The 115,343-nt window shown below is 66.5% G+C and carries 97 protein-coding genes and 2 pseudogenes (1 of these 99 running past the window's edge); 43 read left to right on the plus strand and 56 right to left on the minus strand.

The features are described from left to right. Positions 1 to 126, plus strand: a pseudogene (locus DL991_RS32230) (IS481 family transposase); the annotation flags it as partial. A 604-nt stretch (positions 127 to 730) separates the two neighbouring features. After that, a complete protein-coding gene (locus DL991_RS32235; RefSeq protein ID WP_158634481.1) occupies positions 731 to 1,633 on the plus strand; it encodes a restriction endonuclease in 903 nt (300 codons plus the stop codon). Positions 1,634 to 2,400: 767 nt separating this feature from the next. Here DL991_RS32235 and DL991_RS32240 read toward each other — a convergent pair. Further along, positions 2,401 to 5,187, minus strand: a complete 2,787-nt coding sequence (locus DL991_RS32240) for a restriction endonuclease (protein ID WP_125788131.1) — start codon at positions 5,185 to 5,187, stop codon at positions 2,401 to 2,403. Between the two features lie 99 nt (positions 5,188 to 5,286). Here DL991_RS32240 and DL991_RS32245 point away from each other — a divergent pair, with 99 nt between their 5' ends. Continuing rightward, positions 5,287 to 6,576, plus strand: a complete 1,290-nt coding sequence (locus tag DL991_RS32245; RefSeq protein ID WP_125788132.1) for a WD40 repeat domain-containing protein — start codon at positions 5,287 to 5,289, stop codon at positions 6,574 to 6,576. 298 nt (positions 6,577 to 6,874) lie between these two features. On the opposite strand, the gene DL991_RS32250 is transcribed toward DL991_RS32245, so the two are convergent. The 5 genes from DL991_RS32250 to DL991_RS32270 form a co-directional block, all read right to left on the minus strand. Continuing rightward, positions 6,875 to 7,168: a hypothetical protein gene (locus DL991_RS32250; RefSeq protein ID WP_125788133.1), complete on the minus strand. Its 294-nt coding sequence runs from the start codon at positions 7,166 to 7,168 to the stop codon at positions 6,875 to 6,877. A 79-nt stretch (positions 7,169 to 7,247) separates the two neighbouring features. Beyond that, positions 7,248 to 7,445 (minus strand): hypothetical protein, encoded by a 198-nt coding sequence (locus tag DL991_RS32255; protein ID WP_125788134.1) that lies wholly within the window; start codon positions 7,443 to 7,445, stop codon positions 7,248 to 7,250. 108 nt (positions 7,446 to 7,553) lie between these two features. Beyond that, complete coding sequence (locus tag DL991_RS32260) at positions 7,554 to 8,990, minus strand: DnaJ C-terminal domain-containing protein (protein ID WP_125788135.1); 1,437 nt, start codon at positions 8,988 to 8,990, stop codon at positions 7,554 to 7,556. A gap of 4 nt (positions 8,991 to 8,994) precedes the next feature. Then, positions 8,995 to 9,363 (minus strand): hypothetical protein, encoded by a 369-nt coding sequence (locus DL991_RS32265; RefSeq protein WP_125788136.1) that lies wholly within the window; start codon positions 9,361 to 9,363, stop codon positions 8,995 to 8,997. A gap of 354 nt (positions 9,364 to 9,717) precedes the next feature. Continuing rightward, on the minus strand, positions 9,718 to 10,062 hold the full coding sequence (locus tag DL991_RS32270; RefSeq protein ID WP_125788137.1) for a hypothetical protein: 345 nt from the start codon (positions 10,060 to 10,062) through the stop codon (positions 9,718 to 9,720). Between the two features lie 277 nt (positions 10,063 to 10,339). Here DL991_RS32270 and DL991_RS32275 point away from each other — a divergent pair, with 277 nt between their 5' ends. From DL991_RS32275 to DL991_RS32285, 3 genes are all read left to right on the plus strand, one after another. After that, complete coding sequence (locus tag DL991_RS32275) at positions 10,340 to 11,137, plus strand: leucine-rich repeat domain-containing protein (protein ID WP_233599123.1); 798 nt, start codon at positions 10,340 to 10,342, stop codon at positions 11,135 to 11,137. A gap of 1,099 nt (positions 11,138 to 12,236) precedes the next feature. Further along, complete coding sequence (locus tag DL991_RS32280; protein WP_233599125.1) at positions 12,237 to 13,022, plus strand: hypothetical protein; 786 nt, start codon at positions 12,237 to 12,239, stop codon at positions 13,020 to 13,022. Beyond that, positions 13,019 to 17,377 carry a tetratricopeptide repeat protein gene (locus tag DL991_RS32285; protein ID WP_125788139.1) on the plus strand — a complete coding sequence of 1,453 codons (4,359 nt, stop codon included), beginning with the start codon at positions 13,019 to 13,021 and terminating at the stop codon, positions 17,375 to 17,377. The genes DL991_RS32280 and DL991_RS32285 overlap by 4 nt, the downstream gene beginning before the upstream one ends. Positions 17,378 to 19,636: 2,259 nt before the next feature. Here DL991_RS32285 and DL991_RS32295 read toward each other — a convergent pair. The 3 genes from DL991_RS32295 to DL991_RS32310 form a co-directional block, all read right to left on the minus strand. Continuing rightward, positions 19,637 to 20,092, minus strand: coding sequence for an SUKH-3 domain-containing protein (locus DL991_RS32295; RefSeq protein WP_255431396.1), 456 nt, complete (start codon positions 20,090 to 20,092; stop codon positions 19,637 to 19,639). Then, positions 20,089 to 21,186, minus strand: coding sequence for a hypothetical protein (locus tag DL991_RS43085; protein WP_199754165.1), 1,098 nt, complete (start codon positions 21,184 to 21,186; stop codon positions 20,089 to 20,091). The genes DL991_RS32295 and DL991_RS43085 overlap by 4 nt, the downstream gene beginning before the upstream one ends. A gap of 402 nt (positions 21,187 to 21,588) precedes the next feature. Then, positions 21,589 to 24,834 (minus strand): BTAD domain-containing putative transcriptional regulator, encoded by a 3,246-nt coding sequence (locus tag DL991_RS32310; protein ID WP_125788141.1) that lies wholly within the window; start codon positions 24,832 to 24,834, stop codon positions 21,589 to 21,591. A 121-nt stretch (positions 24,835 to 24,955) separates the two neighbouring features. On the opposite strand from DL991_RS32310, the gene DL991_RS32315 reads away from it, so the two are divergent. Next, entirely contained in the window at positions 24,956 to 25,849 is an 894-nt protein-coding gene (locus DL991_RS32315) for an NAD(P)-dependent oxidoreductase (protein ID WP_125788142.1), read from the plus strand. A gap of 3 nt (positions 25,850 to 25,852) precedes the next feature. Continuing rightward, a complete protein-coding gene (locus tag DL991_RS32320) occupies positions 25,853 to 26,617 on the plus strand; it encodes an SDR family oxidoreductase (RefSeq protein WP_125788143.1) in 765 nt (254 codons plus the stop codon). Positions 26,618 to 27,080: 463 nt separating this feature from the next. Here the strand turns inward: DL991_RS32320 and DL991_RS32325 are convergent, their stop codons facing one another. From DL991_RS32325 to DL991_RS32350, 8 genes are all read right to left on the minus strand, one after another. Beyond that, positions 27,081 to 28,313: a TniQ family protein gene (locus tag DL991_RS32325; RefSeq protein WP_125788144.1), complete on the minus strand. Its 1,233-nt coding sequence runs from the start codon at positions 28,311 to 28,313 to the stop codon at positions 27,081 to 27,083. Further along, positions 28,310 to 28,600, minus strand: coding sequence for a hypothetical protein (locus DL991_RS43090; RefSeq protein ID WP_199754167.1), 291 nt, complete (start codon positions 28,598 to 28,600; stop codon positions 28,310 to 28,312). Before DL991_RS43090 ends, DL991_RS32325 begins: the two co-directional genes overlap by 4 nt. Then, positions 28,563 to 29,435, minus strand: a complete 873-nt coding sequence (locus DL991_RS32330; RefSeq protein ID WP_199754169.1) for an ATP-binding protein — start codon at positions 29,433 to 29,435, stop codon at positions 28,563 to 28,565. The genes DL991_RS43090 and DL991_RS32330 overlap by 38 nt, the downstream gene beginning before the upstream one ends. After that, positions 29,432 to 31,567 (minus strand): Mu transposase C-terminal domain-containing protein, encoded by a 2,136-nt coding sequence (locus DL991_RS32335; RefSeq protein WP_125788145.1) that lies wholly within the window; start codon positions 31,565 to 31,567, stop codon positions 29,432 to 29,434. Before DL991_RS32335 ends, DL991_RS32330 begins: the two co-directional genes overlap by 4 nt. After that, positions 31,564 to 32,292 (minus strand): TnsA-like heteromeric transposase endonuclease subunit, encoded by a 729-nt coding sequence (locus tag DL991_RS32340; RefSeq protein ID WP_199754170.1) that lies wholly within the window; start codon positions 32,290 to 32,292, stop codon positions 31,564 to 31,566. Before DL991_RS32340 ends, DL991_RS32335 begins: the two co-directional genes overlap by 4 nt. A gap of 231 nt (positions 32,293 to 32,523) precedes the next feature. Then, entirely contained in the window at positions 32,524 to 32,679 is a 156-nt protein-coding gene (locus DL991_RS43095) for a hypothetical protein (protein WP_233599127.1), read from the minus strand. A gap of 328 nt (positions 32,680 to 33,007) precedes the next feature. Further along, positions 33,008 to 33,706, minus strand: coding sequence for a response regulator transcription factor (locus tag DL991_RS32345; RefSeq protein WP_125788146.1), 699 nt, complete (start codon positions 33,704 to 33,706; stop codon positions 33,008 to 33,010). A 223-nt stretch (positions 33,707 to 33,929) separates the two neighbouring features. Further along, positions 33,930 to 34,283 carry a hypothetical protein gene (locus DL991_RS32350; protein WP_125788147.1) on the minus strand — a complete coding sequence of 118 codons (354 nt, stop codon included), beginning with the start codon at positions 34,281 to 34,283 and terminating at the stop codon, positions 33,930 to 33,932. Between the two features lie 264 nt (positions 34,284 to 34,547). Here DL991_RS32350 and DL991_RS43820 point away from each other — a divergent pair, with 264 nt between their 5' ends. Beyond that, positions 34,548 to 34,670, plus strand: coding sequence for a hypothetical protein (locus tag DL991_RS43820; protein ID WP_255433398.1), 123 nt, complete (start codon positions 34,548 to 34,550; stop codon positions 34,668 to 34,670). A 295-nt stretch (positions 34,671 to 34,965) separates the two neighbouring features. Here DL991_RS43820 and DL991_RS32355 read toward each other — a convergent pair whose 3' ends face one another. Continuing rightward, a complete protein-coding gene (locus DL991_RS32355; protein WP_125788148.1) occupies positions 34,966 to 35,388 on the minus strand; it encodes a hypothetical protein in 423 nt (140 codons plus the stop codon). 191 nt (positions 35,389 to 35,579) lie between these two features. Beyond that, the gene (locus tag DL991_RS32360) at positions 35,580 to 36,413 is read right to left on the minus strand and encodes an OB-fold nucleic acid binding domain-containing protein (protein WP_125788149.1); all 834 of its coding nucleotides are present in this window, start codon (positions 36,411 to 36,413) and stop codon (positions 35,580 to 35,582) included. 100 nt (positions 36,414 to 36,513) lie between these two features. On the opposite strand from DL991_RS32360, the gene DL991_RS32365 reads away from it, so the two are divergent. The 8 genes from DL991_RS32365 to DL991_RS32400 all read left to right on the plus strand — a co-directional run bounded on the left by DL991_RS32365 (position 36,514) and on the right by DL991_RS32400 (position 44,358). Next, entirely contained in the window at positions 36,514 to 37,416 is a 903-nt protein-coding gene (locus DL991_RS32365; RefSeq protein WP_199754171.1) for a tyrosine-type recombinase/integrase, read from the plus strand. A gap of 90 nt (positions 37,417 to 37,506) precedes the next feature. Continuing rightward, positions 37,507 to 38,973: a site-specific integrase gene (locus DL991_RS32370; RefSeq protein WP_125788150.1), complete on the plus strand. Its 1,467-nt coding sequence runs from the start codon at positions 37,507 to 37,509 to the stop codon at positions 38,971 to 38,973. Further along, positions 38,973 to 40,697 (plus strand): hypothetical protein, encoded by a 1,725-nt coding sequence (locus DL991_RS32375; RefSeq protein ID WP_125788151.1) that lies wholly within the window; start codon positions 38,973 to 38,975, stop codon positions 40,695 to 40,697. Before DL991_RS32370 ends, DL991_RS32375 begins: the two co-directional genes overlap by 1 nt. Continuing rightward, entirely contained in the window at positions 40,694 to 42,874 is a 2,181-nt protein-coding gene (locus DL991_RS32380) for a site-specific integrase (RefSeq protein WP_125788152.1), read from the plus strand. Before DL991_RS32375 ends, DL991_RS32380 begins: the two co-directional genes overlap by 4 nt. A 1-nt stretch (position 42,875) precedes the next feature. Further along, positions 42,876 to 43,334 (plus strand): hypothetical protein, encoded by a 459-nt coding sequence (locus DL991_RS32385; RefSeq protein ID WP_125788153.1) that lies wholly within the window; start codon positions 42,876 to 42,878, stop codon positions 43,332 to 43,334. Between the two features lie 27 nt (positions 43,335 to 43,361). Next, positions 43,362 to 43,838 (plus strand): NUDIX domain-containing protein, encoded by a 477-nt coding sequence (locus DL991_RS32390; protein WP_125788154.1) that lies wholly within the window; start codon positions 43,362 to 43,364, stop codon positions 43,836 to 43,838. Then, positions 43,835 to 44,146 (plus strand): tyrosine-type recombinase/integrase, encoded by a 312-nt coding sequence (locus DL991_RS43825; RefSeq protein ID WP_125788155.1) that lies wholly within the window; start codon positions 43,835 to 43,837, stop codon positions 44,144 to 44,146. Before DL991_RS32390 ends, DL991_RS43825 begins: the two co-directional genes overlap by 4 nt. Beyond that, positions 44,143 to 44,358: a helix-turn-helix transcriptional regulator gene (locus DL991_RS32400; RefSeq protein WP_199754172.1), complete on the plus strand. Its 216-nt coding sequence runs from the start codon at positions 44,143 to 44,145 to the stop codon at positions 44,356 to 44,358. The genes DL991_RS43825 and DL991_RS32400 overlap by 4 nt, the downstream gene beginning before the upstream one ends. Positions 44,359 to 45,299: 941 nt before the next feature. Here DL991_RS32400 and DL991_RS42735 read toward each other — a convergent pair. The 3 genes from DL991_RS42735 to DL991_RS32410 form a co-directional block, all read right to left on the minus strand. Continuing rightward, positions 45,300 to 45,452: a hypothetical protein gene (locus DL991_RS42735; RefSeq protein WP_158634482.1), complete on the minus strand. Its 153-nt coding sequence runs from the start codon at positions 45,450 to 45,452 to the stop codon at positions 45,300 to 45,302. Between the two features lie 1,071 nt (positions 45,453 to 46,523). Further along, the gene (locus DL991_RS32405) at positions 46,524 to 47,348 is read right to left on the minus strand and encodes an SDR family oxidoreductase (RefSeq protein ID WP_125788156.1); all 825 of its coding nucleotides are present in this window, start codon (positions 47,346 to 47,348) and stop codon (positions 46,524 to 46,526) included. 89 nt (positions 47,349 to 47,437) lie between these two features. Beyond that, positions 47,438 to 48,328 carry a LysR family transcriptional regulator gene (locus DL991_RS32410; protein WP_233599130.1) on the minus strand — a complete coding sequence of 297 codons (891 nt, stop codon included), beginning with the start codon at positions 48,326 to 48,328 and terminating at the stop codon, positions 47,438 to 47,440. A gap of 89 nt (positions 48,329 to 48,417) precedes the next feature. On the opposite strand from DL991_RS32410, the gene DL991_RS32415 reads away from it, so the two are divergent. Continuing rightward, positions 48,418 to 49,170: an alpha/beta fold hydrolase gene (locus DL991_RS32415; protein ID WP_125788158.1), complete on the plus strand. Its 753-nt coding sequence runs from the start codon at positions 48,418 to 48,420 to the stop codon at positions 49,168 to 49,170. A gap of 30 nt (positions 49,171 to 49,200) precedes the next feature. Here DL991_RS32415 and DL991_RS32420 read toward each other — a convergent pair whose 3' ends face one another. The 3 genes from DL991_RS32420 to DL991_RS32430 are packed head-to-tail and all read right to left on the minus strand — an operon-like array spanning position 49,201 to position 51,842. Beyond that, a complete protein-coding gene (locus DL991_RS32420) occupies positions 49,201 to 49,884 on the minus strand; it encodes a response regulator transcription factor (protein ID WP_125788159.1) in 684 nt (227 codons plus the stop codon). Beyond that, complete coding sequence (locus DL991_RS32425) at positions 49,881 to 51,074, minus strand: sensor histidine kinase (RefSeq protein ID WP_125788160.1); 1,194 nt, start codon at positions 51,072 to 51,074, stop codon at positions 49,881 to 49,883. Before DL991_RS32425 ends, DL991_RS32420 begins: the two co-directional genes overlap by 4 nt. Before the next feature lie 9 nt (positions 51,075 to 51,083). Further along, the gene (locus DL991_RS32430) at positions 51,084 to 51,842 is read right to left on the minus strand and encodes a CPBP family intramembrane glutamic endopeptidase (protein ID WP_233599132.1); all 759 of its coding nucleotides are present in this window, start codon (positions 51,840 to 51,842) and stop codon (positions 51,084 to 51,086) included. A 1,072-nt stretch (positions 51,843 to 52,914) separates the two neighbouring features. Between DL991_RS32430 and DL991_RS32435 the strand changes: the two genes are divergently transcribed. From DL991_RS32435 to DL991_RS32445, 5 genes are read left to right on the plus strand one after another with little or no spacing between them, the layout of a single operon-like run. Next, positions 52,915 to 53,241 carry a hypothetical protein gene (locus DL991_RS32435; protein WP_125788162.1) on the plus strand — a complete coding sequence of 109 codons (327 nt, stop codon included), beginning with the start codon at positions 52,915 to 52,917 and terminating at the stop codon, positions 53,239 to 53,241. Further along, on the plus strand, positions 53,241 to 53,384 hold the full coding sequence (locus DL991_RS42740; RefSeq protein ID WP_158632709.1) for a hypothetical protein: 144 nt from the start codon (positions 53,241 to 53,243) through the stop codon (positions 53,382 to 53,384). Before DL991_RS32435 ends, DL991_RS42740 begins: the two co-directional genes overlap by 1 nt. Beyond that, a complete protein-coding gene (locus DL991_RS32440; RefSeq protein WP_125788163.1) occupies positions 53,381 to 53,914 on the plus strand; it encodes a hypothetical protein in 534 nt (177 codons plus the stop codon). Before DL991_RS42740 ends, DL991_RS32440 begins: the two co-directional genes overlap by 4 nt. Continuing rightward, a complete protein-coding gene (locus DL991_RS43830) occupies positions 53,911 to 54,036 on the plus strand; it encodes a hypothetical protein (RefSeq protein ID WP_255433400.1) in 126 nt (41 codons plus the stop codon). The genes DL991_RS32440 and DL991_RS43830 overlap by 4 nt, the downstream gene beginning before the upstream one ends. A gap of 56 nt (positions 54,037 to 54,092) precedes the next feature. Next, on the plus strand, positions 54,093 to 54,557 hold the full coding sequence (locus tag DL991_RS32445) for a hypothetical protein (protein ID WP_125788164.1): 465 nt from the start codon (positions 54,093 to 54,095) through the stop codon (positions 54,555 to 54,557). Positions 54,558 to 54,846: 289 nt separating this feature from the next. Here the strand turns inward: DL991_RS32445 and DL991_RS32450 are convergent, their stop codons facing one another. Next, positions 54,847 to 55,626, minus strand: a complete 780-nt coding sequence (locus DL991_RS32450; RefSeq protein WP_125788165.1) for a class I SAM-dependent methyltransferase — start codon at positions 55,624 to 55,626, stop codon at positions 54,847 to 54,849. A gap of 338 nt (positions 55,627 to 55,964) precedes the next feature. Here DL991_RS32450 and DL991_RS32455 point away from each other — a divergent pair, with 338 nt between their 5' ends. After that, positions 55,965 to 56,474, plus strand: coding sequence for a hypothetical protein (locus tag DL991_RS32455; RefSeq protein ID WP_199754176.1), 510 nt, complete (start codon positions 55,965 to 55,967; stop codon positions 56,472 to 56,474). Positions 56,475 to 57,029: 555 nt separating this feature from the next. Here the strand turns inward: DL991_RS32455 and DL991_RS32460 are convergent. Next, a complete protein-coding gene (locus DL991_RS32460) occupies positions 57,030 to 59,315 on the minus strand; it encodes a hypothetical protein (RefSeq protein ID WP_199746344.1) in 2,286 nt (761 codons plus the stop codon). 594 nt (positions 59,316 to 59,909) lie between these two features. Between DL991_RS32460 and DL991_RS32465 the strand changes: the two genes are divergently transcribed. Then, positions 59,910 to 60,161: a hypothetical protein gene (locus tag DL991_RS32465; RefSeq protein ID WP_125788166.1), complete on the plus strand. Its 252-nt coding sequence runs from the start codon at positions 59,910 to 59,912 to the stop codon at positions 60,159 to 60,161. A gap of 121 nt (positions 60,162 to 60,282) precedes the next feature. On the opposite strand, the gene DL991_RS32470 is transcribed toward DL991_RS32465, so the two are convergent. Then, on the minus strand, positions 60,283 to 61,164 hold the full coding sequence (locus DL991_RS32470) for a CU044_5270 family protein (protein WP_125788167.1): 882 nt from the start codon (positions 61,162 to 61,164) through the stop codon (positions 60,283 to 60,285). Beyond that, positions 61,157 to 61,729, minus strand: a complete 573-nt coding sequence (locus tag DL991_RS32475; protein ID WP_125788168.1) for an RNA polymerase sigma factor — start codon at positions 61,727 to 61,729, stop codon at positions 61,157 to 61,159. Before DL991_RS32475 ends, DL991_RS32470 begins: the two co-directional genes overlap by 8 nt. A gap of 271 nt (positions 61,730 to 62,000) precedes the next feature. Here DL991_RS32475 and DL991_RS32480 point away from each other — a divergent pair, with 271 nt between their 5' ends. Next, positions 62,001 to 62,375, plus strand: coding sequence for a VOC family protein (locus DL991_RS32480; protein ID WP_158634483.1), 375 nt, complete (start codon positions 62,001 to 62,003; stop codon positions 62,373 to 62,375). A gap of 112 nt (positions 62,376 to 62,487) precedes the next feature. Here the strand turns inward: DL991_RS32480 and DL991_RS32485 are convergent, their stop codons facing one another. After that, positions 62,488 to 62,859 carry a hypothetical protein gene (locus DL991_RS32485; RefSeq protein WP_125788170.1) on the minus strand — a complete coding sequence of 124 codons (372 nt, stop codon included), beginning with the start codon at positions 62,857 to 62,859 and terminating at the stop codon, positions 62,488 to 62,490. Positions 62,860 to 63,474: 615 nt separating this feature from the next. Between DL991_RS32485 and DL991_RS32490 the strand changes: the two genes are divergently transcribed. Continuing rightward, positions 63,475 to 64,092: a GNAT family N-acetyltransferase gene (locus DL991_RS32490; RefSeq protein ID WP_125788171.1), complete on the plus strand. Its 618-nt coding sequence runs from the start codon at positions 63,475 to 63,477 to the stop codon at positions 64,090 to 64,092. Between the two features lie 38 nt (positions 64,093 to 64,130). On the opposite strand, the gene DL991_RS44100 is transcribed toward DL991_RS32490, so the two are convergent. Together DL991_RS44100 and DL991_RS32500 are read right to left on the minus strand one after the other, a co-directional pair. After that, the gene (locus tag DL991_RS44100) at positions 64,131 to 64,964 is read right to left on the minus strand and encodes a recombinase family protein (RefSeq protein ID WP_125788172.1); all 834 of its coding nucleotides are present in this window, start codon (positions 64,962 to 64,964) and stop codon (positions 64,131 to 64,133) included. After that, entirely contained in the window at positions 64,961 to 65,374 is a 414-nt protein-coding gene (locus tag DL991_RS32500; protein ID WP_125788173.1) for a recombinase family protein, read from the minus strand. Before DL991_RS32500 ends, DL991_RS44100 begins: the two co-directional genes overlap by 4 nt. Positions 65,375 to 66,349: 975 nt before the next feature. Here DL991_RS32500 and DL991_RS32510 point away from each other — a divergent pair. The 7 genes from DL991_RS32510 to DL991_RS32540 all read left to right on the plus strand — a co-directional run bounded on the left by DL991_RS32510 (position 66,350) and on the right by DL991_RS32540 (position 76,057). Next, on the plus strand, positions 66,350 to 67,171 hold the full coding sequence (locus tag DL991_RS32510; protein ID WP_125788175.1) for an AfsR/SARP family transcriptional regulator: 822 nt from the start codon (positions 66,350 to 66,352) through the stop codon (positions 67,169 to 67,171). 420 nt (positions 67,172 to 67,591) lie between these two features. After that, the gene (locus DL991_RS32515; RefSeq protein WP_125788176.1) at positions 67,592 to 68,701 is read left to right on the plus strand and encodes a hypothetical protein; all 1,110 of its coding nucleotides are present in this window, start codon (positions 67,592 to 67,594) and stop codon (positions 68,699 to 68,701) included. Between the two features lie 32 nt (positions 68,702 to 68,733). Continuing rightward, positions 68,734 to 69,981 (plus strand): MFS transporter, encoded by a 1,248-nt coding sequence (locus DL991_RS32520; protein ID WP_158634485.1) that lies wholly within the window; start codon positions 68,734 to 68,736, stop codon positions 69,979 to 69,981. Continuing rightward, positions 69,978 to 70,721: an SRPBCC domain-containing protein gene (locus DL991_RS32525; protein ID WP_125788178.1), complete on the plus strand. Its 744-nt coding sequence runs from the start codon at positions 69,978 to 69,980 to the stop codon at positions 70,719 to 70,721. Before DL991_RS32520 ends, DL991_RS32525 begins: the two co-directional genes overlap by 4 nt. A 57-nt stretch (positions 70,722 to 70,778) precedes the next feature. Continuing rightward, on the plus strand, positions 70,779 to 72,161 hold the full coding sequence (locus DL991_RS32530) for an alpha/beta hydrolase (protein WP_158634486.1): 1,383 nt from the start codon (positions 70,779 to 70,781) through the stop codon (positions 72,159 to 72,161). Then, on the plus strand, positions 72,140 to 72,712 hold the full coding sequence (locus DL991_RS32535) for a flavin reductase family protein (protein WP_125788180.1): 573 nt from the start codon (positions 72,140 to 72,142) through the stop codon (positions 72,710 to 72,712). The genes DL991_RS32530 and DL991_RS32535 overlap by 22 nt, the downstream gene beginning before the upstream one ends. A gap of 306 nt (positions 72,713 to 73,018) precedes the next feature. Further along, on the plus strand, positions 73,019 to 76,057 hold the full coding sequence (locus DL991_RS32540) for a tetratricopeptide repeat protein (RefSeq protein ID WP_125788181.1): 3,039 nt from the start codon (positions 73,019 to 73,021) through the stop codon (positions 76,055 to 76,057). Positions 76,058 to 77,010: 953 nt separating this feature from the next. Here DL991_RS32540 and DL991_RS32545 read toward each other — a convergent pair. After that, a complete protein-coding gene (locus DL991_RS32545; protein WP_125788182.1) occupies positions 77,011 to 78,312 on the minus strand; it encodes an MFS transporter in 1,302 nt (433 codons plus the stop codon). After that, on the minus strand, positions 78,309 to 79,670 hold the full coding sequence (locus tag DL991_RS32550) for a M20/M25/M40 family metallo-hydrolase (RefSeq protein WP_233599134.1): 1,362 nt from the start codon (positions 79,668 to 79,670) through the stop codon (positions 78,309 to 78,311). Before DL991_RS32550 ends, DL991_RS32545 begins: the two co-directional genes overlap by 4 nt. A 46-nt stretch (positions 79,671 to 79,716) precedes the next feature. Between DL991_RS32550 and DL991_RS32555 the strand changes: the two genes are divergently transcribed. Beyond that, complete coding sequence (locus tag DL991_RS32555) at positions 79,717 to 80,259, plus strand: winged helix-turn-helix domain-containing protein (RefSeq protein ID WP_125788183.1); 543 nt, start codon at positions 79,717 to 79,719, stop codon at positions 80,257 to 80,259. 419 nt (positions 80,260 to 80,678) lie between these two features. On the opposite strand, the gene DL991_RS43900 is transcribed toward DL991_RS32555, so the two are convergent. After that, positions 80,679 to 81,539, minus strand: a complete 861-nt coding sequence (locus tag DL991_RS43900) for a helix-turn-helix domain-containing protein (RefSeq protein ID WP_158634488.1) — start codon at positions 81,537 to 81,539, stop codon at positions 80,679 to 80,681. 83 nt (positions 81,540 to 81,622) lie between these two features. On the opposite strand from DL991_RS43900, the gene DL991_RS32565 reads away from it, so the two are divergent. After that, positions 81,623 to 82,534: a phytanoyl-CoA dioxygenase family protein gene (locus DL991_RS32565; protein ID WP_125788185.1), complete on the plus strand. Its 912-nt coding sequence runs from the start codon at positions 81,623 to 81,625 to the stop codon at positions 82,532 to 82,534. Here DL991_RS32565 and DL991_RS32570 read toward each other — a convergent pair whose 3' ends face one another. From DL991_RS32570 to DL991_RS32590, 5 genes are read right to left on the minus strand one after another with little or no spacing between them, the layout of a single operon-like run. After that, a complete protein-coding gene (locus tag DL991_RS32570; RefSeq protein ID WP_125788186.1) occupies positions 82,535 to 84,328 on the minus strand; it encodes a bifunctional UDP-sugar hydrolase/5'-nucleotidase in 1,794 nt (597 codons plus the stop codon). A gap of 11 nt (positions 84,329 to 84,339) precedes the next feature. Then, the gene (locus DL991_RS32575; protein WP_125788187.1) at positions 84,340 to 85,680 is read right to left on the minus strand and encodes an ABC transporter substrate-binding protein; all 1,341 of its coding nucleotides are present in this window, start codon (positions 85,678 to 85,680) and stop codon (positions 84,340 to 84,342) included. Between the two features lie 17 nt (positions 85,681 to 85,697). Then, the gene (locus tag DL991_RS32580; RefSeq protein ID WP_125788188.1) at positions 85,698 to 86,534 is read right to left on the minus strand and encodes a carbohydrate ABC transporter permease; all 837 of its coding nucleotides are present in this window, start codon (positions 86,532 to 86,534) and stop codon (positions 85,698 to 85,700) included. Positions 86,535 to 86,546: 12 nt separating this feature from the next. Beyond that, complete coding sequence (locus tag DL991_RS32585) at positions 86,547 to 87,497, minus strand: carbohydrate ABC transporter permease (RefSeq protein WP_233599135.1); 951 nt, start codon at positions 87,495 to 87,497, stop codon at positions 86,547 to 86,549. 22 nt (positions 87,498 to 87,519) lie between these two features. After that, positions 87,520 to 88,827, minus strand: coding sequence for a glycoside hydrolase family 36 protein (locus DL991_RS32590; RefSeq protein ID WP_125788189.1), 1,308 nt, complete (start codon positions 88,825 to 88,827; stop codon positions 87,520 to 87,522). A 128-nt stretch (positions 88,828 to 88,955) separates the two neighbouring features. Between DL991_RS32590 and DL991_RS32595 the strand changes: the two genes are divergently transcribed. After that, entirely contained in the window at positions 88,956 to 90,638 is a 1,683-nt protein-coding gene (locus tag DL991_RS32595) for a beta-N-acetylhexosaminidase (protein WP_158634489.1), read from the plus strand. Between the two features lie 35 nt (positions 90,639 to 90,673). On the opposite strand, the gene DL991_RS32600 is transcribed toward DL991_RS32595, so the two are convergent. Beyond that, positions 90,674 to 93,988 (minus strand): DUF5107 domain-containing protein, encoded by a 3,315-nt coding sequence (locus tag DL991_RS32600; protein ID WP_125788191.1) that lies wholly within the window; start codon positions 93,986 to 93,988, stop codon positions 90,674 to 90,676. Between the two features lie 92 nt (positions 93,989 to 94,080). Between DL991_RS32600 and DL991_RS32605 the strand changes: the two genes are divergently transcribed. Together DL991_RS32605 and DL991_RS32610 are read left to right on the plus strand one after the other, a co-directional pair. Continuing rightward, positions 94,081 to 94,947: an AraC family transcriptional regulator gene (locus tag DL991_RS32605; RefSeq protein ID WP_233599136.1), complete on the plus strand. Its 867-nt coding sequence runs from the start codon at positions 94,081 to 94,083 to the stop codon at positions 94,945 to 94,947. 401 nt (positions 94,948 to 95,348) lie between these two features. Continuing rightward, positions 95,349 to 95,483 (plus strand): annotated as a pseudogene (locus DL991_RS32610) (hypothetical protein); the annotation flags it as partial. 57 nt (positions 95,484 to 95,540) lie between these two features. Here the strand turns inward: DL991_RS32610 and DL991_RS32615 are convergent. Both DL991_RS32615 and DL991_RS42745 read right to left on the minus strand, forming a co-directional pair. After that, positions 95,541 to 95,810 (minus strand): hypothetical protein, encoded by a 270-nt coding sequence (locus DL991_RS32615; RefSeq protein WP_125788193.1) that lies wholly within the window; start codon positions 95,808 to 95,810, stop codon positions 95,541 to 95,543. A gap of 272 nt (positions 95,811 to 96,082) precedes the next feature. After that, complete coding sequence (locus DL991_RS42745) at positions 96,083 to 96,238, minus strand: hypothetical protein (protein WP_158632612.1); 156 nt, start codon at positions 96,236 to 96,238, stop codon at positions 96,083 to 96,085. 12 nt (positions 96,239 to 96,250) lie between these two features. Between DL991_RS42745 and DL991_RS32620 the strand changes: the two genes are divergently transcribed. Both DL991_RS32620 and DL991_RS32625 read left to right on the plus strand, forming a co-directional pair. After that, positions 96,251 to 97,831: a sigma-54-dependent Fis family transcriptional regulator gene (locus tag DL991_RS32620; protein WP_158632611.1), complete on the plus strand. Its 1,581-nt coding sequence runs from the start codon at positions 96,251 to 96,253 to the stop codon at positions 97,829 to 97,831. A gap of 340 nt (positions 97,832 to 98,171) precedes the next feature. Further along, positions 98,172 to 98,666: an enoyl-CoA hydratase-related protein gene (locus DL991_RS32625; RefSeq protein WP_125788195.1), complete on the plus strand. Its 495-nt coding sequence runs from the start codon at positions 98,172 to 98,174 to the stop codon at positions 98,664 to 98,666. 87 nt (positions 98,667 to 98,753) lie between these two features. On the opposite strand, the gene groL is transcribed toward DL991_RS32625, so the two are convergent. From groL to DL991_RS32680, 11 genes are all read right to left on the minus strand, one after another. Further along, entirely contained in the window at positions 98,754 to 100,403 is a 1,650-nt protein-coding gene (groL, locus tag DL991_RS32630; protein WP_125788196.1) for a chaperonin GroEL, read from the minus strand. A gap of 42 nt (positions 100,404 to 100,445) precedes the next feature. Further along, positions 100,446 to 101,471 carry an NAD(P)-dependent alcohol dehydrogenase gene (locus tag DL991_RS32635; RefSeq protein ID WP_125788197.1) on the minus strand — a complete coding sequence of 342 codons (1,026 nt, stop codon included), beginning with the start codon at positions 101,469 to 101,471 and terminating at the stop codon, positions 100,446 to 100,448. Next, positions 101,468 to 102,217: a metal-sulfur cluster assembly factor gene (locus tag DL991_RS32640; protein ID WP_125788198.1), complete on the minus strand. Its 750-nt coding sequence runs from the start codon at positions 102,215 to 102,217 to the stop codon at positions 101,468 to 101,470. The genes DL991_RS32635 and DL991_RS32640 overlap by 4 nt, the downstream gene beginning before the upstream one ends. After that, a complete protein-coding gene (locus tag DL991_RS32645) occupies positions 102,214 to 103,248 on the minus strand; it encodes an amidohydrolase family protein (protein ID WP_125788199.1) in 1,035 nt (344 codons plus the stop codon). The genes DL991_RS32640 and DL991_RS32645 overlap by 4 nt, the downstream gene beginning before the upstream one ends. 86 nt (positions 103,249 to 103,334) lie before the next feature. Continuing rightward, on the minus strand, positions 103,335 to 103,685 hold the full coding sequence (gene mimD / locus DL991_RS32650; RefSeq protein WP_233599137.1) for a propane 2-monooxygenase effector subunit MimD: 351 nt from the start codon (positions 103,683 to 103,685) through the stop codon (positions 103,335 to 103,337). Further along, positions 103,682 to 104,794: an aromatic/alkene monooxygenase hydroxylase subunit beta gene (locus tag DL991_RS32655; protein WP_125788200.1), complete on the minus strand. Its 1,113-nt coding sequence runs from the start codon at positions 104,792 to 104,794 to the stop codon at positions 103,682 to 103,684. The genes mimD and DL991_RS32655 overlap by 4 nt, the downstream gene beginning before the upstream one ends. A gap of 13 nt (positions 104,795 to 104,807) precedes the next feature. Further along, entirely contained in the window at positions 104,808 to 105,857 is a 1,050-nt protein-coding gene (locus DL991_RS32660) for an FAD-binding oxidoreductase (RefSeq protein ID WP_125788201.1), read from the minus strand. Positions 105,858 to 105,950: 93 nt separating this feature from the next. Beyond that, positions 105,951 to 107,588, minus strand: coding sequence for a methane monooxygenase (locus tag DL991_RS32665; RefSeq protein WP_125788202.1), 1,638 nt, complete (start codon positions 107,586 to 107,588; stop codon positions 105,951 to 105,953). A gap of 270 nt (positions 107,589 to 107,858) precedes the next feature. Next, complete coding sequence (locus DL991_RS32670; protein ID WP_125788203.1) at positions 107,859 to 108,290, minus strand: putative quinol monooxygenase; 432 nt, start codon at positions 108,288 to 108,290, stop codon at positions 107,859 to 107,861. Further along, complete coding sequence (locus DL991_RS32675; RefSeq protein WP_125788204.1) at positions 108,290 to 108,556, minus strand: hypothetical protein; 267 nt, start codon at positions 108,554 to 108,556, stop codon at positions 108,290 to 108,292. The genes DL991_RS32670 and DL991_RS32675 overlap by 1 nt, the downstream gene beginning before the upstream one ends. 112 nt (positions 108,557 to 108,668) lie before the next feature. Further along, positions 108,669 to 109,667: a helix-turn-helix transcriptional regulator gene (locus tag DL991_RS32680; protein ID WP_125788205.1), complete on the minus strand. Its 999-nt coding sequence runs from the start codon at positions 109,665 to 109,667 to the stop codon at positions 108,669 to 108,671. 249 nt (positions 109,668 to 109,916) lie between these two features. On the opposite strand from DL991_RS32680, the gene DL991_RS32685 reads away from it, so the two are divergent. Continuing rightward, positions 109,917 to 110,264: a hypothetical protein gene (locus DL991_RS32685; protein ID WP_125788206.1), complete on the plus strand. Its 348-nt coding sequence runs from the start codon at positions 109,917 to 109,919 to the stop codon at positions 110,262 to 110,264. A 411-nt stretch (positions 110,265 to 110,675) separates the two neighbouring features. Here DL991_RS32685 and DL991_RS32690 read toward each other — a convergent pair whose 3' ends face one another. After that, positions 110,676 to 111,845 carry an MFS transporter gene (locus tag DL991_RS32690; RefSeq protein ID WP_125788207.1) on the minus strand — a complete coding sequence of 390 codons (1,170 nt, stop codon included), beginning with the start codon at positions 111,843 to 111,845 and terminating at the stop codon, positions 110,676 to 110,678. A gap of 98 nt (positions 111,846 to 111,943) precedes the next feature. Here DL991_RS32690 and DL991_RS32695 point away from each other — a divergent pair, with 98 nt between their 5' ends. Then, positions 111,944 to 112,837 carry a LysR family transcriptional regulator gene (locus tag DL991_RS32695; RefSeq protein ID WP_125788208.1) on the plus strand — a complete coding sequence of 298 codons (894 nt, stop codon included), beginning with the start codon at positions 111,944 to 111,946 and terminating at the stop codon, positions 112,835 to 112,837. A 594-nt stretch (positions 112,838 to 113,431) separates the two neighbouring features. Here DL991_RS32695 and DL991_RS32700 read toward each other — a convergent pair. Then, positions 113,432 to 115,343: the 3' portion of an RNA polymerase sigma factor gene (locus DL991_RS32700; RefSeq protein ID WP_125788209.1), read on the minus strand. The gene runs 215 nt beyond the window's last position; only the last 1,912 of its 2,127 coding nucleotides appear in the window; its start codon lies off the right edge, out of view; it ends in the stop codon at positions 113,432 to 113,434.

The raw sequence follows: 115,343 nt of genomic DNA on the forward strand, positions 1-115,343 counted from the left end.
GAACGCGAACGACGAGACGCCTACCCACACTGGCTCCACACCTACAATCACCACCGCGGCCACACCGCACTCGCCGGCAAACCACCCACCAGCCGCGTCCCCAACCTCCCAGGTCACTACACCTAGGTGCCGGCACAAGGCGTCGCCAGGTCATTTCGTGTTACACCTCTTCGGCAGGTTGTCGCTGACGCTGCGTGAAGTAGTCGACAAAATGTCGTTGCTTGTTACGCGTTGTATCGAAGTTGTTCCCGTAGGCAGGGACCCGAGCGCGTCGGTGCTTCGACGCTGGACGGCGTAGATGCGCGTCGACCTGCAGATAGTCGGCTTCAAGCGATCCTTCAAGTTGGCGCCCAACCACGTACGGAAGGCTGCTCTCGCTCCACGTCGCCAGCTGCGAACGATTACGACGACCGATTACTCTGTGCTAGCTACCTAGGGTAGTGCTTACGGCAGCGTCACACTCGTCGAACTTTGTCACGCGGTCCTTGGTCTTTGAGAGAACAGTTGGCAGCACTGCTGCGCACGCTCAACGAAGCAGTACTTGGCGATCTGCAGCTGTTCCTCAGGTGCGAACTGTCCGGCGGCGGACAGCGAGTCGGCGCCCTGCTGCTGAGATGTTCGAGGAGAGCCTCACGCGCTTGAGTGATTAGTGTCCGCTAGGTCCTTACCTAGGTTTGCTAAGCTAGGCGGCGGTATGCAGTGGCAGCCTGAACCTGCCGAACGTGAAAGAATGAGGCTTCTCGTGCTTTTCAATACCTATGAGATCAGCAACAGAGAAGACGGCCTCATGCTTCCGAAGGAAGTTGGAAAACACACTAACGGGCAGGCGTTATTTGTGCCGGGCGAAGGCCCTGTTGCCGCAACAATCTTTCATGGCGCAGCGCGCGATGGGTATCTCCGCCTGTTATATGGTCTAGCTGGTTTGCCACGTACGGTTCACGGCAGGTCATGGGGTTGGGCCATGTCGCAAATAGGATTCGCTGCCGATATTACCATTACGCCTGGGGAACTGATCAGATTTCATGAAGACGATTTCTGGTATGATGAGATGGTCTCCGAACGACTGGCGCTACTTTGCGTTGGCAACTGTATTCGAATAGTCGATCGGCAGGACTGGCGCAGTATCGTGCATGAGCCAAAGTCCTACGTGGCGGGCAGCCTACTGGAGTCGCTGAGCGTCCTCACTCCCTACAATTGGGTACTCGATGAGGCTGCCTCCGATGAGATTGACAGGGCATTTCAGGTAAACGACCTCCGCGGCGATTCGTCCAGTGATGCTCGTCGCTTCGAGGAGGATGTCGCGGCTGCAATTGACTCATTTGACGTCGGACTGGTCGAACTGACGCAGTTCAGTGCGGACGGTGGCATGGACGCCGTTCTCTACCTTCGCGATGGCAGTAAGTTACGAGTCGTGTATGTGCAATTCAAGAGTGGTCAACGCCGTGCAACTGTCAAGGAAGTGCGTGAACTCATTGGAGTTGTCGCTCGCGACGGCGCTTCGACGGGCCTCTTGGTCTCGGCGTCCGGCTTCACCAAGGATGCCAAGCGGGAGGCGTCAATTTCTCGTGTCAAAGTATCTCTAACGACTGCTCAGGAACTCGCGAAACTCTTTGAAGCCAACTTATTCGACTGACCAGGTTGACTTGGAGAAACCTGCCGAAGAGGCGGGCTACCTGAGAGATCGTTCGTTCTTCCGGGGTCGCACCCCGTCATAGTTCGCAGACAGCAACGACTGCTTGCCAATCCCGCAGGCGCTTCGGCGGCAACCTCATTCCGGGAACGTGCTGGTCGTTGCGCGGGCGACCCGCTCCAGCCGTTCTTCCGCCAACACCCTCCAGTACGAGGCTCAAGTAGCCCTTATCGACCTCAACGTCGAGGTCGGTGTCCAGTTACACCATGAGCATCACGAAGTCGCACGAAACCACCTCGCACGAACCATCGACAATTCCCGACCAGGTGGCTGGCTTGCGCCGCCGTCGTACCTGGCGAAGCCTTCTATCGACACCCAGGAGAACGAGCGGTTCCTAATGCGCGCTGAGCCTCATTCGGGCAGGTGAAGCTGTGTGGATAGTGAGCAACTCGCCCCTCAGGCACTAGATAGAAGTAAAGTGTCCTCACGCTCAAGGCCTCTTTCGTTGTCGATCGTAGCGTAGACCTCTGCTCGGGTCCGTACAGACGATGCCTTCCCGTTCGTTCGCTCAACTTCCGCCAGTGCCGCGATCGCCACCTTGAACCTCTTGAATTTGACTTCAGGATCTACCACTAGCTTGTGCTCCCAGCCGCGCTGGTCGCCGCCGTCGCTCGGCGACTGGCCAGTTGTTCCGTTCGTGTACGCTATTTGCTGCGCATGCTGGCGCATCAGCTGGTCGTCAACCTCGGCGATCCCATGTGATGCTGGACCTACTGGTTGTCGCTGCCGGCGGTATCCACGAGACGTTTTCGGATCTGTTCGACCTTGTCCACAGGGTAGTCCTGTACAGGCTCGAAGATGGGTAGTTCCTTTCTGATAAGGGGTTGCACCGGCGCAGGCACGTAGTCAGAGTCGTCGTACTCCTTGGAGGCTGTTTTCGCTCGTTCGTAGGCGATCTTAGCCTCGCCAGTTAACGAGACGGTCTCCAGGAAGTCGAGCATCGATTTTGTTTGCATCCAAGACCAGTCATCATCGCCGCGTCCGCCATCCTCGGTACTCCAATAGGTATGCAGGTCTTTTTCGGCACGCTCGAACATCGCTGTGCGCAGCGCCGCCAGGCGTTTGCTCGCCTCGACTCCAGGCAAGAATTGCAATGCGGCGTGTGCTTCGACCAACGTTGTCCATTCCTCGGTGTCGGATTGCGCGACCGGGTCGCCCGATATCGTTCCGAGCAGTTTCACGATCAGTCGACGCGAGATTTCCTTGGGAATCAATGTGCTTTCGTGGATCTGCTCGACGAGATCAGCAAGGTGGGCGAAATACGATTCCCGCATCTCAGTGGGGTTTTGCTCGATCCGGCCGACTACGAAATTCGCCAGGTCGGGAGATTGCAAGTTTTCGGCAACGCTCAGTGCGCGGGTCAAGTTTGCAGCCCAACTGTCGTCTTCTTCCGATTCGCCCGTTTCAACTTCCTCAAATGTTCTGATGACAGCTTGTGCGATCGCCGAGCTATGTCGATAGAGGTGACAGGCTTCGCCGTTCTCGTCGAGCTGTGAAGCCAAGGAAACCATATGCATTGCCTGGTCGACGGTGTTCACACTTGCCAGCAGTTCAGGAAGTCGAACCAAGTTGCCATTCATTCTGGCCTGCAAGTAGTCACCGACAGACGGGTTGTGAAAATCGATAATTCGATCATTTTGGAACAAGTCATTGCCGACCCCGATCGTGACCAGGGTTCCTTGCAAGGTTCTCAGGGCGCGATAGAACAGTCGCGGGTCTAGGTCGACACCGAGTCTGGATCGGTAGCCAAGCCATACCTCATAAAGATGCTCGGACAGTGCTCCGAATCTAAAAGTGGCCAACGCCTCGAGTAGGTGAACGGCTGCATCGTCGAGGTCTTCCTCGACGATGTGTGCCCAGATCCGTTCTGGGTTGTCCAGATTGCGCAGCAGCTCCTCGGCGACACAACCAGAACGCGCCGTCAGACGAAGCGTACTGGTGATCTGCCGTGGGTTGAAGTTCGGATGGTGGACCAGCTGCGTCCAGGTTCTCGGTTCGGCGATCTTCCGCCTATCGTCGTCGCGGAGGCCTAAGCTCTCGACGTGCCGGTAGAGGATTTTGGCTCGCGTCTCTCTCGTCAGGTTCTGTAGTTCGATGACGCAGGTCAGCGGGTCGAGTTGCTCGTCATCGAGCTTCGGATAGCGTTGTTTGGCCTGTGCAAGTATGTACTCACGGGTTGTCAAGATCAGCTTCTTGCCGCTTGTATTGCGGATCCTGCCAATTACCTTGATTAGCCGGCTGTCCTCATTCTTGTTGAACAGGTGTTCCAGTGCGGTCTGACCAAGAAAGTCGTCATAGTAGAAAACTTGCTTCGTGTCGTCGAGCCAGGCGTTATCAAGCTCCTTGACATCCTCGGACACCTCGACCAATTGATACCCCTCATCGACATACGATTTAGCGAGCATCTTGGCCATCGTCGTCTTGCCGATGCCCGGTATGCCAGAAAGAAGGCAAACGGACACGGTTTCCAGAACGCTCTTCGCTAGGTCGTAGGCCGGCGTTGGCACGAAAGTTCGCGCGCATTCGACGAACCCGTCGAGCAGGTCCGATGACCTTACCACCGTGTTCTTGTGGAGAACGCCTTGCAGCACAGCGGTGCCACTCAGCCAGAGACGGTGGTGGCGTACCACGATCGTCGGCCGCTTCTTAAGCTCCGCTTCGATCTGCTCGATACCGTAGAGATCACCGGGAGATCTAACGTGGGGAGCCAGATCACGGCACAACGAGTTTTTCGCGTCGACCGTCAGCTCGACAGTCGACGCTAGCAAGTACCTGGTGGGTCGCATGACGTCAAGTTTGGGGCGCTCCACTGTGCGCATATGTTTGAGCAGGGCGGGCCGTCCACTGCGAACCCAGTGCTTGCACTGGACCACGCTCATCGTCCCGTCGTCGGCCACGTGCCTCAGGTCGATACCGTGATCCTTGCCCGCAGCGAAGATCTCCAACGGCAAGCCGAGGATGTCCTCGAACAAGTCCCTGCAGAGTGCCTCGAATCCCTGCCCGTCGAGCCGAACGATGTCAGACGCGTCCATATGCCTAGTCTGCCGCACTGCCGTTGGTTCGGCTCGCGTCTGTCGCTGAAGAACTTGTAAGTCGTCAGCCTCGACCTGGCGAGGCTTGGGGACTGCGGCCGAGGTATACCGGCATCTGCAGCCGTGTGGATAGTGAGCAACTCGCCCCGTGGACTCGTACACGCGGAGGAGGCCTGTCACTGCAGTCCACGAGAGTCGGCCGAGTTCTCTGATAGACCTGCGATATATGCGTTCGGCTTGGCGCAGAGCGCCCTGCTCCTCATGCAGTTCGCCGATCTGCGGAAGCACCCAGTACATTCCCGCGTTGTAGGCGCGCCAGAGCAGCGCTCGTGCTCCCTCAGGATCGCCCCTGCTTGCGCGGATCATGCTCAGGTTCGCGACACAGACCAGCTCGTTAGGGGTGGGACTCTGGTGGGTGGCGCGGATGGCGACGTTGCGGGTTGTGTGGTCGTAGTAGAGCTTCATGGCGCAGGCTTCGTATAGACCGTGCTGCAGCGGGTCGGGAGCGGTCCTCGGCCGATCTCGCTATGGTGCGTGGCAGCGGATTCCGACGTTGGGAGCGCCATGCACGTCGAACTCGAACTGCGTGGTGAGGTGTACAACCTGATGCGGCTGGCCGCCGTGCCTGGTGGGCCGCTGGTGGCCTGCGCCGACAGCGAGTCTTGGGTCCAGCTGTGGGACGTCGCCCGTGGGGCGACGCACGATGAGCGGCGCCAGGTGGGCGAGACCGCGGTGTGGGACATGGCCGTGGTGATGATCGGCGGCCGACCCGCCCTGGCTGTCTGCGGGCTGCGGGCCGTGTCGGTGTGGGACCTGGCCACGTTCGGCACCGCCGACGTGCCACTGCGCGAGTATGAGGTCAGCTGGGCGATGGGGATGGCGGCGATACCGGCGACGGACTCAAGTGCCGAACTGCTGGTCACGGCCGAGAAGGACATCATTCGGATCGTTGATCCCGCGACCGGCGAGCAGCGTTCGGCCATCCAGTTCCCTGAGACGCCCGAGGGCGGCGTCGGCAATCGCGTGTACAAACCGACCGGCGTGCGGTTCGCCGACGGGACTGCGGGGTTCGCCGTGGACAACGGTGGCAGGCTCGAAGTGTGGCGTCTCGATGCCGACGGGAAGCTCAACGGTCGCGAGTTCGGGCTGTCCCAGCCCTTTCGCGGCGTGATGACACCCCTTCGTGGCACGGGCGGGCAGTCCTGGCTGGCAGTCGCGGTGGGACGGGGTATCGAGATATGGGACCTGGACGGCGGAGAGCTGGTGGGCCGCGGCGAACTCGATACCCCGGTGGACGCGCTCGTGGCAGTCCCGCTGGGCGACCGGACGCTGCTAGCCCTCGCGTCGCGGGCTAGCGAGTCCGGCGTCCGTCTGTGGGACCCGGCGAGCCAGGAGCTGGTGACCGGGCTGTTCAACCGGCACGGACCCGCCTTCGGTAACGCGGAGTTCAACGCGGCCACGATCAATTCGCTGATCGCCGTGACCGGCGGCGACGGCGCAGTCAGGATCGCCACCTGCGCCAACGACGGCATGATCCGCGTGTCGCGGCCGGTCAGAGACATGCTGACGCCGCCCGAAAAGCCGGGTCTGTTCGGGCGACTGCGGCGCAAGCCGAAGGCGGAGAAGGTGCGGCCAGAAGAGCGGCGCGACTCCGGGGGCAACTTCGCGATGGTCCGCGACAGGTCCGGCGGCATCGTCGGAATCTGGCTGGCCAGCATCGACCAGGCCAATGACGAGAGGTTCGTCGCGACGGTCCTCTACGGACAGGACCTCACGCATCTGATGGGTCGTCCCACGCGGATCGTGCCCAATACTATTGACGATAGCGGCGGCGCGTTCGTGCTGTTCGACTAGCACTCGACCATATCGGACAACGAGTGCAGGCAGCGCCTACATGTGTCAACCGGCCGCCTGTTGTTGCCCAGGTTACCTGTGTCCCCTGGGGCGAACATACCGTGCGGAGGTTGCCGCGGGTCGGCGCGTTGACTAGTTTAAGATTTTGACTAGCCACCACAAGAGTTCGCGTTTGATGCCTTTGGAACCGCTACGCATCCAGCGAGCGCCACACACCGTGATCAGACCGGCCACCCTCACAATGAATACGCGACAGTTGAATCCGCGAGTAGATCCGTGAGGTCCCCGGTTTTCCCCGTCAGGACCGTGTGATGCTTCCGGGAGCTTGTGCCTGGAGACGTCGGATCTCGGCGTAGGCGCGTTCGAGTTGGAGACGTTGCTGGTCGTTCTGCTCGGTCAGCGACGTGACGCGCCACTGGAGCCGTACTTGGAGAGATCGGTCGGTGGCCGGCGCTGACCGTGGTGCCTGTGCATGCTGGCTGATTTCTCGCACGGCCGCGATCAGGTCGGCCTGGGAGTAGAGCCATGACCGAGAGACGCCGGCCCGCTTCGCGAGCTTGGAGGCGTTGATTGCTTCGCCGGAGTTCTTCACCGCAAGCAGCGTGTCCTCGGCCCGTTTCCGGGCAGCGGCCGTTCAGCGCGCAGCGGCTTCGATGAGGTGGTGTGCGTTGTTAGCTGGCGCCATCGAGTTGTGCGACCTTTCCGCCGAGGACGACCTCGTCGTCCTCGCAGCTCTCGCAGGTCGTGATGATCTTGTCGAGGTTGTCGAGGATCTTGGTGTTCTTCTCGGCGGTCCGGGCGTGCCCGGCCGACTTGGCGGTCTCGATGATCGTGAGCGTGCGGCCGCGCTCGTCGCCACCTGAGTCCACCGACGATGCGGCGTTCGGCGAGTGCGAGCACGCGTGCGGTGTACTGGGATTGGAAGGTCACCAGGCCGAGTGGCAGCGTGAAGTTCTCGGTCTCGACGTTGTGCCCGCCTAGCCCCGGTCGACGTCCACCGTGACCATCAGATCTCCCCGGTCATCCGCCTTGCCGGACGCGCCGAGCCGCGGAACGCCGAGCCTGGCGACACGGATCGTCCGGCCGGACTTCATCCCGCCCCGTATCCGGACCTTTTTCGTGCCGTCGAAGGTGTCCAGGTCGACGATCCCGCCGTCGCGCGCGATCGCGGCCGGGATGGTGGTCGTGCAGAACAGGTCGTTGCCACGCCGTTCGAATCGGTCGTCGGGCAGTTCGTTGATCTCGACGTAAAGATCGGCGGCAGGCCCGCCGCCAGGCCCGACTTCACCCTGCTCCGCCAGCCGGATGCGCATACCGGTCGCCACCCCAGGCGGGATGCTGAATGTCGTCTGCCTCCGCACACGGACCCAGCCGTCGCCGTCACAGACCGGACAGGGATCAGTGATGAGCGTCCCGAACCCGTCGCAGGCCCCGCAGTCCTCCCCTTCCCTGCGGCCGTCCCCGCCACATCCGGAACACCGGTCGACGACGGAATCCGCGGCAGTGCCGAGCCCTTGGCATTCTCCGCACGTGACCGCGGTCTCGATCTGCACCGTTTCGACCTTGCCCACGACCGCGTCCCTCAGCGGGACGTCGAGCATGATCAACGCGTCCTGCCCGCGGCGGGCACGGCGCTGCGGCCGGGCCCGGGACTTCGCTGGTTGCTCCGTCTGCAGGGGAATCGCCCGGTTCGCCAGGTACACGCGGTGCACCAGTTCCGACGACCATTGCGGCGTCTGCTTGACGCCGGATTCCCGCAAACGCTCGTAGACGTGCTCGTACAGCTCGTCCACAGCCACCCTGCCGTCGCCGTCCCGATCCGCTTCCCCGGTGCGCAGACCGTGGACGATGGCTTCGGTGAAACGCGAAGGCTCTGGTTCCAGCTCCCGGAACCGGTTCCCTTCCCACGCGTACTCCGTCCGTCCGGTGGCCATCAGGACCGCGCGCCCGTAGCCGGACAGCTGTTCTTTCGCGTCCACTCCGGCGGACGCTTTCATGCCCGGTACGAACGCCCCGCTGAAACAGCAGTCCAGCAACAGCACGATCGACTTCGCGCGGCACCGGCCCATCTGGGCGTGCAGGAACTCCGCTGGTACCGAGGTGGACGCGAGCAGCTCCGGATCCGTGTCGGCACAAGCGAAGTACAGCAGGCCGTCGTCGTCTTTGACGCCGTGACAGGAGATATGCAGCACCAGCAGATCGTCGGTGCCGCGGTTGCGGAAGAACCTTTCGATCGCCCGCATCACCTGATGCGCGGGCGCGTCGACGACCTGCCGCGTCTCGAACCAGCCGATCGCGGGATCGGCCAGCACGTCGGCGAGCTCGCCGACGTCCGCGGCCGGCGAACGCAGCTCGGCGAGCCGTCCGCTGTTGTACGTGCCGGTGGCGATGAGGAGTGCGTCGCGGACACCCATGTCTTCAGTCCGCTTCCAGCTCCAGCGTCTTCGTGAAGGCTTCGATCGCGCGCGCCTGCTGTTCGGCGTTCCCTCCGGTCAGCTCCAACTTGTTGCCACCGACTTCGATCACCACGCGCCGGTCCTTGTCCCGGGTCACCCAGGTCCGCAGCACCTGGCAGACGCCGGTGACCAGCGCGGTCAGCACTGCGGAACCACCCAGGCTGACGATCATCGCCCCGATGTCAGTTCCGGTGCCTTTCGCGCCGTCGGGCGCGACGACCACAGGCAAGCGGACGTCCGCGACGTCCAGCTCCAGCAAGGCACTCCGGAGTTTCCGCGTCTCCGCGTCGAGGTCCTCGTCCCCCGCCACCCGCACCAGCAACGTCGTCATGCGCCCCCCTCATCCGGCTGTCTGCGCATGATAATTGATCAAATCGGCGAAGGCGTCCAGCACCATGACACTGCCTGACTGGCCAAGGTCGCCGACAGGCATTCACCGGTCGCGAATGCTCCACAACTCTCTGATCCTTTTGGCCGCGCCGCAGGGTCGTTCCGCCAGGGCCCGGTCGGCCGCCTGCGGCGCGTGCCAGATAGCCAGACTCTCGCTGTCGAGCAGAGAACATATCTCGGCTGAGCCTCGTACCCACTGTCTCCAACGGAGGCTGCGCGGCACAGCTCGATTACCGTGGCTCTTCCATAACCGCAGTTCAATGCCCGGTCACTCGCCGAGTGATGTTTGACATGATCAGGCGGACCACGGGTCCGCCTCACGAAGAACAGGCCCCAACAGGTCTCGAAGCTCAGCACCGGGGTGACCGGGATCCGGGATCATCTCGACGCCGCTCACGGTGATCAGCCCGCGTACCTCCTCCGGGCCCCGCCCGAATTCCTCTTCGAGCCAACCCACCACCGAGCTGCAGACTTCGGGGTCAGAGGTGCGATGCTCGACCAACCATCGGACGACGTCGGCCATCACGAGATGCGGCAAAACTTCGCCCTCGTTCTCGATGAGATGTTCCTCAAGGACGGGGACCAATTCGCGATGGGTGTCGATGAGTGCACCTATGGCCGCGATCGTGTAGGCGCTCATCGACCACCCTTAGTCAGGTTTCGAATCTCCGCTCATGCGGCGATACACAGCGACCAGACCCGCTGCCCTGCCGTTGGCATGAGTGAGCGAAGCTCAGTACCATCAACATACTCCATGGTAGGGACCGATTTTCCGGCGGACGCGGAGACGCACTACCGACGTCTGCAGCACGACGGCACGAGCCAAAACACCCGGTCATGCCGATGACAGGGGGTTGCGCCCTGCGGGTCGTCGCGGTGGGCAACCGTTACCCGACCCTCATCGATACGCTTCACAGGTGTCGCCGGACGAGAACTCACCGCAGGTGTTCCCCAATCGGTTCGCCGACGCCGTCGGATCCCCGCAAGGTGAGCCCGGCCGGGATCATTGCCGGTGCGTCGGTTATTCGAAGGCGACCCGGCCGGTGACCGTTTCCTTCCACAAGGACACGCAGGACCACGCGGCAGAAGGCTGGCAGCACCTACTGACACTGATCGACGAGGCGGCCGCGGATGGCCGGACGGAGTTCACTCCGTTCAGGGGGATGAGCGCGGCGGAACGACGGCAGGTCGTCACCTTGCCGTCCACGATCGCGAAGCTGACCGCGGTCAGGCGGCTGGTCCTCTACGGCACGAACCTGGTGCGCCTGCCACCCGAGATCGGAGCTATGACCAACCTTGAGGTGTTCGAGCCCTACACATCACACCGGCTGCACTGGTACCCGTACGAACTCACCAGGTGCATAAAGGTCACCGACAGCACGGTAAGCACCCGCGTCCTCTACGGCAACAGCAAGTTCCGGCCACCGTTTCCGGCACTGCGGCCAGTCACCCACGCCAACCAGGCGGACTTCGCCGAGCTCGATCCGGGCGTGTGGGGAACCACCGCCGTACGGACTTGCAGCGTCTGCGACAGGCCGGTCAACCAAGAATTGCGCCAGGTATGGATCTCCAGCCGGGTCGGCACCGACGTACTGCCACTGCTGGTGAACGCGTGCTCCGCGAACTGCCTGGCGACGCTGCCGAAGCCGGAACCAGGCTACGTCCCGACGCCACACACCGGCGGCTCGGACATCGCCCAGCCCGTCGGCCGCTAACGGAGGAACGGCACCGCCCGGCCGAGCCGTTCCGACGCGGGCACATTCCCGCGGTGGCCGATAGCCCTACAGTGCCTGGATCCCGTGTATCTGGTTGGTGCTTCTCACGCAGCTCCAGGCCGCGATACCGGGGAACCGCCGGAACAGACCGAGACCACACCGCCGACACGGCAAGAGCCGTCACGGTCCGGCAGTGGGAGCAGGACACCCGCAGAGTGCGCGGCTCGGCGCGTCGCCATCGCTGCCGCCGCTGCGCCACCGGCCGCCCGCAGTTCCCGCAGCGGCCGGCCGCAGACACCTCCACACGGTCAATCTCGGCCCCAGGGTGCCCGTCCACGGCGGCATCCCGCACCCCGTACAACTCACCCTCGTACCAGTGGCCACTGCCCGGCCAGTACATCGTGGACAGCGCACCAGGACCGCCCCCAGACGCAGGTAACGCAGTGGCTCATCGCGATCATCAAACCGGCCGGACATTCCGTCACCTTGACACACCGAACTCGCCCAGAACCACTGCTTAACCACCGATCACGACACAAACGCCTCGAAGCTCCACGCCAAGACTCGACATTGACACAAGGGCAGTACCTGGACGGCGGTACCCGTGCACCTCGCGCCCCCCGTCCAGCGCCAGTTCCACGGTGACGAGGAAGCTCTCACGAGTGAAGCCGACAGGTTCGATGTGGCGACCGTAGCGAGCCAGCGCGGAAAGTCCCTCGGGTCGGCGCTCAACGTGATTCTCCCGGAAGGCTTCCAGTCTCCGTTCTCATTTGGCCGGCCGCTAGATCGGTCGCCGTGCGCGCGGAGATCAGGGACACAGACCATCAGCCGGTGGTACCGCTCGAGGAGGACGGCGCCCAGCCCGCTAGTGCCGAAATACTCCGATCGAGGCAAGAGCTCGCAGCAAGTGCGAGAGAACAGAGGCAACTGTTCGCCCCATGGGTTGCCCATCGATTCGCCCGGTCGGGTGGTGTCGCTGCCGTCCGGAGATCTATGTGTCATTTGACCCACCGCGTCCGGTCGTTGGCCGGTACAACTGGCCGCAGCAGCGGGGCTTGCCCGACTGGCAGGGGGTCGTGTGAACGGATCGAAGTCGGCGGTGCATCACACGATCATCGTGGTGGATGTGGAGGGGTTCGGGGACAAGCGACGGACCAATCAGCACCAGCTCGGTGTCCGTGAGGGGTTATACCTGGCCGTAGAGCAAGCGTTCGCCATGGCGGGCGTGCCATGGGCGGACTGCCACCATGAGGACCGTGGCGATGGGGTGTTCATCCTGGCTCCCGCCGCGATACCCAAGGCGCCGTTCGTGGACACCGTGCCACACGCGCTGGCCAGGGCGTTGCGCGAACACAACGCCACGCACCCGGACGAGGAACGGATCCGGGTGCGGATGGCGTTGCACGCGGGAGAGGTCAACTACGACAAGCATGGCGTCACCGCGGCATCGATCAACCTGGCCTTCCGGCTGCTGGATGCCCACCCTTTGAAGTCCGCCCTCGCCGAGTCGCCGGGCCTACTCGCCTTGGTCGCCTCCGAGTGGTTCTTCGAAGAGGTGGTCCGGCACAGCCGGGATGCAGCTCCCGCGACGTATCGGCCGATGCGGGTCTTGGTGAAGGAGACTACTGCGGTGTGCTGGATCTGCCTGCCGGATCACCCGTATCCACCCGACGCCGCGCATCTGGCGGCCCCGGTGCCGGTCTCTGACCATCGGATCGAACAGGTGCCATCCCCGCCCCCCGCGGTGCAGCACGTCACTGCGGCCGGCCAAGGTTCCATCGCCTCGGGCGCGATGTTCGGCAACGTCACCCACCATCACCACGCCGGCAAACAAGTGCCGTCCGCACCGGGTGATGCGGTCGGCGGCATCGGAACGCCACAGTGACCGGGATTGATGATGGGCCCCCGCTGCCAGAATCGCTGAACCAGGAAGTGCGGGCCGAAGGTGGCTACGCCTACGGCGCTCTCGGCGCCGACATCCACGTATTCGGTGACGGAACCCCACTGTACCTGCTGTTCGAACATCGCCAGGCGACCAGCCCGGACCCGCAGTGGCTGCGGGCGCAGCCCAGCCGGTTGCTGGACGCCCGCGCCGAGGTCGTCGACTTCACCGGCCGTTATGCGGAACTGAATGAGCTGGCCACTTGGCGAGACGCTCGCCCGCGGTTCGCGGTGCGGTGGTTACACGGCGAAGGCGGCCAGGGCAAGACGCGTCTCGCCGCGCAACTCGCGGCCGACGCCCGGCGGGTCGGCTGGATGGCCGTGCGCGCCTCGCACCGGATGGACACCCACCCACCGGCGGCGGGCAGCCAGGACTTGCGGCCGGACGGGCGCGCCGGGGTGCTGCTGCTGGTCGACTACGCCGATCGATGGCCTGTGTCGGATCTGAGCTGGTTGTTTCAGAACCGGCTCCTGCACCAGTCCGTGCCGACACGGGTTCTGTTGCTGGCCCGCTCCGCCGGCGGATGGCCGGCGATCCAGGGAAAACTCCACAAGCTCCAGCAGGACATCGACACCTCCGCTCAGAAGCTGCCTCCGCTACCCGATGTCGGCGGGCACCGCGACGACATGTTCACCACAGCACGGGACTGCTTCGCCCAGCGCTATCCGGAGGTCACCCGGCCGGACGCCATCGCGCCACCCGGACCGCTTCGCCACCCGGACTTCGGGCTGACGCTGGCGGTGCAGATGGCCGCGCTGGTCGCCGTGGACGCTGAAGCCCATGGCCGCACCGCCCCTGCCAACATGGTCGGCTTGACCGCCTATTTGTTGAACCGGGAGCACGAGAATTGGCGGCAGCTGTATGAGAACGCCGAGGCCGGTCTCGACTTCCGCACTTCCGACACGGTGATGGCCCGAACCGTGTTCACCGCGATCCTTACCGGCTCCACACACCTGCAGGCAGCCCAAAGCGTCCTGAACGAACTCATGCCGGGCGAACCCACCGAGCGGGTTCTCACCGACCACGCCAGCTGCTATCCACCTACCGACCCCGCACAGGCCAACGTCCTGGAACCGTTGCTGCCCGACCGGCTCGCTGAAGACTTCCTTTCCCTGCTCACACCTGGCCACGACATCGGCTCCTACGAGCCTGATCCTTGGGCCACGACCGTGCCCGGCAGGTTGCTCCTCGACTTCACCGCGCTCTTGAACACGGCGGTCAGGGGCATCGTCGCCGCACTCACGGACAACGACACCAACTCCGTCGATCCCGACCGCTGGAGGTCGGGTGAGCCCGGCCAGTCTGCCGTCGCCAGCACCGGGCAACGCTTGAGCGTCGCGGCCCGCGCGGTGACCTTCCTCGCCTCGGCCACCGATCGGTGGCCTCACGTCGGCACGGAAGTGCTGTATCCGTTGCTCAAAGCGCAGCCGAACATTGCGGTCGCGGCCGGCAGCGGTGCGCTGACCGCCATCGCCGACATCAAGGACGTTCCTGTGGAGGTCCTCGGCGCGGTGGAGCAGGCGCTGCCTGATGGCCGGAACACCAACTTGGACGTCGGCGCCGCGGAAATCGTCAGCGCTCTCGCCGCACGCGTGTTTCCGCTTGTCGACGACCCCGTCGACCGGGCGGACCTGCATCTGGAAGTCAGCGACCGCCTCGCTTCGGCCGGCCGACCCGCCGAAGCGCTCGAGCACTCCCGGAATGCCGTCGGTATCAGCGAACGATTGGCCGCGGCGGACCGCGCCACGCACCTGCCGATACTGGCGCGCTCAGTCGGCACCTACGCGCTCACCCTGGCTGAACTCGGGCGCTCTGCCGAAGCCGTGGTCCACACCGAACGCACCGTGGCGCTGTATGAGGGGCTGGCTGAAACCAGCCCCGGCGAAAGGCTTTCCGATCTTGCCACCGCTGTGACCAACCACGCGCTGCAACTCGTCGAGGTGGGACGACGTGCTGAGGCTCTGGACGTCTCCCGGCGGGCGGTCGCACTATATGAACAATTGCACGCGACTGATCCCGCGCGTCACCGTGATTCCTTGGCCAACGCCTTGGCCAACCACGCCAGTCTTCTTGGCCAGGCCGGGTTTCGGGCCGAGGCGATCACCTTGTCCGAGCGTGCACTGGAGGTTCGTGAAGTGCTCGCCGCGGCCGACCGCGCGGCCTACTTGCCCGGGTTAGCGGTATCGATACACAATCACGCCGTCCGGTTGGCCGAGCACGGTCGGCAGACCGAGGCGCTGGCCTGCAGCGAACGCGCCGTGGCACTGCGTGAGGAGCTGGTGGCAGCCAACCGGGCGATGTATCTGCCGTACCTGGGCACCTCACTGGTCAACCTGGCGATACGGCTGGCGGAAGCCGGCCGGTCCGGCGAGGCCCTGGAATGTTCCGATCGCGCGGTCCAGGCCTTCGAGGAGCTGGCGGCGGCCGAGCGGGCGGCGCACCTGGCCGCCTTCGCCAAGGCGATCACCAATCACGCCACACGGCTGGCCGAAAACGACCGCCACGACGAGGCCCTGGCCTGCTCGGAGCGCGCCCTCCACTTGCAAAAGGAGCTGTGTGCAGGCAACCGGGTCGCACATGTGCCCGAATGGGCGGCCGCGATGCACAACCACGCGGCGCTGCTCGATCGGTACGGCCGCCACGAGGAGGCCCTGATCTGTTCTGAGCAGGCGATCCAGCTTAGCGAGGAGCCAGCCGTCGATGCGGAGGGGCCGGTCCGTCAGCTCGCACTGGCCGGCACGCTGTACAAACATGCCCTGCGGCTGGGCAGAGCCGGGCAACCCGCCGTGGCCTTGACGTTTTCCCAGCGCGCACTCACGTTACGGGAGGAACTGAACGATGCCAGTGACCCGTCGCAACAGCGGGAGTTGGCGACGTGGCTGCACAATCACGCGGTCTGGCTGGCCGACTCCGGCCGACGCGCCGAATCGTTCACGGTCTCCGAACGCGTGGTCGCGCTGCGAGCGACCTTGGCAGACCCGAAGCCCACCGCGGCCGATGCCCACCTTGCGGAATCGCTGAGCAATCACGCGATCCGTCTGGCCGAACGCGGCAGGCACGCCGAAGCAGTGGTCGAGTCGGAACGCGCCCTACGAATGTATGAGGAACTGGCCGCGGCCCACCCCCTCACCTGCTTGCCCGGGCTGGCGCGGGCGCTGACCAATCATGGCAACAGGCTGGCAACCTCCGGACAACGCGAAGAGGCGTTGACGTGTACCGAGCGTGCTTGCGAGCTGTTCGAGTCACTGGTGACCACCGATCGGCCAACGTACCTGAGCGAGTTTGCGGTCGTCGTCCACAATCAGGTGGCGCGGCTGCTGGAGGTCGGTCGATACACCGACGCTCACGTTCCTTCACAGCGGTCGGTTGAGCTGTGTCAGGAGCTGGCCGATTCGCACGCAGGTGAGCGGCCCTCCCTTGCGCGCAGCCTGCGCACATTCGCGGCCGTACGCGCGATGTCAGGCGCTGACCTGGAAGCTGCCGTACCCGCCGGCGAGCAGGCGATGCGTTTGTACCGAGAGTTTGCTGTGACAGATCCGGCCTTCCGCACCGAACTGAGCCTGGCTGCCGAAATCGTGGAAGCCGTGGCGTCTCGGCTACATTGGCAACTGCACTTGGGCTACGAGCTGGAAGAGATCTACTGCATCTACGCCGACTCGCAGGTGGATATCACTCAGGACCTCCCGGATAACGTAGTTGCGCACATGAAGACCAGGGGATCCTGGGTGGTTGGGCGGCTTCGTGAAATCAACGTCGAGTCGTCTCTGATCGAGCTCTTCGAGCGCGCACTGGACAGTCTGCCCACTAGAGAAAACCTCCCCACCAAAGAATCTCTCATAGCGTGGGCGATGCGAAGAAGGCGCATAAGGAGAACCCTCGAACACCTGCTCGAAGCGACACGTGAGGCAGTCGGCGGGAACGGTGCCCGATACTACGACTGCGGTGTCATGCTCTGCCGTATTCGTGCGTGCGCCACGATAGTGCGCGCGCACTCAACACCACCGACAGAGGTTCGAGCAGATCACGGTCTGGCGGCAGAATACCGCAAAGAGCTAGTACGCGTCAGCGAGGTGCTCGAACAATTCGTCACACACGCGAGTCACACGCGGCGGCGCGACCCCGAAAAGCAGGACTTGGACCTCCGGCTCGATAACCTGGCCGCATATCTGGCATCCTGGAGAGCCGACGGGGCGAACCTTGACGATAATTTCTTCGAACAGGTAGAAGATGTTACCTATTCCGCAGGACTCGGAGTATCGGGTCAGGTCGAGCGGGCGTCAACGCGACCCCAGCGCTGACGGCGCTCCGCGAAGCGGACCATTGCGAACCCGCACAGGCTGCGACAACAACTGCGCCGTCGGCTCACGCGGGAGGGCCTGTCCTGGGTCGGGCTGGCCAGCGGGTGGCAGGGCGGACGGTGCAGGTGAGTGAGGTCGTCCAGCGGGTGACGTAGTGCGCCCGCTGCCTGCTTGGGCATGACCCCGTTGCCCAGAGCGCGAAGTTGCGCGGTGCGGGGCAATTCGAGGTGACCGGCGGTGACCCAGCCCGGGGGCAGGCCCTTCCGTCGGGGGTCTTGTCCGTGTCGCGCACTGTCGCTGTACCGGGTGAAGTCGAGTGTGTGCGACGTGCTCTGTCGGGGTGTCGCGGACTGTCATGTTTGGACAGTGCTTACTGTTTTGAGCCACTGTCGATAGACAACCCTAGCCAAGGACGATCGACGGATAACCGAAGCACGCAGACACGATACTGCACAGAACTTGGACACGGTTTTGAGGAACCAGGCCGCAGAGATTCGAAGTACTACTGGCAAACGAACAACTCCCTTGGTCCTCACGATCAACCGAGCCATCCCCCAGCAAACCAAACGAGCCCTCTGAAACCTGAAGAGTAGCGTCCACGAGAGAGCAGCGCCTGAAGAGCACGCACTATGTGGCCTGCAGGCACTGCCCTGCGTACGACACCTTTCGCATGGACACGAGCGAAGGCCAGCAGCTCCCGCTCGACCTGCTTCCGCCGTTGGCGACCAGCGCAACGACTGCAGCCAGTATTCAGCACAAGGGCGCGGCGGCAGTCCTACTGCGGCAACTGCGGCAGGATCGAATCTCAACCCACAATGAGTCTTCTGATACGATCTCCGCATGACCTCCCAGAAATTGGGGGATCTGTCAAGGATCTGTGATCACGTCCCCTCGGACACACTTGCACGGGAAATCTCCCGCATCACAGAGCAACAACCCGGTCGCTCCAGGTCACTGGAGTGTTCCGGGTTTTTCTGGTTCGGCTAGGCTGGACCTGTCCGCTGGTTCCTCCCCTGAACGTCTGCGCAGGGGAGGTACGTCATGAGCGGTCTCATGCCGGGCCTGTCCCTGCGGAACGCCCGCCGTCCCGCCGGTCCGGCCCAGGGTTCACCAGCGCCACCGCCGGCTCCGGCCCTGGCGTCGCTGCCCGCCCCGCCGTCATCCGCAGCGCCCTATGTCGGCATGGCCCGGGTTGACGCCTCAGGCCGGGTGCAGAACCGCGACTCGGTCGACCTGCTGGGATGGTCACGTGGCGACACGCTCGTGGTCACCGTCCTCGAGACGTCGGTGGTGTTCCAACGCCGCCCCGACGGTTCCGTGGCGATGACGGCGAAACCGTATGTCGTGATCCCGGCGGCGGTCCGCGCGCGATGCTTCCTGCACGCGGGCGCGCGAGTCCTGGTCGCCGCGGACCCGGCCCGAGTTGCCGGCGGCTTCGAACCACCTCTTCTCGTGCGTGTCACCACCACTTCGTCCATCGCGATTCTGAGGGCACAACCCCTTGTTCAACTTGATGCGAGCAGGGATGCGGACTCGCCGGGCCGGCGGCTCCGATCCGGGCCCAGAACGCGACCGCGATCGGGTCCTGACCGATTGGCAGCATCGCCCAGCTGTAACGGGGCGCTCTGGCTGCTGCGGCGGCGGCCAGCACTCGGCCGACTCCACGGCGCCGGTGTTTCTCTTCAACCTCGACGTGCACGAGGATCGCGCGCCGATCGATGCCGCACAAGGAAAACCGAATCTCACCGAAGACCGTGTGCCCATCCGAAGCTGGAGAGCGCCGACCCCGCCAGGTGTGGCGGGACGGAACAGAATCAGACGCAGCCCGTACTCGTCCGCCTGATCGTCGGTGACGTGCCGGCGCGGGCGAAGGATCGATCAGCGCCCACACCCCATCCCGACCGGGGAGTGCGTACCAGGCCTCGCAGAGCCATTCCGGCGCCTGGTAGTCCTGGGACCAGCTCTGCCGGACTCCGGCGACAGCGAGGTCATGACCCCAGGGGCATCGTGCAGGTTCCCCAGTGCCGGGCCGGATCGGGATTTCCAGGGTGCGCTGTAGGGTCTCACCGCGCGTGACATGTTGATCTTCTACGACCTGCGGTTTCCGAGTCGTCTCACTCCGGTGTCACTCACGACCGGTCTCAGTTTTGCGGCACTTCTTCAGCGGCAGCGTGCGTGCTGGTGGCGTCGGCCAGGCCCCGCGGAATGTATGCGGCCGAGTGAGCGTGGTGATGATCCGCGCACTCGACCGCCGCTGCGTCAGTCCTCGACGGCGTCGATCTCGAGGGGCTCCGGCAACACACCGAACACGATCGCGGCGAGCCCCTCGACCCCTCGGCCGAACCGGGCGATCCAGTTGACGGCGGTGTAGATCACCGCGTCCTCGTCGATGGCGAGGAAGAACCTGCTGTTGTCGTACTCCCCCAGGGGAAACCAGGCCTTTCCCATCGTTTTCCCCCAGTCGAGGAACAGATCCTCCTCACCCGCACACAGCCTGGGATCCAGCTCGAACTGGAAGCAGTAGGAATCGACCCCGTTCGGACGTTTCTCGAACGAGAGCCCGCCGAACCGGGACAGGAAGTCCTCCGCCGCTGGGAACATCTCGAGCCCGTGCGGCTCGAAGATGCTCCGCCACTCCGAGGTGTCCACCCGGCGTTCCGGGCTCCATCCGACTCGCAGAAGCTCGTCCTGCAGCCCAGTCGGCCACTCTTTCACGGATTCCTCCGATCGTACGTGCGGAACCGGATGCCGTAATGGGCCACAACAGCCTTGCAACTGTCACACGGATCCATTCCCCACAGGTACTTCTCGTTGCCCAGGGACCTGCCCATGATCGCAGCAGCCTCCACACCACGTACGTCCTGTCCGTCCAGCTTGGCACCCGATGAGGCCGCACCTGCCGTGTCCGTTGCCTCTCTTGGGGGCGCCGTAGTATCCGCCGAAAATCGGGCACATCCCACCCGAACCCGTTCACCGGTGGCTCGCCGAGCAGGGCTGGCACGACGACCCCGACGACGGCCTGGTCTGTGCCGAATCCTGACCGCGCAGGACAGCACACAATCCAGTGCCCGGTGAGCGAACTGTGCCGTCGTTCCGGTGGTTCGCCCCGGATGGGCGAAGTATTCGAGCATGGCCCGGTTGAAGTCCTTCATGCCGGTGTTGCCGGTCAACCCGACCCGGCAGACCGGCCAGCGCTCGTGCCCGTCCCTGGTGAAGGCGCCTTCTTCGGCGATCTCCCGCAGGTGGAACTGCTTGGCGAACGCCAGCACCGACGTTGTCTTGCCCAGCCCGGGAAACGCGTCGATCGCGACCGCGCTCTTGGCTTTGTCTCCATCCTGGGTGTTGCTGTCGACGATGTCCCACAAGTCCTCGTGTAGCTCGGCCAGCTGCGGAGTCTTGATCGGTCCCAGGTTGGCGTGCCAGACCCGCCGCTGCTTGTTGTAGTCGGCCAAGGCATCCGCTCCCAGGCGCCGTAACTCGCTGCCCGACAGCGGTTCCGGAGCAACGCGGGCCGGGGCGCGCAGGAGGAACGGATGGGCCACGATGTGGCCTACGGAGGTGTCGAAGTCCGCGAACAGCAATCGCGCCAGCTCGAGCCGAGACTCGTAGATCACCAGATCGCGCTCAGTCGCCGACCAGAACGTACCCGAGCAGTGCTTCTGCCCCTTGTACCAGCGGAAAGTCCTCCACGGCACAGCCGACCTCAACGCCTCCAGTTCTACCGACGCCCAAACCTGAGCCTGCTCGGCAAGCGTGACCGCGCAACGACAACTGACCACCGTCGACGTAGGGATGTCCGCGGCGGCCATCCCTGCTCTCTCACCTAGGTAGCTGCAGGCGAGGGCACCCTCCCATCGGGCAGACCTACCCACACCGCGCCACCTCGGTGTGTCGACGACGACCACCCGGACAGCCCAATCTCATGCCAGCTTCATAAATGAACCAGGCATGAAACTGCCAATGAGAAAATGAGGTCGGTTTTGAGACCCTACAGCGCCTGTAGGGTCTCGCCGCCCGTGACATGCCGATCTTGCGCGACCTGGGCTTTCTCTGTTGTCTCATGGTGACGTCACCATGATCAGTCTCAAACTCTTGGCATTTCCTCAGTTGACTGTTCCCTCCGACCTCACCGGCTACCACGACGGCGCGCAGGGCCGTCAAGACGCGGACGCGCCGGCGTTCGCCCGACCAGCGAGGGCGTTTGCTGGCTGCTAGGCGTTTGGCGCTGTGGTGTTTCCAGCGATCACGTCGAGGTCGTTTCTCCGACCGTTTTCGAATTCGGTGACGAAGACGTTTTCGGGCAGGTTGTGCCGGATCCTGGCGGTGATCCGGTCGATGTCGCCGTGTTCGGCGGCCGGTAGTGGCGCTCCCGCTGCTTTTCTGAGTGCGGCGGCCGCACCGAGCAGGCGGGCGGCGTGGTGGTGATGGCCGGCGAGCGAGTGTGCCCCGGCCAATCCTTCCAGCGCGAGCGCGATCGCCCGTTGGTCGCCGGTGGCCTGTGCCGCGGTGTAACCGTCGAGATGGAGGTCGAGCGCCGTCGACGCGTCGCCGCGTTGTTCCGCGATGAAGCCGAGTTCGGCCAGGATTAAGGCGAGGCCGGGGGTTCCGTTCCAGCGTCGGCACCAGTCGAGCCAGTTTCGCAGATGTGTTTCGGCGGTATCGAGTTTGCCTTGCCTGCGCGCGCCGAGCCCGAGGCCGACTTCGGCGTGTTGGACGCCCCACTGGTGGGACTGTTCCGCGGCCAGTCGCATCGCTCGGGTGTGGAACTCCTCGGCTGTGCCGTAGTCGCCTGCCAGCAGGGCGCTGCGTCCGAGTCCGGACAGTTCATACGCCGCTTCGGTCCATAACCCGAGCTCTTCGGCGTTGCACAGGCCCTCACGGCGAAGACGTGCGGCGTCTTCGTAGTCGCCATTGATTTCGGACAGTGTGGCGAGGCGCTGCCTGGCTTTCATTTGCCCCCAGCTGTCGCCGAGTTCCTCGAAGAGGGTCAGGCTTTGACGGCCGAGCCGGCCGGCTTCGGCGATGTCGCCCTTGGCGAGAGCGAACGTGTGCGTGATCAGGACGGCCGCGACGCCCCAGTCGTCGGCGGCGGCGCGGTAGGCCGACAGAAGCCGATCGATCCGGTCACCGGTCGTTGCCGGGGTGTCGAAACCGCTCTGCGCGAAGCTGAGGAACCACTCGGCCCACGCTCGCACGGCAGGGTCGGCGACGGTGTCGTTCACCGTGTCCAGCACGCCGCTCGGCACGACCGTGTTCGGATCGGTGGCATCGCGGATCAGCAGTGTGATGCCTGCTTGCCATACGGCCGCCACGGCCCGCGTCGCGGCAGGTGCTTGCCCGTGGAGGGGCAAGACCAGGTTCAGCAATCGGCGTGCTTCGCCGAGCCTGCCGCGCAGGAACCAGTACCAGCCCAGCGCGTTGACCAGCCGGAGAGCCACTTCCGCTTCGTCGTGCTGGATCGCGTCGTCCAGCGCCCGGTGGAGATTGGCGGTCTCGGCGTCGAGGCGCCGCAACCAGTATTGTTGCTGTCTGCTTCGCAGGTGTGGCTCGGCGCGTTCGGCGAGTTCGGTGTAGTACCGGCGGTGCAGCTGCCGGATCCGTTCGGACTCGCCTGCCTCGTCGAGCCGTTCGTGGCTGTAGGCCGCGACGGATTCGAGTAGCCGGTACCGAGGGCCGTCCGCGGTCTCGGTCATGACGACCAGCGAACGGTCCACCAGCCGGGCAAGCAGATCGAGGACCTCCCTCGCCCGCACTCCCCCGCCGACACAGGTCGTTTCGGCCGCCTCGATGGTGCAGCCTCCGGCATGGACGGAAAGACGGCGCAGCACCAGGCGTTCGGCCTCGGTGAGCAGTTCCCAGCTCCAGTCGATCATCGCCCGCAACGTCCGCTGACGAGCAGGTGCTCCCCGTTTCTCGCCTGCCAGCAACCGGAACCGGTCGTCCACTCGTGCGGCCAGTTCCCGCGCGCCCAAGGCCCGGAGCCGGGTGGCGGCCAGTTCCAAGGCGAGAGGAATCCCGTCGAGCCGCCGGCAGATCGTGGCGACGGCGTCCGCGTTGTCCGCGGTCAACTCAAACCCGGGCACGGCGGCGCTCGCTCGTGCCAGGAACAGCCTGACCGCGCTGGACTTGCGCACGGCTTCGATCGAGGCCCCGGGCGCCGGTGGCTCCAGCGGCGACACGGGCCACACCTGTTCCCCGTCGACCGCGAGCGGCTGACGGCTGGTCGCCAGGATTCGCAGCCCCGGCGCTGTCGACAGCAGCTGTTCGACGAGTTCGGCGGCCGGCTCGGTCACATGCTCGCAGTTGTCCAGGACCAGCAGTAGCTGCTTCGTGCACAAGGCACCGGTGAGCCGCTCGAGCGAGGAAACGGGACCAGAGGACGGGAACGAGGCAGTTGTGGCGTCGTCGCGGAGGCCGAGGACCGCGGCGACCAGGTCGGTCAGTTCCGCTGACGTCCGCGGATCGTCCTGGCGATCCAGCATGGTCAGTTCGACCAGCCAGACGCCGTCGGGGAAGGCATCGACCAGACCGCCCGCCGTCTCCACGGCCAGCCGCGTCTTGCCGACACCGCCGGGGCCGGTCAGCGTCACCAACCGGGCCGTGCCCAGCGCCGAGCGCACCGCGCCGACGACGTCCGCTCTGCCGATCAGGGCGCTCAGCGGGATGGGCAGGGTGGTTCGCGGCGCGGCGCCGGAGGTGAGGCTGAGGTGGGTGGCCTGTTCCAGGATCGACTGGTGAAGGGTCGCCAGCTCAGGCCCGGGGTCCAGGCCCAGTTCCTCGGCCAACCGGTGGCGGAGCCCGCTGTAGGCGGCCAGTGCCTCGGCTTGGCGCCCGGCGAGGTAGAGCGCACGCATGTAGACCGCGCACAGACGTTCCCTCAGAGGGTATCGAGCCACCAGTTCGCCGAGCTCGCCGGCGAGTGCGGTGGCGAGCCGGTCATCCGACTCCAGCCTCGCCTCAGCCTGTTCCTCCAGGACGACCAGCCGCTCCTCCTCAAGACGTCGAGCGAGATGCCCGGCGAACTCCGCGTCCTGGAAGTCCGCGAACGCCGGCCCCCGCCACTGCCGCAGGGCATCCGACAACAGCTCCGCCCGTGTGCGGGCGTCGCCGCTGATTCGCGCCTGCGCGGTCAGGTCCCGGAACCGGCCCATGTCGACCCTGGCCGGATCGACCCGCAGCAGGTACCCAGGCGGCTGGGACACCACCAGGTCCCGCCCTCCCGGCTCGGCGTCTTCCAACGCCCGCCGAAGCTGCCAGACCCTCGTCTGCAAGGTCTTTCGGGGGTTCAGCGGAAGCCGCTCGCCCCACAGGTCATCGATGAGCCGATCAGCCGACACCGGCCGTCCCTCGTGGAACAGCAGGGCCGCCAGCAGGGCACGGACCTTCGACTCCCGGACGTTGACCCGGGTCCCGTCCGCCGTCCACACGGCCAACGGACCGAGCACTCCGAAACGCACGGCACCACGGTAACCGGCGGGCCGGCGGCCGGCTCGACGCGCACCCGACCTAGACCGGACCTAGACCCGACCTGGGGTGCCCCATCCCAGAGTGGTGGTCACAGACCGAATGGAGTTGTGAATGAACGAGCACGAATCACCCGTCCCGGTGACGGTCATCGGCCTCGGCGCAATGGGCAAGGCGCTGGCCGCCGCGTTCCTGGCCGCCGGCCACCCCACCACCGTCTGGAACCGCTCGGCGGGCAAGGCCGACAGTCTCGTCGCGGACGGCGCGACGCGGGCGGCCACGATCACCGAGGCGGTCACGGCCAGTCCTCTGGTGGTCGTTTGTCTGCTGGATTACCTGGTCCTGCACGAGATCCTCGATCCGGTCGGCGACGCCTTGACCGGTCGAGCACTGGTGAACCTCACCAACGGCACTCCGGACCAGGCCCGCGAGACCGCTACCTGGGCGGCCCAGCGCGGCGCCGACTACCTCGACGGCGGCATCATGGCCGTGCCTCCGATGATCGGCCAGCCGGAAGCCTTCGTCCTTTACAGCGGCTCACGGCGCGTCTTCGACCAGTACGAGCAGGCGCTGAACCGGCTGGGCATCGCCAAGTACGTCGGCGCCGCCCCAGGGTTGGCGTCGCTCTACGACCTGGCCCTGCTCAGCGCGATGTACGGCCAGTTCGCCGGAGCGAGCCACGCACTCGCCCTCGTCCGCACGGAGAAGGCCGATCTCACGGAATTCGCCTCGTCCCTGCTGGCCCCCTGGCTGACCGCGACGACCGTCGCGCTGCCCCTGCTCGTCCAGCAAAACGACACGAGCGCACAGGCTGCCGCAGAATCCGATTCCCCGCCGGACATGCAGGCGGTGGCCATCGCCAACATCGTCACGACCAGCAACGCCCAGAACGTCGACAAAGCCCTGCTCTCCCACCTGATCACCCCCCTGCGAGACCTCATCGGCCCGCCGGCTCATGGCCGCGGCCTCGCCGACATGGTCGACCTGATCAAGAAACCCGTGGAGTAGACGATGAGCGAGTATTCAGGCAAGAAGGCCGTCGTCGCGGGCGGAACGCACGGCATGGGACTCGCCGTCGTCAAGGCACTCCTCGACGGTGGCGCGGAAGTCCTGTTGACCGGCCGCAACGAGAAGAACATCGAAACGGCACGGACCCAACTCGCGTCCCCGGCCGCGCACGTGGTCCGATCCGACGCCACCAGCATGGCCGACATCCACGCGCTCGGTGACCTCGTCGAAGAAAAGCTCGGCCGAATCGACTTCGTATTCGTCAACATCGGACTCGCCAAGCTCGAACCCTTCGCCCAGGTAACCGAAACGTCCTACGACCAAAGCTTCGACACCAACACCAAGGGCGCGTTCTTCACCACCCAACGGCTGGCTCCCCTCATCCGAGATGGTGGCTCGATCGTCTTCACCACCTCCATCGCCGACGAAGGCGGAACAGACGCCCTGACCGTCTACTCCGGAGCGAAAGCCGCGGTCCGGGCGTTCGCCAAAGGAATCGCCCACGCGCTACTGCCCAGGAACATCCGGGTGAACGTGGTCAGCCCCGGCTTCATCGACACCCCGACCATGGGCATCACCGGCATGACCGACGAGAGCCGGGACGCCTTCATGAAAATGGGAGACATGGCAACCCCGATGCAGCGGCACGGCAGCGTCGAGGAAGTCGCCGCGGCCGTGCTGTTCCTCGCCTTCGACGCGACCTTCACCACCGGCGCCAGACTGACCGTCGACGGCGGGATCAGCCAAGGAATCCCCGCACCCCAGTAAGGACGGCACCGCGCGAACGAGAGCGGCGAGGCTCGACCGCGATTTTCGGTGAGCATCATTTTCCTTTGAGCCTGACTGCGGACGGGTGGCTGATGGGGGCGGTGCTCTCACCGGCCCCATCGGCGGCGTGCGCCTGCCAACCCCACCGGGTCGACCGGTTACCCCGCGCGATAGCTCTCGAGCACGGGTCTTCCAAACGTGCTAGGTGTACTGCCCCGGGAGGTCGCGAACGTGGGGACACGTAGTCGGATGATCTTGGAGTGCGGGAGGACCTCCGGGTTTGGTGTGGATCACCACAACTGGACAGCAGTTCGCGACGGCGTCGCGCGCATCTTCTCAACGCGAACTCAAAGTCCGCCATCCGTTGCCACAGACATGGGTCACTGACTGCGATGTCGTAGCCGCTCATCGGCAGTAGCGGACGTTCACACGACCGGATTGGGCCAAATATCTGGATCCGTGTTCATGGTGGAGGTCCGTCCGAGTCTTGTCTTTGACGGGTGGGACAAGGAGATCGGTTACTACGAGGCGGGGCGCGGTCGTGGTCCGGGCAGTGCTGGACGCTGCCGAGCAGGTCATGGCGCCGGCCGGACGGGGTGCGGGGCCGGGCGGTGCGGGCTTTCGACGGTGACGGTGGGCGTGGGAACAGGGTGTGGCGCGCTCGCTGCAGCGTGTCGGTGAGCATCGTGCTGATCGATCGTGCTGGGCCATTGTCGTGCGGGGAGACCAGCCGTCGGGCCGTGATGCCGGGCGCGGGCAGGGCGGCGAGTGCCGCGGCGGCGGCTGTGGCATCGGCCTTGCTGAGTACCGCCATTGCGCGGGTCACGGCAACAGCAGCGTGCACCGCGTGGCCAGGGCCAGAGCCAGCGCCGTGGTAGGCGGTGCCACCTTCGGATAGCGAGGCCTGGTAGACCTCGGCGAGGTCACCGACCGCGGGATCGGCGGCGTGTGGCATGGCGGCGGTACCCAGGATCCGGGGAGCGAGCACGGCCAGGTCGGTGAACACCTGACCGGCCGCGGTCGCGGTGTAGAGGCCGAAGGTCGCGGTGCCGGTGGTGAGCATCGTGTCGATCAGGCGCTGCGCAGCCAGCACCGCGTGCCCGCCGGCGAGTTCGTGCGGTGCGCTCGCGGTGAGATCGGCACCGCAGCGTTCGTGGGTGCGGCTCGCGGTCGCCGGTCGTGCACCACACCGCGAGGCCAGCGGGATGTGCAGCAACCCGGCGTCGGGGCGTGGGATCTGTCCACAGTCCGGGCAACGGTCGACGAGCAGGCACCGGTGTCTGACGCAGGCGAACGACCAGCCCAGCCGCCACCGCAACTGCCACCGTCCACCGGTCTCGGCGAGACAGCGCGGGCAGAACCACGTTCCCCGACGGCGGGTCCACGCGTGATAGGGCATCAGCCGCCGGGTCGAAGGGTCCGTACGAAGCACGGCGTTGTAGCGCGCGAGCGTCATCATGTGCAACGTCGGGACGGGCACGCCGGTCGCCTTGGCCACCTGGGTGGCCTCGTCGTCCCGCAGGACGACCGCGAGCCCCGTGGTACTGCCGCGGAGGGTGGTGACATCGAGCCCGAGGGCGGGCAGCAGGTCGCGGGCGGGCGTGGCCAGTCTGCGCGAGAACGCTGCCAGCCACGAGTCCAGACTTTCGCCGGGGACGGGGGCGAGGCGCACCGGTAGGCGGCGGAGCGGTGTCACGACCTGGCCGCTCTGCGGCGAGCTGTGGTAGCTGAACTGGCGACCGCTGTGGTGAGGCGTCGAGCCTGGAAGGCGGCTTCGAGTTCGCGGCGGCCGTTCTCCGCAGCGGCGTCGTTCTTCACGCTGTCGAGCACGGCCTGGTCGAGGCGTTCAGCGCCGGTACGCACGGCCCGCTGGCAGCCGCGATTGATCAGCGTCATCAGCGACCCGATGTGCCCGGTCGACCGCGCGAACAGATAGTCGGACAGGTCATCGGCCCGCATGCCCGGCCGCGCATCGGCGAGCACCAGACGCTGCTCGATCGTGCAGAATCGCGCGCCACTGCCGCCGGTGTACGGCGCTGTCGATCAGGAACGGCTCCATCCCGAGCCGGGTGGTGCGGCGGCCGGTCTGCGCGAGCACCGGGTCGCCGGCGGCATCGGCCTCGTCGAGCAGGCCCCGGCGGGCCAGACCGACGCCGATGAAGATCAGGGTGACCGGGAACTCGTTGGCGACGTACTTGAAATGATTGCTGATCTCCACACCGGAGTTGGCGCGCCACCGCAGAAAATGCAGGTCGTCGACGATCAACAACCGGACGTGGCAGCTGACCATGCAGTCCAGAGCGCGCGTGGCGTACTGGCTGGCCGTGCCACGGCCGATTCCGGGATGGGCGAAGAACTCCAACATCGCCCGGTTAAAGTCCTTCAGGCCGGTGTTGCCGGTCAGCCCGACCCGACACACCGGCCACCGCTCGTGGCCCTCCGAGGTGAGGGAGCCGTGCTCGGCGATCTCGCGCAGGTGGAACCGCTTGGCGAAGGCCAGCACCGAAGTGGTCTTGCCCAGACCGGGGAACGCGTCGATCGCGACCGCCCCCTTGGCCTTGTCTCCGTCGTGGGCGTTGCTGTCCACGATGTCCCATAGGTCGTCATGCAGCTCAGCCAGCTGCGGTGTCCTTAGCGGACCGAGGTTCGCGTGCCACTCCCGGCGGCTCCGGTCGTAGCTCGCGCGCGCCTGTACACCGAGCGCACGGATCTGCTTGCGTGACAACGATTCCGGCCGGGTTCGCGCGGGGGCGTCGACGAACTGCTGCCATCCTTCCTTGCGTGCGAGCGTGAGGTTGTCCAGCCCGGCCGTGCTCACACGTCCCCCAGCGCGTCGGCGTAGAAGTCCCCGTTCCCGGCCGCGAGTTCCTCGACGTCGTCGACATCACCCATCTCCGGTTCGTGGTCGTTGACGTCGACTGGTGCGGCCGCGAGGACACGGGCGACTGAGGGCAGCGTTGCGACCGCAGGCTCGGTGCTGGGAAGGTCGAGGGCTGCCTGATCCCGCGCGAGACGCAGCGCGATCCGCCGTTCCGCGAGGCTGCGGCCGAGGCCTGCGTTCCAGCGCTCCAGCAGGTCGGCGACCGCGACCTTGTCATCGGGATAGGTGTAGCGCGATGCCGCGAGCTTGCGGGCGAACGCCAGCGCGTCCTGGCTGAACGGCATGTCCAGCGCCAGGGCGTGCTCCCACATCAGCGTGTGCCAGGCGCGGGTGTGGGGGTCGCGGAAGTAGACACGGCTGACGTCGTCGGGGTCGACCTGGAACGGCCACCGGCCGCGCGCGACACCCGTGTGAGGGCTCTTGCGGCCGCGGTACGGGTTGAGAGCGGGACCGTTGTGACGGCGGCCGTCGATCTCCACGCCGTAGTGCTGAATCGTGCGCCACTCGGTGCGCAGGAACTCCAGCGCCAGGTCCGGATCTCGGGGCGCCTCGATGTAGCCGGCGCGCGCGAGCCCGTGGCCGAACATCATCGCCGGGGACATGCGCATCGCGGGCAGATGCGGATCGAGCAGCCCGTCGTGCGGGCGATGGTGATACACGACCGCGACCCACTCCCGGACGATCTCCTCCAGCTCGTCGAGGAAGAAGAACGCCTCGCGTTCCGGGTTGATCCCACGTGCGTGTACATCCGGGCCCTTGTAACCGGGCAGCGCCTGCAGCAGGTCCTCGCGCAGGGTGCGGAAGAACCGCTCCACCGGCCCCTTGTCCCGGCCGGTGCGCAACCGAGCGGGCTGGATCGAGATCCCCATCCGCGCGCACACGCTGGTCAAGTGCGCGGAGACGAACACCTTGCCGTGGTCGACCACGATCGTCTCCGGCGCCATCGCCGGCCCCGATAAGCCTGGCCGCCGAACCTCGGGGCTTTCGGCGGCGTCCACGTCCAACAGCACGGTGCGCGGGATCCCGTGCTCAGGCCACACCGCGTGCTCCGGCCACTCCGAACCAGCGGGCCGGGGACGAAACACCTGGAACAGCACCGAAGCGACGTCCACCGCCTTCGTCGACACCGGCGTGAGCCGGATCCCGGTGACACAGCGGGTGTACCAATCCATCGCCACAGTGAGCTCACAGTTGATCCACCGCAACGTCACCGGATCCAGCGCGAACACATCCAGCCGCGTCGAGTCCATCACCACGTACTCACCCGGCCGCGTCGGCCGCAACTTCCCGTAAACCCCGCCCGGCCGATCCGCGATGTCCCGATTCCGCTTGGCGCTCAGACGGAACGTCGGATGCCGTCGCTCCAACTCCTCCAGCACCCGGAAAGCGGTAGTCCGGCTCGGCGCCTTCACCACGCCCTCGCCGAAGCGCGCGATCACCCGGGCGTTCGTCCGGTTGATCACCATCGTTCGGGACGGTGTCGATTCCTCGCTGTGCTCCACCATCACTTCGAGCGCGAGGTCCACCCACCGTTGATCAACGCGCCCTAATAACCGCCGTGCGGTGCGATCCCGCTTGGACGCCAAGCCTGCTTCTCCGTTGTTCCGGAAGTCCGCCACCCACCGCAACACCGTACGCAGACCAACACCCAGCTCAGCCGCTTTCGCCGCGTAGCGAGAATTCGCCGGCAGACCCGGTCGGTACTGCGGCCGCGGTTCCCCTGCGCCCGCTAGTACAGCGGAGCCCGCTCGGTAGCCGGTGAGGACTTCGCGCACGTGCGCAGCACGCTCATGAACCTGTCGGAGCTCGCTCTCGGATAGCTCCGCCAAGACCACGGTCGCTGGATCCGCCAGCTCGTCACCATTCGCATCCACCGCGTCCGGGATGATTACGACGCGATCCGACGTCAGTAGCTCCCGGAGCGAGATGCGCGCAGTGAGCGTGCCTGCCGTGTTCTTCAGCACGACTTCATTCCCCGCCTTGGTGATCACCAGCTCGACGACGGTGACCACCTCACCGTCGTAATGGACCTGAGTCCCCACTCCCACCCGTAACACGCCGCCGGTCATGCTGCGACCCGCAACACGGTCGTCGCGTCCAACGGGTCAGCGAGGTCAGCCAGGAAGTGCTTCTGCCACAACAGGTGCAGCGCCGAAGCAGCAACGATCTCCGGCTGCCAGTGCGGGAGCGCGAGTCTGACAGCGCCGAGCGACATGCCTTCCAGGTCAGCCTCACGCAGCTCCGCTAGCACCGCCGGGTCAAACAGCCACTCACGACGATAACCGGCCAACAGTCGGACGTTGGCCAGCTCGATCGGTGGAGGTTCCGACCACACCTCGTAGACCCAGCCGCGTGCTTCGACAACTCGCCGAGTCCACGCGAGCACGAAGGCGATATCTGGCTTCGAGACCCGGCTCGCCGGCTTCACGTCCACGACGATCGGCAGCGCTTCGGTCAGCAGAAGGAAGTCGGGCACGTGCCGTCGACGTCGACCGTCGACTTCTGCCTCCAGAAGGAACGGCTGAGCGACGATGCCGCGCACTGCTCGGTCGAAGTCCGCGAACAGCAACCGCGCCAACTCCAGTCGCGACTCGTACAGAATAAGATCACCTTGAGTTGCTGACCAGAAGCACCCCGAATAGTGACGCTGCCCTTTGTAGGACACGAATGTCCGCCACGGCGCAGCCATGCTCAAGATCGAGACGTCCGCCTCAAGCCACGGATAGACGAGTTCTTCGTGATCTGGCAGTCGAAGCCGGACCGACGCCGAGAGGCCGTTCGAATCAGCTGCCATGTTGCTCCCTGCCGCAGGTGAGCTGCTCGACGAGCTTCAGAGCTACACCTCAGCGTCAACTCGCGGCTTGCTCATTGACGGCGCGTCGCGGACTCCCACTCGAACGGCCCAGCGGGCGCGGAAGAATGGTCAATCCCAGTTTTCGTGGCACTAGTGCCATTTCAGTGCCAAGATCTTTGGGAAAGTGCCATCGATTCTGGGACCCTACACGCCAGTGGCGGTTGGCGCCGGTCATCGGAAGTCCCGGGAGGGGCCGGTGGTCATGGACAGGTCGAGGCATTCGAGCTTGTCCGCTACGAGCGTGACCACGCCGTCTGAGGCCTGGACCTGGCCACGGATCAGCAGCGCCGCGCTGGCCCGCGCGAGCACTTTGTGCCGTGCCCACACCGTTGTCCGGACTAAGAACCGACACGCCGATGGGTCGCCGTTCGATCTCTAGCTCGGCGATGAGACTGCGTGCAGCCGACGTTTGGGAGACGCATGGGGGATGTTGGGACGAGTGATCTGGCGTTGATTCAGTTGCTCCGTTGGTGGCGAGTGGTTACATGGTCGGCCGCCGTGCCGTGGCTGCTTGTCGACCGCACAAACAACCCCGTGAGGCCGGTGGAGATGTTCCTGGCGGACTTCACCGCGCAGGAACTATCCGCCACTCATGCCGCTGTCGCACTCGCCGGGTCCGAAACAATCACAGTTCACAGCCGCACTGCAACCGTGGCTATTCCTCTGATTCGCCATCCAGGCCGTGCTCGATGGCGTAGCGCGCAAGCTCCACCCGGTTGTGCAGTTGCAGCTTCCGAAAAACCCCCTGAACGTGGTTCTCCACTGTCCTCCGAGAGATCACCAGCCGGTCGGCAATCTGCCGGACTGTCAGGCCTTTCCCCACCAGGCGCAGCACTTCCGACTCTCGGTCGGTCAACCACGGACTCTGAGGGTCAGCCGACATCCTGCCGAACTCGCTCAGTACTAGCCCGGCAAGCCCGGCGGTGAACACCGCGTCGCCCGCAGCAGCCCGCTGCACAGCGTTTACTAAGTCCTCCACGGATGCCGACTTGTCCAGATAGCCGGACGCTCCGCCCTTCACCGCTTCCACCGCATCCTGAGACGGCCCGCTCGCGGACAGCACAACCACCCTGCTGTCCGGCAGTTCGAGTGCGATACCCATGATTGCGTCCAGGACGGCGGGCAGGTACAGATCGATCAGCACCACATCAGGGCGGACAGTCCGAGCGGTCCGAGTAGCCGACTCCGCGTCCGTCGCCGTCCCCGCCACTGTGAAACCACGGGCGCCCAGATCACGAGCCAATCCGTCACGCCACATGGGGTGGTCGTCCACCACCAACACCGCGATCGGACGTCGCGAATCCGCTGTCGTGGGTTCGGCGAGGGTGGACTCCGGTGGCGGCTCGTCGCCCATGGCCCGATCACTGGCCAGCGGTGGTGATCCTTGACCGGCGTCCGGTTCCGGACGTGCTGTATACGAATCCGGCAGTGTCCCTGCGATGAAGGCGGGCGTCGTACCAGCCAGCGCCGATAGCAGGCGAGCGCCTGGCGTTCGCCCACGTGCGAAGGGGGAGGAGGTGGGCGAGAAGGCGGGCGTTGTTCCAGCCAGCGCGGACAGCAAACGGCGGAAAAGGGGTCTACGCGCCACTTCCACCACCACCTTCCGGTTCCACCTGCTTGGGTTTGTCGCTTCCTTCCGAGGAAGGCAACAAGGACTCGGCATAAGCGGCGACCTTCTTGACGACCGTAGGCGCGCTGACTCCGATTCCGAAGGCGATTAAGCCGCTGCTGACCAACGGCGTGGTCGCGACCGCAGTAGTCGTGACTGTGCCGACGAACAAGTGGATGCCGATCGACACGGCATAGACGCCGCCCCCGGGGCCATCGGGTTCAGCCCATGGCCATCCCTTAACCCGTCTACTGGCCTCGATGAACACGACGCCGCAGTTGGTCGCGGAGCCGAGAAGTCCCCATAGCGCATCAAGCCACACTTGCTGACCGTAGCCGATCGATCACCACCTGACCGTGTCCGGGAGCATTTCGTAACGCCAGCGAGCAGTTCGAGGGCCAAAGCGACCGGTCTGTCCCTCCCTCCCTCCCTCCCTCCCCCCGCTGGCGCAGGTCGAGTTGGGTTCCTGTGCGGTCAAGGTCGTATTGACCATGGAAGTCGGCCCGGCTCTGAATTCCGTTGTGGCCACACATCATGTGAGTACGTTTCCACCGACGGCCTGGCAACCCTCGTCGGAGCCGGCAGCGTGAGCATCACGAGCTGGCTTGCACCGACGTTCAAAGACCGCGAGCTGAGCTTCCAAGCGGCTATTGAGGACGGCTACCTCGGCAAACCGCTCGATGTCGACCTGTCCTGTTACGAAAAGTGACTACGCCCGGACCTGGCCGTGCCGATTCACCTGCATGCGCACATGTGCCTGCAAGCCAAATGCTCCCTGGATCGTGCCGTTGGACAACTGCTGCGCCGCCCGGAACGCTGCCGCTTCCGTGCCGAACTGCAAGTAGCCCGCTGCTCGCCACAGCGCTGCGGTGAGCAGAACCGAGCCCAAGCCCACCGCCAGAGTCAGTCGTCAGCCCGGGCGTGCTCAACGAGCACCACCCGATCGATCGGACGCCACGAGCAGAACCCCACGCGCCACTCCCCCTCGCCAGCCGAGTGAACAGTCACCACCACTTCGTCCACCGCGACTCGGCAGGGACGACGTTCGCGTTGACCTGATGCGTGCAGGGATGCGGGGTCGCTGGCCCGGCCGCTCCGACCCGGGCCCAGAACGCGACAGTAACCGGGTCACGCCCGATGGGCAGCATCGACCATTGGAACTTGGCGCCCCGCTCCATGGCGGCGTTCACCAGCACACACCCCGCTCCACGACGTCGATGTTTCTCCTCGACCTCGACATGGACGAGGATCGCGCGGCGGTCGACCGGACACAGCGATAGCCGCGCTTCACCGAAGACCGTGTGTCCTAAGCGAAGCTGGATGACGCCGACCCCGGCGGGAACCGGCGGTGGCAGGACGACCAGGCGTAGGCCGTACTCATCCACGCCGGTTTCCATGACCTGCCGCTCGACGGCGGTGTCGATCATCGCCCAGACTCCGCCTTCACCTGTCAGAGCGTGGCAGGCCTCGCACAGCCATTCCGGAGCACGGTAATCCTGTGACCAGCCCTGCCGCACGCCACCAACTGTCAGATCGTGGCCCCACGGGCATCGTTTGGGCGCCTCTGAACCTGGTCGGATCGGCACTTCCAGTGTTCGCCATTCCCGGTTCGCTCCGGTCATCGGAAATCACGCGACTGCGACGCCAAGCCCCTGAGTTCCAACGGACGCACGTGATCTGCGACGAGCGTGGATGATCCTTCGGTGACTTGAGCGATTCCGCGAAACAGCAGGGCGTTGCTCGCCACTAGCACCTTCCTACTCCGGTGAAATAGGCCCGGGGACACGAGGATGTTGGCCATGCCCGTCTCGTCCTCGAGGTTCAGGAACGTGATCCCGCCGGCGGTCGCGGGGCGTTGCCGGTGGGTGACCGCTCCCCCGATCCACACCCGCTCGCCGTCCTCGGCCTGGTCGAGCACGGCGGCGGTGATGGCGCCGTGGTCGGTGAGCCAATGGCGGAGGTATTCGACGGGGTGGGAGCCGGGTGAGATGCCGGTGGCCCACAGGTCCGCGACGGTGACCTCAAACCGTGTCATCCCCGGCAGGGCCGGGGCGTCCAGGCCGGGCGCGAGGCCGGGGAGGTGTTCGGGCCGGGTGGTGCCCGCGGCGCCGGCGGCCCAGAGTGCTTGGCGTCGTTCCGGGCCGAGGCTGGTGAACGCCCCGGCGGTGGCCAGCGCCTCGATCGTGGGCTTCTTCAGCCGGACGCGTTCGGTCAGCTCACCGATGCTGATGTACGGGCCGTTGGCTTGGCGTTCGGCGACGATCGTTTCGGCGGCGTTGTCGCCGACGTGTCGGATCGCGGCGAGGCCGAGGCGAATGGCGTGCCCGCCGGTGCTTTCGGGTTCGGGTTCGAGGGTGGCGTGGGTGAGGCTGGCGTTGATGTCCGGCTCGCGCACGATGACGCCGTGGCGGCGGGCGTCGGCGACCAGCGATTGCGGGGAGTAGAAACCCATCGGCTGCGCCCGCAACAGGCCCGCACAGAACGCCGCCGGCCAGTAGTACTTGAGATGCGCGGAGGCGTAGACGAGCAGAGCGAAGGACCTCGCCGAGGGCGTGTCGTTCCTCGATCCGGAGACGGCAGTGTTCGAGGCGATGTTGGAGGGATGGGCGCGGCAGCAACGCGTCCGGTGCCTGAAACCTCGCACTATCCGTAGCCGGCTGGATCTTGTGCGTCGGCTCGCGACGGCGTCGAACCAGTATCCGTGGCAGTGGACGGCCGGAGAGGTCGAAGCGTTCCTCTCGCAGCTACGATCCGGCAATCGACCGGTCCAGATGGCGACCCTGCGCGCGCATGAGTGCGTGCTGCGGTTGTTCCTGCAGTACGTCACCGATGCGCGGTACCAGTGGCCGGAGGTGTGCATGCAACGGTTCGGGACAGCGCCGACCATGGTCTTACACGAGTTCAACAGCGTCCGGCACGCCGTCGACGTCGAAAGCAGGCCCGGTCGGCGAGCGCTGGACTACGACGAGGTCCAGGCGTTGTTCGACGCCGCCGACGGCCTGGCCGACCAAGCGCGGGCCCGTGGCCGCAAGGGGTGTATCACCGCGTGGTGGGACTCGATCGCACTCAAGACGGTGTATGCGTTCGGCCTCCGGCGCAGGGAAGCATGGGGCCTGGATTTGCCCGACCTGCGCCACAATCCCCGGATCCACCGTTTCCGGCGTTGCGGCGCATTGTTTGTGCGCTGGGGCAAGAGTTCCCGGGGCAGCCCGCCGAAGCGGCGCACTGTCCTGCTTGTACCCGAGATGGACTGGGTGGTCGAGCCGTTCGAGGAATGGATCGAGCAGATCCGGCCGTTGCTGGACACCACCGGGCACCAGGCGCTGTTTCTCACCGAGCGGGGCAGCCGACTGGCGCCGCGCAGCCTCAACGAAGCGTTCCAGCGAGCCCGAGATTCCGCGGGCCTGGACCCGGAACTCGACCTGCACTGCTTACGACACTTTATCTCCGCTTAGTTTTCGTGTGGCGATTACTGTCTCTGGTACACGAGAGCAGCGCGTTTGCGCTTTGCCTTGAGTCGTGTGGTGTTTCTATGGTCTCCGGTCATGATCTTGAGTTTCTTCTCGTCGCAGAGCTGGGAGTCCTGGGAGGTCGAGCGTCGGCCGCTGATTCCGGAGCGGATGCCGGTGTTGGTCGATGACGACTTGCGGTTCGAGGACGCGCCGGGCGTGCGGCGGCCGACGGTCGCGGTGAACCGGTGGCTGCGCGGGTTGCCCGCCAGCGGTGCGCCGTCGCCGAATTCGTGGGAGGCGTACGCGCGGGCGGTCAAGGAGTGGACGGAATTCCTGGCCGAGCACGGCGTGGCGCTGTTCGACTCGCGAGATCAGCTGAAGCTGGGGTTGAGCCGCTACGCCGAACATCGCGCGACGGGCCCGCTCAAGCAGCGGTTCGCCGCCACGACATGGGGCCAGCACATGAGCATCCTGTCCCTGTTCTACCGGTGGGCGATGGAGGAAGGCCACGCGGAGGCCGAGCCGTTCACCTACCGCACGGCGCGAGCTTTGTTCCACGGCACGGGCCGGGAGGTTCGGGTGAACCTGGCGGTGCGGCGGACCCCGCGCCCGCACGTCACGATCAAGTACCTCGAGCCGGATTTCACCGGCTTGTTCGTCAACGGCCTGCGCGGTCTTGCGCCGGACGGCTCCCCGGACACCGGCTACCGGGGCCGCGAACTGGCGCGCAACGGCGCCGTCGGCGAACTCGCGCTGGCCACCGGGCTGCGCGCGCAGGAGTTCACATACCTGCTGACCTACGAGATCCCGGCGCTACCGCCCGAACCGATGGCGATTCCGATCCCGTTTCCCGTTCCCTCGGGTGTGGCCAAAGGGCGCAAGTTCCGGACCACCTGGATCTCCTACGACGCGCTGGCGACCGTCCATCACTACCTCGACCTCGACCGGGCCGTCACCTCGGCGGGCTCAAGCTGGCTACCGCCACGACGCTGGGGCGAACCGCTGCTGGTGACCAGCCCGGACGCCCGGGGCGGACAGATCAACGGCGTCCGCCGCCGCTGGGACACGCTCACACCGGACGAGCGACGACGGCTGGTCTCTCCGGGAGGGGGTTCCTGCCTTCTCGCGCTGCGCAATGACGGCGGGCCGTTCACCGCTTGGACCACCGTGTTCGAGCGGACAAGCGATCGGATCCGCGCCCGGTTCGAGCCTCGGTTCCCGCACGTCTTCCCGCACCGCCTCCGCCACTCTTTCGCGATGCGCACCTTGGAATACCTGGTGACCGGGCACTACCGGCAAGCCGCCAAGCTGGTCAAGGACACCGACGCTGACGCCGCGCTGGTGTTCTATCTGTCCAAAGCGGACCCAATGCTGGTGCTGCGGGACTTGCTCGGTCATTCCTCAGTGCTGACAACAGAAAAATACCTCAAGCGTTTGGACACGACCCGGATCTACCGCGATGCCTACGAGAACGCCGGCCTCGCGGATGGCCTGCTCGGCGAGGCCGCCGCCGAACGGGAAGCCGCGGCGGAGTTCGACGACGAAGGCGAGGATTGCTGATGCCCGCCACCGTGACCGAAGAACCGCTGGGCATCGAGTGCGTTTTCAGCGATGGCTCCAGCGCCCGAGTCGACCTGGACGGCTTGCCCTGCCCGGCGCTGGTCCGCGACCTCTTGCTCGGCCTGGCGGAGCTGATCCATCCGCACGGCACGATCGACGCCGCCGGTTCGCTGACCCACTATGCACAGTCCATCCGGCACCTGGCCCGCACGCTGGCCGCCCAGGGATTCACCGGCGGGGCAACGGACCTGCGGCGGGGGCAGATGGCCGAGTACTGGATGGCCTCCAGTGGCCCGAAAGAGGCGTGCACCCGCCGGATGCTGCATGGCTTACAACTGGCCGGCGGAAGAGTGGACGCGAAGCTGGCCGAGCTGGCGGCCGGACGGGCCTACAACCAGCAGCGCAGCCACCACCAGCTGCCGCCCTATCCAGAAGACCAATGGGAGCGGCTGACGCAGACCTGCCGCAGGGTCGTGGACGAGTCGTTCGCCCGGCACAAGCGCGCACTGGCCGCGGCCCGGCACGGACTCCATCCGCGCGAGCACGGGTGGCGCGAGGACAACCTGCGCTGGCTGCTGGCGCGGATCGGCCCGGTCGGGATCGTCGCCTTCGGACAGCACCTCGGCTGCTCCGACAACGTCGTCCGCCAGCGGGGCGGAGTGCTGGAGGCGAGCACGGACCTGTTCCCGCGTCTGGACACCGTGATCGCCTACCGGCTGCTGTTCGGCATCTACTCCGGCATCGTCCCGGACGGCATCGACGATCTGGTCACCGACGACATCGACTGGGCCGGCGACTCGACCGTCCTGCTGTCCTACGTCAAAGGACGCACCGCGGCCGAGAGCCTCAACCTGCCGCGGCGGGCGGTCCGGCTGCTCGAACAGTGGCTGGCACACTCGGCGCTGCTGCGCAGCCATGCCGAACCCGAGCAACGTCGGCTTTTGTGGCTGCGACTACGCAAGCCCGGCGGCACCGGAATCACGGCGGACGTCGGATCGGCCAGCCGGGTCGCGATCCAGCGCTGGGTGGTGCGCCATGAACTGCTCGACACCGACGGCACTCCGATGAAGATCCACCGCTCGCGGATCCGCACGACATTCCAGTCGCTGCGGGACAAGCGCAACTGGGCCGGGCGCGGCCGGGCGACCATCGACCCGAACCACAGCCCGGAGGTGGAGGGCGACCACTACCTGACCGCCACCACCCCGTCCCAACGCCGGGCGGTCGAGGCGATCGTGGAGGACGCCCAGCACGACCTGCTGCGCAAGGCGCACCCGCCCACGGTCGTGACCGACGAAGAAGCCGCCACACTGGCCAGGGACTACCCGCAACTGGTCGCCGCGCTCAACCTGGACGACACCGTCGTCGCAGAACTCGTCGGCGGGCAACGCGATGTGTTCACCGCGGCCTGCGCCGACCAACTCGCCGGGCTGCACGGCCCGAAAGGCAAACCCTGCCCGGCCCGCCCCTGGGTCTGCCTGCTCTGCCCGCTGGCGGTGTTCGCGCCCCGCCACGCGGCAAACCTGTTGCGGCTCAAGGCATTCTTCTCCCGCCAATGGCAGCAGATGCCCGCAGCCCAGTTCATGACCGTGTTCGGCCCCTACTCCCAGCGGATCGGCCACGTGCTGGATCGCTTCGACCCGGCAGTCGTGGCTCGCGCCGCTGTCCAGGTCGAAGACCGCGATGACGAACTTCCCGTCCGCCCGGAGGAGTCCACCCGATGACAACCGCTGCCGCCTCCGGGCCGCTCCAGTCGGCGTTCGCGGGCCTGGACGTCTGCCGCGAAGCCGGGCTGGCGCTGCCCGACGGGACACACCGCCCGGCGTTCGAGGACGACCGCTGGGACTTCACCGCCGTGATCGGCTTGCCGAACCAGATGGCCAAAGTCAGCCGCCGGTTCAACTTCACCGCGATCACCAACACCCGCTGGCGAGTGGTCGCGAAGGAACAGGTCCTGGCCTTGCTCGCTCCCCAGCACGCGGCCGTGATGCCCTTGCCGCGCGCCTACCGGACCCCGCTGCACCTGCTGACCGCGTCCGGGCGGCTGGCCGAACTGACCCGCTTCCTGAACTGGCTCACCGACCAGGACGTCACCAGCCTCGGCAACGTGAACACCGACCACTGCGAGGCATACCTGGCCTATCGGCGTGACCGGCTGGACGAAAACGGCCAGGTGGTCGGCGAACGCAGCCCGGCGACCCGGCGGGCCGCAGCCCAGACCGTCGTCGATCTGGTCAACCACCGGGAGCTGTTCAGCGTCGACTCCGTCCCGGAAGACCTGCGGCCTTGGGGCGGCGCCGCCCCGTCGGTTGTTGCCGAGATGCCCAGCGGTGTTGGCCAGAACAAGACCTCGCCGGTCGCCGACAGCGTCCTGCAGCCGATGCTGGCCGCGGCCAGCTATCTGGTGGACACGCTCGGCCCGCGCGCCATCGATCTGATCACGCAGGTCAGAGACGCCGATCGGAAGTGGTCGCACACGCACGGGGACCACGTCTTGACCACAACGCTGCCCGAAGGGGAGATCGCACAATTGCTAACGGACTACGAGCGTCGAGGCGAGCCGCTGCCGCTGGCGGCCGAGCACACCATTCGGGACAGGGTGGCTACCGGGTGGTCGCCGGAGGACCCACTGACCAGGATCTCGCTTGGGCTGCTGGCTCGCCAGGCCGGGTTCACCCAGTTCTGGCGGCAGTGGATCCCGCGCATGCGGGACCGGGTTGAAGCGGTCCTGGACCTGGTCGGGGCGGATAAGCCCTTCGGGCGCAACGCCTCTGTCGTCGATCGCGCTGATGGAGATGGCACTCTCGCCTGGACACTGCCGCTGGACCGGTTGGAAGCCGTCGCGGTGGTCGGGATCGTTCGCACCGCCGCGATCATCCTGCTGGCCGCGGTGTCGGGAATGCGCTCCTCGGAGTTAATGGAGCTGGAAGTCGGCTGCTGCCGCCCGCCCGAGCACTACGGCCCTGGGCTGGTCCGCCACCGGCTGGCCAGCAAAGTCATTAAAGGGCAGCAGCTGGGCGGCGTCGCCGACGAATGGGTCGTCATCGAGCCCGCCTACCGCGCCGCGCAATTGCTCGAACAGTTGCACGACAACCCCGAGAACGGGGTGCCGCTGCTGGGCCGATTCGCCTTCGACGTCCGCTGCAAATGGTTCCGCAACTGGGTCAACGGGCCAGCCGGCCAGCGACTCGGGCTGGCCCCGATCCCCGGGACACCGGTCAGCCTCCGCGCCCTGCGCCGGACGCTGGCGATCGAGTTGGCCTACCGCCCCGGAGGACTGCTCGCCGCGAAACTGCACCTCAAACACATCGCAACGGCAACAACGGAGGGATACGCGTCTCGCCCCGGCGGGGCGCAGGCCGAACTGCTGGCCGAGATCAACAAACACGAGGCCGGGCGCAACCTGGATCTGGTCTGGACCGAGTTCCGCAACTACCAGCAAGGGACCATGCCCGCCGGACCCGGAGCCCGCGAGCTGACCGAGTTCTTCGCCCACATCGACGGCAAGATCGCCACCACCGAAGCAGGACCGCCGAAAACCCAGCGCAGCAACCGGGAAGTCCTCAACCTGCTCACCAAACGCGCCCAGACACTGCACCTGGGCGCGGCCAACTACTGCTGGTTCACCGACCCTTCCCGAGCGCTCTGCCTGAAACTCGCCGGCACCCCGAACGCCGACCGGCCGCTGGCTGGCATGTGTGACTCCGCGCGCTGCTCGCAAGCCACTCATCATCCCTGCCACCGCCCGGTCTGGGCCGAGCACGCCGCGCAGACCACAACCTTCCTCGGCAGCCTCGGCCCCACCCGCAAGACCGAACGCGCCCGCCTGCAAACCGATCTCAACCGCGCCCTGGGCGTCCTGAATGCCATCGACACCGCCATCAACCAGAACAAGGAATGACATGCGGATCACCGCGGCACAGCGCACCGCCAACGAGAACCGGATCCGCGCTGCCATGGACCGGCTCCTACGCGGCGAGATCCCGCCCGGCGGCCACTGCGATATCAAGACCCTCGCCGCCGAGGCGGACGTCGACCGCACCGCCTTCTACGGCAACCGGCCCTACGCCCACCTGCGCGCCGAGTTCGAACGGCGCCTGCGAAGCCTCCAAAAGGCCGGAGAGCAGCCCGACCCCCGTCACGCTCAGATCACCCGCCTCAAGAATGAGATCACCGCGCTGAAGCAGCGCCTGGCTAAGGCAACCAGCACCATCGAGGAACTCACCGACTTCAAGACCCAAGCTCTGTCCCGTCTCGCCGCACAGCACGATGAGATCACCCGCCTCCGGGCAACATTCGGCACAACCCAGCCCGTTCGTCACCTGCGCACTCGAAATCGCACCACCGGTCCATGCAGTTGAGCACGATCCGAAGACAGGAGCATCCCCATGATCGCCGCCCCGCCAAGAATCCGTGTCGCCGCCTACGTCATCCGTCCGAGACCACAGCCCGAACTTCTGATCTTCGAGCACATCGACCTCCCCGAAGCCGGACAACAGGTTCCAGCCGGAGGAGTGAACGCCAACGAAGACCTCCCGACGGCAGTGCTGCGAGAAGTCACCGAGGAAACAGGGGTGACTGGCGTCACGATCGTCCGGGCGTTGACGACTGAGGACAAACCTCACCCCGAAACTGGACAACCACGCCGCACCACTTACTTCCATCTATTGGCCCCCACCGACACAGCCGATGACTGGATACATCGTGTTGAGGGGATCGGCAGCGACACCGGCATGACGTTCGCCTGCCACTTCCACCCGCTTCCTTTGCAGCATCCGCTGGCTGACGACCAGGACGCCTGGCTCGGGCTGATCGATCCCGGGTTGGCCACGCACCTGCCCCGAACAGGACGACTAGCGACATGATCTACACCACACGGACTCGGCCGAATCGCCACACACCTAAAGCAAGACTGTTGCGAACGCCCGGCCGAGGGCGGCACTGCTCAAACGCCACTCGCACCCGACCGCACACGACGATTGCGGAGACAAGCCATTCGTACGTGACACACCTGGTGGAATTCGGGTACCCGCCGCGGTTCGTCCAGGAACAGGTCGGCCACGCGTATCCCAGCACGACCTCGATCTACACCGATGTGTCGGATGAGTACCGGAACCGGCTGATGCACCAGGCACTCGGCGCCTTCGCGCCGTTCATGTGGGAGGCACCGTGACCAAGAAGATGACCTTCGAGTGGCATCTGCGCATGCGGATGGCCGAACGCGGGATGTTCCAAACCTCGGATCTGGTCAAGCCCTTGGCCGAGCGGGGAATCGTCCTGTCTCGTGAGCAGATCTACCGGCTGGTCACGACACCACCTCAGCGGCTGTCGATGGATGTGTTCGCCGCCTGTGCGACATCCTCGACTGCGCACCCAACGACCTGATCGAGATCAAAGCCACCGGCGCGTCGACGGCGAAGGCCGCGGGAGCGAAACGAGTCCCGAACGTCCGCCGCAGCACCATCCGCCGCCCGGATCTGTCATGACCCGACCGAACCCTGTTGGTGAGCCGGAGGAATCGGCCCGACTTTTGAGCGCTCTGGCCAGGCACTGCCCCACCTGAGCGGCACGGAATTGCGGCTATTGCTGAACTCGTCGCGGATCGCCATCGAGGAGATCCCTGACCTCGTCGCCTTCTTGAACGACCACGACGACGCACTGACCACCGCAAGGTCGACCGTCCCTTCCGGCTATCTGCCACTGGCGCACCTGCTCTCGGTCCACACGGGAGCGCCCATCGCACGCCCCCTGTGCTCGGCATGCGGGCAAGCGACCTTCTTCTTGCCTCATATCGCACCCGAGGGCCGATGGTGCGCACGCTGCGTCAACCGCCAGACCCCATGTTCGCGCTGCGGCACGCTAGGAGGCCGCCAGACCGTCACTCCCGAAGGGCCGATCTGCTCACCCTGTCGGCGCGGCGCTCGCTCTGCTCCGCCTGCGCGCGCGACGAAACCTCAGAACGCCATACCGCGGCGACGCGCCCGCCGAATCACCTACCTGCCGTGCGCGCTGTGCGGCAAGGTCTCGCGCCTCGGCGCTTATTGGCCGCTCGGCGCCGTCTGCGCGTGCTGCCATAGGAAAGTGATCTCGGCCAAGACGCCGTGCGCAGCCTGCGGCACCGTGCTGCCGCTCATCGGTTCCGGCGCGGACGGCGCACGGATCTGCGGCCCCTGTGCAGGCAGTCCGCTCACCTTCGCCTGCCGTACCTGCGGTACCACTGGCGACAACTACACGGCGCGCACCTGCCATCGATGCGCGCTCGCGGACCAGGTCACCGGGCTGCTGTCGCAGCCGGACGGCACCATCGCCGTCCGGTGGCAGCCTCTTCACGCGAAGCTCGTCGCCAGCGACAAACCGTCGGCGATGATCAGCTGGCTCACCAAGGCGAAATCCAGCCGGCTGCTTCGCCAGCTGGTCCTCGACGACATCCCCATCACCCACGAGTATCTCGACACCTTGCCGCTCTCCCGGACGGTCAACCAGGTTCGGGACCTTCTCGTGCGCTGCGCTGTCCTGCCCGAGCGCGACACGGAGTACATCGACCGAATAGACCCGTGGCTGCGCCACCTGATGGCGCAGGCACCGCCACATCACCTCCGGCTTCTCGGCTCGTTCGCTCACTGGTATCTGCTGCCGAAAGCACGGCGCGCCGCCCACCGCCGCGGTGTCGGCCAGAGCGCCCCCACGACTATTCCCTCCACCGTATTGGCCGCCGCCCGACTCCTGCAATGGCTCGACAGCCGACATCTCGCCCTCGTAGATCTTTCCCAGTCGCTTGTGGACGAGTGGCTCGACAGCGGCCGCGGCCACTACCGGTACCTGTACCCGTTCATCACCTGGGCGCGGACACACGGATTAGTTCCCCAGGAAGTCCGCACTCCATTCCCAGTACCCGGCACGTCTTTCCTTGCTCAACGACAACGAACGTCTGGTCCAGCTACGCCGGTGCCTCGACGAAGAAGACATCCCGCTTCCCGTGCGCGTCGCAGGCGTTCTCACACTCCTCTTTGGACTTTCCGTCACTACGACCGTACGGCTGCACCAAGACCAGGTGATCACGGGACCCACCGGTACCTTTCTGAGGCTCGCCGACCACCACCTCGCCCTTCCGCCACGGCTGGTCACTCTCCTAGAACGTCTCGCCGCTCAGCCACCCGCACCTCACGACGCACTAGGCCTGGTAGAGCACCAGTCCCCGTTACTGTTCCCCGGGACGACAGCAGCACGACCAATGACAGCCAATGCACTATGCCATCGCCTGGCCGAACACGGGATCCCGGTGCTCGCAGCTCGCAACAGCGCACGCCTCGCCCTCGCCACCCGGCTACCTGCCTCGGTGCTGGGCCACCTCACCGGAATCGAGATCGAGACCGCCGTGAAGTGGAACCAACGCGCAGGCCATGACTGGACCTCATACCTCGAAGCACGCATACCAGAGGCCTGAACCGCCGGGGACGACAGCGTTGAAGCGTTTCGTCCCGCGGCCTCATATGCGCGAGTGCTGTCATCGAGTCGATTTAGACTTGGAAACGGCTTCGGGTTCAGCACGTTCATCGGGCGGGCTGCGAGGCGGACAGGCGGCCGGGGTCGAAGACGCGGGCCATCGTCCGAGCGCTGCGACGTCGGCTCATGAGTCGGCTGGAGAGCACACCGAGCCGGTTGAAACGCCCGTCGATGACGGTCGGCCCGGGATTTCGGCGGTCGAGGTGATTCAGGGCTGTGGCGACGACGTCCTCGGGCGTACGCAGCCTCCCGGCGGTCAGCACTCCTGCGTCCGGACCCATCCCGGTCGTGAATTCGGTGGCGGTGGCGCCGGGCGAGACGGCGAACGCGGTGACGCCCGTACCTCGCAGTTCCGTCCAGAGTGATTCGGTGAAGCTGAGCACGAAGGCTTTCGCGGCGCCGTAGACGGCCATCCGGGGAGAGGGCAGGTAGGCGGAGACACTGGCGAGGTTGAGTACGAAGCCGTTGCCTGCCCTGATCATTTCTGGCAGAAACGCGGCTGTCAGCTGTACCGGCGCCATCACATCGACGGCGATCTCGGCGGTGAGGTGCCGGGCGTCCGCTTCGGCGAACGGAGCGAACGACCCGAACCCCGCGTTGTTGATCAGGCTCGTCACGTGGACACCTCGGTCGCCGACCGCCTGGCGGAGCTCACTGGCGACGGCCGGTTGGGAAAGGTCGGCGGAGATCACCTCGATCCGGGTGCTCGTAGCGCGGCGCAGCTCGTCGGCGAGCGCCTCCAACCGCTCGACGCGCCGGGCGACGAGCACAAGGTTCGAGCCGCGCGCGGCCAGCGCCCGGGCGAAGGCAGCTCCGATGCCGGAGCTCGCTCCGGTGAGCAGAATGGTTTGGGTGCGATAGTCGACGGTCATGCGTTCAGCAAACCGACTGCCGATGGGACCGTCCAAGACCTGTTTCGCACCTCGTCATGCAGGAGCTGCATGACGAGAAGGCCCGGTGTTCACGACTCGCGGGAGAGAAGGCTCTCGGCGAACTGGACGAACTCCGAGACGAGAGGGTTGGTGTCCGCGGCGCGGGTCGCGACGACCACCTGGCAACGCTCGATCCCGTCGATGGGAACGGTGACCAGATCGGGGCGCAGGGTGAAGCGCCGGTCGTGGGCAGGGATGACGGCGATGGCTGTGCCCTCGACGATGGCTTCGAGTTTGTCGTCGTAGGTCTCGGCGACGGTGGGGCCGAGCGGGGCAGGTTCGTCGTCCGGCCGGGGTTCGAGCCGCCAAAAGCTCGTCCAGTCGGAGCCCATGCCTGTACAACCGACTAATGGTTCCGCTGCGATGTCGGCGGCACTGACCGATTCCTTGCCGGCGAGGCGGTGGGAGGACGTCACGAGCAGGACTCGGGGCTCGGCGTAGAGAGCCGCCAGATCCAGTTCCTCGGCCGGGATCGGCAGCGGGGTGCGGGTGACCAGAACGTCGACGCGCCGGTCAAGGACGGCGTCGGCGTCCTTCGAGTCGAGGTGGCGGGTCCGGACGTGGGCGTCAGGGTGGCGGCGGCGCAGGGCGCGTACGGCGGGCGTGACGACCAGGTCGTCGACGTACCCGATGGTGATCGTGCGCGCAGGCGCCGCGTCACGTGCGGTGAGCACCGCGTTCCGGGCACGATGCAGTAACCCCTGCGCTTCGGGCAGGAACGCCGCACCGGCCGCGGTGAGCCTGCTGCCTTGGGGGGTGCGCTCGAGCAGACGCACGCCGAGGGCGTTCTCCAGCCGTTGGATCTGACGGCTCAGCGAGGGCTGGGCGACCCGTAACTCCTCGGCGGCACGAGCGAAGTTCAGGTGCTCGGCGACGACCGCGAAGTACCGGACCAGCCTCAGATCCAAGTCGGGAGTCACGTACGCAGCGTACTCGTTATGCGGATACTGCATCATGAGGTGCGAACCAAGTCTTGGACAGCTGCCTGGGCCACTGGTGTCCTCGAGCTATGACCATCGTGTTAGTTAACGGAGTCCCCGTGACTCCCGCTGTGTGGACTCCATTGATCAGTGAGCTGCCCGAATCACGGCAGCGGGAGGCGGTTCTGCTTCCTCCTCCGGGCTTCGGGGCGCCACTTCCCTCCGGATTCGGGGCCACCTTCCTCGAGTATCGGGACTGGCTCATCGACGAGTTGTCCCGCTTCGACACACCCGTGGACCTCGTCGGCCACAGCCTCAGCGGAGGGTACGTCCTCGAAGTGGCGATGACTCGTCCCGGCCTGCTGCGTAGCTGGGTCAGTGACACCATCGGAGGTTACGAACCGGACTACACCTGGCACGAGATCGCGAAACTCTGGCAAACGCCGGGCATCGGAGAACGCCACATCCAGGAACTCTTTTCGGGAGGCAACCGAGACCGGGCAAGGCGCATGGTCGAGTGGGGCATCCCCGAACCGACGGCCAGCGAGGTAGCAGCGGCCCAAGGACCGGAAATGGGCAAGGCCATCCTCGCGCTGTACCGGTCGATACCTCCGGAGGTACTGCGTGAGCGCGGACGAGACCTGGCTGCGGCTACGGGCAGCCCGGGGCTGATCCCCGTGGCCACCGAGGACCTCACGGGTGGCAGCGTCGCTCTCCGCCACCGAGCCGCCCGGCGTGCCGGTGCTCACGCCGTCGATCTCGACGGACTCGGTCATTGGTGGATGCTTCAGCACCCGGCGCGGGCGGCACGCATGCTGACGGACTTCTGGAACAGCCTGTGACAGGACCTCCCCGAGTGGAATCGGCGGGTGTCAGTCTGTGCCGGATACCAGGCCGATCCGGTAGGCGAGGACGACTGCTTGCACGCGATCCCGCAGGTCGAGTTTGGTGAGGATCCGGGACACGTAGGTCTTCACCGTCTCGGTGGAGATGACCAGTTCCGCGGCGATTTCGGCGTTGGACAGGCCGGCGGCGAGGTGTTCGAGCACTTCCAGCTCGCGGGGGGTCAGTGCCCGCACGACGGTGTCTCGTTCGGGGCGGGAGGTGTCGGTGGGGCGGAGCCGTTCGGCGAAGTGGCCGATGAGGCTTCGGGTGACCGCGGGGGCCAGCAGGGACTCGCCGCGGGCGATCGTGCGGACGCCGTCGACCAGCTGCGCCGGCGGCGTGTCCTTGAGGAGGAACCCGCTGGCGCCGGCGCGAAGTGCCTCGTACACGTACTCGTCGACGTTGAACGTGGTGACGACCAGCACCTTCACCGGTGCCTCGACACCGGGACCGGTCAGCTGGCGGGTCGCCTCGATGCCGTCCAGGACGGGCATGCGGATGTCCATCACGATCACATCGGGGCGCAACCTTCGCGCGGCCTCCACCGCCGCGCGGCCGTCGGCCGCCTCGCCGACGACCGCGATGTCGGGTTGCGAGGAGAAGATGGTGACGTACCCGGTGCGCACCAGTTCCTGGTCCTCGCAGATCAGCACCCGGATCGGCTCGGTCATGTCGGGCTCCCTGGAATCATGGCCCAGACGCGGAAGCCGCCGTCGTCGGGCAGGCCGCCGGAAATCAGGTCTCCGCCGAGCATGCGCACCCGTTCCCGCAGTCCTGTCAGGCCCCGGCCACCGGAGGGTGTGGCCGTGCCGCCGATGGCGGGACCGAGGGTGATCACCTCGACCTCGATCTGGTCCTTGCCGTGTCGGACCAGGACCTTGGTCGGGTTTCCGGTCGCGTGTTTGAGCGCGTTGGTGAGCGCCTCTTGTACCACGCGGTAGGTGGTCAGCTCCACGTCGACGGACCGAGGTAGTTGCTCGCCCTGCTCGGTCCACTCGACGGGTTGACCGGACAGCCGGGCCTGTTCGACCAGATCAGCGACCTTTCCCATGGCCGGCGTCCGGTCCGCGGTCCTGGACTCGCCGGTCGCCTCGAGAATGCCGAGCAGGGTCCGCAGTTCCGTCAACGCCCGGCGTCCGGTGTCACTGATGGCGCGCAGGCCTGTCCCGGTTCGTTCCGGCGCGGAGTCGAGCAGGAACTGCGCCGCGTCGGCCTGAACCACCATCGCGGTCACGTGATGTGTGACCACGTCGTGCAGGTCCCGAGCGATGCGTGCCCGCTCGGTGGCCGCGGCCACCTCGCCCGCCAGCCGTCTCCGTTCAGCCTCCTCCGCCCGCCATCGACGCATGCCGGTGCCAGCCAGCCAGATCACCACCAACACGAGATAGAACGCGAGAAAATCCGGAAACCGTTGCGGTGAGCCAAGGTTGTGCAGTGCCACGGTGAGCGCCGCATAACCCGCGGTCAGCACTGCGGCAAGCCCCCGGCGGAACCGCGCCAGGTGCGCGCCGGCGGCGTACAACGCCAGAAGAATTCCGATCTTGCCGAACGTGTCCGGGTAGCTCAGCACCTGACCGATAGCGAACGCGGTACCGATGACCGACAGGCACACTGCCGGCATACGGCTGCGTATCACGAGCGGCAGGCACATCGCCAGCGTCAGCGCCACACCGACCATCGCGCCGATGCCGCCCGTCTCGCGCCTGGGGAGATCGCCGATCTCCGGCCCGATATGGGCGACGGTCGGCGCGAATGCCAGCACGGTCAACACCGCTGCCAACACACCGTCCTTGATGGACGATGGAAGGTGTCGCCACCCGTCGAGTGCGGTGCTGAGGCGGGATGCCGCGCTGGCAAGCATTCGGCGAGCCTAGCGCCGCCGCACGGGCACGAGGTTGCCGCGCTTGTGAGCGGCGATAAGCATGGGCACGGCGAGCAGTAGGCTCACAACGACGGGAACGATCGACCCCTCGATGCCGAACTGGCCGCCGGTCACCAACTCCGGGCCCGTCGGTTCGGCGACCAGCAAACCCGGCGACGCGTGACCCGAGACCGGGAGGCCGAGCAGCCCGACGGTGGTGTTCCAGGCGAAGTGCAGGCCGACTGCCGCCCAGATGCTGCGCAGCCACAGGAAAGTTGCGCCCAACAGGACGCCGGCCTCGACGGCGATCGCGAACCCGGTCCACAACGTGGCGCCGGGGTTGGCCAGATGCATGGCGCCGAACAGCACCGCGGTGATCGTCAGCGCCGCCCAGCTGCCGCACAGCCGCTCCAGCCCCTGCAACAACAGACCGCGGAAGAGCAGTTCCTCGGTCACCGCCGCACCGAGCTGCACCGCCGCGATGCTCACCACGGTCGCCACTCCGCTCCCGGACGCCCAGGTGAACGAGAACTCGGTGATCACCATGAGCACGGACACGGCGATGAACATGAAGCCGAGCCCGATGCCGAGCAACGTCTGGATCCCGGCCCGTGCCCTCGCGATCTCCGGCGTGCTTCGCCGCGCGACGTAGCGCATGACCACCCAGTAGACGGCAACCGCAGCAACCGCACCCACGACCGCCAGCACCGGCGACCCGCCCGAGGACAGCGCCGACACCCCGCCCACACCGACTATCCCGACCAGCATCCAAACGAGCGGAAACCGCAAGATGCGGCCCGTTCGCCCAGGCTGGTGATCCGTGCGCGCGTTCGCCATCGTGTTCAAGGTGACCTCCGGTTGACCACGGCCGCACGGTTGGGCGGCCCGTAGGAAACGCTAGAAGCGCACCCACGCCGGCGAATCACCAGCGAGCGGACGATCCGAGTAGCTCTCACGGGGGATATTCCAGATCTCAGCGCCGTGCGACGTCAGCGCGATCGGTGTCCTGGCCGGTGGCGGCCGGTGTTCAGGAAGTCGATGCTGGCGAGCCTTCGTGGTCGACGTAATGCCCACCGTTGTCGACCGCCCACGGCGACACCGTGCTGCACGACGAGCGATCATCCCAGCCTTCTTAGTCCGCCCGCAGGGAAACAGGCGAACAGCGATCCCGGCCGAAGGTCACAGGCCGCGGTCGTTGGTGCGCCCCGACCTTCCCGTGCCGCCGACCTTCCGCCACCCACGCCTGAACATGCGTTCGAGAACGACAGCACGAGCGGCCGAATAGCGCATGCTCAAATATGTGCACTGCACCAGTACAACGAGCAAAGCGGCAGTACCCCTCGCCCGATGCGGGCTCGAGCGGCTGGACAGTCTGATCGCGGCGTGCACCCCAGCATCCGCGACCGTGTGCCGCGGGCCCGCACCGTTCCCGGCGGGCACCGTACCCACGCGACGCGAGAGCTGCCGACCATGCTGACATGGGGTTCACAAGCCCGATTCAGCTAGAAAGGGAAAGTTCTCACTGATGTAAACTCGAACTAGTTCTGCAGCGCGAACAAGGTCATTATATGTCTGATTCATGCCTTGGATGATCTCGTAAGTTTCGCGAGGGGTTCCTGTATCCGAGGAAAACCACTCATCGAAGATCCTGCGATTCTTCTTGACCCAGTCCGCTCGCGCTTCGACGGCCGACTCAAACTGGACCAATAGATCAGGACTGTAAGCCTGGAGGATCGTCCTCAGCGAGCGCCTCGCCGCTTGCCGACGACTTGAAGCGCGCCCAGCGCGGACGGCAACTGCTCAACCAGACCATGGGCTGGGCCACCGACCAGGAGCCATCATGACCACCCTCGACCTCGACCGCCCCTGCCAGCACAACGCGTTCGTCGCCGACGTCAACGTCCACCGGCTCACCGCCACCGACGACGACGGACCCGCCCTCGCCTACACCGCCGAAGTGCTCGTCCACTGTGGCCAGTGCGGCGAACGGTTCCGCTGGATCGGCGCCCCCGCCGGACTCCTCCCGGACCGGCCCTGTGTGTCGGTCGACGAAACCGAACTCCGCGCACCGCTGCGCCCCGCCTCCGCCGACCCGGACTTCGGACTCGGCATCCCCGGCTTCGCCATCGGGCTGGCCACACAGGACACCGGACTGGAGGCAGGCTGATGCGCATCCGTGCCGAAGGCACCAAGCCCGAACTCGCCGCCGCCGTCGACCGCCTCAAGACCGTGTTCGACGTCCAGGAGACCAGCCGGTTCTACGACAACCGGGGCTCCTCCGCCGCCGACCAGGAATGGGGACCCGCATGAGCACCCTGGATCGCCGAAGCCGCGCGGAAATCGGCCGCGCCGCCAACCGCAAGGGCAAAGACGCCGAACAAGCCGTCGCCCGCTACCTGCGCGAACACGGCTGGCCCGACGCGCAACGGACCGTCCGCACCGGCTGGAAAACCGGCGAGCACCACTCCCGCGACCGGGACGATATCGACGGGACACCCGGGATCTGCTGGCAGGTCAAAACCTCCGTCGAAGACTTCAGCGACACCCGCGTCCTGCGCGTTCTCACCGTCACAGCGGATCAGGCCGTGGCCAGCGGCGCCGACCTCGGCATCGTCGTCCAGCGCCGCAACGGCGCGGCCGACCCCGGACGCTGGTGGACCTGGACGACCGCGGGCGACCTTCTGGCCCTCTCCGAAGCCGCCAGAAACCCTGACGTACTCGCCGTTCCCGAGCCACAGCTGAACGTCCCGGTCCGGACGATGCTCGCCGACCTGATCCCGCTCCTGCACGCCGCCAGGAACACAACCGCGCGCCCCACCGAGGAAGGCTTCCGCCCGTGACCGTGATCGTCTCCAGCGCCGAGCTGCCCGAGCCCACCGACACCGACTTCCACGGCTCCGGTGCCGCCGCCTGGAACATCGCTGGGCGTCGCGTTCGGACGACGACGCCGAGGCGTATCTGATCGCGTCGAATCAGCTGACAGTCAAGGGCGGCTGGGATGACCACCTGCTCGCGGAGATGCTGCACGACCTCGGTGAAGCGCAAATGCTGGACCTCACCGGCTACGAGGCCGACGACCTCGCCGCGCTGGAGGACGCACTTACCGCAGAGACCGACGACGGGGACGGCGCGGGCGAAGCACCGCTGGACAAGGGGGACGCGCTCCGGCTGGCCGGAGTGACCGTGGGCGAACCCGACTACGACACCGATACCGGACAGGTCTGGAGCGTGGGCCGCCACGTCCTCGTTGTCGCCGACGTCCACAAGGGCTGGCCCTTGTGGACGCCACTGCTCGGCGAGGGCGACTTGTTCTGGCCGTACCCGACGATGCTGGCGCCCTGGACGGACAAGGCCGACGCGCACCGCGTGGTGATGGTGCAGCCGTTGCCGTACCTGGCCGGATGGCTGCTGACGAAGTGGAAGCGGATCTCCGGGGAGGAACCGGTGCTGGTGTCCACTTCGGCTTCGGGACGTGCGGCGTGATCCGTACTGCCGGCGGATGCGTCGAGGTCCGAGAGGGCGACATGGCGTCGCGGAGTTGGCACAACGCTTGGCCTTGGCCGGTGTGGAGACGACGTGCCGAGCGGGTTGCATGGGAGCCCTGCTCCTGACAAAACGCACTCATTTGCCGCCGTACGGGGAGCGACGCGCGCTCATGCCGATGAGCGTGCGTTCGCCTGCAGCGTCACCGGGGTGAACGGCGTTGTCCTGGGAGTGATTGTTGGTCGTCGCCAGCAGCGGGTGTTCGTCTCGCTGGTGCGGGGTGCCGCTGCTACGCCGGCGAAGCGTGAACTGGCCACGGCGTGCACGCCGTGGCCAGGACACGTCTCAAGCTGTCGAAGGTGGCCAGGACTCGTTGTGCCTCTTCTTGCATCGACTGCATCGCGAGGTCATCGTCGGCGTCGATGGTGAGCGCCTTCTGCCACAGCGCTTGTTCGGCCATACGCCATGCCGGTTTGTCGGTGACCTCGACGTTCACGAATCCAGCGCGCGGTAGTTGCTTGAGCAGATCGAGTTGCCGCATTCGCGGTGACAGCCGCTCGTCGGTGTCGTCCAGAGCTTCCCAGCAGGTGACGACTATGCGTCCGCCGGGGAGGAGAACTCGACGGCACTCCCGCAGAGCGTCCAGCTTCGGCTCGGCGAACTGGATGGAGTCGACGATGAGCACGGCGTCAACCGACGCCGTGCGTAGTCCTGTGCGGGTCAGCTCACCCACCCGGAAGTCGGCTTGATCCGCCAGCTCCAGTGTCTGTGCTCGACGCTGAGCCTGCTCGATGGCGACCGCCGAAAAGTCCACGCCGACAACCCGGGAACCGCTGCGCCGCGCGATCTCCAGCCCATACCCTCCCCGACCGCACGCCAGATCCAGCAAAACTTGCCCACCACACAGGCCAAGCGCCGTTACAACCTCATCGAGCCCGGCTCCGCTCAGCAGACTGGTGGATTGCAGGTCCGGCGGAAGGCCAAGCATGCGCCGCACAAGTTCATCGGCAACCGGCGACTCGACGCGATCCGCATACCAGCGGTCGAACTCCGCAGCACTTCTCGTCACCTTACGACCATCTCACATCCCCCACGCCCCGCAGCACACCGAACTCGCCTCATAGCCTGGGCACCGGATCGCTGCCCGATTGAGCGCACAGGTTGTTTACAACGCCATCTCATGCCACGAGGCGGTCGATACACAGCCACCCGGCGCGCGCTCATGCCGATGAGCGGATAAGGAGCTGCATGTAGAGGGCTCCGCGCGTAGGTTCATCGGGCTCGGTCAGCCCGATGGCAGGCGGAGCCTCAGTCGACTGGCAGTTGGAGAAGGGTGATCGCGTGTCGGACGACCACCTGTCAGCGCTATGGCGGCAGCAGTGGCCCGGGTGCCCTCCCTTGTCCCACATGGTGAACCGCGCCTTCCCCGATCGGTGGGTGCGTTTCCACAGCCTGCCGGAATCCAAGCGCTATCCCGACCATGAAGCCGAGTACGACGTCGTGCTGCATCGCCACAACTCGATCCTCGACGAACTGTTCCATGGGCAAGACATACAGATCATCACAACCCACTGGTCCGACGATCCCGAACCTCAGGCAATGCCGCCACGGCGCACGCGCCAGCTTCCAGGCGCTCACTACTGGAGATCCCTGCTCGACGACGAAGACGACGCCGACCCCTGCTATGCCCACCTGTACGTCGACCGCACAGTTTGGCAGCCCGGTTTGCTGGATGATCTGCTCCGCGACGTGGCAGACGAAGTCGTCGCCGATGTGATGATCACCAATCTGTCCGTCGACCGGATACACGCACCCTACGACGGAGGCGCCGACGTCCTGCTATCCACGACCACCGAACGCGACACCATGAAGCGCCGACACATCGATTGGCTGTCCGCTCATCCCCGCGGCTACTGACCGCCCTAGCGTCCGCTCATGCCGCGAGTCGCGCTCTGCCAGGCCGCAGGTCGCGTCCTGTCGTGCCGATGAGAGCATCTCTGCAACTTCGGCCTATTTTTGTCGACGCGATGACGGCCGAACTGGACAAGGGGCCTACGCCGGGCCAATGCTCGTGTGCGACCTCAACGAGACGAACACGTACACGTACACGACGAGGTTCCTGGCGCCGCGGGACATGCGGACCGCGAATGGCCGTGACGAATGCGCGCGTCGGTCCTCTTGATCGCCCGAACTTCGGGTCCGAGGCTAGTGCGGCAGCCAGTTCCTCTTTGCAGACTTCCAGGGCAGTGGCGCAGTCATCGGCTTGCAGCCGGACCAGGTCGTTGGCTTTTCTGATCACCGACGAGACCGTCTACCGAGGAATCTTCGGGTTCGTCTTCAGATCAGTCGGCGCCGGCATCCACCCGTGACATGGCCGCGGCTCCGGCCTGGCGGCCCTCGAACGGCGGCTAAAAGCTCGTGAGTGTTCCGGGCGGTTAGAACCGCCCGGAACACTCACGAGTCAATCTGTGGTCACACGCGGCAGGGGTTTCCGCCGGGGTGGCCCGCGGTGGCTTCGACGTTGGCCTTGGCCTCGCCGATCACCACGTCGGTGAGCGGGGTGTCCAACGCGACCGCTTGCTGGGTGACGCTTGTCGCGGTCGTCACGGTGCTGTTGAGCCGCAGCGAGCCGACCGCCAGCGGGATCGTCAGTGGTGCACTGCCCACCGCCACCGAAAGCCCGTTGATCTTCAGGCTGGCGATGCTCGACGAACCGGCCAGCGACGGCACCAGCCCACCCGGTCCGACGACACAGGTCGCCGTCGCCGTGGACCTGATCACGCCCAGTTCGATCGTCACCAGCGGGATGATCGCGCCGGCGGTGACCTTCGAGGACTCCACTTTCGCCTCCGCGAAGGCGTTGTCACCGGCAGCGGGTGGCGATGCGGCGAGACTGTCGGGTGTCTGGTCGGTCCTGGCGTCGAGCACGTTCAGCCGGACACCGACGATACCGGCGTTCAGGTTCACGTTCGCCAGGTTCTGATGATCGTCGGCACACGGCACGTCCGCCGGGTTCGCCCTGGTCACCATCAATCCGGCCAGGTTGAGAACCGTTGCCTGGCAGGAGAAAACGCCGGTCCGTTCCGAAGTTTGGATCCGCAGGTCGGACAGGATCGGGCTGGCCCCGCTGGGACTCGCCTTCAACGTCGCACGTGCCTCGATGTAGCGCCCGGTCATGGTGAACTGGGCGCCATTGCCGACCGCCGCAAACGGCTGGGCGGCCAGCCCGGCTTCGGTGTCCGAGGTACGCGCCTCGACGGTGATGCTCGTTCCCGCCGGGACACTGCCCTGCGGCTCGGTGTTCCAGGTGATCTTGCCCCAGGTCTGGCCCGCGACGCCGCCGTCCTGGACGACGGACCAGGTGCCCTGCGGCGCGGTGATCTCACCGAGCACGGACCCGGTCATGTCGCTGTAGTTGTACGGACCCGCGCCCGCACCGAGGTCGACGGTCAGGTCGACCGCGCCGACCGGGAACCCGCCACCGCCGATCGGCCCGGCGGCCGGGTCGATGCGCTGGGCGTTGTTGGTGTTGAGGTTCGTGACCCACACCTTGCCGTTGCTGTCCACCGCGACGCCGGTCGGGCCGGCACCGCCGGGCAGCGCCACGTTGCCCACGAAAGTACCGTCGGTCCGGAGATGCCCGACCGTGGTCTGCGCCCCGAGTATCGAATGCGCGACCCACACATTCCCAGCCTTGTCCGCGGCGACACCCTGTGCGTACTGGTTGCCGTGCGGGAAAGTACCGAGCACGGTGCCCGCCGGCGACATCTTGACCACTGCGGACCGGTCAACGGTGGTGTGCCAGATCTCGCCGGTGTTCGGGTCCATGCCGAGCCCGTAGTCACCGTGCGAGGTGTCGAGACAGGCACCGGCGCCGGTACCCGGTTCGTAGCGCAGCAGGTTGTTGCCGAAGCGCGCTGACCACAGCGTGCCTGCCTTGTCGATCAGTCCGCCGTACCCGCCGCAGCCGAAGTTGATCTGGGAGCCCGCCACGGGATCCCCGGACGTTCCCATCAGCTTTTCGTGATCGTTGTCGGCGCCGCCGGTCCACAGGTCGTTGTTGGCGTCGACGGCGACCGTCCTGGTGTTCGTTCCGGTGACACGGGTGTAGTTGATGATGCATTCGTCGGCCGCTGTGCTGACGCCGCCGTTGTCGTTGACACCACCGGCGTTGGTCCATGGCCGGATGTCGCCGAGACCGCGGGTGGTGGCGTACAAGCCGTCCAGGTCCCGGTCGTCACAGGTGTTGTACCCGAATGGGCCCTTGAGATAGTCGCCGACCGGGTTCGGCGTGCCGTCGGCATTGCTGCGCGTGCCGCCCTGAATCACGCCGACCCTGGTCACGGAGCCTTTTCCGCCGGTGTTTTCCGCGCGGTTCGACAACCAGGTATTGCCGAATTTGTCGACCGTCGTGCGGGACGGGTCGTGCCCGCGACCGCTGGGCGCCGATGTCCATTCTCCGACGATCGCGCCGGTGTTGACGTCGATGCGGACCATGGTTCCCCTGGCCGAAGCCGCAACATTGACGTACGGGAAGAACACCGTCGACCTGTTGAGCTGCAGCTGGTTGTTGTTGGGCGCGTCGTGATTGACGTCCTGCAAGACCCCGTTGTCGAAATCGGCGTCCGCCGTATAGAGCACGTTCTTTCCCGCGACCGGCGCGGCCGCGGCGATACCGGGCAGCTGCGTCACCACAAGCGCGGCGGTCAGCGCCAGAACGTTGACCGCACGGACAGATCTTCGAGATCGTTGGCGCATCGCTAAGTCCCTCCCGAACAATACAGGCGCCCACGTCATCGTGGATGCCTATCGGGAGTCGCTGGACGTATCGGGCATGTTACTCAATACGATCTACGAACATTTCTTTCAAAATAGGGCAATGCACAAACCAGGTCAACCGAATGGCATTCGGGTGACGCACTACGGCAAACTGATGAAGGGACTCGTGAGTGTTGCCGACGGTTCTGACCGTCGGCAACACTCACGACCGCCACACGCTGCCCAAAGACCCATTCCTTAACAGGCATTACGACGGAGTAAGCCCGCGTAGCCGGTTCACGACGAGGATGGCTCGGGTACGCCTCAATCATCGACCCGGCACTCCGCCAACCGGCATACACGAACGCGCGCTCATGGCTCCCCTTTGTGTCAAGGGGTGCCATGAGAGCGCGAAGCTCGATACCACCGGCATACTCTGGTAGTGACCGATCTTCCGGCGGACGTGGAGACGCACTACCTGCGTCTGGCAGCACAACGGCACTGGCCACCGGAGACCGAATCCGCGTTCCGGGCAAGCGTCGCGTGGTATCGGGCGTTGGACGAGGCTCCGAGCTTCGCCAGTACTACGAATACGTGGATCATGAAGGCCTGGTCAACGAAGGAGCCCGCTGGCTGTGGGAAGCGATCGTGGTCGACCACGAGACAGTGGCCGTCAAGCAGATCGAGCAGGATTCGTCCGGGGCCGTTCACCGCTACTGGTGGCGGAATATCGAGGATGACGCCGGCGGACTCACCGACCAGGCACTCGACCTCGCCGACCCCGGCCTCACGCCTGTTTCCCGGTCTACGTTCTCTGCGCTTTGGGACAGCAGCACCGACAAGTGAAACTCCCGTTCCAGGTGCGGTCGATGACCGAAATCCTGCGCGACACCGTAGGCGGCGACGCATCCGCACTTGGGCCGCGGAAGTGGCCGGGAGCGGGATACGGCCCCCGGTCACCGATCCGCTATTCGGGCAGGGTGTTGGTCCACTCGGCGTTGATCCTGGCGCCGGCGGGATTGGCCACCTTGTTCACCGCCCCGTCCATGGTGACGAAGATCGAAGTGCCGTTCACCCGTCCGGTCTCCGGATCGACGACGAGCCGCTCACCCGTGGGCAGCGACAGGCCCTGCCCGCCCGGCACCGCGCCGAGGTTTTCGACACCTGGGTAGTCGGCGATCACGCGGAAAGCCGTGGCCCGGACCTCGGGCGTGGCGGGCAGGGTGGACACCAGTGAGATCAACGACTGGAAAGCGGCTTGTTCCCGGTCGCTCGCGGTGAGTTCGCCCGCGCTCGTCCTGGCGTCACTGCGCTCGAGGGCCTCGGCGATCCAGGCCTTCAACGCGTCCGGTTCCGTCGGCAGGGCACGCAACTGCTCGAGGGTCAGATCGACGGCGACCAGCGAGAACGGGGTGGCCGACTGCGGCTTCAACGGCGTGACCTTGCCTCCCGTCTTCGCTCCCCGCATCCACGACTGACCGTCCGGCTTGATCCAGTACTCGTACCCACTCGAAGCAGCGGCGCCGTCCGCCTCGGCCACCTTCACGTGCCAGTAGCTGCCGGCCCCCTCGGGGGAACGTTCGGCGGCGGTGGCGGCCGCGAGCAGGATCTCCTGCCCACTGACCGTTCGCACCGGCGGACCGTCGACCGGTGCGGCCGGCATGGCGGCGATCGCCACGACGGCAGCGGCCGCCGCGAGTCCGGCTCCCGCGACCAGCCATCCGGACCGCCGCCGGGAAGTCCGGCCACCGCGAATCCGGTTCTGGAGCCGGTGCCGGCTGCGGTCGACCACGTCCTGGGACGGCCCGTCCGATGCCAGCGCGGTGCGCAGCGTCTGCAGGTCATTCATCGAGTGCCTCCGGGGTGAGGATGAAGTTGAGCTTCTTGCGGGCACGGTTGAGCCGGGAACCGACCGTGCCGGAGGAAATACCGAGCGCCGCGGCCACTTCCTCGTACCCGAGCTGGCCGAGCGCCACGAGCAGCAGCACGTCCCGTTCCCCTGCGGACAGCCGCGACAACGCGTTCGCGAGTTGAGGAAGCAGCCGCCGGGCGGCCACCGACGCGACCACCCTGCTCTCGTGCCCCTCGACCGCCGGTGCGACGTTCACCCGTGCCAGCGCCCGATAGTGGCGAGCCTCCCTCCGGCGGTGCCTGGCCACCAGATTCGTGGCGATGCCGAACAACCAGACCCGCACCTCACCGCGTTCAGGATCGAACGTGCCGCGCCGGTCGAACGCGACGAGGAACGTCTCCGCGGCGATGTCCTCCGCGGTCTGCGCGTCCAGCCGCCCGGCCACATACCGGTAGATGGCCGCGAAGTAGCGATCGTGCACTTCGGTGAACAGTTCCGGGTCCTGCGGCAACCGGGCGGCCAGGTCGGCATCGGTCACCTGCTCGCCCGTTCCCGCGGTCATGTGTCCACCTCTGACATGTGGATCCTTCCTGTCGGCGGTCAGCTTTCACCACCACTTCGCCGCCGGCCGGCTTCTTCTTCCCACCCCGCTGTGACGCGCGGCCCGCCGGCCCGGCGCCGTGGCGGTCAGGGGTGGGCGATTCGATGTCGAGTCGGGGCACCCGGTACCTGATCGACGGACCCAGGTCGGGTCGTGCCCGATCCCGCCGCGGCGAGGGCGTCGCCGCAGGGCCGGCAGGTGGCTGCCGAGGTCACCATGTACGCCGGCATGGGTGTACCGGCACGATGTCCTGGTGCCGGTACCGGTCACCGATATCGACCGGGCCAAAGCCTTCTACCAGGACCAGCTCGGGTTCCGCCTCGACGTCGACGTCAACCCGAAGCCCGGCATCCGCATCGTCCAGGCTCACCCCACCCGGTTCGGCATGCTCGATCACCCTCGCCAAAGGCCTCCCACCCTCGACATGCCTCCGGGAACACCGCGCGGTCCGCACCTGGTGGTCGCCGACATCGAGACGGCCCGCGCCGAACTCGTCGAACGCGGCGTCGAGATCAGCGAGGTCGAGGACCTCGGCGGAGTGTTCTACGCGTACTTCGCCGACCCCGACGGCAATACCTGGTGCCTGCAGCACATGCCCTGGCGTTAACCCCCCGGGGACGTGGCATGGCCATCGTCAGATTTCGCACGTGTACATCGGCACGAGCGGACGGACGGTCCACGCCACGGAGCCGATGACGGCGCCCCAGAGCAGCCGCTGCTCAGAAGGTGTAGTCGGCGGACCTCTCAGTCCTCGGCCTGTGACCGAACTTCGACTCATACGCCTTGATGAGGGCACGGTCGGTGACCTTCTCGCCCGCCGCAAGCCGTGCCAGGTGTGGCACCAGCCACCGGGCCTCGCAGGCGTCGAACTCCTCGGCGTACGTCTCGTCCAACTTGCCGTCGAGGAACACCTGCGTGACGGAGCGCTGCCCGCCGACGTTGACGATGTGCGGCCCCATCGAGAAGTTGAGCAGTGTCGTCTTGCCACGCGGGTAGACGCTGATCGTCACCGGGTGCGGCCAGCCAGTGGCGCCTTCGGGTGAGTGGCCGAGCACCAGGAACTCCAGTTGTCCGCCTGTGCGGTCAGCCATTAGACCTCTTTCCAAAGATGGCCCGGACCTGCGTGATCCATGGGTATCGAGTCTGCCACGTCCAGCCACGCGGACATCCCAAGCCGCCGTAGCAGCACACGATTCGCCGCAATCGCACATCGGCAGAAGAGGGCGTTCGCGGCAAGAGGAGGGCAGCCGAGACTGGCGCACAGCCTCCGATACCGAGAACAGGGCTCGCCGAACACTCGGAAGTAGTGGCAGCGCTGTGCCGGCGTCAGCTCCGCGAGCACTGCCAGATACTCGCGCTGCTCGCGACTGAGAACAACGGCCCCGGGGCAGCGAGGGGGCCTACGTGGCCGTGAGGACGGCCCCGGTGCGGCCAGGATAGTACCTCAGGAGGTACCGCAAGAGTCTGAACGTACCCCCCGGGCGTACAGGCGAGCGAGTTGCGTCATATACCCCTGAGGGGTAGCCGGGCCACCAGCCGCGCACCGAGATAGCCGAGCTCGTCGATTTATGCCGAGTTCGGCATAGATCGACCTATCCCGACCCTGTGACTATGCCGAGCCCGCAGCGGTGTGAAGGCAGAGGTCCCTGTCGTTGTCGCTCATTGCGGTGGGCTTATTCGCTTGCCTACGCTGCGAAGATCGGCGGGTGACCCAGCGTATGTTGCATACCCGGCGGCTGACGCTCGTGCCACTGGCTGATGAGCACCTCGAGTTGGAGATCGAGCTGGATTCCGATCCCGAGGTGATGCGTTACCTCACCGGCCGGGCCCTCACCCGTGCCGAGGTCGAGCGTGCACATCACCGTCGGCGTGCTGCCGCGCGTAAGGTGCCCGGCCTGGGCTTCTGGGTCGGATTCGCCGAGGATGGCTTCGTCGGTTGGTGGATTCTGCAGCCGCCGCATGGGCCGGACCAGCCCAACATCGCAGGGGAGGCCGACCTAGGCTACCGGCTGTTACGTCGCCGGTGGCGCTGCGGGTATGCCAGCGAGGGGGCGAAAGAACTCATCCGCTACGGCTTCACTGACCTGGGGCTCAATCGCATCTTCGCCCAGACCATGGCCGTCAACACCGCCTCGCGGGCAACCATGTCTGCCGCTGGGCTCTCCTTCGTGCGAGCGTTCATCTCTGCCGGGGCCAACGACGACGCGGTATCCGGCGCGGAGCAAGGCGAAGTCGAGTACGACATAACCCAGGCCAAACATCGCCGGGGTGAGGCTGCCCTTCGAACGCAAGAGTCATCTGGCCGGACGAGACTGGCAGGCTGACAACCTTGTGCGCCGCGGCTGGCTGGAGTTCTCGGCTTTCATGACCGCAGACCAGCTCCAGACCTTGACGACGAAGGTCTTCGCCGACATCGCCCGATCTGTGATCGTCGGCCTGTCCACCCTGGGGAAGCAGACCGGCCAATGTCTCCAGAAGGTGATCTTCTCGGACATAGACGTTGCGAGGTGCATGAGCCGGCCGCGGTGTGGCAGTGGTGTAGCCGTGACGGCACCGATACCCCCGCACGCCCATGCACCCAATGCACCCAATGCGCGTCCATCCGACGACCACATACCCTGCAGGCCACCAACCCTGCCAGCGCATATTTGCGCGTGCTGCCGTCTTTGGTCCGCCGGTCGGCACGTATCCGCTGAACAGCGACGAACGTGGCATCGTCGACCAAAGGGGCGTGGGCCAGGTGCTCGGATATCTCCCACTCCCCCACCGTGTTCCGGCGCACGGCCCCCGAACCTCGCCCGCCACGGCGTCCATCGGCACCGTGGCCTTTCGTGGTCTGACGGTTCCACACCTGGCGTCCGGTGTACCGCGGATTCTCCAAGATCATTCCGACTGTCCGCGCGATCCATTCCGCTCCCGGCCGGTGGGAGTTCCGCGTCGGATCAGCGCTCGATGGACAGGGAACGCCCCGGTCGTTCAGCTCGCGCACCAGCGACGCGACCGACCGGCCTCGAGCCCGCTCGGCGAACATCCACCGCACCCATGGCGCGGTACCCGGATTCGGCTCCAGCACATGCAGCCGCCGGCCCCACCGCGCATGAATGACGTTCGGATGGCGCCCGCCATCGGCCAACCGATGCCCATACGGTGGGCGCCCACCCAGAAAGCGACCCTGTAGCCGTGCCTGGGTACTCATCGCCGCCAAACCCGATGACGAGCCCGCGCCACCTCGCGCTGCGCTTGCGCACCCAGCAACGTCATCAACGCCAGGTGAACCGGACTGTCCAGCTCCACCGGACCCCCAGCCTCGGGCAACCACACCTGCACATCCACGGCATTCAGCCGAGCGACCACGTCCCGGAACTGATCACCATAAAACGCCCGCTCATACTCCCCCACCACCACAGCATCAAACTCACGATCCCGGCTCTCGGCAGCAGCCAGCAGCGCCGACGCCGCCGGCCGCTCCCACCACGACCATCGCCGCGACCGGCCTTCATCGAAGAACTCGACAACAACCTCACCAACGCCTTCGACCAACTCCTCCGACACCGAGCGCTGCCAGGCACGCGACGTCCGAGCATCCTGGAACTCACTCGTCGACATCCGCCCATAGAAAGCAAACCTCACACCCTCTACCGGACCCACCAGAACCTAGCGGCGAACCACGGCGACGAGCAGCCACAGCCTGCACAAACTCCGCCCCACGCAACGTGCCCATCCTGAGCCATGACGAAAGACGACCGAGCACCGCCCAAACAGACCAACGACCGAGACCACGACTTCGCAGATCTGACCGATGATCTCCACAGCGGCGTCGGCTCTGCGACCACAGCAGGTTCAGCTATCGATCTCGTGTGACGGATTTCCGTGTGAGACGAGAGCACCAGACCTTTCCCAGCAGAACTTGCCGAAGACGCCAGGTCTGGGTAGCTGTCCGGAGCGCCGACTACTCGTTCACCAACGACGTGGACTTCGTAGCAAACTAGGTCGTAGTCGCCTGCCTCCCGCACCACGTCGCTTGTCTCGACGCGCCACTCGCGCCCGGTGAAACACGCCCGCATCAGCCATCTCAGCCCGCCCACCTCCTTGACCTGCGCTGTACGCAGCGATCAACCACGTCGGGATCCTGACCTGCTGTCGATCGGGTGGCCCCCTGGGGACGCGTCCCATGGCGAGGCCTTCCGAGTGCTGGCCAGTCCGCTGAGGTCGTTCCTGCAGCATCCAGCGAACCGAGACCGAGTCGAGTTCCAGCGGTGGGCATGGACTACACGCCGCGGGTATCCGGCGTACGCGGCCGGTCCCCGGTGGACCGGATGGCACCCGCACGTGTCGAACTTCCTCCAGGCCGTCGACTTCGACGTTCCAGACGCCGCAGGCTCGAGCCTTTCGAGAGACATTCGTGGCGGCTGCTTCTCCTGGTCGGCGTTGGTGCCCGGACTCGATCCGAGCCCGCCGCCAGACCACAGCGGGAACCGTCCCTGGTAGCTGACCAGCAAGATCGTGCCGTCGATACCACTTTGATGGCGACCGAATCTAGCGTTCGGCCGATCACGGTGCGACTATCCGGTGGGGGTCCAGATGCTGTTCCGCGTCCTTGGCAGGATTGATCTTGTTCCCACGAACGGGAATCCCTTGGTTATCTCGTCGAAGAAGAAGCAGGCGTTGTTGGCCACCCTGCTGGTGGACAACGGAAACTGGGTTCGAACCGATGAGCTGATCGACACGATCTGGGGCGAGCGACCGCCGAAGTCCGCGGCAGGCAGTCTCAAAACCTATGTCTGGCAGTTGCGTACGATCACCTCCCAGGCCGAAGGCCGCGAGGTGATCGAGACCTGTCGCGGCGGTTACCGGATCAACCTCGGCCGCGAAGAAGTTGACATGCTTCTGTTCGAGGATGGGGTACTGGCGGGCGCGGGCGCGCTGAATCGGGGGGAACCCTCCGCCGCTTTGGCCGGTCTCGAAAGTGCCTGCCGACTGTGGCGTGGCCTTCCGTTCGCCGATTTGGAAATCTGGCACGCCGAGGCCCAGTCGACCTGGCTGACCGAACTGTGGCTCGTCGCCCAGCAGGCACTCGCCAGGGCCAGGATCGCCACCGGAGCGGCTGCGCCGGCAGTCGCGGGGCTTCGTCAGATCCTCGCTGATCATCCGCTGATCGAAAGCCTGCATGGACTGCTGATGCTCGGCCTCTACCGGAGCGGCCGACAGGCTGAGGCGTTGGCGGCGTTCACCCGGATCCGCGCTCTCCTTGATGCCGAACTCGGCCTTTCGCCCTGTGCCGAGCTCCGCGAATTGCATCGGGACATCTTGCGGCAAGCACCGCGACTGGATTCCACAGAACTGTCGCTATCCGCCTTCGGCGGCGTGCCGAAGGCGGTCGCCACCGGATATGCCGTCCGATAGACCTGGAATAGACCGCGGTCCCGCAATATTGCAGTTGTTCCCGAAACGGGAATCCCACCCGGCGAACCGAAGGAGGTGCTACCCATGGAGAACACCTTTGAGCTGGACATCGAGCAGACGGACTTCGACGTCCTCGGGGAGAAGGAGTACTGATCCTCCGGCGTCGGTCGATGCACCGGCGCAATGATCGGTAGTCGCAGATTCCGGGTCGGCGGACACGGTTGTGGTCGCCGACCCGGAATTCGATGTGGACACCCGTCAGCTGACGGCAGCACCCGAAGGGGGCGTGAAATGGAGCGCGTTCAATATCGAAGGAACTCGACCATTCCGATTCGCGACATCGTTTTCCCGCCCCCGGCCGTCCTGGACACGGCGACGTTGCACCGCCGTTGGGCCCCATGGTTCGAGTTGAGAGATTCGATGGATAGCCCGGTGCGCGCCCGGCACGCTCCGCTGCTCGCCGCCATGCTTTCCGGGAGGACGGAAAGCGCGGTACCGAACTGGTTCAGCATCATCTCACCCGCGGGAACCCGCGAGCAGCTCGTCCGACAGTCCCGTTCGGACGACCACTTGTGCCCTGCACCGGACTCACTGCCACCCGCGCTGGCTGGCTCCCACTGGCAGATGCTGGCCGTTGGCGTGCGGAACTGGCCTCAACAGGATCCGAACCGCCAGGTGCTGCTCGTCCAGCTGCTCACACAGCTCGGCTTCCATGACACGGTCGCCGAACTGGTGCCTCGGGTCACCGTGCGGGCAGGCGACCCCACTGGCCAGCAGCTCGCGTTCGAGGTTGCCCGGTCCGGTCGGTTGCTCGACCGGAAGAGCAAAGCGCCGCTGCGGGTCTTCGATTGGCTCACCGAGCACGCCGACCACCCCTCGCTGCGTGTCTCCTCGGCGATTCAGCTCGCTTCTGCACTGACACGGGCGCACCGCGATCACAGCACGGCGATCAGCTGGATTTACCGTGCGGACCAGGAAAGCACCCAGCTGGGCATCGGGCCGGACTGGCTCTGGCACCTCCTCCGCAGCAGGCGGCACCGGGTCGCCGCGTTGATCGCCGCGCGCGGCGGTGACCATGGCCGCAGCGCAGAGGAGATGCGGAGCGCGCTTGACCACGACGACCGGCTCGCCGACCTTGCCCACGATCGGTTCACCAGGCATTACCAGCGGGAGAACCGCGCGTTGGTGATCGAGGCGTTCCTGAAGCTGGACACGATCACCGGACGCGACTCGGCTCCGGCCGGGATTGTCGAGTCTGCGACGCGGGTCGACGCGTACGACCCTGATCTGCGCTTCACCGCTGGTAGCTACCTCGCCGGCCGTGAACGCTGGGACCAGGCGCTGGTGGCGTTCCTCGCAGCCGCTGACTCCGGCACGATCCGCGGCGCGGTCGGTGCGTTCCGAGCCGGGCTGTGCCTCCAACGGCTCCGCCGTCCCGAGGCGGCCCGCCGCGCCTATCGGCTCTGTCTCGACCTCGATCCGGTCTCGATCAGCGCCGCCGAACGGCTGTCCGCCGGAGCGACGTCATGACCAGTACCGAAAGGCAAGCAGGCGGCCGGCTAATGGCCCGATTGTTCATCCAAGGCGCACCGGACTTTCGCTACCTGTGGGGAGCCTCCACGATCTCGTACGCGGGCGATGGCATGTCCGCGGTGGTACTGCCGCTGCTGGCGGCGACGTTGTCCAGTGATCCGAAAGTGGTCGCCGCGGTAGTGGCCGTGCGCTGGCTTCCGTGGGTGCTGTTCGCACTCCCGGCGGGCGCACTTGCCGACTCGTGGAATCGGGTGCGGGTCATGTGGATCTGCGACGTCGTGCGAGCCGCGCTGACCGCGGCACTCGCGGTCACGGTGCTGGCGGGAGTGGTCACCATCCCGCTGCTGATGGTGGCCGCCTTCCTGTTGACTTGCGCCGGAATCCTGTTCGACAGCACCAGTGTCGCGGTGCTGCCGAAGATGACAGGCCGCGATCCTGATCGGATCCGCGCCGCGAACTCGCGGCTGATGACCAGCCAGACGCTGACCCTCGACTTTCTCGGACCGCCGCTCGGTGGTCTGCTTTTCGGCTGGCACCGGGTGTTCCCGCTGGTCGGTGACGCGTTGAGCTATCTGGTGAGCGCGGCCCTGCTGCGCCGCATGCGTGGCGATTATCGGGTGCCCAATCCCCGCGCGATGTCCTTCGGCACCGTCAGGGCGAGCCTGGCGGAGGGCTTGCGCTGGCTGCTCGGGCATCCGCTGCTGCGTTCGCTGACCGTGCTCTCAGGCGGCGGCAACCTGGCGAACTTCGCGCAGTCGTCGATTCTGGTCCTGTTCGTTGGACAGTTCTTCGGCATCGGTCCGGTCGGATTCAGCCTTCTGCTGGCCAGCGGCTCGGTCGGCGCGTTCGCGGGCGGGCTCGCCGCTCCGCGCATCGACCGGCTTCTCGGCACCGCGCCGACCATCCGGCTGACCCTGCTCATCAGCTGTGGCGGCAGCCTGCTGCTGGGATTCGCGACCGCGACCTGGATGCCGTTCGCGATCGTGGTACTCACCGGCTTCGCGGTGACCGTCCGGAATGTGGTGCAGGTATCGCTGCGGCAGTCACAGACACCGGACGAGATGCTCGGCCGAGTCAACGGCGTGCACCGGCTGGTCACCTACGGCGCCATCCCGATCGGCGCGGCGGCCGGCGGACTGCTCGCCGCCTCCGCAGGGCTGCGTGCCGCGATGTTCCTGGCGGCCGGGATCTTCGCAGCGCTCGCCTTGTTCGCCACCTTCACGGTGACCGCCGCGCGGATCACCAGCCAACCAGACGAAGAAGGAAGGGCGCCATGACTGCAAACGAAACCACCACTATCGCCCCGGTGAGCCACGACGTAGTCCTCCACCACACGCCGGACCGAGTGTGGGACAAGATATTCGACGGCGAGGCGGCACGTGGATGGCTCGGGGTGGCCGGGTTCGTCATGCCCGAGCGGCAGGGTGCGGCGTTCTGCTGGTTCTACGACGCCGGGCCGACCATGCCGTCCGCGGACGTCGGCCGAATCACCGCCCTGCAACGGCCGGAGCGACTCACTCTCCTGCTACGGCTCGCACAGTCCCAAGTGGACAGTAGGGTCACCCTGCTGCTGACCAGAACAGACAACGGACACACGGCGCTGCGGCTGACCCACGCCGGGTTCCCGGACGACCGAATCGGCCGTTTCGAACGGGACGGCTGGGAACACGGCTGGGAACACCACCTCGAATTGCTCGCCGATCACCTCGACGGCAGGGCGAACAACTACCAGATCGGCCATCGCGCGGTACTCGGCGTGGTGCCGGTCGGGGTCACCGAAGGCGACGGGATCCTGGTTTCCAAGGTGCGCTCCGGCTCCCCTGCCGACCTCGCCGGGGTCCGGCCGGGGGACGTGATCCGTTCCGCGGACCAGGTCGTCTTCGACAGCATGGAGGACTTCGACGAGTGGATAGACGACCGGCGACCCGGTGACCAGGTGCTTCTGCGGGTCGGCGACCGGTCGCTGGCCGCCGTGCTCGAAGCGAAGCAGCCGCCCGAATACCTGGCGAACGTCTGACCGGGCCTGTCGATGTTCCTGCAGGTCCCCCCGCTTCCGGATCGCGCACCAGATATCGTGCGTGGTCTACCCCGCCCTTTCGCCAAGGCTCAGCTCGACGGCTTCGAACCGGCGTTCGCGCTGGACGCCCGCGGCAGACCAGTGGTGAGCACCGACGCGTGGTCGGGGCGACATCTCGCGGTACCGGAAACCACCGGCTGGCGGCAGCTAACCAGCGGAAGTTGCTGGTATCGGCGTCCGCAATGGACGGATTCCGACCTGACCTGTGAGGTCTTCGACGATCCGGCCGGTGAATCGGGCAGGCTGCTCCGGGTGCCGACCGACGGCACGCCGCTTCGGGCCGCGCCGGAGGCACGGACCTTCCGGCGCAATCCCGACCTTCCCGGCAGAGTCGCGGTGCTCAGCAAGAATGGGTGGAGCCGCGTGGTGCTCTGTCATGAGGACGGCCGAACTCCGGCGCGCCTCGACAACGTGGTCGAACTGGGTCCTTGGCTCAGCCGTGACGAGTTGCTCGTGACCAGGGAGCACTGGCCGTCCCGGCAGCTCTTCCGCTGGGACGTGACGACGGGAGCGGTGAGGGCGGCGCTGGAAGGTGCGGACCTCGTTGTATCCGGTGTCCGTCGAGTTGGCGACGTGATCGGCCTCTGCTGGACCTCCACCGAGCAGCCGAGGCGGCTCGAACTCGTGGCGGTGGACCGGATCTGCCAGGCAGCGCGCCTGTCCGTTGCCCCCGGCTCGTGTCAGATACCTACGCCCGCGCGGGCGGTCGTGATCGACGGGCCCGCGTGTCGCCTGCCTTGCCTGTGGTACGAGCCGGACCAGCCGCCGCGGGGCACCATTGTGCTCATGCACGGCGGACCGAACGGGATGAACGTGGCGACGTGGTCTCCGTTCGCCGACTCACTGGTCCTCGCCGGCTGGCGGGTCGTGCTGCCGAACCTGCGCGGCAGCGGCGTACTCGATCCGTCGCTGCGTCCGCCGCGCCCGGTTCGCTACGGTGACGACGATGTCGCGGATGTACTCGCGGTCGTCCGCCGGTTCGCCATCGGCCCAGTCGTGCTCGGCGGTCGCAGCTACGGTGGCTACCTCGCCGCCCGCACCGCGGCCGAGTCCGCCGCGATCAAGGCGGTCTTCCTGCTCGGCGGGTTCTTCGCGACGACCGACCTCGACGGAGCGGTACACCCCGGCGTCGCCGCATTCCTCGGCGCACCTGGCACCCAGTTCGCGCCAAACCGCCCTCCGGCCGCGGTACCACACTTCGTCGCACACGGGCGAAGCGACCAGCGCATCCCGGTCGAGGCGGTGACCCGACACGCGGATCGGCTCGCGTCGGGCTCCGAGGTCGTGGTGCTAGCCGGCGAAGGACACGGGGTGCGCACCGACGCCGGCGCACGCCGGGTCTTTCCCGCACTCCTGCGATGGCTGGACGGCGCCGGGTGAGCGGGCGAGCACACGCGTCCGCGCGCCCCGCACCAGTCGAGCCCGAACGGTTTCGTCAAATCGCCGGGTATTTCGTCACCGGCGTGACGGTGCTCTGCACGATCGTCCGCGGCGAACCCCGCGTGATGACCGCGAACTCATTTCTCCCGGTATCGCTCGAACCGCCCCTGGTTCTGGTGTCAGTGCGCGCGGGCAGCCGATGGCTGGCCGATGTCGCCCCCGGTACCGGGTTCGCGATCAGCGTGCTGTCCGACGCGCAACAACCCGACTCGCGGCGGTTCGCCAGCCCGGACCGCCTCCGAGACGAGCGGTCACTGGCCGGGATCACTTGGCAGCCCGCTCTGTGCACTGGTTCACCCGTGCTCTCGGCCAGTGTGGCCTATTTCGACTGCGTGGTGGACTCGTTGGTACCCGCGGGCGATCACGTGCTGGTCGTTGCCGGCGTGCGGGCGCTCGGCGATCTGCGCGACGAGGTGTCGCCGCTGGTGTTCTGGCGTGGCCGGTACTGGAACGGGCCTTCGGCCGAGGTAGCTCCGATATCGGTTCGATAGCGGCCTGTTCCAGGATGCGGTGGTTCGTCAATGACACGATCTGGGAGGTACCGGTCATGCGAATCGCACGATTGAGAGCATTCTTCGCCGCGCTTGCGGTCATCGGAGCCCTCGCGGTTCCTGCGGTGATGTCCGCGGGTTCCGCGAGTGAAACGGCCAACCTGGCCTCGATGTGCTGGTTGAATCACTGCTGAGGTTCGGGGACGGTACTGCCGTGGGCCCCGGGGCCTGCGGCAGTGCACCCGGTCGGCCTAATAGCGCCGGACCAGACTCGCAAGCCATGCTCGGTATTGAATACTGGGGTGCATGGGGGATAACGCGCAGGCGGGTGTCGCCGAGTTCCGATTGCTGGGGCCGCTCGAGGTGGTCCTCGAGGGCGAGCGGTGCCATCTTGGCGGTGGCAGACAAGACAAGTTGCTCGCCGCACTGTTGCTCGCCGGCGGAGGTGTACTCACCACCTCGAACCTGATCGACGTGCTCTGGGAGGACGCTCCGCCAGACACCGCGCGGCGACAGGTACACAACGCCATCGCGGCCCTGCGCAAGCATCTTGGCCCGGCCCGGTCACTGGTAGTCACGGACGGCGCACACTATCGCGTGGACATCGCGAAGGATCGTGTCGACGCACACCGATTCGCATATGCACACACAGAGGCTCGCAAAGCATCATCACAGGGCGAGCGAATAGCGGCCATCGCCCAGCTTCAGGCAGCGCTGGGTCTTTGGCGAGGTCCAGCACTGGCCGGCCTCGGCGGGCGATTCATCGACGCGGCTGCCGCCCGGCTGAACGAGCAGCGGCTGGAAGCCAGGGAACTGCTGGTCGATCTCCGGCTGGATTGCGGAGAAGCAGACACGCTGATCTCCGAACTCACCGAACTGACCACGGCGAATCCGCTCCGTGAGAGATTCAACTACCAGCTGATCCTGGCGCTTTATCGCTGCCGCAGGCAGTCGGAGGCATTGGCCCTCTACGAACGCACTCGGGCAAGGCTGGCCAACGAACTCGGAGTCGACCCGGGACCGGAACTGCGTGACCTGCATCAGCGGATGTTGCGCGGCGATCCGGGGCTGGAGCCGCCAGCCCCGTCGACGGCCCACCGCCGACCGGCTCCCTACTTCGACGCGATCCGGCCGTGCGTACTGCCGCACGACATCGCGGACTTCACCGGCCGGAGCGCAGAGATCGATCGACTGCTCGCGGCGGAGGGATCGGCCGACGACACCGCGCTCGTCATCACCGCCGTCGACGGCATGGCCGGCGTCGGCAAGACCACCGTCGCCGTCCGTGTCGCGCACCATTTGGCCGACCGGTATCCCGACGGACAGCTATTCGTCGACCTACACGGCTACACCCCCGGTGAACATCCCCTGGAGATCGGTGCGGCGCTGGATCTGTTGCTGCGCAGCATCGGCCTGCCACCCGAACAGGTGCCACACGACGTGGAATCGAAGGTCGCCAGGTGGCGCTCCGAGCTGGCGGGCCGTCGGATGATCATCGTGCTGGACAACGCCGCGAACGCCGCACAGGTGCGTGCCCTGCTTCCCGGCTCACCAGGTGCGCAGGCGATCATCACCAGCAGACGTCGGCTGTCCACTTTGGAGGGATCGACACCGGTTCCGCTCGAGCCGATGCCGGAGAACGAGGCGATCGAACTGTTCCGCAGAATCGCCGGGCAGGACCGAGTCGACCACGAGCCGGATCAGCTCCGCATCGTCGTAGCCCAGTGTGGCCGTCTGCCGCTCGCCATCCGGATCGCCGCGTCCCGGCTGCGCCACCGTCCGATGTGGACTATTGAATATCTTTCGAGCAGGCTGGCCAACGAACGAAGACGACTCGCCGAACTGTCCACGGCAGACCAGAGCGTGCGGGCCGCGTTCACCGTCTCCTATCGGCACCTCACCGATCACCAGCGACGACTCTACCGGTTGCTCGGGCTCCATCCTGGGTCAGATTTCGACTCCGGCGCCGCAGCGACGCTGTTGAACGCACCTTCCCAGGATGTGGAGGCACTACTGGAGGAGTTACTCGACGTGCATCTACTGACCCAGCACAAACCCGGCCGATACCACTTTCACGACCTGGTTCGTCAGCATGCACAGGAAGTGGCAGAGGAAGAGGAGTCGCAGGCCGAGCGGCGATCCGCGATCGAGCGACTCACCACTCACTATGTCGAACTGGCCACCTCGGCGGAGAAGGTATTAGGGCAAGCGAAAAGTCTGCTCGCCGCGGAACATCGGAACCTGGTTGCGATCGCCGGCGGCGCACTCGCCGCCGGTTTACTCAACCAAGCTCGCCTCCTACCGCTGACAGTAGGCCCGTTGTTGCTGCGGAATGGGTATCTCGACGACGCGCTGGACATCTACGCGCATGGACTGGACGCCGCGCGAGAGGGCGGGCACCGGGCCGCTGAGGCGACACTGCGGTGCAACCTCGGCGTCGCCCTGCTCGGCATCGGCCGCTACGAGGAAGCCGAGCGCGGGCTGCGGGAGGCGCTCGCCATCGCCAGGGAACTCGGTGACTCGGACGGCGAAGCGAGCACGCTTCGACATGTCGGCACCATATACATCCGGCTCGGCCGGTACGACGAGGCGATCGCGACCCTGCGAACGGCACTCGATGCGCTCGATGAGGCCGCGGCTCCGTTCGACCGGGCGTCGGTGCTGGCAAATCTCGGTGTGGCGCTCACCAAGACCGGCCGGTACGACGAGGCTGCGGAATACCACCTGCACGCGCTCGGCATGATCTCCGGCCAGGACAACCACTATGCCGAGGCGATGGGTCTGCTCAATGTCGGGTGGACATACACCTTGATCGGTAAGCTCGCAGTGGCGCGGAGACACCTTCTGGATGCGCTCGCACTCACCCGGCGGATCGGCGCGAAGGAAGCCGAAGCGCGGAGCCTGTACATTCTCGCGGATTGCCTGCGCCGCAACGGTGACACCAACGAAGCACTGGAACGGGGTCGCGAATCCCTTGTGATCGCGCGCACTATCCGCGACCGGGACGTCGAGAGTCAGGCAATGAACGTCCTCGGGGAGATCCACGAAGAGTCACGCGATCTCGAATCTGCGGCTGAGTGTTTTCGGCACGCGCTGCGGCTCATCAGGGAAAGCGGGCAGACCTACAAAGCCGCCCAGTCATACCAGGGGCTCGGCAGGATCTCCGTGAAACAGGGCGACCCTGCCGAGGCTCTGTCCTACTGGCAACGCGCGCTGGTCATCGCCACCGACGCGAACCTGCCGGAGCGAGCAGAAATCGAGGAATACGTGGCTGCCCTCCGAGCCGACGCGGTGTCGAGAGGTAGTGACCGGACGATCACTACAACCGTGGGCCCGCGCCGGTAAACTGGCCCGCACCACGGGCCGAGGCACCTTATTTGGCCAGAATCCGTCCGCGCGATCGCCACGGACGCCTTCGCCTGTGCCGCGAGTCCAGGCCGCGGCCAGCCGAACTATTCGAGCAAGCGGTGACGGCGTACCGCGCCCTAGATGACCTGCTGGGTGTGTGCTCCGCGTCGCCGATTCGCGGAGATCTACGACCAGGCACTGCGGGCTGCCATGGCTCGCGGCTCCGCCCCCGTGTTCGCTGTCGTCGCGGATGGGCTGGCCGGGCGCAGGCTGACCGAGCTGGCGGGCACCGAAATCAGGCCTGACGTCACCAACGACCTGACGATCCTGCGACACGTGCTCATGAGCGCCGACCAGCGATGGCTCTCGCTCTCCCGTCCGACGGGAACCGGCGTGAGGGAGCTGCCGCCCGAGACCACACGCGCGGAACGTATCGCCCGGCTGGTGGGCATGCTCGCCATCAAGGCTGCGCGCATGAACCGGCGAGAACGGCCATCGAGGACCTGCTGGCCGCGGTCTACCCGCCGCAGGAGGACGACGGCGATGAACCGCTGTCCTATCTTCCGGCAACGTGCGAAGTACTCCAGCTGGCGTTCGACCCGGTGCGGCCCAAACTCCTCCACCGGGCCTGGCGAGACGAGGACGGGGAGGCCACCTGGAGACCGTGAGGCTGTCTCAGGACTGCGCAAAACTGCTGGAGTTGCTGCTGGAGTCGGTATCCGCAGGTCAGGCGCGCCATTTCACCAATGTGCATCCTGCTGGAGCCGCCCCGGGACGCGGACCCAGACAACACGCTGGCGCTTCATCGTTAGGCGGAGCTATGGTCCGTCGCATGAATACGCATCCTGTGCAGGGATGCAACGAACATGTTCGATTCCCCCCTCGGACACCCACCGCCGACCGCGACCGCTTTCACCGCGTGATATGCGGTGAAAGCTCCCTTCGCCACGTCAGACGCGGCGAAGGCCCCCTTCGGCTCCCTCAAGACTGGACGACGGAGCGGATTGCCGGTATCGGCGGGCGAGCACCACGCAGATACCGCTGAGCAGGGCGAGCGCGGTGATCCAGTAGCTGGGCGCGAGGGTGGATCCAGTGACCGCGATCAGCAGGGTGATGGCCAGCGGGGTGACGCCGCCGAAGAGGATGACGCCGAGGTTGTAGCTGATCGACAGCCCCGTTCCCCTGCCGCTGACAGGGAACATTTCGGCCATGGCCGCGGGCAGCGGCCCGGCGTACCAAGCTTTGACCAGGCCCATCAGCGCCAAGGCCGTCACCAGGGTGACCATCGCCGGTGCGGCGCGGATGAGCAGGAACAGCGGAAGGCTGATGAGCGCGATCACGGCGGCGGCCGCGGTGAGCATCCGGGCCCTCCCGATCCTGTCGGAGAGGTGACCGGCTACGGGTGTGAGCACGGTGAGGACGACACCGGTCACGAAGGTCGCGGTGAAACTCGTCGACGGGGACATGCCGAGGTGCCGGATGGCGAACGTCGGCATGTAGGTGATCAGGTAGGAGAACCCCGTCGAGACCGCGATCATGCCCATGACCAGCAGCACCCGTGTCTTGTGGTGCCGCATGAGGTGCACCAGTGGGCGCGGCGGCCCGGAGTCCGGCTTGGCGCGTGCGGCGATGAACTCCGGCGAGTCGCGCAGCCGGGTACGGATGAAGTAGCCGGCCGGGCCGAGGAGCAGGGCGACCGCGAACGGGATCCGCCATCCCCACGCGTCGAACTGCGCCGGGCTCAGGAACCCACTCGTGGTCGCGAGCAAGCCGGTCGCGAGCAGGACCGCGAACGCCTGGCTGGCGGTTTGCCAGCTCCCCATGAAGCCACGCCGCCCGGCGTGACTCTCGACGAGCAGTGCGGTGGCGGAGCCGAACTCACCGCCGGCGGAGAATCCTTGGAGCACCAGCGCGAGGAGCATCCCGATCGGCGCGAGCACGCCGATCGTCCCGTAGTCGGGCAGGATCACGATCAGGAACGAGCCGAGGGTCATCAGCCGGATCGCCACGGTCAAGGCCGCCAGCCGTCCGGCCCGGTCGGCGTAGACACCGAGCACCACCGCGCCGATCGGCCGGGCCAGGTAGGCGGCCACCGCCGTACCCAGTGCCAACATCAACGAGGTCACCGGATCGGCCGAAGGAAAGAACTGCCGCGCGATGACGTCGGCGACCAGTGCGTAGGCGGTGAAGCTCAGCCATTCCAGCATGTTCCCGGTCGAGGCCGCCGCGACGAGGCGCACTGTCGCGTTCATCGTCGGCCGATGCTGGAGAGGACACTGGCCGCGGTCACGATGCCCTGGTGGAACCGATGGAGTTCGAGGTTCTCGTTCGGCGCGTGGTTACGCTCGTCGACATTCGCCAGCGCGATGCCGTAGCAGGGCAGGGCCAGCCCATCGGTGAGCGCCGCGATCGGCAGGCTGCCGCCCATCGCCGGGACCGCCAAAGCCTGCTTCCCGTGTGCCTCGGTCACCCCACGCAGCACGAGGTCGGCATAAGGCGCGTCCGGCAAGGTTCGGGACGCCTCCATGGTCGCCCCGAACCGCAGCTCGGCGTGCGGCAGGTGCTTGCCGACGTGTGCGCGGACAGCGTCGATGACCGTCTCCACCCGCTGGCCACAGGCCAGCCGCATATCGCACCGGGCGACCGCGACCGACGGGATGACCGTGCGGTGCTCGTCGTTGTCCATGCAGGTCAACGAGTTGATGCTGAATGTTGGCATCGCGAGTCGTTCGTTGACGTCCTGGCCGCGACCGGTGTCCATCCGGTCCAGCCCGGCTTCCGCCAGCATCGCGGCCGGGTCGATCGGCAGTGCCCGCACCGCGTCGAGTTCGGCGTCGGTCAAGGGCGTCACGCCCGCGTCGTAACCGTCGACGGTCACCTGGCCGTCGGGTCCGCGCATGGTCGACAGCAGCCAGATCAGCTCCCAGGCGGGATTCGGCGCGACATTGCCCCAGTTTCCCGAATGCAGCGCGCTGTTCGCGCCACGCACGGTGATCTCGAAGGCCACGACGCCACGCACGCCGAGCGCGACCGTCGGCTCGTAACTGTCATGCACCGGACCGTCGCTCCACACCGCGAGATCGGCGGCCAAGTCCTCCCGCATCGCCACCAGGGTGCCGGTCAGATGCGGGCTGCCGATCTCCTCCTCGCCGTCGAGCACCACGGTCACCGAGCACGGCGGTCCCCCATGGATGTCGCGCAGTGCCCGGAGAGCGAGGAGCTGAGCGAGGTGTTGACCTTTGTTGTCGCCGGTGCCGCGCCCGTACATCCGGCCCTCGCGGACAATCGCCTCGAACGGCGGGCTGTGCCATTCCTCCAGCGGTCCCGCCGGCTGGACGTCGTAGTGCCCGTAGATCACCACATGCGGGGTGTCCGCCGGACCCGCCACGTGCCCGACGACCAGCGGCCAGCCGCCGGTCTCCACTACCCGTGAGCTGAGCCCGCTGCGTTCCAGCAACTCCCGCGCGTACGGCGTGGCCTGTTCCATGCCCTCGCCCGTGGCGCTCACGCTGGGCACCGCGATCCAGTCCGCGAGTTCCTGTTCGTGCCGCAGCCGGTGCCGCCGCACGTATTCCCTGACCGAGTCCACGTCGACTCCCATCGATTTCATCGAGTGAAATTGATTTTGAGTATGGGAACCGATTACAGTCCTGTCAATGGCCGGACAGATCGAGCCCCCAGCCGCGACGCCGGAAGAACTGCGTGCGCTCTCCCACCCGCTGAGCTGGCGCATCCTGCGGTTGTGCCTGGACAGGGCATGGACCAACCAGCAACTCGCCGAACGCCTCGACGTCGCACCGGCCACACTGCTGCGCAGGCTGCGGATACTGACTTCAACGGGATTTGTCGTGGCCGAGGAGCCACGGCGAGGACCTAAAGGTGCCTGGGAACATCCCTACCGGGCGACCAAGAAAACCTGGCGTCTCAACCTCGAGCCGGGGAGCGACCGTCACCTCACGGCCAAAGTCGACCTCGCCATCCTGGACGCACACCGGGCGGAGATCAGCGAGAACGACCCTTCAGTCCCCCAGCACACCCGCCGGGCGGTTCTGCGGCTGGATGCCCGCGACCAAGCGGAGCTGAACAGCAGGGTCGACGCGCTCCTCGACGAGTTCGCCGGGCGAGAGAAATCGGACCAGGCACCCATCGCCATCCTGTGGAACGCCGTCGAACGCCACGAGCCTCCCGGACTGCCGTGATGGCCACGTCGAAGGCGCCCGGCCAGCCCCGTGAGACGGTGCGCCGCCGATTACGCCTTGCCGGACTCGGCACTGTCCGGACTTGATCGGCCAGGGTGGTCGTCGGTGGCAGGTCAGGCGGCTGTGGGTTGTCTATCTACGTACGGTTTCGCAAGGGGTCGTGAGTGGCGGCTCGGCACCGGTGAGGTGCAACGCGTCAGCGGGCCGGTTCACGCTCTCGCGGCGCGGGAACCGCCGGCTCCGTGCTTCAGCGCGCCCACCCGCTCGACAATGCTTGCTCACCAAGCACTTCCTGGGTCAGCATCAACGCGATGCGATAGCTCCGCAATGCCTCGCCGAGCGGCTGGTCCATGAGTCCCCTAGTGGTCTCCTGCCTGACGGGGTCGGTGTTGGGGACGCCCGCACTGATTCCGCACACGTCAGTCCCAGCCGGGAACCTCGCCGTTGTGCCGGTAGCTGCTCGGCGGCAGGCCGAACTCGCGGCGGAACGCGCGGCTGAAGTGGAACTGGTCGACGTAGCCGACGGTGCCGGCGACCGCGGCGACGGACATTCCCGTGCCGGTCAGCAGCCGAGCCGCGCGGTGCAAGCGGCGGGTGCGCACCTCCTGCATGGGGCTGTGGCCGGTGGCCCTCACGTAGAGGTGGCTGAAGTGCGACGGTGACAGCCCGGCGGTGGCGGCGAGCGAGTTCAGGGTGTGCGGCGCCTCCGGTGTCTCGGCAATGAGCTGCCGCACGCGGGCGATGCGCGGGTCAGGGCCCGGCGGCGCGGCGGGAGCGCCGGCGAGGTCGGCCAGGCGCACGATCTCCTCGAGCACGCACATGGCGAGGGCCTGCTGTTCGGGGCGGGTGGCGAAGGCCGGGAGGTGGACCGGCGACGGCGGGATGTGATCACCGGTGAGCCGGGCGTAACGCCGGAGCCGGTCGAAGGCGGCGTCGATGGCCTCCGCGGCGCCACTCGCCGCCGGCGTCAGATGGCGACTCGCCCCGAGCCAGTTTCCTTGTGGTGCGCGGAAATGTGCCCACAGCAGCGACCATTCCGCGGCGTCGGGTGCGACTCCATAGGTGTGCCGCACGCCGGGTTCGATCAGCACGAGCCGCCCCGCGCTGGTGGTCAGAGCCGTGTCCCCGTGGTGCACGACGCCGCGCCCCCGCGTTGTCCACATGAGCAGCCAGCTCGGTGAGCCGGTCGGCCGGATCGCCTCAAGGCGCTTGGTGAAGGTGCTCTCGCCGACGACGAGCAACCCGGCCGGAGGCGAGGGCGTCACAGCAGGATCTGTCATCTTCCCGGCAGGTTCAGCCATGTCCGCGATGCCCCGCCCTTCCTACAGTCGAATACGTCGAGACCCCACCGCGGAGGCAGAACATGAAGCAGTTGATCGATTCCAGCGACATCGCCGACGACGTCGCGGCGCTACGGGAGCGCATGTCCGAGGACGGCTACCTCTACTTCCCCCGCCTGCTGCCCAGCGACTACGTCACCGGTATTCGCGCCGACATCGCGGCCGTGCTCCACGACAGCAGGTGGCTGGCCTCCGGCACCGAGCCGCACGAGCTGCGGGCGTCCGACCGGGCGGTCGAGGAGGGCAAGTCCACCTTCTTCGGCATGTACTCCGCCGTGCAGGCGACGCAGTCCTTCCACGAGCTCAGCGAACGGGAGGAGCTGCGCGGCCTGGCTCAGCGGCTGCTCGGCGAGGAGGTCTTCTGCCACCCGATGCACATCGCCCGCATCACGGCGCCGACGCCGCGGGCCACACCCACACCCGCTCACCAGGACTACCGCCTCATCCAGGGCGCGGTCGACACCCTGACCATGTGGATCCCCCTCGCCGACTGTCCCTCCGACGCAGGCGGGCTCGAGGTCCTCGCCGGGTCGCACAAGCTTGGCGTGCTCGGTGTGTCCCGGGCGGAAGGCCCCGGCGGGGTCACCGCGCAGGTGACGGGCAGTGGCGTGGACGACTGGCGCAGCACCCACTTCGGCCAGGGGGACGTGCTCATGTTCACCAGCCTCACCGTGCACGGGGCCCGCCCCAACCTCAGCGACCGGCTGCGGTTGTCGGCGGACATCCGGTGGCAGGCGAGGTCGGAACCGGCCGCCTTCATCGACGGCTACGAGCCGTTCCGGCCGCACTTCCACCCCGACGTGCCCGACTGGCCCACCCTGGCCCGTGGCTGGACCTCGACGACCAGCATCGAGATCCCGGAGGGACTGACCTATGTCCGCAAGTTCGACTCGATGAGCGAACACGTGCCAACCCCTCCGTCCCGGTTCAGGTGACTACGCAGGCCGGTTTCCCGGTGCGGGCCGGACCCGGTCGAGCTTCGGCGGCCGGACCGGCGACCTCGCCTCCAGGTACTTCCAAAGCGCGTCCGCACCGGAGTAGATGCTCCGATCCTGGTTCCTGGCTTCAAAAAGCGCCGTGAACCCGGGTGTGGCGTTGCGGGCGAAGAAGTTGTTGGCCAGAGTCGCGATCCGGTACTCGCGGTCGGCCTTCACCGGCTTCCCGTTGATCCGGATCTTCTTGATGTCGACGTGCTGCCCGAGCGGGGCGTCGGGGTCGTAGGTATAGGAAACGTTGCCGGAAACGGCCATGTGCCGATACGTCACGACACCGTCGGCCCCTCGCTGCCATTGGCTCTCGATCAGCTCGTCGAGTTTCTTGCCGGTCACCGTCCCGCGCACGACGGCCGGGCCGATGCCGTTCTCGTAAACTGTGCCGAAGACCAGCTCGGAGAACAGCACCCGTCCCGGTGCGTCCGCGGGATTGGCTGGATTGGGAGCGAAAGGTATGTCGCGCAACAAGATTCCCGGCATCGCGACCGCGAGGTCGGCCTGTCCGTCCCTGTTGGCCGCCCAGAGGAACGCATCGGCGGTGGTGTTGCCGAGCGTGGACTCCTCGTCGGTGCCGGAGGTGCGGGTGAGATCGCCGGCGACTGTGGCGACCTGCTGGTTACCCCGCGCCGGGAGCCGGTCCTTCCAGTACTTCGCCATCCGCTGCACCTCGGGATCCGGTGCGACATCACGGGTGTTGGCGTGGCTGACCGACTTCGTCCGGTCTCGGCGGACATCGCCGGTCGCCGGGTCCAGCTCCAGGTTGATCTCGTTGATCAGCCTGCCGTGGTTCGCCGCATCCACCACCGGGCGGGGATTGCCGGCCGGGTCGGGCAGCATGCAGTTCACCAGCGCGTGCCAGTGCCCGCCGACGATGGCGTCCACCGCCGGGCTGATCTGCTTGTTCATGTCGGCGAGCGGGCCGAACGGTGCGGTGCAGTCGTTGTACCCCGCCCCGTTCGCTTGCGAGAACCCTTCGTGCACAACGGCGACGATGGCCTGGACGCCCCGACCGCGCAGCTCCTCGGCGTAGCGGTTGATCGTCTCCGCCTCGGGCAGGAACTTCAGTTCGCTCGGCCAGTAGGAGAGCTGCTCTTCCGGCGTGTGGGTGGTCGTGGCGTGGATGAATCCCACCGGGAGCGTCCCACCGCGACCGTCGTCGACCTGCCGCACGTGGTACGGCTTGACCAGCGGCCGTCCGGTGGCCTCGTTGATCACGTTCGCGGAGTAGTAGTCGAAGTCCGCGCCCTGGAAGCGTTTCCCGGTCGAGTCGGTGAAGCAGAGGTCGCGGTCGGGGCGGCCCTGACAGGTGCCCTCCATCATATGCTCGAGGTAGGCCGGTTTCCGGTCGATCTCGTGGTTGCCCACGGTGGAGAACTCGACGCCGATCTTGTTCATGTACTCGATCGTCGGCTCGTTCCAGAACCACGCGGTCTCCGACGGCCAGCCGGAGAAGTCGTCGCCCGCGGAGAACAGTACGGAGTTCTCCGGTGCGCGCAGCCGGTCGAGGTGCGAGGCGAGATACGCCCCGCCACCGACGGTTTTCGCGGGCTCACCGGCACGCGAGCCGGGCACGGTCGTGGTGTACTCGCCGAAGTAGCCGTGCAGGTCGGTGATCGACAGCAGCTGCACGGGCACCCCGGGCGCGGGCTCGGCCGTCGCGGCCGGTGCCAGTGAGACGGCCAGCGACGCGGCGGTGGCGATCGCCGCCGCTCGCCATCTCTTGGGTGATGCGGACATGGCAGACCTCCTTACTTCTCGGGTTTGAGCAGGGCGTTGCCCTGTTTGACAGCCTCCCCCGCCGCGTCGGGGACATTGACCGATCCGAGGTACATGTCGTTGAAGATCTGGTTGATTTTGGGTTCCGCCGCGGCGAAGCCGGACACGATCGGGAAGTTCACCGTCTTGCCGCGCGCCTCGTCCAGGAACGGCTGGGTGTCGATGCCCTTGGCCTTCCAGTGCTCGACGTAGCGCGGGGCGAGGTCGTTGATGGCAGGGAAGACATAGCCGCCCTCGGCCATGATCGCCTGCGCCTGCGGGGTGGCCAGGAACGACACGAGCTGCTTGGCCTGGTCGGGATGCTCGGTGCGGGAGTAGACCGCCTCGCCGAGGCCGTTGATGATCACGACGCGGCCCGCCTTGCCCGCGGGAAGCGATGTGGTGCCGATCGGGAAGGTCGAGTTGGGGGCGACGAAGGGCAGCAGCGCGTTGTTGGCCGGGAAGACCGCGACCTCGCCGCGCTGGAACATCTCGGTCGCCCGGCCCGCGGGCGGGTTGGTCTGCTCGGCGGGCGGGGACACGTGCCACTTCTTGATCAGGTCGACGCCCCATTGCAACGCCTCGACCGAAGCGGGCTCGTTGAAGTTGAACGTGCCGTAGGGCTTGGTGATCGTCGTGCCGCCGTTGCTCGGGATCCAGTTCAGCCACTGGGTGCCCGAGTGGTTCCAGGAGGCGAAGCCCCACCGCTTGACCTTGGCCGGATCGAAGCCGGCTTCATTGGGGTGCTTGCCGTTCACGTCGACGGTGAGCTTCTGCATCAGCGGCAGGAACGTCCCGGATCCGTCGGGCGCCCAGGTCAGCGGCTCGGTGGGCATCACGACGCCGGCCTCGGCGAAGACCTGTTTGTTGTAGAGCATCCCCGGTACGCCCCAGTCCTTGGGGACGGCGTACATCTTTCCCTTGTAGGTAAAGGAATCCACCACGTTGGGGTGGTACTTGTCCTTGGCGAGGCCGGACTGCTCCAGGGCGGCGGAGACGTCCATCAACGCGCCCTGCGTTGCCAGTTCGGGGAAGTTCGCGGGCGTCATCCAGAACACGTCGGGCGCGGTGCCGGAGACCATCTCGGTGACGAGCTTGGTCCAGTACTGGTCGTAGGGCTGAAGCTCGATCTTGACGTCGATGTCGGGGTACTGGGCCTTGAACGCCTCGAAGACCTTCTCGTAGCCCTTCTGCTGCTGCTCGTCCCAGATTCGGTAGGTCAGTGTCGTCTTGCCGTTGCTGTCGCCGCTGCCGCCGCAGGCGGCGACCAGCCCGACCAGTGCGCCGACTGTCAGCGCGCTGAGCATCTTCCGCCGGAAAGCCGAGAGTTTCATGGGGACACTCCTTTGTGTCACTTGAGTCCGGTCAGTGCGACCGACCGGACGATGTAGCGCTGGAAGAAGACGAAGACGAGCAGCATCGGCAGCAGCGTGAGCAGGCTGCCTGCCATCATCCGGGTGTAGTCGATGCCGATCTCCGAGCGCAGGGCGGCGATCGCGACGGTGACCACGCGGGTGTCCTCGCTGCTGGTGATGATCAGCGGCCACAGGAAGTTGTTCCAGGACGAGATCACCGTGACGATCGCCAGCGTGGCCAGGATCGGCCTGCTCAGCGGCAGGATGATCCGCCACAGGATGGTCAGGTGCCCCGCGCCGTCCACCCGCGCGGCCTCCTCGATCTCGCGCGGGATGCTGCGGAAGAACTGGCGCATCAGGAAAATCCCGTACGGCGTGCCGAAGACGTACGGCGCGACGAGCCCGTACCAGCTGTTCACCAGGTCCAGCTCACGCATGATCAGGAACAGCGGGATCAGGGTCACCACGTTGGGCACCATAAGGGTGGCCAGGTACAGCCAGAACAGCGAGTTGCGGCCCCGGAAGTCCAAGCGCGCGAACGCGTACGCCGCCAGTGTGGTGAAGATCAGCTGCCCCACGGTGAGGATGGTGACGAAGATGAAGGTGTTGAGGATGGATTGCGCGAAGTCCGAGCTCAGCAGCGTGCCGAGGTTCTCCAGCGTCGGCGAGGACGGCGGCGCCCACGGTGCCGCCTCGAAGAGCTCACCGCGCGGTTTCAACGCGGTCGAGACGATCAGCCAGTACGGGAAGACCGACATGGCCGCCCCGATGATCAGCGTCGCGTAGAGGGCGGCGCGGCGGGATGGCCGCCGTCGCCGGGTGGTCGTGGTCACGGTCGGCCCCTCTCAGGTCAGGTCGTAGGTCGTGGTGCGGTTGAAGTACCGGACCTGCGCCATGGTGACCGCGAGGATGATCAGGAACAGCACCATCGCGATGGCGGAGGCGTAGCCGAAATCGAACTGCCGGAACGCGGTCTGGTAGATCGTGTAGTTGATGACCTCGGTGCTGTTGCCAGGACCGCCGTTGGTCATCACGAAAACGGTGTCGAAGACCTGGAACGAGCCGATCACGTTGGTGACAAGGACAAAGAACAGCGTCGGGCGCAACAGCGGCAGTGTGATCGCGAAGAACTGCCGGACCGGCGACGCCCCGTCCAGCGTGGCCGCCTCGTAGAAGTCCTTCGGGATGGACTGCAACCCGGCGAGGAAGAACAGCATGTTGTAGCCCGCGAACTGCCACACCTGCGTCGCCGCTACCGAGGGCAGCGCGAGGCCGGCCGAGGACAGCCAGCTCGGTCCGCCGATCCCGAAGATCTCCAGGAAGGAGTTGACCGCGCCGTTGGCCGGATCGAAGATCCAGCCCCACACCAGGCCCATCACCACCGGCGTCGCCATCCAGGGCAGGACGAACATCGCGCGAAAGATCTTCACGCCGCGCACTCGCTGGTTGAGCAGCAGCGCGAGCAACAGGGCCAGCACCGTCTGCACCGGGATGGTCAGGACCACGTAGGCGATGGTCACCAGCAGCGAGTGGCCGATCCCGCCGTCGGCGAAGAGCCGCTCGTAGTTGGCCAGCCCGACGAACTCCGGCTCGGCCAGCAGCTTCCAGTCGAACAGGCTCAGCCCGGCGACGATCAGTACTGGCAGCAAAAGGAACGCGACGACGCCGAACAGGCTCGGGGCCACAAAGGCATATGCCGTCAGGGTTTCCCGCGCCCGCCGACGACGTCCCCGTGGCGGCACCGGCCGGGTCGAGACCGGTGGCGGCGGGGTCGGCACCGTGAGGACCTGAGCCATGGCGGACTCCCTTCCGGAGAGATCAGGCAGGACCGGTTGACGGCGTGAGCAGCTCGCGAGTGCGCGCGGCTCCCCACTCGTCGAGATCGGCGAGGCGATCGCTCGAACACCTCCACCCACCGCTGGAGGCCACGTGATCCGCCCAGCCTGCGCGGTCTTCCACGCTTGGAGACACCAGCAGGCAGTCGGGATCGTTGACCCATAACCGGCCGTGCATGAACTCCCGCGCGGCACCGGCCAGCCGCGCGCCGAGCTGCGAGGGCTGGCTGACGTCCCCGGACTTGGGTTCGACGGCGATCGCGGTGTCCGGGCTGACCCGCATGGCGTCGACGAGTCCCACACTGGGCAGCATCGGTGCGCCGCAACCGAGAACGGTCGAGTCCGGCCCGACCGCCTCGCGGATGATCCGCATCCCCGCCACGTAGGCGTCGTGCCCCGACACGTCGGCGTGCCGCCGGCCGGGGTGTGCTCCGGCGTAGATGTAGTCGATCTTGAAGAACGAAAACCCGGTCGCCACAAGGGATCTGAACACGCCGCCCAGATGCTCCGCCGCGCCAGGGTGCGTCACGTCGAGCACCGCGATGTCCCGGTCCCACTCGCGCATCGCGGGCGTGCCCCGCACCAGCCAGTCCGGATGCTCGGTCGCCACCCGGCTGTCGGCGGCGACGAAGAACGGCGTCAGCCAGATGCCCGCGCGCCGCCCGGTGTCGGCGACGCGTTTCGCCACTCCTTCAAGGGAGCCGAAGCCCGGCCGGATGTCGAGCCAGTCCCCGATCGCGCTCTGGTAGCCGTCGTCGAGCTGGATGATCTCCAGCGGCAGCTCCAGTCGTTCGGCGTGCACCAGGGTGTCGGCGATGTCCTGCTCGGTGACCTTGTTCCAGTGCCCGTACCAGCTGCTCCACCCCGGACCGAGCGGACGGACCGCCGTCACGCCACCGACGGCCGCCACCTCCTCGGCCCAGGCGACGAGTGCGCGCGGGAGGTCGGCGTGCTCGGTCTCCCGGACAGCGCCCAGGCTGGAGACGACGAGCCGGTCCCCGAGCGCCTGCACGCGGATGGAGGGGACTTCGGCGGAGTGATCCACCGCGGACCACGACCGCACCGGGCCGCCGTCGCCAGGGTCGATCACGACAAGTCCCTCGCCCTGGAATCCGGACTCCGGCATCGGCCGGTCGAAGCGGAAGCAGCTCGCCGCGATCTGCGCCGAGGACGGCCGGGGAGAGGTCGCGTCACCCGGGTAGGTGCCGGTGGGGCTCCAGGACTGCCAGCCCTGCTCGAAGACGCGCGCCCGAGCCGGCACGCAGGCAACCTCGGCGATCGGAAGGTACATCGGCGTCCCTTCGTGGTGGGTTTTGTTCTTTTATGTGCATAGTAGCTATCAAATGAGCACTATATGCGTTCTCTAAACGATGAATGAACAGAAAGAAACATGTGCACGCATACAGGGAGGCAGCGACCATGAGCCACGACGACGCGCGAGAGCGGGCGGCACACCTCATCCCCCAACCGCACTCGGTGCTGCTCGGCGCGGGGGTGTTCCAGCTTCCGGCCGAACTCCCGGTGCGCCTTGACGTGCCGGCGGAGGAACGGGCGGCGGTCCTGCGGGCGATCGCGCTGCTGCCCATGGCCGGCAAGGTTGTCACCGATCCCGCGGGTCTGCGGGTGCTGCTTCGCGCGGGCGCGACCCCTCCTGAGGGTTACGTGCTCGACGTGACCGAGGCCGGAGTGACCATCACCGCGGCGGACCATTCCGGTGTCGTGTATGCCGTGCAGACCCTGCGCCAGCTCCTTCCCGACGCCGCTTACCGGCAGGCCGCGCCGTCGGACGTCCGGTGGGTCGCACCGGTCGTCCGTGTCGAGGACAGCCCACGATTCCGCTGGCGCGGAATGCTCCTCGACGTCGCCCGGCACTTCCTGCCCAAGCGGGAGGTGTTGCGCCACATCGACCTGATGAGCGCGCACAAGCTGAACACCTTGCACCTGCACCTCAGCGACGACCAGGGCTGGCGGGTGGAGAGCCTTCGCTTCCCGCGCCTGCACGAGGTCGGCAGCTGGCGGGCGACGAGCCAGGTCAGCCACTACTCCGACGAGGTCGTCCACGACGGCACACCGCACGGCGGCTACTACACCCGCGACGACCTCGCCGAGATCGTCGCCTACGCGGCGGATCGCGCGATCACGGTCGTCCCGGAGATCGGCGTTCCCGGCCACACCGGCGCCTTGCTGGCCGCCTACCCGGAGTTCGGGTCCCCGTCCGTGCCGGATCGCGCGGTGCACCCGAACTGGGGTGTGCACGACGCGCTCCTGGCTCCGTCGGAGCGGTCCCTGGAGTTCCTGCGCCTCCTGTTCGACGAGCTGCTCCCGCTGTTCCCTTCCCCTTACGTGCACGTGGGTGGCGACGAGTCGGTCCTGCGGGCGTGGGACGACGACCCGGTGGTGCGTGCGTTCGCCGACAAGCGGAGGCTTTCCGGAAGCGCCGAGATCTTCGCCGCCCTGATGGCCGAAGTGCGGCAGATGCTGGCCGATCACGGCAAAACACCGGTCACGTGGGACGACAGCTTTGCCGCGCAAGGAAGCGCCGCCGACGCGGAGTCGACCACCACGCTGGTCATGGCGTGGCGTGGCGCGGAGGTCGCCCGCCGGGCGGCGGCGGCCGGGCACGACGTCGTGCTCTCGCCGGTCATGCCGACCTACTTCGACTACTTCCAGGAGGCCCACCCCGACGAGCCGCTCGCGATCGGCGGCCCGGTCACCCTCGACGACGTCGCCTCGTGGGAGCCGATCCCGCAGGACTGGTCCGAGGCCGAAAGTGCTCGTGTGCAAGGGATCCAGTGTCAGATGTGGACCGAGTTCGTCAAGGACCCACGACTGGTCGACTACCTTCTGTACCCGCGAACGTGTGCCTTCGCGGAGATCGCTTGGGGCTCCCGCACGCAGGATCTCCACCGGCGGCTGCCCCGCCACCTCGACCGGCTGGCGGCGGCCGGAGTCGAGTTCCGCCCGCTGACCGGCCCGGCGCCGTGGCAGCGCGGCGGCACCGGCAGGCGAGCCCATCGCGCCGGGGTCCCGATGGCCGAGCGCCTCGCGAAGTACGCCGACGCGGCCGCGACCGGAACCGTGGCGGATAGTCCTGATGTGTAACGAATCCCGCACGCCGTGACGGTGCACAGACGCCGTCACGGCGTTGGAGTCCGGATCGATCGGGCGAGGTCCAGCGCGTCGACGTGGTGCGGGTCCTCGGCCAGCAGCGCGGCTAGCCGGTCACCCGCGCGTGCGTGCTGTCCGTCGAGAATGTCGAGCTGCGCCCGCAAAAAACCTACTCGGCGCAGCTGTGCGGCGGCCAGGTCCTCGGTGAACAACAACATCGACGGCAGCGAAGTCGCGAAGTAGTCCACGGTCGCCGGGCTCGCTTCCAACGTGTCGCAGAAGTCGCGCAATGCCTCGGTGAGCCGGTCGGCTTCCTCGGTGCGACCAAGCCTGCGCAGCGCGAGCACCGAAGAGTAGGTCGCCTCGGAGTAGGGCTGGGTACTCATCCCCTGGAAGTCGCCCTGCTGCGCGGCGGCCAGCTCCCACGCCGCCCGGTCGCCGAGCATGTCACCCCGCATCAGGTGCAGCTGCGCGGTGTTCGCGAGCGGATGCCTTGCCTCGCTGAGGGATTCCGGCGGCGCGAACGCATCGTCCACTGTGGATTGCGAGCGGCACAGCCGGTCCCACACGCGCAGCACGTCGCCCTCACCGCCCTCCCATGGTTGGAAGGTGCGGCCAAGCAGCAGTTCGCGGGCCTCGTCGAGCCGGTCGGCGGTGATCAGCAGGTTCGCGAGCTCAAGGGTGGCGTCGTCCCGCGTCTCGACCAGGGCGCGGTTCCGCAGGAGCCAGTCCAGCCGTTGCCCGGGCGGCACGCCGCGCCTCGCGCTGAGCTGGTCACGCTCGAAGATCAACCTGGCGTCGTCCCCCGCGACGGCGAGCGCGGAGTCGTAGGCCGCGCATGCCTGGTCGGCGTCACCGAGATGGTTGAAGGCCGCGAGCCCCAGATTCCGCCACACCACGGGATCATCCGGGTCGATCACTGCTGCGGCATTCCAGGCCGTGCACGCGTCATCAGGGCGTCCGTTGGCGTAGAGCCAGTGTCCGAGCAGCGCGCGAGCCCGCGCGTCCGTGTCGTCGGAGTTCGCCGCACGCTCCAACGTCAACGCGTCGTCCAACCGCGAAGGAAAACACCACGTCGCGTCGAGATTTTGCGCCCTCCCAACGGCTTCACGCGCCTCGTGGTCTCTGCCCAGCCTGCGTAGCACCTCGGCTCGGTAGTACTCCAGCAACGGCCCGGCCGCTGTCTGTCCGATCGCGCGAGAACCCTCCCGCTCGCGGGCGACGTCGAGCACCCGCAGCGCCGCGTCGTGCTCACCAACGCCGATGTACTCCAGCGCGATGTCAAGGCAGGTCTGCGCGTCCGTAGTGAGAGGCAGGCCAAGCAGATCGCGCGTCCACCAGTCCAGGGGATCAAGCGCACGGGTGGCTTCGGCAAGTTCTGCCGCTTGACCGTCTTTTCCGTTACGGCGCAACACGATCACCCGGAGCGCACGGGCTTGCAGGTGCTCCGGCTCGGTGCGCAGCACATCCTGAAGCCTGGCCAGCGCCTCCCCGTTCCGCCCGTGTGCGGCGTCGATGCGCGCCATGCGATAGCCCGCCGGTGCCCGCCACGCACGCGCCCAGGAGCTGGAACCATATACGTCGTAGGCCTCGTCGGCGCGGCCGAGTCGCTCCAGCGCGAGACCGAGGCAGTACAGCGCGGTCGTGTCGGCCGAGTTGGGGTTCAACGTCGTCAGCCGGGAAACGGCTACCCGCGACAACTTCTCCGCCTCAGCGAAGTCACCACGCTGATACGCGCGCCCAGCGAGCCCGACATTGGCCGCGACATGCGCGGGATCGCGGCGCACTGCCTCACGCCAGTACAGTTCCGGTGAGCGCGTCGCGTGCCGGTACTGATCGAGGTGCGCGCCGATCACGGCCAGCTCTTCCACGGTCGGCACGTCCTCGGGCGCGGCGGGCTCGCGTGCCGGGGTGACTTGATCGTCCACACTGGGAACCAGGGAATCCCACTCCACCAACAGTTCGTCACCGTGGAGGACGCGCAGCACGAGTCGATCAGCGGGCCGCGTCAGCGGGATGCTCTCCTGGAAGGGCTTGCCCGGCGCGATGTCGGCGCGCACCTCGGCGACCTCGGCCCCCGTGCCGTCGACGAGCGACAAGCGGCATCCGGGGCGGTCAGCCGTCACTATGACTCCGACCCGCGCGCTCGTTCCCCGGAGGTCCACCCGCACCGCGGCGTCCACGGTTGCCGCCTGCACCGGGCCGATCTCCTGAATCGGATACCAGAAGTGGGAAAACACCTTCGTCTCCCCGGGCGCGATGAAGGAGAAGTCCGGCTGGTTGTCGGTGAAGACCCCGGCCATCAATTCGACGTAGGCCGAACCGTCGTCGGTCAGATTGCGGCCCCAAGCATCACCGAACTCCGAAGCGCCCCAAGTCCACTGCTTCTTCCCGACAGCGATCTGCCGATCGGCGACGTGCACGAAACCGGCCCGCGCCGCATGGTCATAGCCGCCGAAGAACGTTTCCTTGCTGCCCACACACATGTACGAGGTCGGCACCGGGATGTTGCGGTACCAGTCAAGGCGGTCGCCGCGGACCTGCCCGCCACCGGCGACCGTGTCGACCTCGTCGTGCCGGGCCGGGTAGTCGACCCCGTAGTAGGCCCGATCCGCGGCGGGGAAGCCGGTCGTCGCGCGCTTGGCGTGATCGGCGACCACCCGCACGTCACGGGGGAAGAACGACTGGTAGTTCTCATCCGCTCGCGCGGCGATATTGGTCCACCACAAGAACGTCCGGGTCCGCTCGCAGCGGTTGTACAGCCGCACCCGCAACTCCAGGACGGCGCTGTCGGGCCGCATCCGGACGCCGTGCATTCCCTTCATCCGGTCGAAGGGGTCGTGGTCGGAGCACCACACGGTCACGGCGCCATCGGGCTCGTGCTCGATCTCGACGTCGGCCGGCAGGAACGTGGCCGGCCGATGGTGCTGCGGCCAGTTGAACTCGACTCCGCCGGAGATCCACGGGCCGGTCAGGCCGACGAGAGCGGGCTTGATCACCGGGTTGCGGTAGAAGAAGTCGTAGTTTCGGGTGCGGTCGAAAGCAACGTGAATGCGGCCACCGAGCTCGGGCAGCACCATCAGCCGCAGCCAGCGGTTCTCCAGGTGCACCGCGTCCCACTCCGCCGGGGCCTTCACCGGGCTGATCCGGTCATGGAACGGCAGTGGATACACCCGCCCGGAGGAGCCCTGATAGACGCGCCGGTCCAGGTAGGCGGGATACCGGTCGGGCGCCTCGGGAAGGTAGCTGTCGATCATCACCCCCGCCTGCCACGCCGCGACCCCGGCCTCGGCGTGCTCGGCGGGGCGGGACGGCAGGATCAGCGTCGATTCACCCTGTGACATGCGGCAACGCTATGCCCGGGCACCCGTTCGGCGGGATGGCCGAATCGACCGAGTCACCTGGACGATTCGACGGCCGGCTGTACGGTGTGCGGATGCTGCTGCCCGATGGCTTCCCAGGTCAGCGGTTGCGCGTGCTGCCGCGGCCGCTGGTGGCGTCGGCCCTGCGCAGAGCCCCGACCTCGGGCCTGCTCGTCACCGACGCCGGGTACTTCCCCAGCGCGGCCAACCACGGCATGCACCGCCCGCGCAGCGCACCGGAAGCCATCGTGATCGTCTGCACCGACGGTGTCGGGCACTGCGAGGTCGACGGCAGAGTGAACGTGATCAGGCCGGGAAATGCCCTGGTCCTGCCCCCATCCCTCCCGCACTTCTACCGGGCGGACTCGCGCGCCCCCTGGACGATCTGGTGGCTGCACGCCGCGGGCTCCCAGGTCTCGGAGCTGCTCTCGGTCGTCACACCGGACGGCGGAGAAGCCATCATCGAGGTGCGCGACGTCTACCGGGCCGTCTCGGCGATCGACGATGCCATCGGCTTCCTCGAGCGGGACGAGACCTTCCCGCACCTTATCTCGGCCTCCGGCGCGGGCTGGACTCTGCTGGCGCAGCTGGCCGCGGACGCACTGACCGAAGCCCACCAGCCCACCGAGCCGGTTCGCCAGGCGCAGGAGTACCTGCGGCACAACTTCGCGAAGCCGGTGATCGTCAAAGAGCTCGCGCGCACGGCGGGCCTGTCCCCCTCGCACTTCGCGGCCCTTTTCCGGATGGCGGCGGGCTGCGGCGTGGTCGAATACGCCAAGCGCCTGCGGATGGCCCGAGCGCGCGAGCTGCTGGTTACCACGTCCCGCGACATCTCCGAGATCGCCAGGACCATCGGCTACAACGACGCGTTCTACTTCTCGCGCACTTTCCGCAGAGAACACGGTTGCAGCCCCAGCGAGTACCGACGCGGGAAGAACTAGTTGTTGCGGGTCGTGAGGTTGTTGTCGCGGGTGCGAGTATTCTTAAACACGGAAGTACTCACTATCGACTACCGACACGCTCAACTACTAAATGTCACGCAAGCCAGAGCCGTGTGGATAGTGATCGCCCCTCGGACACCGCTTTAGGTGAGATCTCACCAGTTGCGAGAACCTTCACTCAACCTTACCGAGTGAAGGTTTCTTCTATTTCAAGGCTCGGGGACGGGCGTCGCGGGTGTGCACAGCTGTGAACACCGGCTCGAAGGCGCGATGACGGTGTGTGAGTTCGAATCCCTGGCGCGATTCCGACAACAACCCCACGAACCGAAATCGCATCGTGAGCTGCGGATCTCCGCGACGATCGTGATCGAGCGGCACAGCCGCAAGGCCTGGTGACCGCCATGGGCAGCCCGAACGGAGCAACCCCGCCCGGGCTGTGGCGCATTCCAACTCTGGCCGTTCAGTGCTGCTGCATAGCCCTGGTCGCACTCGGGGCCGCCCACGCCTCCTACCGCCACGGCCGCGAGTTCGCCCTCCATTTCGGCGCCGACCACACCACCGCCGCCATCTCGCCCTTCATCGCCGACGGCCTCCTAGGCCGCGACCTTGCCGGATTCGACCGCCGCGTAACCGGCGCTGGTCAGCTTGGCAGGCACCCGCCGACCTGGACGGCCAGGCCTCGCGGGCCTGATCAAGTTCAGCCGAGCCAGCCGGCGCGCGGCGATCTGGTCACAGCAGGCGAGGCCGTCGACGAACAAATCCGGTTCGCAGCTCAACGAAAGCTGGGCACGCCCAGCGGCGACCGCCCTCAACATGGCCAGCTCACGACTCGAAAGACCGAGGCTCGGGTTCTGTTCAACCATGGCGCGCTCCTTTTGTGCGCAGTCGAAGCTCACTCGTCATTGGACACCGCCGCGGGCCACGCGTCCGTCGCAATTTGAGACGCGGCCTGCCCTCGAACCCCCGGGCGGGGATCGTCTCATTTTGAGATACCGGTCACACGTAGCCGGTCTACCCTGAGCGGGAAGGGGCGACGCGAAGGGAGCCTCCCGTGGCAATGGAGCTACGCGGGCCGAACACCGCCAGCGCTCTCGTAACCGACGGCGCTGAGCTTGCTGATGCCCGGGATCGGTTCCTAAGCGGCGAAGGCGAGCGCGACCCGCAGATAAGGCGAGAAATTCTCGCGTCCTGGGAACGATCGCGCGACAACAACGTGGACGCCGACCGGATTCTCGCACCCTTCATCCGCGATCCAGACCTCGAAGCGCCACTGGCCCGCAGCGCTGCTCATATTCTCGACGCCTTGCACGACCAGCTGCGAGGCGAAGCGGTCAGCACGATCTTGACCGATCAAGCAGGTTTGGTCCTCGACCGGCGCTCCTCCAGCCACCAGATCGAGCAATCACTGGACGCGGTCCAGCTCGCGCCCGGATTCAGCTACGCCGAGCAGTTCGTCGGCACGAACGGGATCGGGACGGCCCTGACGAGCCGGTCACCGGCCTTCGTCGACGGTCGCGAGCACTACACCGGAGCGTTGCGCGAGTTCGCCTGCGCCGGCGCACCCATCCGCCACCCGGTCCGCGGCAAGGTGGTCGGCGTCCTGGACATCACGACCTGGAGCCAGGCACCCGGGCCGATGCTCACCGCGCTGGCCTCGGCGACCGCCCGCCAGATCGAGGCGGAGTTGGTCACCCAGACCGGCAAGCGGGAAGTCGCGCTCATGCGCGAGTACATGAAGGTCTGCCAGCGGACCTCCTCACCCGTGCTCGCCCTCAACAACGATGTCGTCATGATGAACGACGCGCTCCGGCTTTCCGTCGACCCGGCCGAACAGCAAACGCTCATCGGCTACGCGGTCGACACGATGCGCGCGGACAACCGGCATACGCAACGCACCGTCGAATTGCCCAGCGGGCGTACGGCTCAGCTGCGCTACACGCCGGTCTCAGCCGACAACGGGCTCGCCGGCGGCATGTTCCGGATCCGGCTCGAGAAACGCCCGGATCCGACCGCTTGCGGGATCGTCCTGCCCCAGCGGCGCACGGCCGCGCTACCCGGCATCGCGGGCAGCGGCCCAGCCTGGACACGCTGTGTCCAGCAGGGTGTGGCCTGCTGGACACGTGGCGACTGGTTCGCCATCGAGGGCGAACCAGGCGCCGGCAAGGCCACCCTTCTCCGCGCCCTCCACATGAGCCGGGACCCTCATCGACCGCTACGAAGCCTGGTTCCGCCGGATACCGCCGACTTCGGCACTTGGCTCGGCGAGCTGTCCGCGGACCTCGCGATCGCCGATGCGACGGTGGTGCTCCGGCATGCCGAACAGCTGACCGACAAGCAGGCCGCCGCAGTGACGGACCTGCTCTCCGCGCACGACCAGGAGGACAAGGGGGCTGCACGGGTCATCGCGATCGTGAACGCCGGCGGGTCTTCCGAATTCCCGCCGAGGCTACGTTCGGTCTTCCCCCGGATCGTCGAGGTCCCGGCCCTGCGTCACCACATCGACGACCTCCCCGAACTCGTTCGGCATCTGCTGCGCCAGCTCTCACCGGACGACCAGCTGTCCTGTTCACCCGCCGCGCTGGCCCAGCTGGCCCGGCTGAACTGGCCTGGGAACATCGCACAGCTGCGCTCCGTTCTGGCCGCGACGGCCAGGTGCCGTTCCACGGGCACCATCGAGCTCGCGGATCTGCCGCCGGAAGGTCTTTCCAGCAGCCACCGGCTGCTTTCCCCGATCGAGGCGCTCGAGCGGGACGCGATCGTGAACGCCTTGCAGGCGAACGCCGGCAACCCGACGAGTGCGGCGAAGACGATCGGGATGTCCAGGGCCACGATCTACCGGAAGATCCGCCTGTACGGGATCACGACGGCGGGTTGCGCCGGCTGACCGGCCCGCGTCGACGGCGGATCGTCACGGCATCGATCCGCCAGCCGGACGGAACCAAGGTGCGGCAGGCGTGTTCGAAGCACGGAAGGTGCGTATCCGCGGCGGCATCGGCCGACGGCCCGGCAAGCGGGTTCGATTCGCCAGGGCGGGATCGGCCTTGATCACTCATCGATACCAGAACCAATCGATCGACTCGTCGGAGAATCTTCTTCTTGAGATCACACCACATGCGTCATTGCGTGACGGTCTCAATGTGAGACAAAGAAATAACCGAGCCTCAGTACGATTTCAGCGAGTCAGACGCTCGAAATTCGGCCCGCGGTTTCCGAGGAGGCCTCAGATGATTGATTTGGAATACCGGCGGGAGACCGCGGTGATCCGCATCCGGTCGACGAAGTCCGGCGTGCTGGACTCCGAACTGCTGGACCGGCTGGCCGCGGCACTCGCCTATATCGGTCCCGACCGGCCGATCATCCTCACCGGCGACCGCGACGTTTTCGCACCGGACCTCGATCCGGTGGCTGGCCTGGCCCGGACTGAGGGGTGGAAACGATTGCAGTGCGCGCTGAACGCGCTGCGCGCTCACCCATGTCCTATCGTGGCCGCGATCAATGGTGACGCGATCGGCGCTGGCTACACCCTGGCCGAAGCCGCCGACATGCGGATCATGTCCGGGGGAATCGTCCGGCCCTCGACTCGATCCGGCGAGTCCTTTTACGCCAAAGCCGCGGCGGAAGCCGGGCTGGTGGAACTCCATTGCTCACCCGGAAACCTCCTCGATCTCGCACTGCGCTTGGCCGCCCACGACCGATCGCGCGCGGCGCTGACGAGGTAGCCTCGGGCCACCTACTACGGGTGAAAGGGGACTTTCCCCGCAGCCAATGCGGCGAAAGTCCCCTTCACAATACGTTTGCCGTACCCGTCAATAGATGTTCGACGGGCGGACCATGCCCTCGGCGAGGTCGCCGACGCCGGGAGCGATGATCGCGCCCGGGTTGACCAACACCTGTTCGACGACGGCGGTTTCGGTGGTGATCAGGAGGGCCGCGATCGACGCCGCACTCTCCAGGGCAGACCGGGTCACCTTGAGCGGATCGATGACGCCCGCCGCGAAGAGGTCGCCATACTCGCCGGTGAGCGCGTCGAACCCCTGACCGTTGTCCATGGCGGCGACCCGATCCAGCACCTCGGCTCCGTCGTAACCAGCGTTGGCCGCGATCCAGCGCAGCGGCTCACCGAGAGCCCGCCGTACGATCTCGCGCCCCTGGGCGGCATCGCCGTCGAGGACGCCCAACTGGACGGACGTCGCGGCCTGTGCCAGCGCCGCGCCACCTCCGGCGACGACTCCTTCCTCCAGGGCAGCCCTGGCCGCTGCCAGCGAGTCCTCGACGCGCAGCATCCGCTCCTTGAGCTCGACACTGGTCGCGGCACCGACACTGACCACGGCGACCCGGCCGGAAAGCCTGGCGATCCGCAGCCTGAGGCTGTCCTGGTCATGTTCGATCCGGGCCCGCCCGAGTTGCTTGTCCAGCTGACCGATACGCGCCCGCACGGTGGCCTCGTCGCCGGCGCCGCCGATGATCGTGGTCGTGTCTTCGGTGATGGTGATGTGCTCGCACCGGCCGAGATCCCGCTCCGTGACGTCGGTCAGAGTGACTCCCGCGTCCTCGCTGACGACACGTCCGCCGAGCGCCGCGGCCAGGTCTTCCAGTTCGGCCAGCCGCCGGTGTCCGAAGCCGGGCGCGCGGACCACGACCGCGGGGAAGGTGCCGTGCACATTGCCCGCGACGATCATCTGCAGAGCCGGGCCGTCGACGTTCTCCGCGAGGATCACGAGCGGCCGGTCGAGGCGACGGGCCGCTTCCACCGTGGGCATCAGCTCTTGGACCTGGCTGATCTTCTTGTTGGTCAACAGGATCACCGGATCGTCGAAACTCGCCTCCATCCGGTCCCGGTCGGTGACCATGTAGGGCGAGGTGTAGCCGTGGTCGAACTCGATTCCGTCGACCAGTTCGACACTCAGCCCGGGATCCTCGGACTCCTCGATCTCGACGACGCCCTCACGTCCCACGGCGGCCAGCGCCTGTGCGATCACCCGGCCGATCCGCTCGTCGTCGCTCGCCGCCAGGGTCGCGATCCGTTCCAGCTCCACCTCACCCGCGACGGCGGCCGCGGACTTCCGGAGGTACTCGACGATCGCCTCGACGGTCTCCTCGATACCGCGGCGGACCCGCATGGGGTTCGCTCCTTCGCCGAGCGCGACCAATCCCTCCCGCACCATGGCCTGCGCGAGCACTGTGGCGGTCGTGGTCCCGTCCCCCACCACGCCGTTGGTCTTCATCGCGACTTCCTTGACGAGCTGGGCGCCCATGTTGGCGAACGGTTCGCTCAGCTGGACCTCGCGGGCGATGGTCACACCGTCGTTGGTGATGGTCGGCGGTCCGGTCAGCTTCTCCAGTACCGCGTTGCGTCCTTTGGGGCCGAGGGTGACCTTCACCGCGTCGGCCAGGGTGTTCACGCCCAGCTCGAGCTGGCGCCGCGCATCGACGCCGAACCGCAACTCCTTCGCCATGATGACCTACTTCCTTTTCCGTGCGAGAAGGACGCACTCGATTCAGGGGATGAGAATTGCCCGGCCGCGGACGTTGCCCGCGCTCAGATCGTCGATCGCCTGCTGGAACTGCCCGAGCCGGTATCGGGCGGTGTGCAGCTTCACCTTGCCCTGGGCGGCGAGGACCATCAGATCCTGCAGATCCGTATAGGACCCGACCAGGTTGCCGATGAAATTGATCTCCGTGGAGATGATGTCGATCGTCGGCACGTCGATGTTCTCGCCATATCCGACGACGTAATAGTTTCCTGCGCGCCGGAGCATGCGGACGCCTTCGCCGGTGGACCCGCCTTCGCCGACGAAATCGAGGACCGCCTCGGCGCCGTGGCCACCGGTCAGTTCGAGTACCCGGTCCACATGGGAGCCATCGGCGACGACGGTGACGTCTGCACCGACCTGTTCGGCGAGTTCGAGCGCCGCCGCGTTACGGTCGACCACGACGAGCGTCGCCGCACTCATCGCTTTCATGCACTGAATACCGATGTGGCCGAGCCCGCCCGCTCCGATGACGACACAGACTTCTCCCGGCCTGAGCACCTTCGCGGCTTTCGCGGCGGCGTGTTGGGCGGTGAGCCCGGCGTCGGCGAGAGCGGCGACGTCCGCGGGCTCGAGGTTGTCGGCCAGTTTGACGCAGGACCGTGCCGACGTGAGGACGTACTCGGCGTACCCGCCGTGGGTGTCGATCCCCGGAAAGCGCGAGTTCTCGCAGTGTACGTCGTCGCCACGCCGGCAGGCCCGGCACAGACCGCAGGTCACCAGCGGGTGGAGGATTACCTTGTCCCCCACCGCGACGTTCGTGACCGCGTCACCGATGGCGTGCACCCAGCCGGCGTTCTCGTGGCCGATCGTGTATGGGAGGCCGACGCCCGTCTTCTCCGCCCATTGACCCTCGAGGATGTGGATGTCGGTCCGGCACACGCCCGCGGCGCCCACCTTGACCACGACGTCCAGTGGTCCGGAGATCTTGGGTTCTTCGACGTCGCGTAGCTCCAGGTTCTGGTGATACCCGGTGACCTGTGCGGCTTTCATGAATGGCTCCTGGTGTTCGTCATGACCGGGGCGAAGCCGCCGGCCGCTCCCTCCGGGTCGGTGTCGGCGTACCGGGTGGCGAGCAGTCCGCGACAGAAGTGCGCGTTGCCGTCGATGGAGACGCGGGTGGCCGCGGCGAGGCGCAGCCACAAGGCGGCCTCCGATTTCGCGATCGGCTCGCCGCCGTGGTCGACGAACACCCTGGCGTGGGAGTCGTTGGGCAGTCCGATGGCCTCACGCCTGCGTAGCAACGCCGACTTCAGCTCGTTCTCGGGGAGGTCGAACAGTTCCAGCAACGGCAGTTCCTCGAGCGTCCACGCGCCACCGGCCAGCACCGCCCGGCAGGAGCGTTCCATCGCGGCGAAGTGCGCCTTACGCTGGAAGGTGTCGCGCAACTCCGCCAAACTGTCCTCCGCCTCGACCCCGAAAGTGCCGACATAGCCGGCACCGGCGGCGAGACCGCTGTTGATCTTTTCGGAGTCGTGGTGATCGTCCAAGAGCACGCGAACCCGGCCCACCGCGGGAACCACGGCCAGCGCGTCGTAGGCGTCGGAGACCATCAGGAAGGCGAAGTTCGGTGCGCAGAACGAAGTGGGCAGTCGCAGGTGGACCTCGACGCCTTCGTCGTCGATCGTCACCGACCGGACGAAACCGAGTTCGGTGATCGGGAGGTCCAGCTCGGGGTCGAGCACGGTCGCCAATGCCGAGAGCACCTCGGCTTCCAAGGACAGGGCGGCGGTCGTCATCGCGCACCGGCCCCGGCCGCGACCTCGGCTTCCGCCGTACCGGCCTCGGTCGGCAACCGCAGGCTCCGCGGCACGTCGAGGTCGTACAACGCGGCCGCGTTCAGCCCGAGGATCTTTTTCTTCTGCTCTGTGGTGATGGCCGCGTACTCGGACATGTCCTCGGGGATCTGGAAGTCCACGAACCGCTCGACGAGCCACTTGGGCGTCCACAGCGCGTAGTCGCTCGCGAAGAGGATCTTGTCCTCGCCGATCCAGTAGAGCAGTTCTCCGATGATCTGCGCGAAGTACCGCGGCCGCGCGTGGATGAACGGCATCGCGACGGCGAGTCCACCGTAGACGTTCGATTCCTGTGTCGCGATCCAGCAGAAGTCCTCCAAGCGCGGCAGGCCGACGTGCTCGACGATGAAGTTGAGGTCGAGGTAGTCGGTCGCGACCTTGTCGATGTCCGCGACGTCGAAGGCGTCCCGGTCGAGCGGCCGGATCGTAGGTCCTTTGTGGACGTGGATGTTCTTGATACCCAGCTTGATGCACTCTTCGAGATAGCGGCGTGACCACAGGTCGTCGAGCTTGTACCCGCGCGATTCACCGTGCCATTCGGCCGTGTAGAGCTTGACTCCCTTGAGGTTCATCCGGTCGGCGTCCCGTCGCAACTGCTCCAGTCCGGCTTCTCCGTTGCGCGGATCGTAGGCGTGGTTGTACGTCAGCTTGTCCGGCTGTTTCCGCGCGAGCCCGAACGCCTCCTCGGTCTGTCCGAACCCGGTCTTGTAGAACTCGCTGAGCAGCGTCGCCTGGAAGATCGCGTGATCGACGTGCCCCTCCTGGAAGACGTCCTTCATCAGGCGCTCGGCACCGTAATAGGTGTAGGTGTCGTAGTCCCAGACGACCTCTTCCGGGCTGAGGTTCTTGTGGTAGTCGTAAAAGCAGTCGATGAACTGCTTGCCGTGGACGTTCTTGATGTTCGATTCGCGACCGTCCCAGAGGTGGACGTGCCCGTCCACGACGTAGTAGCGCTCGCCGTCCTTTTCGTACATCGGAGATCCTCTCGGGGTTTGTGGTGGGAACCGGTGGCGGGGCGCGACCTCCCCGGGCGCCCCACCACCGGTGGTGCGGTGCGGCGTCAGCCTTGTGCGGGCAGGTCGAACCCGATGTACTCGGCCGCGTCCTCCGGGTTGGCGAAGAGCAGTGTGCGGTCGTCGAGATGCACCATGCGGCCGTAGTGGGTGGAGCTGATCTCCTCGAAGATCGAGCCGTCGAAGGGCTGGCCGAGCGCGTCGGTCAGCTCCTGGTAGTCGAACTCCAGGAGCTTCTTGCCGTCCACCCGGATCATCGACGGGTACTCGACGAGGGAGACGTCTTCTTTGGCGCCCATCACATCGGCGACGACACGGCCGACGGGAGTATTCATCAGGGTGACGCCGCACATGTTCGACGCATCGGTCTGCGAACCGAACTGCAGGGAAACACTCACTGGTCCAACTCCTTCGGAACGTCGAGCCCGATCTCCTCGAGCACCTGTGCGAACTTCTCCTTGGTCGCGCTCAGCGAGTCGGCGAACGTGCGCGCCTTGTCCGACGGCTGCGACCAGATCGGCTGCAGGGCCAGCGCGGCGTCCAGGCACCGCGGCACCCACGTCGCGAGCCATTCGCCGAAGAGCCGCTTGTTGCCGGCGCTGAACCGTTCGTCACGGGTGAGCAGCCGGAAGAGGGACCGGGTGTAGGCGAGGTCGCGGCTGTAGTCGTACTCACCGGTGCCGACGATGGTCGGTGTTACGTAGTCACCGTTCTTGGCGGAGATCTGCATGACGAGCTCCGACCGGAAGAGCTGACCGACGAGCTGCTCGAAGACGACGTTGGTGCCGAACAGCAGCTCTGCCCAGTCGCCGACCGCGGTCAGCTCTTCGACGACCCGGCGGGTGGGCTGCCACTCCTCGGCCGACTGCCACACCTCTTTGTGGACCGAGCCGTCGAAGGTGTCGAGCGAATCGGACAGGTCGAGGTTGAACAGGGCGAGATCCTGGGCGAACCGCATCTTGTGCGCCGCGTTCACGGCGACCGCCGTGTTGATCATGTTCGTCGGGCCGGAGCGCTGGATCGAGGTGAACACGTGCAGCGCCATGCCGTTCTCTGCGTGCATCCAGGCGCCGAGGTTGCGCGCGATGAACTTCTGCCACGCGGGATTCCAGTCGCCGTAGGCATTGGCGCGCTTCGCGTTCTCGAGTCCGAGAGAAACCTGACGCACCACCGCGGAGTTGTTGCGGTAGATGGTCTGCTCCCATTCCTCGTTGGGATCGAGGAAGGCGTGCCAGTCCGACGACTTCGCCCGCGTCCACTCCGGCGGGTAGCCGCCCGGCCCGTCACCGAAGCCGTAGATCCAGCCCTGCGCCAGGTGGCGTTCGGGATCCGGCTGCACGTCGACGGTCACGTCCTCGTACACCGTCGCGCGGAGCTTGGCCGGTTTGAAGTAGGTGAAGGTCCGGCTCTTGGAGCTGGGAAACTCCAAGGCGCCGGCTTCGGAGTCGGTGAACTCCACCGCAGGGAAGCTGCGCACCTTCGGCGCAGGTGTCGCACTACTCGCCATCTGTTCTCTCCTCTTACTCGTCTTCGTGGACCGACGTCGTGAACTTGTCGTAGAACACCTGGTCGTCCGGCACGCCTTGACGTGCGGCCAGCGCCAGCGCGGCGTCCACCATGGGCGGCGGTCCGCACAGATAGACCTCGGTCCGGTGCAGTTCGGGTTCCCTGGCCTCGGCGACATCGGTGACCATCCCCGGCTTCGCGATGACATCGAGGTCCTCGACGCCATCGCTCGACTCCGAGAGCGCGACGACGAACTCGAAGTCGGCCAGCCGGTCACCGAGTGCGCGAATCTCGTCCAGGTAGAAGAGATCCGCGGGCGTGCGCGCGCCGTAGTAGAAGCGGACCCGGCGGGTGTCGCCCGTCTCGCTGAGGTGCCGGAGCAGCGCCAGCACCGGCGCCATCCCGGCCCCTCCGGCCATCAGCACCAGGGGCAGCACGTGTCCCTTCTTGAGGGTGAAGTTGCCGTACGGTCCGGTCAGATGGATCGTGTCGCCGACGGCGATTCCCTCGTCGAGCAAAGAAGAGAACCGGCCGCCGGGGTACTTCTTGATGACGAACTCGATGTGGTCCTTTGTGGACGGTGTGGTCGCCATCGAGAACGAACGGTGCTCGTCGCCGCCCGGAATGGTCAAGTCGGCGTACTGACCAGGCTTGAACTCGAAGGCGGCTGGGCCGGCCTGCTTGAGCTTGAGGCCCACGATGTCGTGTGTATGCCGCACGATTTCGAGGACCTCGGCCTGGACTTCCTGCAACGGGGCGGAGTTGAGCAGCTCTTCTTCGTCGAAGTTGAGCAGCTCGATCGTGCAGTCGCTGAAGGCGTGCGCCCGGCAGAGGAGCACGTAGCCCTCCTCGACTTCGGCGTCGTTGCAGGCGAAGGTCGAATAGCGTTCCATCTGGATCTCGCCGTCGAGGACATAGGACTTGCACGCCGAGCACTGGCCCTCACGGCAGCCGTGCATGAGGTGAATGCCCTGCCGGAACGCGGCGTCTAGGATCTTCTCGTCCTCTTCGACCTCCATCTCGATGTCGACCGGTTCGAAGGAGATGCGATGCTTGTCAGCCATCTGGTCTCTCGATTCTCGGGAGCGGCCGACGGTGGCTCATCTACACCCGTGAAGGGCGGTGGCCACCACCGCCGGCCGCTGGTCCTCAGGCCGTCAGGCAACCGAAACGTTGGGGTTGGCGCGGTACGCCGCCGCCCAAGCCTCTCGTTCCTGATCGGTCATCTGGTTGAGGGTCACGTTCGGACTGGCGAACTGGATGCCCCTCAGGTCATCGAGTGTCCACAGCTTCTTCGGGTCGTCGAGATCCAGATGCGGCTGCGGGATCAGCGTCCTGCCGTCGTCGCGGACGTAGCCGAGGTCGGAGACGATGTCGGCGAGATCCCGGTCATGGTGCAGGGTCTCCCACTCACGCTGCCCGGTCAGCCGGCCCATGTTGGGCGTCGGCTTGCCTTCGTATTCCGGCCGGAACGCGGTCTTGTCCGTCCAGGCACAGGTTTCCGAGCAGTAGGTCCGCCACTGGTCGTCGACCTTGTCGACCACCAGGTCTTCGCGGACAAGGCAGGGAACCATGCACGTCCAGCAGCGGTGCGGGTACTCGTATCCGACCTCTTCGAACGCGATCGGCTTGTTCCGGCCCGGGTACCGCAGCCGGTTGTAGTTCTCCCACCACTTGCCGAACTGGTTGTACCAGCCTGGGTACTTCTCTTCGAACCACTCGAAATCGGCGTCGGTCATACCGTCGATCCGCCAGTAGTTCACCGGCCAGCCGGTGGCGAAGAACTGAGCCACCCGGTGGACGTAGAACTTGTTCGTGATGCGGTTCCACGCCTCCTCGACGAGGTCGTGCGGGATGACCAGCCCGTACTTCTCGAGCGGGAGCAGGTAGCTGCGGTAGTAGTCGTCGTAGATCCAGCGCCGCCACATCTCGGCGTAGGACTCGCGGTCCTTACGGCGGTCCTTCGTGCCGTACTCGATGAAGGTGCCGATGGCCGCGTCCACCACGCAGTGGTTGTTCCACCACGCGTACCGCAGGTCGCGTTCCAGCAGCGGACGGTTGCGCTCGTCGGCCAGCGCCATCAGCAGGATCGAGTAGCCGTTGCTGATGTGCCGGGACTCGTCGGACTGCACCGAGTGGAACACGGTCGGCAGCAGGTAATCGCCGTTGGCGGCGGCCTCGTCGGGCATGGCCACGAACAGCGTGTTGGTGAACGCGGTCTCCGCGACCACGGTGAGGTAGATGTTCGCGGCGGTGATCGCGTCGCCGGTGATGAACCCTTCCCCGAACTGGCGGCCGATGGTGCCCGCGTAGTTGTTCGCGAACGCCTTCTCGGTGATGTCGAAGCCCGCCGGGTCGATGTAGTTGTTCATGTACAGCTTCTTGAGGTTCATCTGGATCGTCGAGTGGCGGACCTCGTCGATCATCTGCACCGCCAGCCCGTTGTGGATCTCCGGGTTCGGCACCGCGTCGATCGCCATCGGCATCGCGCGTGCCGCGGAGATCTCCGGGAACGGGATGATCGACAGGAACAGCTTCTGCCACTCCAGCCAGCGCTGCTGTACCTGCCGGAACATGTTCCCGCGGATCGCGCCGTCCATGGCGCCGAAGACGCGGTTGTCCTTCTCCTCCTCCATCGGGAAGTAGGACCGCATGATCTGCTTGAGCGGGTCCTTTTTGGGCGCCTTCTCGAACGTGTAATCCGTTCCGAAGCGCGTCGCCGGGGTCGCGAACGTCGGTTCCCACGACAGTTCCGTGATCTTGTTGTGCGCCTTGGTGAGACTTTGCCTGCTCAAAATCGGCCTCCTCGAAACCGGGGTCTCTCAGCCCGGCCGTGCGTCTGACAAGGAGAGTGTGTTGCCGATCGTGAGTGACTTGCGTCTCAATGTGAGACTGCGGCGCCAGGCTCCGATGGAGCAATGACCGGCCGCAGGCAGGTGCCGAGCCCGCTGAGATCCGCGGATTCGGCGCCTGCCTGTCTCAGGTCTGGGTGACATCCGATTACAACGAGGACGCCCTGAGCGAATCGCGCGCCGAGATCGCACTCGAATGCGGGTTCGTTTGCCTCACCATGATCGGCTCTGGCACGACCGCCAACCTGTGGGTGGCGTGTGCCGAGATGTGCGCGCGCGGTCAGTGCACGGCGCGACCACCTGCCTGCGTCGGAGTCTACTCGGACGAGGAATCTCGGGCAGATCTTCTGGAAACGCTGGGATGGCGAACGCGTTCACGTGGGCTCCGGGCCGCACACAGCGGGCGGCCACGTCGCGCCAAGCCGCATAGTGCGGCGCGCTGCGATGTTCGATTTCGAACGCGGCCCGGTCCCGATAGATCTCATACAGATGGAACCGATGGGGATCCTCAGCCGAGCGATGGACGTCGAAGCGCAGGCATCCGGCCTCGTGGCGCAGGCATGCCCTGGCGTTCTGCTGGATTCCGCTCAGGAATTCGTCAAGTCGTTCGGGAAGTACGTCCAGAGTGACCAGCACGGTGAACATCAGGTGCCCCTCCCAGTCCGGGGCAGGTCTACCTCGATACCGCAGGATGCCGCGAGGTCGTGGAGTTCGGCCAAAGTCTTCGCGGGTAGGGGCACGCCATCGATTCGGGCAGCGCTCTCCGCGCGGTTCTCGATTTCGCCGGGGTAGAAGATCTCCGAGGTATTGTGCGCGAGCGGCACCTGCTTGGTGCTGTCGCGGTTCGCGCAGCTGGTCGTCACGACCGCCGAGACCCGCAACAACCACGGCGTCCAGCCCCACGAACCCACCGGACACTTCGCACCATCGCCCGCGCGTTGCAGGACTCCTCCCTAGGCCATTCAGCTCGCCAGCGCACAACGCGGAGCTGTGCCGCAACTCCACACCGACCGGCTTCGCCGCCTAACCCGCTACCACGCTGCGGTTGTTCACGGGCCCGGTTGTTGGCGCCGCGATCAGACTGACGCCGAGTGGTGTGCACCAATGCAGGACGGCTTTGCCGTCGCGATGGGTGGTGATCAGCCGGGCGTCGCGGAGGGTCCTGGCCTGCACCGAGGCCGCAGACACAGAGACATGCAGGGCGTGTGCGAGTTCGGTCGTGGTGTGCGGCTTGGTCAGAACGCGCAAGGTGTCCGCTCGTGTGCTGCCCAGCAGTGCTGCGAGAGGATCGCCGACCGTTTCGGCATCGTGCAGGGGAAGCGGAGTGAGGGCGGGGTAGATGATCAACGCCGGTCCTGCAGGCTGACGAGCCGCGAGGACCCGGCCGGCCCACAGCAGTGACGGTAGGAGCACCACACCTTCGCCGCACAACGTCACTTCCCTGTCAACGTCGGGCGAGTCGATCTCCAGGCTCATGTCGCGCCACCGCAACCCGGCGGACAGACTGGTGAGGGTGCGCTCGAGTCCATTTCGGGCAAGGAAATGCGTGCGCCAAGCGGATTCGGCGTGGAAGGCGACCTGGAGCCGTGGCCACTCCGCGGCCAAGACGTGCCTGTGTGCTTCCACGATGGCGTGTTTGAGGATGTGCCAGGCGTGGCGATCCTGTGCGGCGAGCTGACGGATCCAGGCGGTCTGCGGCCGGTCGGTCGCGCAGATCCGTCGCAACTCTGCCTCGACGACCGCTCGGTCGGTAGCGAGAACCTGAGACAAGCCATCGTCCAGCCCGGCACTCGGCGGGTCGAGGAACAGAGGCCCGATACCGGTAGGAGACAGCAATTGCAGTAGCGGCTCGGCCCGCGTTGGCAGATTACGTATCGTCCTTCTTCGCCAGCCACCGAAAACGTGGCAATTGTCGTCGCGCTGCAGCGTCATCAGCGCAAGGGCCAGTTCCATCAGCGGAGCGGGAGTGTCCGCCACAATGACATTCAACAGGTCTTGTGCAGTGAAGCGCACCTTCAGCACGTCATCCCCCAGGCTCGGCTCGACCGCACGTTTTGGTTGTGGTTGAACACATGGCAGCACAGTCGAGACTGCCAGACACTGGTCATGCGATCCACTGGATCAAGTTCCAAGAGGGGTTACGACTCAGCTGTGGCCATCGCATGATTTCCATAGTGCATTCACGGCGACACATACCTTCACATCGGAACGACCGATTGAGAGAGAATGATGAGAAAATCGCTACACCGCGCCTTGCTCACGCTGCCTGCCGTGGTCGTGACGACGCTGGTAGGCGTCAGCGGGACAGCCACGGCCGCACCCGCAGGACCGCAAAACGAACCGGTTCAGACCATGGACTGCAGTCACTCACATTCGAACAAGGACCGCGGCTCGGGTCGGACGACGACCGTACTGCGCTATCGGACTGGGCCGCACACCAACTGCGCTGCACTGGGACAAGCCAGCAGTAACGCGCTGATCTACTACCACTGCTGGGCTGCCGGTGAATCGGTCGGCGGCGTGAGTACCTGGACCTGGGGGCGTGTCGCGGGCACACAGCGCGAAGGCTGGTTCTCCGACAAGTACCTCAGTAACGGCGGCTCCACGAAGAAGTGCTGAGCTGAGACCGTGGTGCCGGGCCCTCGGCCCGGCACCACGGTCCGTTCAAGATCGGTACGGCAGGGTATCCGACCACCAACCGGCGACGCGGGAGGTCTCTGGTGGCGGGGCCCTCGTTTCACTCACCCGAACCGGCCACGGCCGGGCAAGCAGCCTCTCCGGCAGCGGGCACATGGTGGAAAATCGGCTGTGCGTTCCAAATACCCTTTCTAGCGGCGATCCGCCGCCAGCGGAGCAGCGACTGCGGGCGGTGAGCCACCTCCGCCCCAGCGGATAACAGGACGAGGCTTGCCGTGCCAGCGGGATTTCGTCATGAATCGCAACGTCGATCGCCGGAATGCAGCGGACCGACTGGCGAAAGGCGACGGGCAGATGCGGGCTCGGAGACGGAAGCCGTGCCATCCGGATCCCCTAGGCGGACCGGCCACCGGCGGTGGCGAGAACCAGCACCGCCCCGGCCGCAAATACCCCACCGAACCACATCACCGCGGTGGTCCCGGCTGCGTCCGTGGCCAGCCCGCCGACCAATGCCCCGGCCGCGATCGCCGCGTTGAACACTCCAGTGAACAGAGCGGACGTCGCTTCGCGGGCGTCCGGGGCGGCCACCAGCATCCATGACTGCGAGGCCACCGAGACACCGCCGTACGCCAGGCCCCAGACCACCAACAGCGCCGCCGCCGCCGGCGTGGTCAGCCCCAGGATCGGGACAAGCGCCATCGTCGCCGCCAAAGTCCCGCCGAGCACGAGCAAGGTCACCCGTGGTGATCGCGCCGCTCCGGTGCCCGAGGCGAAATTGCCCGCGACCCCGAAGAGCCCGTAGACCAGGAGAAGCGTTCCGATCTGTCCCGCGCTGACCCCGGACACCTTTTCCAGTACCGGCCGGACGTAGGTGTACGCGGCGAAATGCCCGGTGACGATCAGCGCCACCACGATCAGCCCGAGGCGCACCCGCGGCACACCTGCCAGCCGCAGCATCGCGCCCAGGCGAACGGCCCCTTCCGTCGGCAACGACGGCAGTGAGATCGCCAGCGCGGCCAGTACCACCAGTGAAAGGCCGCCGGCACCTACGAAGGCCATCCGCCAGCCGACCAGTTCGCCGAGATAGGTGCCTGCCGGTACACCCAGCACGGATGCCACGGCGATTCCGCTGAAGACCAGCGAGGTCGCGGATGCGATCGACCGCGGTGGAACCAGCCGCACGGCCAGGCTCGCGGCGATCGCCCACACTCCGCCCATGCCGATTCCGACGAGGACTCGGGCGACCAGCATGACGCCGAAGCCGGGCGACCACGCTGCCAGGAGATTCCCTACCGCCAGCAGCGCCATCAAGGCGCACAGCACGGCCCGCCGGTCGAGATTCCCGAGCGCCGGGATCAGCAGGGGTCCGGAGACGGCCGCGACCAGACCGGTGACCATGAGCGTCAGACCCGCCATACCCTCGGTGACCTGCAGGTCGCGGCTGATAGGGGTCAGCAAGCCCACCGGCAGCATTTCCGAGGTGACCACGGTGAAGGTTGCCCCGGCGAGTGAGCGCACCGCCGGCCAGCCCTTTTTCCTCTGTTCGGTTTCCCTTGTCGTCACGTGTTCCAGGCAACCGTCGCCCGCTGCCGGGAACAACGGCCGATGTCTCATCCTTCTATGAGCGAGACTACTGGATCCACGGGGATGGAGGGGGCCCGATGAGCGGCCTGGAGATCCGTGAGCTGGAGGCGTTCCTGGTGCTCGCCGAGGAGTTGCACTTCGGCCGGGCAGGCGAGCGCCTGTACGTCTCTCAGAGCCGGGTCAGTCAGCTGCTCCGCTCACTGGAGGGACGGATCGGCGCGACGCTCGTGGAGCGCACGAGCCGCCGGGCAGAACTGACTCCGCTGGGGGAGAAATTCCTCGCCGAGCTGCGTCCGGCCTATGAGGCGCTGCGGGCCGCCGTGGATCACACGCGCGCCACCGCGCGAGGGATCGGCAGGGTGCTGCGAATCGGTTTCCAGGGCATCATCGACGACCACCTCGCGAACGCCATCGGCGGATTTGAGAAGCACCACCCGGACTGTGCGGTGGAGCTCACCGAAATCCCGCTGGCCGATCCGTTCGGCTCGCTCCGCCGTCGGGAGATCGATGCCGCGGTGGTGCTGCTTCCGGTGGAGGAACCGGATCTCATGCTCGGCCCGGTGTTCTCTCGTCAGCCGCAGATGCTCGCCGTCTCGCCTCGGCATCGGTTTGCCCACAGGGAGTCCGTCGCCGTCGAGGAGCTGGCGGAATGTCCTCTGATCGGGATCCGCGGTCCGGCCCCGGAATACTGGCGCCGCGCCCAAGCCCCCGAAATCACCCCCGGAGGCCGCCGGATACCGCGCGGCCCGACCGTCGGCACACTGCAGGAGGGCATGGGTCTCGCCGCGGCAGGCCAGGGCGGCATGGTGCTGTGCCGCTCGACGGCCGAACACCAAGGACGGCGGGATTCGGTCGTCTTCGTACCGCTCACCGGGCTGCCGGAATCTGTGCTCGGCGTGGTTTGGCATGCGGAGGACGGCGGCAGTGCGCGTGCCTTCGCAGAGGAGATCGCTGTGCAGGCTCGAAGCTGACCTCGATGTGTAATCTGGCCGCTTCGAGGCCCTGCCCCGTGATGGCCGAACGGGAGCGCCGCCTCGCCGAGTGCGGTGCCTTCATTCCAGTCGAGGCCAACCGTATGAAGTCGCTCCCCCGTTCCGGAAACGGACAACCAAGGGCGTCTTGAATGAGCACGCCGAACTGTGTACGGCACGGCCCGCTCACGGCGGGTTTCATGCGCTGGGCTGCGTTTCGGCGTCCCTCAGGCAGCCGCGTGATCAGTGTCTTCGGATGGTGCGCCTGATGTGCGACCCGGACGCCGGTCCTCTCGCTAAGATGTCGGTAACACCCACGACCTCTGAAAGCGGCACTTTCCCGGCGTCACCTGTCGGTCAACAACGGTACGTCGAACACGGCCGCCGGTCCGATGGCCATGAAGCCTTGATCCTCGGCCTGTCCGAGCCTCGCCGAACTCGGTCTGTTCCGGGCGAGGCGGGAACGCCGCAGTGCGGGCGAGATCGACACCAATGACGGCGGCCGGGGCGTGCACTTCGACACCCCGACGGTCATGTGCTGGAGGTTCTCACCCGCCCGTACGGATCCGGTGTCTCGCAGGGAAGCCGGACAACCTACTTCACGTACACCGACGTCGTCGTGTAGCTCAGGTGGAAGCCGCCGTCGGCCGCAGCGCCCGCCGGAGTGAAGCAGGCGACGGCGAGTACTGTGTTGTTCTCACCGATGTCGTTGCGGGACACCAGAGTGCAGTATCCGGGACCGATCGCGGACACGTGGGTGTAGCTCGGCAGCCAGCCCACGGGGACACGCACCGTGTAGCGACCGGTGCCGGTGCGCTCAACGGTGGCGTTGCCTGGCCGGGACAGCCACTGGTGTTCGACAGCCGTGGTGAACCGCAAGTCGGCACCATGTGGATGTCCTGGAACGAGCGTGGTGGTGCTCGCCCCGGTGGCCACCACTTCGGTGTCCGCCGGTATGCCCGCCGAATCGGTACACCGCACCACCTGCCCCGCTCCGGAACAGTGCCGGAGTGCGGAACCGACCGGGGTCAGCTGATGCACCGCCGCCTGCGCGACCTGATAGGTGCCGACGCCGGTCTTGATCACCGGAACACGATGTGTGCCCACGGTGAACAGGCCGGTGAACGGGCTGTCGGCGGGTGCGCCGGATCGGGCGAAGCAGCCGACCTCGACCGCCTCGTCCGCGCCCTGCTGCCACCACCGCACCGGCTGGCAGGTCGAGCCGGTCGCGCCCAGGTCGTTCGCGGTAATGTGCACGAAGCCTCCTGGACGGCCGACCTCCGGCAGCACGACGGTGTAGCGGCCGGCGCCGGTGCGGGTCACAGTGGCCTTGCGGCCTGGGGTCCAGTCACCGGCGGTCCAGTTGGACTCCTCGTTCCCGGGGTGCTGTGGTGACGGTCCAAGCTGGCGCGTGCCGGGCTCGCTCGCCCAGCGGACCTGCCAATGTGCCCATGTCGATCCGGCCTGGGGTCCGGGCACGCCGGGACCGGGTGTGGCCGCGGTCGGGCGACCACCGGTGGGTCCCCCGGTCACTCCGCCGATCGGAGCGCCCGGCGAAGTGACCCTGGGGACTCCCGTCGTGGACGTGCTCGGTGGCGGGAGCCACAGTGCGCTCGCCGCCTGCGAATCCGATGGGCCGGGTGGAGCCGGCGGCAGTGTCTGCAGAGCGCCCGGCGGTGTGACCGGGCGCAGCACGACACCCGGAGTGAGCAGCAGCAACCCGGTGATCACGGCGGTGCCGATGGTCCCGGCGACCGCGAGCTTCTTGCCGATCGCCGATCCCAAATCGACGGGTGCCGGCGGCGAGACGGTTTCCGTAAATACGACAGGCGGTTCCACGATGATGGGCGCCGGGTCGTCGAACGCGGGCAGATCGATCGCTTCCGCGGGCGCGAGCGGGGTGAGGGCGGCCGCGGACCGGGCCTCCGGATCAGGGCGGGCGGCCTCGGCCGCCGCGATGACCGCCGCCGCGATCGTGGGCAGCATCCGGTCGGCGCGGAACAACCGTTCGCCCTTCGGCCCGCACTCGGCGCAGGAACGCACGTGCGTCACCAGTTTCCGCCAATCCGACGGAGGCTGCTCTGCGTCGGGCACGAGTGCTCGGAAGCCGCCACACGTGCGATCTCCGTGATGGACCAACGAGATCGCCGTCCCGGCGTATTTGAGGCTCTTGCGCAGGCGATGCACGCGCGTCGCGGTGGCCCCGACGGTCCAGCCAAGCTCGGCGGCCACCTCCTCGCGCGTCATCCGACCGGTGGTTTCCAGCACCCACAAAGGAAAAAGCCTGCGTTCGTCATCGACGGTGAGCAGATTCGCCAATGCCCAGAACAACGCCAGCCCGTGCTCCTGCGACACGACGCCGTCGGACACCAGGTCGGTGGTCGCGATGTCCGGCACCTCCGCGGTGTAACTGACGCTGACGTTCTTGCTCCTGCGCCGCACGGCTTCGATGGCCCGCCTGGTCGCGATGGTGCGCAGAAACGGCAGCAGCGGCCGGCTTTCGTCG

This window comes from Amycolatopsis sp. WAC 01375 (genome assembly GCF_003947325.1).
GTDB lineage: Bacteria > Actinomycetota > Actinomycetes > Mycobacteriales > Pseudonocardiaceae > Amycolatopsis.

Coding starts and splice junctions, on each gene's coding strand:
- DL991_RS32360 (WP_125788149.1), bottom strand. CDS start 36,413: ATGGGTTTCTACTCCCCGCAATCGCTGGTCGCCGACGCCCGCCGCCAC.
- DL991_RS32535 (WP_125788180.1), top strand. CDS start 72,140: ATGGCTGGACGGCGCCGGGTGAGCGGGCGAGCACACGCGTCCGCGCGC.
- DL991_RS32240 (WP_125788131.1), bottom strand. CDS start 5,187: ATGAAGCTCTACTACGACCACACAACCCGCAACGTCGCCATCCGCGCC.
- DL991_RS32470 (WP_125788167.1), bottom strand. CDS start 61,164: ATGAATGACCTGCAGACGCTGCGCACCGCGCTGGCATCGGACGGGCCG.
- DL991_RS32670 (WP_125788203.1), bottom strand. CDS start 108,290: ATGTTCACCGTGCTGGTCACTCTGGACGTACTTCCCGAACGACTTGAC.
- DL991_RS32370 (WP_125788150.1), top strand. CDS start 37,507: ATGATCTTGAGTTTCTTCTCGTCGCAGAGCTGGGAGTCCTGGGAGGTC.
- DL991_RS32335 (WP_125788145.1), bottom strand. CDS start 31,567: ATGACCGGCGGCGTGTTACGGGTGGGAGTGGGGACTCAGGTCCATTAC.
- DL991_RS32585 (WP_233599135.1), bottom strand. CDS start 87,497: ATGGCTCAGGTCCTCACGGTGCCGACCCCGCCGCCACCGGTCTCGACC.
- DL991_RS32570 (WP_125788186.1), bottom strand. CDS start 84,328: ATGTCCGCATCACCCAAGAGATGGCGAGCGGCGGCGATCGCCACCGCC.
- DL991_RS32390 (WP_125788154.1), top strand. CDS start 43,362: ATGATCGCCGCCCCGCCAAGAATCCGTGTCGCCGCCTACGTCATCCGT.
- DL991_RS32565 (WP_125788185.1), top strand. CDS start 81,623: ATGAAGCAGTTGATCGATTCCAGCGACATCGCCGACGACGTCGCGGCG.
- DL991_RS32645 (WP_125788199.1), bottom strand. CDS start 103,248: ATGTACGAAAAGGACGGCGAGCGCTACTACGTCGTGGACGGGCACGTC.
- DL991_RS32510 (WP_125788175.1), top strand. CDS start 66,350: ATGCTGTTCCGCGTCCTTGGCAGGATTGATCTTGTTCCCACGAACGGG.
- DL991_RS32340 (WP_199754170.1), bottom strand. CDS start 32,292: ATGGCAGCTGATTCGAACGGCCTCTCGGCGTCGGTCCGGCTTCGACTG.
- DL991_RS32475 (WP_125788168.1), bottom strand. CDS start 61,729: ATGACCGCGGGAACGGGCGAGCAGGTGACCGATGCCGACCTGGCCGCC.
- DL991_RS32590 (WP_125788189.1), bottom strand. CDS start 88,827: ATGTACCTTCCGATCGCCGAGGTTGCCTGCGTGCCGGCTCGGGCGCGC.
- DL991_RS44100 (WP_125788172.1), bottom strand. CDS start 64,964: ATGAGTACCCAGGCACGGCTACAGGGTCGCTTTCTGGGTGGGCGCCCA.
- DL991_RS32660 (WP_125788201.1), bottom strand. CDS start 105,857: ATGGCTGACAAGCATCGCATCTCCTTCGAACCGGTCGACATCGAGATG.
- DL991_RS32655 (WP_125788200.1), bottom strand. CDS start 104,794: ATGGCGAGTAGTGCGACACCTGCGCCGAAGGTGCGCAGCTTCCCTGCG.
- DL991_RS32455 (WP_199754176.1), top strand. CDS start 55,965: ATGGTGAACCGCGCCTTCCCCGATCGGTGGGTGCGTTTCCACAGCCTG.
- DL991_RS43825 (WP_125788155.1), top strand. CDS start 43,835: ATGATCTACACCACACGGACTCGGCCGAATCGCCACACACCTAAAGCA.
- DL991_RS32265 (WP_125788136.1), bottom strand. CDS start 9,363: ATGACGACGTTGCTGGTGCGGGTGGCGGGGGACGAGGACCTCGACGCG.
- DL991_RS32525 (WP_125788178.1), top strand. CDS start 69,978: ATGACTGCAAACGAAACCACCACTATCGCCCCGGTGAGCCACGACGTA.
- DL991_RS42740 (WP_158632709.1), top strand. CDS start 53,241: ATGCGCATCCGTGCCGAAGGCACCAAGCCCGAACTCGCCGCCGCCGTC.
- DL991_RS32555 (WP_125788183.1), top strand. CDS start 79,717: ATGGCCGGACAGATCGAGCCCCCAGCCGCGACGCCGGAAGAACTGCGT.
- DL991_RS43085 (WP_199754165.1), bottom strand. CDS start 21,186: ATGGCCGCCGCGGACATCCCTACGTCGACGGTGGTCAGTTGTCGTTGC.
- DL991_RS32500 (WP_125788173.1), bottom strand. CDS start 65,374: ATGTCGACGAGTGAGTTCCAGGATGCTCGGACGTCGCGTGCCTGGCAG.
- DL991_RS32575 (WP_125788187.1), bottom strand. CDS start 85,680: ATGAAACTCTCGGCTTTCCGGCGGAAGATGCTCAGCGCGCTGACAGTC.
- DL991_RS32445 (WP_125788164.1), top strand. CDS start 54,093: ATGCTGCACGACCTCGGTGAAGCGCAAATGCTGGACCTCACCGGCTAC.
- DL991_RS32420 (WP_125788159.1), bottom strand. CDS start 49,884: ATGACCGAGCCGATCCGGGTGCTGATCTGCGAGGACCAGGAACTGGTG.
- DL991_RS32595 (WP_158634489.1), top strand. CDS start 88,956: ATGAGCCACGACGACGCGCGAGAGCGGGCGGCACACCTCATCCCCCAA.
- DL991_RS32425 (WP_125788160.1), bottom strand. CDS start 51,074: ATGCTTGCCAGCGCGGCATCCCGCCTCAGCACCGCACTCGACGGGTGG.
- DL991_RS32435 (WP_125788162.1), top strand. CDS start 52,915: ATGACCACCCTCGACCTCGACCGCCCCTGCCAGCACAACGCGTTCGTC.
- DL991_RS32545 (WP_125788182.1), bottom strand. CDS start 78,312: ATGAACGCGACAGTGCGCCTCGTCGCGGCGGCCTCGACCGGGAACATG.
- DL991_RS32615 (WP_125788193.1), bottom strand. CDS start 95,810: ATGGTTGAACAGAACCCGAGCCTCGGTCTTTCGAGTCGTGAGCTGGCC.
- DL991_RS43900 (WP_158634488.1), bottom strand. CDS start 81,539: ATGACAGATCCTGCTGTGACGCCCTCGCCTCCGGCCGGGTTGCTCGTC.
- DL991_RS32315 (WP_125788142.1), top strand. CDS start 24,956: ATGAACGAGCACGAATCACCCGTCCCGGTGACGGTCATCGGCCTCGGC.
- DL991_RS32635 (WP_125788197.1), bottom strand. CDS start 101,471: ATGAAAGCCGCACAGGTCACCGGGTATCACCAGAACCTGGAGCTACGC.
- DL991_RS32625 (WP_125788195.1), top strand. CDS start 98,172: ATGATTGATTTGGAATACCGGCGGGAGACCGCGGTGATCCGCATCCGG.
- DL991_RS42745 (WP_158632612.1), bottom strand. CDS start 96,238: ATGAGCAGCGCTGCGGGCCAGTGGCGCTTCGAGGTCTGGATCGCGGAT.
- DL991_RS32415 (WP_125788158.1), top strand. CDS start 48,418: ATGACCATCGTGTTAGTTAACGGAGTCCCCGTGACTCCCGCTGTGTGG.
- DL991_RS32270 (WP_125788137.1), bottom strand. CDS start 10,062: ATGAGCGCCTACACGATCGCGGCCATAGGTGCACTCATCGACACCCAT.
- DL991_RS32640 (WP_125788198.1), bottom strand. CDS start 102,217: ATGACGACCGCCGCCCTGTCCTTGGAAGCCGAGGTGCTCTCGGCATTG.
- DL991_RS32430 (WP_233599132.1), bottom strand. CDS start 51,842: ATGCTGGTCGGGATAGTCGGTGTGGGCGGGGTGTCGGCGCTGTCCTCG.
- DL991_RS32355 (WP_125788148.1), bottom strand. CDS start 35,388: ATGATCGACACCGCCGTCGAGCGGCAGGTCATGGAAACCGGCGTGGAT.
- DL991_RS32515 (WP_125788176.1), top strand. CDS start 67,592: ATGGATAGCCCGGTGCGCGCCCGGCACGCTCCGCTGCTCGCCGCCATG.
- DL991_RS32695 (WP_125788208.1), top strand. CDS start 111,944: ATGAGCGGCCTGGAGATCCGTGAGCTGGAGGCGTTCCTGGTGCTCGCC.
- DL991_RS32520 (WP_158634485.1), top strand. CDS start 68,734: ATGGCCCGATTGTTCATCCAAGGCGCACCGGACTTTCGCTACCTGTGG.
- DL991_RS32485 (WP_125788170.1), bottom strand. CDS start 62,859: ATGGCTGACCGCACAGGCGGACAACTGGAGTTCCTGGTGCTCGGCCAC.
- DL991_RS32460 (WP_199746344.1), bottom strand. CDS start 59,315: ATGCGCCAACGATCTCGAAGATCTGTCCGTGCGGTCAACGTTCTGGCG.
- DL991_RS32385 (WP_125788153.1), top strand. CDS start 42,876: ATGCGGATCACCGCGGCACAGCGCACCGCCAACGAGAACCGGATCCGC.
- DL991_RS32380 (WP_125788152.1), top strand. CDS start 40,694: ATGACAACCGCTGCCGCCTCCGGGCCGCTCCAGTCGGCGTTCGCGGGC.
- DL991_RS32440 (WP_125788163.1), top strand. CDS start 53,381: ATGAGCACCCTGGATCGCCGAAGCCGCGCGGAAATCGGCCGCGCCGCC.
- DL991_RS32540 (WP_125788181.1), top strand. CDS start 73,019: ATGGGGGATAACGCGCAGGCGGGTGTCGCCGAGTTCCGATTGCTGGGG.
- DL991_RS32320 (WP_125788143.1), top strand. CDS start 25,853: ATGAGCGAGTATTCAGGCAAGAAGGCCGTCGTCGCGGGCGGAACGCAC.
- DL991_RS32345 (WP_125788146.1), bottom strand. CDS start 33,706: ATGGGCGACGAGCCGCCACCGGAGTCCACCCTCGCCGAACCCACGACA.
- DL991_RS32245 (WP_125788132.1), top strand. CDS start 5,287: ATGCACGTCGAACTCGAACTGCGTGGTGAGGTGTACAACCTGATGCGG.
- DL991_RS32405 (WP_125788156.1), bottom strand. CDS start 47,348: ATGACCGTCGACTATCGCACCCAAACCATTCTGCTCACCGGAGCGAGC.
- DL991_RS32605 (WP_233599136.1), top strand. CDS start 94,081: ATGCTGCTGCCCGATGGCTTCCCAGGTCAGCGGTTGCGCGTGCTGCCG.
- groL (WP_125788196.1), bottom strand. CDS start 100,403: ATGGCGAAGGAGTTGCGGTTCGGCGTCGATGCGCGGCGCCAGCTCGAG.
- DL991_RS32550 (WP_233599134.1), bottom strand. CDS start 79,670: ATGAAATCGATGGGAGTCGACGTGGACTCGGTCAGGGAATACGTGCGG.
- DL991_RS32235 (WP_158634481.1), top strand. CDS start 731: ATGAGGCTTCTCGTGCTTTTCAATACCTATGAGATCAGCAACAGAGAA.
- DL991_RS32260 (WP_125788135.1), bottom strand. CDS start 8,990: ATGGGTGTCCGCGACGCACTCCTCATCGCCACCGGCACGTACAACAGC.
- DL991_RS32375 (WP_125788151.1), top strand. CDS start 38,973: ATGCCCGCCACCGTGACCGAAGAACCGCTGGGCATCGAGTGCGTTTTC.
- DL991_RS32600 (WP_125788191.1), bottom strand. CDS start 93,988: ATGTCACAGGGTGAATCGACGCTGATCCTGCCGTCCCGCCCCGCCGAG.